Source organism: Vibrio marinisediminis (genome assembly GCF_014050145.1).
Lineage (GTDB): Bacteria > Pseudomonadota > Gammaproteobacteria > Enterobacterales > Vibrionaceae > Vibrio > Vibrio marinisediminis.
The window spans coordinates 115,343-230,685 of record NZ_JACFYF010000001.1; the positions used below are offsets into that span (position 1 = coordinate 115,343).

The following is a 115,343-nucleotide window of genomic DNA, read 5'->3' on the forward strand; positions in this document are numbered from 1 at the left end:
GATTTTCCAACGCCATTTCGTCCGACTAAGCCAACACGACTCTCTCCCATTGAGCCCGATAGCTGCTGAAACAACTGGTCACCGTTGTCAAATTGATGATTGATATTAGAAAACTGTAAAACTGGCATCATTTGCCTCCTGTAAACAGGGACAACAGCCGCAGCGACACGCAATCTAGTAAGAAAATAGATCGTCACCCATTCTGGTTAACACCATATAAAAACGGTTTTATAGCGATAAGTAACGATATATCGGAAAGTGAGCTACGCCTACTAACCCTGTGAATCCAAAAAATAATATGAAATATGGATGACAGGTTTAGTTCTTCATGTTGGCGTAATCTCTTATAGAAATGATGGTGAAATTCTAACCATTGTAACGTCTGTAAATCAAGCAACTTTGTAATAGGTAATTGTTTCTGCGAGCCATGATTAGAACAAAACACCGCATTGAACCACGGTGTTTTGTTCGTTTGTTTTACTCGGTCTAAATGTTAAGCGATATCGTCACACACTCGGTTTTGTACATTCGGCGGCGCAGGTTCATAGTGACTCAATGTCATATTGAACGTACCTTCACCACCCGTGAGTGAACGAAGCCTTCGCGCATAATCTTGTAGCTCATTAACCGGTGCTTTCGCCTTTAAAATGGTAAAGTTATTCGCCTCAGGCTCTGTACCTTCAATCAAGCCACGGTTACCGGACAAATCACCCGACACATCACCCACACTAGATGTAGGGATATACAATTCCATTTGCACGATAGGCTCCAAAACAATAGGCGCCGCATTGTTGACCGCATCTAAAAATGCCTTTTTACCCGCAATAACAAAGGCGATCTCTTTTGAGTCAACAGAATGATATTTGCCATCATAAACGGTGACTTCCAGATCTTTAATTGGATTACCGGAAATCGCCCCCTCCTCCAGCGCCTGATAAATACCTTTTTCAACCGCAGGAAGTAGCGATGTCGGAATAGAGCCACCCACGACTTTATTAACAAAATGAAACCCTGCTCCACGCTCTAATGGACGAACCTTTAGCTGAACTTCACCAAACTGCCCCGCACCACCACTTTGCTTTTTGTGACGGTATTGCCCTTCCGCCGCTTTCGTTATGGTTTCAAAATATTCCACACTTGGTTGATCGGTATCGACATCTAACTTATAAATATTCGACATTTTTTCTAAGGCAACTTTTAGGTGAAACTCGCCTTGACCGCTAAGGATGGTCTCATTAGTGCGGGTACGATGTTCAATGCGTAACGAAGGATCTTCACTCACAATACGGTTAAGGACATCACCCAGTTTCTGTTCATCACCGCGTTTTTTCGTTTTCAAACTGATCGAGTACATCGAGTTCGGGAAATTGAGTGTTTTTAATTGCACATCATCTTCGGCATGCGAGTCATGTACGATGGAGTCAAACTCTAACTCATCCACTTTCGCCAGAACGCAGAAATCTCCAGCTAATGCCTTATGAATTTCATATCGCTCTTTCCCTTGTAACTGGTATAGGTGCCCTATTTTAAAAGATTTATTACTGCCACCAATATACAACTGGCTACCCGCCGTTATCTCTCCTTGGAAAACACGTAAATACGCCAGCTTGCCCATATAAGGGTCAACACTAACTTTGTAAACATGAGCGACACTATGCTCTAGCGTTTCACAATTTACTTTTACCTTCTGACCATTTTTTTCAAGCAGTGGTGGGTTACCTTCATTTGGCATTGGCATAATTTCGCTGAGGGTTTTCAGCAACAATTCCACCCCTGCCCCTGTTTGTGCCGACACAAAACAAATTGGGATAACATGGTGAGTTCGAAGCGCTTCTTCAAATGGGTCATGAAGCTGCTCAGGCGTGAGCTCTGAACCTTGTTCAAGGTACAACTCCATCAACTCTTCATCGACCTCTATGACCTGATCAATAAGCGTTTCATAAGCTTCACTCACATTAGACACCATTGTCTCTTGTTCAGGTTGAGGATCAAAATAGCAATCAACCACAGATTGTCCATCTGCTGAAGGAAGATTTATTGGTAGGCAGTTATCACCAAAATGGTCAAAAATTTCATCTAAAATTTGTTCCAGCTTATTACCGTGGTTATCCAACTTATTAATGATGATCATTTGGCATTTTTTCTGCTCTTTCGCAAATGCAAATAGTCGGTTGGCTGTTTGATTTATCGGTGTTTGCGGGTCAATAACAAGAGCTGAGGTTTCTACTGCGGGGAATATGCTGAGGGTTCTACCTAACAGTTCACTTTGCCCCGGAGTGTCAATAATATTGAGCCGGTGTTTTTGCCAAGCGAGTGTCACGGGGGTTGCTTCAATGCTACGTTGATATTGTATGGACTGGGCATCAAAGTCGGTGACTGTATCCCCTTTTTCGACGCATCCTAAATGCGTTGTTGCCTCTGAAACAAAAAGCAGTTTTTCGATCAGCGTGGTTTTGCCTGTACCTGTTTGACCAACAAACGCAATGTTGCGAATCTTATTGATAGGCATAGAGCCTCCTTGCGAGATGACGAGAGAAGACAACCTGATTTCAGGCTAAAAAGTGGCTTAAGTGGGCGGGTTTACCGCCTTCTCGTCTTCCATGTCATTTTTCGGATGACTCTATGCATAGGTACCTCAGTCATTGATGATAAGAGGGCTTAACTAGCGTGCCGCATCAACGACAATATTTATGTGACTTATTTCAAGCTGCTTTGATTACATTCTAATCTATTTAACAAAAATCACCTTTAATGGGGTTCAACAAAGTGACAAATCCAACGCAATTTCTCACCACAGAAAAAGCGGTGCGGTATAATTCCGTCTCACTGATGTTGAATTCAACAAAAATTTGTCAAGAAATTAGAATGTAACAAAGTCATTCATTCTGTGTTCAGGTTCACAATTTTATATTGGTAGCTGTTCTAACACACAGTGGAAAACAAAAATGAAAACAAAAATGCTCGTTACGACTCTAATTCTTGCAGCCTCTACTTCTGCATTCGCTCAAGGCTTCCAAGGCACTGAAAACAATGCCTCTGGTTTTAACGGTCCAACCCAAGGTATCACTACCATTCAGCAAGTATTCGACGCTGGAACATTTAGTGATGATATGCCTGTCACTCTAACGGGCAACATCAAGTCATCACTAGGCGGTGAAATGTACATTTTCACCGACAGCACCGGTGAGATTACTATCGAAATCGATAACGACAAATGGATGAACCAATCTGCGACTCCTGAAAACAAGGTACAAATCGTTGGTGAAATTGATAAAGACATTTCAGGCACAAAAATCGACGTAGACGTACTGCGAGTGATGTAATCACTGATTAACCATTGAAAAGAGCCAGTCAATAAACTGGCTCTTTTTGTCATTTTTAGCCCTACCGATTATCCACGAAAGATCCGCATTAATTAGGTGAAACCGTCATAGTGCTACTTCACAACAGACAAATACGCTAAGATGCTCGCCATTATTTTCGCTAGAGCCTTTATTACTCAATGACTACTGCCAAAACGCCAAGCTGCACCTTTACTGAACTTGCCCTAATCCAACCTTTGTTAGCTCGACTAATAGAGCTGGAATATCAACAGCCTACACCGATACAAGCGCAAGTTATTCCAAGTGTGTTAGCAGGACGTGACCTAATTGCAGGTGCTAATACAGGGTCAGGTAAAACGGCTGCTTTTGCGCTGCCAATGTTGCAGACCATTTTTAAGCAACAAACAACCACGCATGCAAAAGACCGCAAAGGTAACTACGTTGCTGGGCTAATTTTAGTACCAACACGTGAACTTGCTAAACAGGTTGCCGATAGCATTAAGTCATACGCCGTACACTTCCATGGCGCGATTAAAACAGTTGCTGTTTTTGGCGGCGTATCAACCAACACACAAAGACTCGCTCTTCGTGGCGGCACCGACATTTTGGTGGCAACCCCTGGTCGATTACTCGATTTGATCTCCAGCAATGCGATAAAACTCGACCGAGTAAAAACGTTAGTGCTGGATGAAGCCGATCGAATGTTAAGCCTTGGCTTTACTGAAGAACTGGCTGAATTGTTAAACCAATTACCTAGACAAAAACAAACACTGTTGTTTTCAGCGACCTTCCCTGAACAAGTACAAGCATTAACTCAAGAGTTACTAAACAACCCTATTGAGATCCAACTTCAAAGTGATGATGCCAGTACTGTCGTACAACGTGTTTTTAACGTCAATAAAGGCGAGAAAACTGCGGTACTAGCCCACTTGATTAAAAAGCACCAATGGCGACAGGCGCTTGTTTTCGTTAATGCTAAAAACAGCTGTGAGCATTTGGCTGATAAGCTCTATAAACGTGGCATCGAAGCTGATGTCTTCCATGGTGACAAAGGGCAAGGCTATCGTACGCGTATTCTTGATGCATTTAAGTCAGGTGAGATTGAAGTGCTTATTGCCACTGATATTGCCGCTCGAGGCTTAGACATTGAAAAGCTACCAGTTGTGATCAACTTTGATTTACCAAGAAGCCCTGCAGACTACATGCATCGTATCGGTCGAAGTGGTCGTGCAGGCGAAATAGGTCTCGCCTTATCATTGATTGATTATGAAGATACTCATCATTTCAGCATTATCGAGAAAAAGAACAAAATTCGTCTAGAGCGTGAGCAAGTTGAAGGGTTCGAAGTTAATGAAGTCATCACTGAAGAGATGTTAGCGGCGAATAAACCACAGGCAAAACCTGAAGGTACCGGCAAGAAAAAGCGTAAGAAGAAAGCACTTAATAACGCCGATATTTGGTTAAGAAACTAGGGGCGCATCCCTAAGCCCCCAAGTGTTTCTTTGGGGATGCCAACATAACGTCGCTGCTTCATAACAAAACTGTGTTATTAACGCTTTGTTGCAAAAAGCTTTGTTATAAAAAGCGACGTTATATAAATATTCAAGCCATTGATTTAATACTGAACGTTAGAGGTAAAGGTAATGAGTGGGACAGTTCGAACAAATATCCAGATAGGTTCAAAAGTAAACATCGTTCTTAAAAAAGATCAACGAAGCGGTAACCTAACCCCGGGGATTGTAAAAGACATTCTAACCAAATCACCGAATCACCCGCACGGGATCAAAGTTCGCTTAGAAAGCGGTGATGTGGGACGTGTAAAAGAGATCAATTAATCACGCCTCTTCTAGCCTAAGACGAGAAACGCTTCATTGCTTCACGATAGCCATTTGGGGTTACTCGTTTATAAGCTTTAAATTGACGATTAAAATTCGCTTGGTTCTCGTACCCTACCTTCTCAAGAATTATACTGACTGGAAGGTCTGTATTGACCAACATATCACAAGCAATATTGAGGCGAATTTTCTTTAAATGCTGGCTAAAACTCTCAGTAAAATGTGTTGAAAACAATCTTCGCACGCTGCTTTCACTAAGAAATAAATGCTTAGCGAGGTGGCTCAAAGATATTTTTTCATTAAAATGCGCCAACAAATACGCTTCTGTTTTTTCAATATTATCTTTAGTCCGACTGTGTTCTTGGCTGGTCGTCTTGACCGTTGAATTGCTCAAACGAACCGTATTATTATCCTCAAGCAATAGATCAAAGATGGTCATCAAAGTCGCGAGCTGCTTTGATGGTGCCATCTCCGATACATCCTCCAATAGATTCACCACTTGCTCAGCCGTCTCTGTTGAGAATTCTAAGCCACGATTTGCATCTTCAAGCAATGCTTTTAATGGTTTGAGTTCTTGGCACTGATTAATTAAAGCATCTATCCACGGCTTCCTAAACCATATGACATATGTTTTATTTGTATCTGAGTCACTGATAGAGTCAGAATAAATTGCGTGAGGTAAGCCCGGTCCCATCAAAATCATGTGATTATGATAGAGCTCGCTATTGTAGTGACCTACAAAATAGTGCCCCGTGCAATTACGATGAATGGCAATTTCATACTCGTTGTGCCGATGCCAACCATAGCTTTTGCATGGTTCGAGTATTATTTTATATCGCCAAGATGCGCCTATTCGCTGAGGCACACGCTCCAACTTCCCCTTCATATTTATCCATAAAGTACTGATTGAGTATTTGCAGCCTACATCAAGAATAAAATATAAGCGAATAGTACTACCATCTAAGCGTATGTAACTCCTGAAAGTTAATACCTGACGCTAGAGTATGACTAACGAATCAACATCAGGACGATACTATGAATCAATTTATGAAAACCCTTCATCAGCTAGTCACCGAAAACCGCAAAATGTGGATTAAAGAAGTCGTTTATGGATATCGTATTTCGAACAAAGATCTATGGAAGTACTACGGCTACCAGTCACCTAATGAGATGAAAAACGATTTAGAGTAAGTCTGACTGATGGAGATATGGGGAGGAGAAAAACCGCCACCTTGAATTAAGATACCCACCGTACTTCGTTGAATATTGAGTTAAATAAAATAGGACACTGCCGCTGGTATGTGTCCTTAAACGACTGATGAAAAACACTCTGGACCGCTCCCCCGCTGCTCGTTCGTCTTTCCCAATCATCTATTGCATAATTTTGTTGCAAATTTATCACTAAACCCAGTGATTCTATTCAATTCTCAACGCGTAGAATCCTATAAACCAGTTTTTTACCCTACAAAAGTGCCATGTAAGCGAAACTTTACTGTGGTTACTAGCTAAAATTAAAGCATTATTTAACAACTTGTTTACACTTACTGTATCTGGTTATACCAAAATTCATCACTAGATTAGGTAATGTAAACAGCAGTATTATGCGGCGCCTCGTGTTTTACCAGAACACAGTTTTGCTAGAGAAGAGAACTAGGCGTGTTGATAGTTAACAAAACAGCAACAACCTAGGTATAACCTTTTGGCTAATGTCGAAGCCTGAGTACCCATACAGGCTTTGGTTACACTCTGAGCAGCTGCAGTCCAAAAGACACGCAGCGTCAAAAGGAGCTTGAGATGAATGTTCAGGCATTACCCATGCATCGGTTTATCGACCATAATGGGACCCTCATCACCCAACTACCCAACTGGGCTGATTTAGAAACCTTGGTCGGGTTTTATCAAGACATGGTCTTAACCCGCACCTACGACAACAAAGCCGTTGCATTGCAACGCACAGGGAAATTAGGCACTTACCCTTCGCACCTTGGATCGGAAGCCACTGGTGTTGCAGTAGGTCGAGCGCTTAAAGCTAACGATGTATTTGTCCCTTACTATCGAGACATGCCCGCGATGTGGTGCCGTGGTATTGGCATGGAGAAAAATCTGCAATATTGGGGAGGTGATGAACGAGGTAGCGATTTCGCCCCTGAAGAGAGTTCAGTTCCCAATCGAGACTTACCTTTCTGCGTTCCTATCGCCACGCAATGCACCCACGCTGTAGGCGTTGCTTCAGCACTAAAAATCCAAGGCAACCACGAAGCGGCTTTAGTTATGTGTGGTGATGGTGCCACCTCCAAAGGAGATTTTCTCGAATCAATCAACTGTGCGGGAGCATGGAACATCCCGTTAGTTTTCGTGGTCAACAATAATCAATGGGCGATTTCCGTCCCGCGCAGTTTGCAATGTGCTGCTGAATTTTTGTCTGAAAAAGCCAAGGGGGCTGGTATTCCCGGCATCACCGTTGATGGTAATGACGTTATTGCCGTCTATGACGCGACCATCACCGCCCTAGAGCGCGCAAGAAAAGGCAAAGGCGCCACGCTCATCGAAGCGGTCAGTTACCGCCTAAGTGACCACACCACAGCCGACGATGCCACCCGCTATCGCAACGAAGATGAAGTACAAACCGCATGGCAATATGAGCCAATTCGTCGTCTCAAAACCTTTTTGATTAATCAAGCAATGTGGAGCGACGATCAAGAACATCAGTGGCAAGAACAGTGCAAAGAACAAGTTGAATTAGCGGTCGAACGCTACCTTAACATGCCCATTCAAGCGCCAGAAACGGGCTTTGACTTCTTATATGAATCACTTCCTCAAGAGCTTCATGCTCAAAGGGATACGCTGATCAATAAAGCAATGCGAATGCAGGGAGGGAAGCATGGCTGAAATCACCCTAGTTGAAGCAGTCAACCTCGCACTGCATTATGAAATGGAACATGATCAGAACGTCGTCCTACTCGGTGAAGACGTCGGCGATAACGGCGGCGTATTCCGTGCAACGGTTGGTCTCAAACAGAAATACGGGCTCAAACGCGTTATCGATACGCCATTGGCGGAAGCGCTAATCGGCGGTGTCGCCGTTGGCATGGCAACACAAGGGCTGCGACCTATTGCCGAGTTCCAATTCCAAGGTTTTGTTTTCCCTGCCATGGAACATTTAATGTGTCATGCAGCAAGAATGCGTAACCGTACGCGAGGACGCCTTACCTGCCCCGCCGTATTCCGAGCCCCATTTGGCGGCGGGATACATGCACCAGAGCATCACTCAGAAAGCATTGAAGCTTTCTTTGCACATACCGCAGGATTCAAAGTGGTGGTGCCATCTTCACCTCAACGTGCTTATGGGTTGCTGCTTGCTGCAATTCGAAGCAACGATCCGGTGATGTTCTTTGAACCGAAACGCATCTACCGCACGGTGAAATCTGAGGTGGTCGATAACGGTGAAGCACTCCCTTTAGACACCTGCTTTACTCTGCGTAAAGGCCGCGATATTACTTTGGTCACATGGGGCGCTTGTGTGGTGGAGTCACTACAAGCAGCACAAACGTTATCAAATCGAGACATTGAAGTTGAGGTCATTGATTTAGCAAGTATCAAACCAATCGATACTGCCACCATTTTCCGTTCTTTAGAAAAAACAGGGCGCCTTCTTGTCGTCCATGAAGCAAGCAAAACCTGCGGCGTTGGTGCGGAGCTTCTGGCTAGAACTGCTGAACACGCGATGTGTTTACTTAAAGCACCACCCAAACGCATCACTGGTATGGATACCATCATGCCTTACTATCGCAACGAAGATTATTACATGATCAAGGAAGAAGACATCGTGCTCGCAGCTCGCGAACTTGTGGAGGGTTGGCAATGAAAACATTTAACTTACCCGATCTCGGCGAGGGTCTCGCTGAGTCTGAAATCATAAAATGGCACATAAATGCAGGTGATTTGGTCAAACTCGATCAAGTGGTCCTCACGGTTGAAACCGCAAAAGCAACCGTCGATGTCCCTGCCCCTTATAGCGGTCGTATTGTCCGTCGCCATGGCGAAGAAGGTGATGTGATCAACATTGGTGCCTTACTACTTGAAATCGACGAATCAGGATCCGAGCACATCGCTTCAGAGCAATCACAAACCGCCGATGCAGCAACCGTGGTTGGCAACGTTTCTCAGCAAGCACACAAGGTGAATGTTGATGACTTCTGGATTGGTGGTGATCATAGCCCGTCAACAGATAACCTGATCACTGCCCTCCCATCGGCTCGTTTACTCGCCAACAAACTCGGTGTCGATCTATCCTCGGTGAAAGGCAGCGGACCCAATGGCTTGGTCGTAGATGCAGACATCTACCAAGAAGCAGGCAAACAACACATTGGTACGGAAGTGCTCAAAGGTGCTCGCCGTACCATGGTGGCAACCATGACGGAATCCCACCAAAATATTGCAGCGGTCACCATTACTGAAGAGGCAACCTTGGATGAGTGGAAATCAGGTGAAGACATTAGTATTCGCCTTGTCCAAGCCATCGTCCACGCTTGTCAGGAAGAACCCGCAATGAATGCATGGTTTGATGCTGAAACAATGACTCGTTGCGTGCACACTACTGTCAACATTGGTATCGCTGTAGACAGCCAGCATGGCTTATATGTACCAGTACTTCGCCATGCCGATGAATTCGAGCCACGAGAAGTACGCCGCTGGTTGGATCAAACGGTAAAAGGGATTCGTGAAAGAAAAATCGGTCGAGAACAATTGCAGCACGCCACCATAACACTCTCTAATTTTGGGGCGATTGCCGGTATCTACGCCACTCCAGTAGTGACACCACCACAAGTGGCGATTGTTGGTGCCGGTAGGATCATCGAGAAAGTGGTCATTCGTGATGGACAAGCGATCGCAGTCAAAGCCTTACCATTGTCGATTACTTTTGATCACCGAGCCTGTACTGGTGGTGAAGCTGCAAGATTTACCAAAGCATTAGCTGAGCACTTAACAAGAGCTACGGTATAAGCTCCTATCCTGCGCTCTATTCAGTGAATTGAATGTAGGGCTTCCAATTGGAGCCCTAATTTTTCCTAAATGGCTATTTTCCAACCAAGCTATAGTTTTTATACAGCAAGTAAGAAATCGTCGCTAAAAAGGGAAGCATAGAGATGGAAAGAGAATGCATGGCGTTTGACGTAGTGATCGTCGGAGCTGGTCCCGCTGGTCTCAGTGCAGCATGTCGCTTGGCACAATTAAACCAGCAACAGCAAGGTGAGCCGCTATCAATCTGTGTGGTAGAAAAAGGCGCTGAAGTGGGGGCGCACATTCTATCAGGCGCTGTATTTGAAACTCGCGCTCTTGATGAGCTCTTTCCTGATTGGCAAAATATGGACGCCCCCCTCTCGGCTTCTGTTCAGCACGATGCGTTGCTCTTTCTTACCAACCAATTCAACCATATTCGTGTACCCGACTTTCTTACCCCAACACCACTGCACAATGGTCCCAACAACTACGTTATCAGCTTGGCAAACTTGTGTCGCTGGTTAGCTCATCAAGCTGAATCACTCGGTGTCGAGATCTACCCTGGTTTTGCTGCGTCAACCATTAACTATGATGCCAATGGAGCGGTGACAGGCATCAACACTTGCGATATGGGAGTCGATAAAGTTGGTAATGCCAAGCCCAATTTTGAAGCGGGCATTGAGCTAAAGGCTAAGTACACCGTTTTCGCTGAAGGCTGCCGCGGGCACTTGGGCAAAGAGTTGATCCAAAAATTTGATTTAGATAATGGCAAACAGCCACAGCACTACGCACTCGGTTTGAAAGAAATATGGCAACTGCCTGACTATGCCAAGGATCAGTGCGGCAGTGTTATCCACTCATTAGGTTGGCCTCTAAGTGAAACAAACTCCACCGGAGGCGGTTTTCTTTACCACATGGAAAACAACCAATTATCAGTTGGGTTGATCGTCGATCTAAATTACAGCAATCCCTATCTCGACCCTTTTGCTGAATTCCAGCGATTTAAACACCACCCTGCCATTAAACAATATTTGCAAGGCGCGCAGTGCATCGCTTATGGAGCAAGGGCTATCGCCAAGGGTGGGCTATCTTCATTACCAAAACAGCAGTTTCCCGGAGGGGTGTTGATTGGCTGTGATGCAGGTACGTTGAATGTTGCCAAGATAAAAGGTAGCCACACTGCAATGAAATCCGGCTTGTTAGCGGCAGAAGCTATTTTCAAAGCGGCGGCTCAATTAAAACCAGAACCTGATTACCAAGACGAATTTGAAAACTCATGGCTTTACAATGAGCTACGCGACACTCGTAATTTTGGCGCAAACATTCATAAATTCGGCAGTTTACTTGGTGGCGCGCTTTGTACGTTTGAACACAACCTATGGCAACCACTGGTTAAGAAGCCGTTACCATGGACAATCACCGATCAATCATTTGATCATCAGCAATTGCAACCCATTCAAGAGTGCCAACCAATAGCCTACCAAAAGCCTGATGGCGTGTTCAGTTTTGACAAACCCTCATCTGTATTTTTATCTGGTACGCAGCACGAAGAGAATCAGCCTTGCCACTTACACCTTGCCTTGCCACATATCCCTATCGACGTGCATTTAGCGAAATTTGATGAACCCAGCCAGCGCTACTGCCCTGCTGGTGTATATGAAATTATCGAGGTGGAGGGGAAAACAAGGTTTCAAATTAACGCGGCTAACTGTGTGCATTGTAAAACCTGCGATATCAAGGACCCATCGCAGAACATCACATGGCAAGCCCCTGAAGGCGGTGGCGGACCAAATTATCAGAATATGTAGTGTAGTCAATTACGCAAGATTTTTAGGCTTCACATTGCTCAAGTAGGGTTCGCTAAGTGATTCTTGCCCCCTTCGGCGTCAGAGCGTTAACTCATTGGCTCTCTGTTTATGTCGATTTGCCAAAGCTAGCTCGATCTCGCCCCTAATCACCTTGCATGACTCTCACCTTCTCTTGTAGAAAGACTGGCTTTTCGTGCCAACAGCGTACTTCGATGAAATTCTCGCTACTGCCAGACGATTGAGTATGGACTGCATAGCCAGCCGCCCTCTATGCATTTCTTTTTTTGGAATATAAAATCAATTAGGCTCACAAATTCCCATTCGAGAGCGCCACAGTGTAAATAAAAATGTCGATAGCAGCGGTGTAGCACTTGGTGATTGAGATAGTTTACCTTATGCAATAAATCCATATTTAGAGCATAAGGATTAACAGACTTCTGTCCAAATGTAACCGATAACCTGTTGTGGCTATCGGTACATGTCTATTTAATAAATATCAGGAATTACCATTGATATATTGCCATGGCAATACCAATACCAATAGCAAAGCAGAGACTGCCAATATAAAAGCAAGCTTTTTCAAACATAACTCCTCCCTTAAACCATCAACACTTTCACAGCCAAACCAATCAACACAACACCAGACAAGCGATCAATTGATACCGCATGTTTGCGCAGTCGTGTCATTGTGCTAGGGCGAGACAAGAAGCAAGCAACCAGTGAGTACCAAAGGGCATCAAGGATGACTGGCACTAGAACAATGATTAGACGTCCCATGAAGTTGTCAGCGTAGCCAACGAACTGACTGAACAACGCTAGAAAGAAGATAATAATCTTAGGGTTAAGCAGAGAAATAAGAAAGCCGTCACGCGCTGACTCAAGCAGTGTTGTATCTTTGCTTGCTGTTATTTTATCTGATAGACCACCTTTAGAACGCAGTGAACACACACCTAGGTAAGCCAAATATGCTGCACCTGAGTATGCTATTAGATTGAAGAATACAGGTGAGTTCTTTAGTGCGAGTGCTAGACCAGCGAGAGAGAGTGCCGCATAGATGCCCACGCCTACTGCATGAGAGCACGCAGTAACAACACCGTGAAGTCTACCACCTGCTAATGTGTTGCGTGATACCATGATAACGGATTGTCCCGGCGTCATTGTACCGAGTAGCGTCACAATGAATAGCGACGCGAATACTGAAAGTGTCATTTGAAACCTTTAACTTATTGATTATACGAATTTTGGATACAACTTGGTCTTTGATGACCTGTTACCAAGGTACATTCAATAGGTTATTATGCGTTGCTGCGTGAGCAACTGAGGTTTTAAAATTTTTCATGTAACAACTTTGCCATGTTGCAAAACTCATAGCAAGGATTGATTGTGGTGACGTTAAGTCTTGCCATTCATCTCATGCTAGCAACGGGAGCTATTCTTATAGCTTGGTGTTTACATAGGTGAATAGCGATGTTCTTAGCGATCTTGAAGTAGCACTGATTAAGGGCATATATGAGCCACCGATTGAGTTTAAGCGCAATACGTTGGCGTATGTTGTCAGCGTCTCGACGGTTTTGTCTCGTCGTGATCTTAAGCGATTTATTCAAGACTTCTTCACCTTTGGCAATGCGTACTGTCAAGCCGTTCACTCTGCTGCTGGTTATGGTCCGGTTGTTCGAATCAAACATATTCCGGCACTTTTCATACGCCGCCGCGAAGACTTGGGTTATACCTATAAACCGAGAATGTACGATGACGATGGACGATTTGATTATTTTGACGACCAGATTTACGACATAGCTCAATGATGATGCCACGCTGTTTCGTCGCCAGTATTACCGCAATGGCTCTCGTGCGGGTTAATTGCTTTACATGAACGACGCCATCATACCACCAGAGAAAAAACGATATTCTCAAAAAGTTGAGTGCTCAAGAAAGGATCACAACCTCAACATAGTAAACAAAATATTCCAAAAACCCGAACTATTGCCATTGATTGATTCACTAGCAGAACTGAATGATTTTGTTGGACTTGAGGCGATTAAAGCCAATTAATATGTCAGCCTGGAGCCGAAATATCAATTATCACCATTACAATAGAAAAATGCTTTAGTTATTTACTCGCTGATACAGCGTATAAATAACCACATCACAAAATAATTTAATCATTTATATTTTTAATATATTTTAGCTTAATAAACACCTACCACCATTTATAAATTATCACACCCATTGGAAATGTAATACAGAGTCCAAAAATTGAGATCGCAAACTTATTGGTGAGCAGGGATATTGACACTCAACAAAAAAAAGTGAATGGAAATAGATGAATTGGATTTATCCCGTGCCACAATGCAAGTTGATGATAATTTAGTCAATAATGAATTCAAGATACATCCATCTTTTTCATGCTCACACAATGCACCTCAAAAAACTCCTTACTTTACAATGACACACAAAAACCTCGTATAAAAATCACCCATAACCACCTGAAAGTTAAAGATAAAGGAAATACGACATGTTTATTTTTCTCGTGTCGATCAATTTTTTTGATTAACAGAATCATTCGTCTCGATCAATCAATTCGATCGATAAAAAAATGATACTTCTTAACAAAAATTTTTGTTCGTAACGATGCTAAATGATCATCGACCAGTATTTAATTATGAGTATAATTCTCAACTCTTAGACCTCACCAATCAAAAAACACAACAAATAACACACACCGTTTTTAAATGGATTTATATATAGATAAGGATATAGATACTGACTAGGATATTAGCAATGGATAAAGCAATAAAAATAGCATTAATGATTTCAATAATTATGCTATCTGAATTACTTGCCATTGAATTAAGTTCAATGAAAAGCAAAAATGAATCAGCTAAAATAATTGACACTATAAATAAAGAAATGAAGTCTATTTTTAATGACGCCTTGATATCGGCTGAAGTATTAAAAGAAATGGTGATACTTTCAGAGGGGCATACAATTTCTTTAGAAGCATTCAACAAACTGAGTCAGACACTGCTGTCTACTTATAGTCATGTGGACTCCCTGCTATTTCTACCAAATGGGATTGTGGCACTAGCCTACCCTTATGATGAGCATAAACTAGCTATTGGGCACAACGTTTTACAAGATCAAAATAGAAGGTTAGGTGCTAACCAGTCAATCACAGGTAGAAATAACACGATTATCGGACCAGTAAAATTAGTTCAGAATGGCAAGCAAGCGTTTATTTTACGTAAAGGAATTCTAAACGAAGATGTCTTCATCGGCTTTTCTTCTTCTGTTATCTATTTAGAGTCCGTTTTAGGCACTCTTGAAAACATACTAAATATCAATAAGGTAAGTAACTACTCGATCATAGGGTATAACCCAGATAACATTAACTATTTCGATAAAGTCATTAGCTCAAAAGGTATAATTGATGACAAAGCACACACCGGCATAATCAACATTTTCAACACAAGCTGGCAAATATCAATATCACCGAGTGACACTAATATACTGTTTCGATTACTCGTTATCTCTGCACTTTCATTGACTTTCTTTCTAGTAATCACACCTATTAAGTACTTTAATAAGTTCCGTCTTTCAGAAAAAGAACGCTGTGACTTACAAAAGGAAGCACATACAGACTTCCTTACAGGACTTCTAAACCGACGTGGACTCGAAAACAGAATTAATGCCTTAGAGACCGAAAATATATCAGGGTCTATCGCAATTTTTGATATCGATTTTTTCAAACATATTAACGATTCTTACGGGCATGAAGTGGGTGATATCATTTTGGTTCAGTTTTCAAAACTATGTGCCGCCAAGATGAATTCTGAATTTACTTTGTCACGAACTGGAGGGGAAGAGTTTATAGTTCTAATGCCTTACCTCAACCAATATCAAGCCAAGCAGTACTGTGAGCAACTTAGAGAAAGCGTAGAAAAAGCTCCATTTTTTGTTCGACATTTAGACATTAATATAACAGTCAGCATAGGAATTGCTTACTTTAGTGGCGCTGACCGAATGACGAGTGCTCTAAGCAATGCTGACGATGCTCTCTACAAAGCCAAAAATACTGGACGAAATAGAGTTTGCTTTAAAAACTAATATGAAAACTATCGATTCAAACTATAAAATACCATTTAAGCATAAGGTTAAATCTCATCTCTATCTCAAGACTCCTTTCCATCGTTCGAACAACTAGATCGTGACGTATAGCGAGGCTTTTTGAATAGTCCTATTCAGAGTAACTTGGCAATTGTGCTTTTATCTACGCTTGCAGTAATTGTAGTTTTTACGCATTCTCCGGTTTTTAGGTTAGCGACATCTTCCGCTAAGACTTCGGTCTCATGTTCGTAGGCATCTGAACTTCGAGAGGTTTTAGCGGTACCAATCATCATTAACAATACACTGCTTAACATTGTTCGCTTGAGCAAACTTGATCACCTTTTTCCCGATGCTTCGATACTCAATTTCAATAATTGGCTTTTGATTAGCTAACTCAACCGCCAGTTCATGCGCTTCGTTCTGTTTTACTTCCAATTTGGCAAAGAATTCATCTTGATGATTTTTTCACGGCAACCTTGTTGGGCAACATGAGCGTGACGATATGCTTAGAATAGTAAAGTTGTGTCTCTCTACTGGGGCAAGATGGAACGAAACTGCGAAGCTGAAGAGCTCTCAATTAACGCCATATAAAGTGACCTTCACTAATACTAAAACCAAGAAGAATCGCTCTGTACCGATTTCTAAAGAGTTGTACGAAGAGATCTATAAACCAACCTCAGGTGAATTGTTTGTGCAGTGCTACACGCCATTCTGCTACATTCTGAAAAACAAACTCGGCATCAATTTACCTTCCGGGCAAGCATCGCATGTGCTTCGCCATACGTTTGCCAGCCACTTCATGATGAATGGCGGTAATATTTTGGTATTACGTGACGTGCTTGGGCATGCTGATATTTCAATGACGATGCGATATGCGCATTTCGCTCCCGATCACTTAGCAGAGACCATTGAAAAGAACCCTCTCGCCTTTCTATAAATGCATATATTCGAATAGACATGCACTTTCCAACATTTGCACAAAATAAAAGTGTCTCAGGTGTAGACACTTTGTAGACACTTTCCAAATTTCAGGCAAAAAAGTATCCACCGGCATAGCCGGTGGTTTTTCATATGCGCCTATAAGGCTTTCTTACCGGCAGCGCCCTAGCAGGCGCATCACGATCTGACATTTGCATATGACGATTACTTGCGGCCCGTAAACGGGCTTCCTGGATATGGGATCGACAATTGCTCTCCCATTTTATCCTGCTCTAACTGGTGCTTTATGTAGTTTTGTATCTTGCTCGTATTCTTACCGACTGTATCTACATAATAACCTCGGCACCAAAACTCCCGATTTCGATATTTAAACTTCAAATCCCCAAATCGCTCATAAAACATCAGGCTACTTTTACCTTTCAAATACCCCATAAAAGCTGAAACGCTCATTTTGGGTGGGATTTCTAAAAGCATGTGGATATGATCTGGGCAGCATTCCGCTTCAAGAATATTCACATTTTTCCATTCACATAGTTTCCTCAATATTTCACCCACCGCTCTTCGTTTTTCTCCGTAGAACACCTGTCTTCTATATTTTGGTGCAAATACTATGTGGTATTTACAGTTCCAGCGTGTGTGCGCTAAGCTCTTTTCGTCCCCCATTGGGACCCCCTTTCAATTTTTGTTTAACCCTTGCAGTTGCCAGACCGCAAGATTGTTTTAACAAATTGAAAGGGGTTTTATAACTGGCTCATAGCTGAAAGCTTTACTGAACCCCCAGCCTAGCTGGGGGTTTTCTCTATACAAAAAAAGAGCCGCCAAAAGCGGCTCTTAATAATTCGTTTTTTACGAGTAATAACTAAATCACTCTTTACCGAACACGTTGTTTTCTTGCTCTTGTACGCGGATGAAAGTTGTACGCTTTGTTAGCTCTTTAAGCTTTGCTGCGCCTACATATGTGCACGTTGAACGTACGCCGCCAAGGATGTCAGAAATCGTTTCGTGAACACTGCCACGGAATGGCAATAGTACGGTTTTTCCTTCAGCTGCGCGGTATTTTGCCACGCCGCCAGAGTGCTTCGCCATCGCTGACTGTGAAGACATGCCGTAGAACTTAAATTTATTCCTACATACTGTTAAAAATCAATAACTCAACCAATCAAAGCCTGTGCATAAACACAGTTAAATTGCATTTTATATCTCATTTAACCGCTGAATTACGCCCTCTGTAGTCATAATGTAGTCACTTTTTCGTCTTTTCTATTTGCATAAATAGTCTAACGTCGCATCATAGATCAACTAACAAACTACTAAATTATAGTGAAATACTCTTTCGATCACTTCCTGACATAAAAATCAAACTATGGGAGAACTCTGTTTGATGTCTAACCTTACAATTATAAAATATTGATCATAAGAACTAACACATGAGTCGCCCAGAACAGAATATCTTGCCTTAATGTTCTTAGTCATTACAATGTTGCAATATTTTTTTTCTTGCGATTTTGATCATGAAGTTTAGAAACGATATACAGATCTTAAGGGGTCTATCAGTTTTCTTTGTTGTTCTTTTCCATTTAGGTTTTGAACAATTACAAAGTGGATTTCTTGGAGTAGATGTCTTTTTTGTTATCAGCGGTTTTTTGATGGCTGTTCTATATGATTATAGGAGTAAGAAATTATTTTTTGAAAGACGTATTAAAAGATTACTACCTCCATACTTTGCTGTAATTCTGGTCACAGTAATTGCTTCATTTATAATTAACACTCCAAATGAAACAAAACAAGTTTCTGAACAATCAATGTTTGGAGCATTTTTTCTTTCTAACCTTGGATTTTGGCTACAAAACTCTTACTTTAGCAAAGCTGAATTTAATCCATTACTGCATCTTTGGTCTTTAGGTGTAGAAATTCAGTTCTATATAATAGTACCTCTACTAGCATGGTTTTTTAGAAAGAGTAAAGCCTTCCTACCTATATTTTTATCATCATCTTTATTCTTATGCATTATAATGGTTTCAATATCGCCTAAGACTGCATTTTTCATGCTCCCATTCCGACTATGGGAATTTCTTATTGGTTTTGGTGTTGCAGCATTCCTTACAAACAACGGTAGTATTAAATACAAACAGAAAGAATACATTGGCGCAATTGGTTTAATTACATTAATAATGATTCCATTTTTTAAAGTTAACGGTCAAGCATTTGGTTTCATTGATGGTCATCCTGGGCTATCTTCTCTTTTCGTTTGCTTTTCAACGGCACTAATTCTTTGCTTTGGTTTGCCGATAAAGCTAGAGAATACAATTATAGGCAAAACGACAATATGGCTAGGGAAATATTCTTATTCCATATATCTAGCTCACTTTCCAATTATTGTAATATATTTATCTAAGCCTTTTGGCGGCACAATCCTCACAAGCAATAGCTATATGGAGTTAATTTCAATAGTTTTATTGATTTTTATTTTTTCTTATTTCTTACATCACTTATTTGAAGCAAGAAAATTTAACCATACAGTAAAACTAATGGCTTTATCATCATTGATAGCATTTATATCGCCCTTACCTCTCAGCTATTTTAAGAACTTAAGCATGTCTGACGATGAAAGTAAGATTTTTGCCGCTTTTAGCGACCGAAGTGAATATAGATGCGGAAAGTTAGTTAGAATTTTAAATCCTAAAGCAATATCTTGTGAATTAACAAATGTTAATGAACCGAAAAAAACAATTATGCTTATAGGCAATAGTCATGCAGACTCCATTAAAACAGCATTCTCTGAAATAGCTCAACATAATGATGTTAGACTGCTATTTTTAATACCTAACAACCCCTTAATGGATAATGGTGGCCTTTCTGCAAACAGAGTATTTAAAGACATTTCATCTAAGAAAGTTGATCACATCGTCATTCATTTTTCTACCGAAGGTTATTCACTGAATAATATTAAAAAACTTATCGGACTATCTAAAAAATCTGATATTTCAGTAACGATTCTTGAGCCAGTGCCTCGCTGGGGTAAGCACATCCCTCAATATATGTATAATAAGCTCAAGGGAAATGGTGGTGATATCAGTAAGACTCGAGAGGAATATTTGAATGACAATCATCGTATTTTTGAGGGTTTAAATAACATTGACTACGGTGATTTTGATAGGGTCTCTGTTACCGATGTGTTTTGTAAAGATGATTGTCAGTTTAGCTCTAAAGATGGCATACCATTCTATTTTGATACTAACCATCTAACTCTAACGGGGAGTCGTGAGTTAAATAATAAAATTCATAATATCGTGGTAAAACATTTGCCATAACTCTTGTCGCTCGTACACGTAAATTGACATGCATTAATAATCAATTCATCAATTCATCAATTAATTCGTCGTACGATCTATTTTTGTCCGAGACTGATAATCGAACAGTATATACATTGAATAACTAACCTTTGCTTGCAATAGAGGAAGGGCGTTTATTTAAACGCCCTTCCTCACCTTTAATAGCTCATACTCATATTGCCCACATCTAAATTCAGATCAGTGCCTTTCTCGCTCTTTGCTTTGTCCACGGTAACTGGCTTATCTGATTTAATGGTCAGCGCGACTTCTGATTTACTATTCATGGTTTGGTTTTTGATCGGCTGATAAGCATTGGGTTGCCCTGATTGCGTTATCGCTTGATAACCTGAATCCACATCAGAATTATAAGACTTGCCACGTCGCTTATACCGTTCATAGCCTTCTGAGCGTGTCTGGCTGTATGTTACTTCAGAAGCTGCATTTTTATTTTGGCGCTGTTTACTCGCCTTGGCTTGCTGCTTGGTTTTATCGCTCTCTTCATCATCACCCCAAATGCTGTTCCAAAACGACTTAACGTTATCCATTATCTTAGTTAAGCCGCCAAAGTGGTCTATCAACAATCCAACGCCAGCAATGATTGCACCGATCGCAATAATGAAAGGACCAAGAGGGTTCGCTAATGCGACAGCGTTAATACCAATCAGAGCCAGTTTAACGCCTAGTAGTGCACCAATCACCATACTCATATTTTCACCCACCCAGAGAACGCCACCGCCCAATGTGCGAAACGCATTAAAGGTACCTTTGACAATATCTCGAAGCTCTGCGATTTTTTCCTCGCGCCAATCCATGCTTTTCATGTTAATGGCGAGCTCTTCCATGATAGAAGACAGCTCACCCATGATAGGTGTTAGAGCACTAATCTTTAGTGAGTTAACTATCGCGCCCAGCTTGCCCATAGAAGCGCTAAAGGCTTGAGCATTTTGAGTCGATTCAGGGTCAACGGCTCCGCCTGTGTCATTGAGTAGCTGCTTGGCTTTTTCAAAACCTTCTGTACCCCCTTTGAGCATTTCGAGGATTTTCTCACTGTCACCACCAAAGAACTCATCAGCCATAAAGTTCTGTTTAGACACATCGGTCTCATTGGCAATTTCTCGCAGTAGTACCTGGTAAGCTTCACTGGCGTCTTTTGCCTTCATCAAATCTTCATAGGCTTTCTGGTTGCCGGTGTCTTTGAAGTAATCATTCATGGCGCCACTTTTGAAGGTTTTCATCTCACCCCAACGCAATGCCATTTCTTTGATTGCTGCGTCCATATCTTCGGCTTCTGCCCCAGCTTGGGTTGCTTGTAAACGCATGGCTTGCAGTTCAGAGACAGGCAATTCAATGTGTTCGGCGGCTCGTCTAAGTTCATCGAGTTCATTGGCAGTATCATTGATGATAACGCCAAAGCCAGCCATTGAACCGAGCACACCTGTTGCCGCTAGTGCGCCATTTTTAGCCCCTTCCATCGTCGGCATTTTTAAGGCTTTGTTTAAACCACGAGGAAGCTTCATTACGGTTTGAAGATGCGCGTATTTTTTGGAAAGGATTTTGATTTCTTTGCCGTGCTTTTTGTAGCTTTGATTTAACTTATCACTCGAGCCGTCAAGGTCATACATTTTGACGCCTGTCTTTTTGAGTTGTTTACCCAGTTTTATCAATCGGTCTTTGCTTTCATCTTGGGCATCATTGAGGGCTAGCAGCTTTTCACGTTGTTTGGTGATTTTCTCAGTGAGTGCCGCACTTGGTTTTTGGGCACTAGCCGCTTTGCTTTCGAGTTCCTCAAGCTTTTCACTCGCGGTCGCTATTGTCAGAGAGTTCTTGTCCATCACCTCTCGCGTTTTACGAAAGGAGTCAATCATACCCAATGCGGCTGATTGGTCTTTTTGCTTCTCTTGAGCTCGCTTTATCGACTTGGCATAGACATTGGTCTCTTCACTCATTTGTTTGAGTGGTGCGGTAGTTTTATCGAGGATCCCCATCACTACCGAAAGGCTCATTTTCATAATGCATCCTTAATTAAAAAAGGAGAGCTAATTGCTCTCCTGTGGACATCGCTCTATAGCCAAATGATGAAAGCGTAGGAGTTCATCAAAGGTCAGCCGATCGATTTCACTTGGTTGCCATCGGAACGCTATGGCTAAATCAGCATAGATTGGCTCTACATGCGGTAGTTCTTCAATTAACGTCCCGTACCCACGAAAAAAGACGCGAGTGTCGTTAATAGCGGCGCCCAGTTTTCAGGGTCTAGGTTGAGCATGTCGCGCTCATCTAATTCTGAGATTCGAGGGATCACGGTTTTGCCCGCATCAAAATCAGCCTGGCAAATGTCATTGAGGTTCACCCCTCGCAAATGACCTGAATGCGGCTTGCTGAGTTCAACTGTTTCGATGGTCACCGTCTCGCCTTTAACTTCTTTTTCGATAGGTACCGCCAATGTGACCACTTTGGTTTGCCCTTTATCTTTAATTGGGTTGGTCATAACCTAACTCCTGCTTCAAATCGTTTAGCTTGGTCTTGCGACCACCTTTGTTTGGGTCTAGCTTCATCACTAGTTCAAACAAATTATGCGCCTGTTCTTTTTCGCCGGCTTCTTCGTACCAATCCCCAACTAAACGGAACATTTTTACTTTCAATGCCGCATTGGTAGCGAGTTCACCAGTGAGCAAGTCTTTGGTCGCATTGATTAAGTACTCGCGTTTAAACTCGGTTTTATTGGTGTAGGCATCATGAGCGTGTTTGAACACGTAACCACAAAACGCTGTTTGCCCGTTCATTTTCCAATTATCTGGCGCTTCTAACCCTGCCCCTATGGCTTGACGAAAAGCATCATGGATATCGTCGAACTTACCTAAGTCCACATGCCAAGTGAAAAACCACCACATCACTTCAAGGTTTCCATAGTTACCCTGGTGCGAATTCAAAAGCCGCTCGACTAATGGGCGGTATTTTTTGATCAGCTCTTCTTTGTAAGGGTCTTTCTCTTTTGAGCCTGCCAACGTTCTCAGGTAAGACAAATCCTGCTTAAGCATGATCTGCGTTTCTTCCCAAGGTTTACCCACTAATTCAGGGCGAGCGTTTTCACTCGCCTCTGATTGTTCAATAACAGGCATGCTTTTTTTGTTGGCTGATTCTTTTGCCGCCGCTTGGCGCTTAAGTAATATCGCTAACATTGAATGCCCTTACTGTGGAATGAGCTCATAGCCATAAAACATCACTTCCAACTGCCCATCTTTGATAGACAGCGAAAGTGGGTCTCCCGTCCAAGCATCCGTAAGCGTGTACACCTTCCCGCTGTTGGTTTCGAGAGTGATGTTTTCATCAGTGAAATTGCGAATAGCGTCTTCATCGGTGCTTTTCGCATGGGCAATGGTGCATTTGATTGATGGCGCTTCGTCATAAGATTCACTGTGACCTAAAACCCCATCATCACCAATCACCGGTTCACGTTTGAGGTTGCCAAAACCAATTTCGGCACCTTCTTTGATAGGTAAGCGACCGAGTGAGCCAGCATTGAGCACCGCACGGCTAGTAATTTTTGTTCCCATGGTTTACTTCCTAAACTGAATTTTACCTGCAACGATGATCAGACCGTTCACGAACTGCGGTGAATCGAGATAATTGATGCGCTGTTTGTTGTTCATATCTAACTCAACAATGAGCGACTTCTTGTAGCCGTCAAAGTCTTGCACGATGCCTTGATATTCAAGCTCTCGATACAAAGCGAGCAGCTCACTTTTGAACATGCTTGGCGTGACGATGACTTGACCTGGTGCAAACTTGGTCCCGTCTTTGGCTACTTTGTGGCGAGCATATTTGCTCAAGATTCGGGAACGTTGCTTTTGACGGAAATACATTGCGGTTGCAGGCGTCATCACATCCAAATAGCTATTGTCTGCAATACCCGAAGCGTTCTCAGTGTAGGCAGTAACAGGGCGCTCAACTTGCACCTCTTTGGTTGCGGTAACCGTGTAGGTACCCATGCCTTCGTGTAGCAATAGGTTACGCTCTGCCCAATCAAATTCACTTTCAGCCGTTGAGTAAACACCGCTTAACTTAAGCGTTTGGAGTGGACGACAAGGGTCATTCGCCAGTGACGGCGCAATCTGACCAACCCACGCGCCAATCGCTTCTGCATCGGTTAAGGGGTCGTTAGCTGAATTGCCTAGGCTATCAATCGACATAAAGCTGATTAATGGACAATTACTCTTTGTACCGAACGTGACTAGCTCTGCATGCGTTCCCTTTTTAGGGAGATAGGCAATGCCTGGTATTTGATTGAGCGCGTCATAACGCTTTTCTAAAAACTCACCAAGATCACGAATCGTCGTGTCATCGTTTAGTGAGCACATAATGTGATGATATTGCATATCCCCTAGTGCCGCCAATGCTGACATGGTATCCGCACTTTCAACGCTCACAGCGTAGATAGGCATGCTTTCATCTTGCTTGCGGAAAAACTTCACCATACTGGCGATATCTGACGAACCAAAAAGCTCCGTTGCAATGGTGTCATCCATACACAACTTAACGGTATTGGCTGCCGTTGCTGCGCCTGCAGCTGCATTACCGATCACAAGACAAAGCTGTTGCTCTTCGGCGCTGTTTGCCAGGCTGTTATCAATTTCAACGTACATGCCCGGAACGCGAGCATTGTTAGGAACTTCTGAGAAGCTGATACTCATTGTTCAGACTCCTTGGTTGAGGTGTTTTTCTTCGCGTCCATGACAGTGACTGATTTGTCTTTCACTCGACGCAGCCAATAGGTGTTTCGTGGTTTTTCTTCGCCAGTTGCCTTAAGTGGCTCTCTGGTTTCAGGATCACGAACTGTTAACCCTTTTTGCGGTTTAAGTTTGAATGTTGCCATTACTCAGAATCCTCTAATGCAAAGTGTTCAGCCGCCATTGCCATCAGCTCTCGCTCTAGCTCTGGTGTCCAACCGATAAAAGTACGCTTGGGCATGGTGTAATTACGCTTGGTTGAGGTACCGCCTCGCCAGCTCCCTGTTTTGCTATCAAAGAAGCCATTCACTTGCGTGGTAAATGACACCTCTGAGCCTTCGTTGTGCTCTTTACCGATTAACCCTGCGACACCGACTAAACCAATTTCAAAATCTTTATCACTGACACGGGTGCGAAGTGACTTTGAGATCCCCAGCAGCATGTTTTTGTTGTTGACGGTATTTCGAGCCACTTTGTTGTGCTGATGTTTGGCGCCGTGCTTACCGCGCACACCACGAGAAACAATCGACATATTGCGCTTTCGGCGTGACTGATAAGGGTTGTTATCAATATCGCGCTGAGAGCGCATTTGCTGACGAAAGAACTGCCTTGCTCTGTTTGCCATTCGACGATTGAGCTCATATTTCTCGGAGGCATCGAGCACCAAACTTTCAACCAGTTGAGTTAATTGTTCTGGGCTACTCAGTTGCATGGCAAGTCATCCGTGTGCCCTACGAAATAAACCAGTTCGTGCAGTTCACCGAGCTCATCGGTGGTGACGGCTAAATCAAAATCACTGATACAGTCATAGCGTGTACCGAGTTGCTTCCAGTTGCCTTGCTCGTTTTGTTCCAATGAATAACTCTCAAGTAAATCGATTTTTATCTTGAGGTCGCATTTACCGTTATCGAGAATTTCAGTCGCAAACGTTGGAGCAGGCAGATTCTTTTCTACTCGTTCGGGATCATGTTTGTTTAGCCAATTCACTAAATGCATAAACAGCACATGAGGCTTCAACGTGGCATTTTGAATAAAGACAATCGCGGTATATTCCAGCTCGAAACCATCAACAAAATCACTTTGCCCACAGAACACCGCGCCATCTTCAGCCCATACATTGAGGCTCTTGGCATCGGTCACGTGCTGTTTGAAAAAATCGGTTAAGTTCTGCAGTGCATCCATCTACACCACCTCAAAGCAGTAGGTTTCTTTACCATTAATCAGCAGGTCCACCGCTTGGCGATACTGCACATCACAATGCTGTTTTTTACCTGTTAACGCTTCTTGTCTGTCTGCCGCCTCTGCCGTGGCGTTGGTACTCAATTGAATGCCGATAAGCGCACTCGCAGTCAGTGAAAACACCGCTTGCTTGTATAGCGTTTCGCCAGACTCTTCATCACCAAACCTTGCTTGTGATAACTCAGTTAAGTGAGCAAATGGCTCTAGGGCAGCCAAAAGCTCTTGGTGAACTTTTATTCTTGATACTTTGGCTTGCTGCAGAATACCTGGCTCTGTTTCATTACTGAGGAAATTAAACAGAGACTGAAACTCTGATATTTTGAGGGCGGGATATTTCACCGTTGCCGCGAGTTCAGATTTAAAGATTTCGTTTTTATCGCCAACAAATTCCATTGCGAGCACCTCAAAGTAGACGAAAGAGAATGCAGGCAGCCAAACGCAAATAACAACCTAAAGCCTGAGCTTTACTGATAATGCGATAGTGCCTGCATTGGGGGGTGTTCAAATGGCGCTATACCCAGGTGCCGTCAATCCAGAGCTTCACGTTCTTGAATTCGATTGCCGCCGCTTTACCGACTTCTTCCAAAACGTAAGCCATGTTCATCGACTCGAAGTTTTCAACTTGGTCTTTCTCATCATTCTTCTTACCAGCAGAACGACGGATTGAACCTTCTTGGATGTAGATGGATAGGTTGTCGTAACTGGTCACCATGATGCCCGTCGATGGGAAGCCTGGGACTTTCACCGCAGGCAAACCGCCGTACGTGCCGATCACTTGTAGCTCTTGGATTTTGCCTTTTTCACTTGGCGTATTGCCGTGCGCTTCATAGAATTTGGCTTTGTCGTAAGCCAGCAAATCTGAGCCGATAATAGCCACAAGATTCGAATCGTTTTCACACGCATCATGCAGCAAGCTTTTGGTGTTAAGAACGGCTAGATCTAGGTTGATAAAGTCACCGCCTTCACCAATGCGAATTTCTCCTGCCGTTTTACCTTGTTTAATCAATCGTGTTGCGTTGTGATCACGCATCGCCTGGAACCAACCTTTATTGACGTCTTCACCGTTTGGATTGGTTTGTGCATTAGTATTCTTGGCGACACTTTCGCCATACCAACCAATGGTGATTTTGTTGGCATCAATCTGCTCACGAGTATGTGAGGCAATGATTTGGTTAAATCGTTTGTCATGCGCCCAAGCATCGAGCTTGGCGTAACGAATAGCCGTGTCGAAGTTGGTCTGCTCACACATATAAGGCATGGCGCCCATGCTTGAATGGTCTTTTGGTGTGCGCTTACCATCGCCTGATGTATCGGTACGGCTGGCGATCATGCCCGTGACACCCAGACCAATGGATTCACCTTTTTGGTTTTGCACCGGAATGATGTTAATTTTCTTCAAGAACCAGTTGCCTTCACGCATCTGACCAATGATTTTCTGAGTGCCATTCGGGGTTACGTTGAACTTTTGCGTCGCATCGGTGACATCATTTTGTTCCGCGACTTTTTTAACGTAAGCACTTAGCTTTACTTCTGTATTTCTATCCATTTTTTATCCAACTGAATTCGTTATTAGTTTGAAATAGGCTTATAGGTACGGCTCTTCTTCGCTGTCTTGCCCTGCTAGCTTTCGCCCACCATCATCAGTGATTTGGCTTAGCGTAGTAGTAAGCTCTGTCATCTTGGAAGAGAGCTCTTCCACTTGCCCCTTCAGCTCGGTGACTTCTTTATTTTCAATCACTTCAGGCTCTTCTTTATCCGGTTCAGCATCAGGCTTAGCCTGTGAAGATAAATGCTCAATCAACTTGCCTAACTGACTGCTTAGCTCTTTATTTTGCTCAGCGTTTTGCTTGAGCAGTTCTTCAGTTTCTTTACTCATTTCGTCTTCTTCCTCTTGTTGCGAGAACTGCTCGGTAGGTGTTTCACCGCTGAGCCAGTTTTTGAATTTTTGGAACAACGAAGCATCATCCTCGCTGTCTTGTTTGGAGAACTGTTCTGATTTGATGGTGAAATTCGACTGCACTTGCACCTTGCCATCATCTTTACTGGAAAGATGAATTTGAGTGGTACCCAATGAGGCTGGTTTATCAGTCAGTGCCAATCCGGTTAGGTAGGCTTTTCCCGTATCTGAAAACTGCTCGATGTATTCACATGAGGTATGCAGTAATTGCCCCTGCTCGACGGCGCGCAATAACATTGAGTTAGGCTTAATCACAGCAAACAATTTGTCTTCTCGCTTTTCAAGCGATGACACTGAGCCAAATTTATAGCTCCAATCGTAGTGCTCTTCATTAATGCGCGCGGTGTACGTTTCTGGGTTATAGCTTTCCGCAATCTCATCAATAATTTTTTGCTCGATAACACGACCATCGACTGTTGTGCCTGCCTGTAAAATACAAATTGGCTGTGATTGAAACATGCCTGAACTCTCCTAAATCCGATGATTCCAATCTAACCAATGCCCTTCTCTTTTTGTATTCATCCTGATTCTAGATATTCGATATAGAAACGGCGCAAGCTGAGTAATCACGGTGTCTGTAGCACTATGCGAACATGGATACGAATATCGCTACCGAGTTAAACCAACCGCTTTACACCTCAGTTCAAACTCAGGCTTTTGGCTTGTATTTGCGCCAATACAAACCTGCCGAGGTTGCGGAAAAAATCGGAGTCGCCACCCGAACGGTTCAACAGTGGATTTCAAAATTTGGCTGGAAAGAAATGCGGGACGATGCGCCCGTAGAACTCATGCTGCGTCAGCGAATTGCTTACCTCACGTGGATTGATTGCAAACATGAAGCGCAACTAAAAGAGCTCGACATTCTGCTCGAACAACAATGGAAACGTGATGAGGCGGACAACAAGCGAAGCCGTGGAAGTGCACACAGTGGTGAGTCGAAACGAGGGAGAAAACCAAACAAAGTTAAGAACGATATTTCGCATATTACTGCCGATGTCTTGGCTTAGTTTCGAGAGAAAACCTTCTTCGATTATCAAAAAGAGATCCATGCGCATAAGTGCAATGACGAGCTAAACGAATTCCGCTTTTACCTTAAATCTCGTCAGATTGGTTTAACTTACTACTTTGCGTTTGAGGCATTTGAAGACGCCATTCTTAATGGTGACAACCAGGTGTTTTTATCCGCCTCTCGTAAGCAGTCGGAAATCTTTAAGAACTACATTCGCCGGTTCGCACTTGAGCTGGGTGATGTAGACCTAAAAGGCAAAGATGAACTTCAGCTATCAAATGGCGCCACGCTTTACTTCCTCTCGACAAACGCTCGCACCTCGCAAGGCTTTAATGGTCATGTGTACTTTGATGAAGTGTTCTGGATACCAAAATTTGCTGAACTGGATGATTACGCGGGTGGTATGTCGATTCAATCGAATTACCGCACGACTTACTTATCCACGCCATCGACGGTAGCGCATGAGGCGTACCCAAAATGGCAAGGTAAGAAAGCGCTTAAGATTGATATCTCTCATGACACGCTGAAGAACGGCTCGCTTGGTGAAGACGGCATCTTTCGCCAAATCATTACCATTGATGATGCAATCGCCAAAGGGGCAACCTTCTTCAATATGGAGAAACTGCGCCGTAAATACCCTGACAAAACGGTATTTAACAACTTGCTTCGTTGTGTCTTCTTGGATGACTCCGCCTCTATCTTTGCACTCAAGGCTTTGCTCGCCTGTAAAGCTGACTCTTCACTTTGGAAAGATGTCGATCACTATAGAGCTCGCCCTGTTGGTGATGCTGAAGTCTTGGTTGGCTATGACCCAAGAGGTGGTGGTCAAGGTGAAGGCTCAGACGATGCAGGTCTTGTTGTCTCCCTAAAACCAAAACGAAAAGGTGGCGTATTCCGCTTCATTGAACGTATTCGCTTGAAGGGTTCAAGCTATGAAGACCAGGCAACAGCCATTAAAGGGATCACTGAAAAATATAACGTGGTCTACATGGCAATGGATGTCAGTGGCGTGGGTTCAGCAGTCGCGGAACTGGTGCGCAAGTTTTACCCCTGTTTGGTTGAACTGGATTACTCACCAGAGATGAAGCGAATGATGGTCTACAAAGCTCGGGAAATCATCAACGATGGTCGCTTGCAGTTTGACGGTGAGTGGGACGATTTAGTCCATTCCTTTTTGATGATACGCCAGCACACCACCAAAGCCAGTAACCAGGTGACGTTTATTTCTAACCGCAGCAAAGTGGGCTCACATGCTGACCTTGCTTGGGCTTCAATGCACGTGATGCGTTGGGAGCCGATTGATATTCATAACGAGAACGATACAACCGTAAAGTTCTTCTAGGAGAAACAAAGTGATAGAGATTGAGTTTTCTAAACCCGTGAGCGTAATGAATAGCGATATTCTCAGCTATCTTGAAGTGGCGCTGATTGATGGCATATATGAACCGCCTATCGCGCTCGATACGTTAGCAAAAGCACTACGAGTTAACCCGATGCATTCAAGCGCGATTGAGTTTAAGCGCAATACGTTGGCGTATGCGGTTAGTGTCACGACGGTTTTGTCTCGTCGTGACCTAAAACGGTTTATTCAAGATTTCCTCACCTTTGGCAACGCATACTTTCAAATCGTACGCTCCGCAGCTGGCTATGGTCCGATCGTTCGAATCAAACATATTCCGGCACTTTTCATGCGCCGCCGTGAAGACTTAGGCTATTCCTACAAACCACGAGCGTACGATGACGATGGAAGGATTGATTATTCCGACGGTCAGATTTTCCACTTGGCGGAATACGACATAGCCCAAGAGATTTACGGGCTGCCGCAACATGTAAGCGGTCTAACCTCTATTTGGCTCAACGATGATGCCACGCTGTTTCGTCGTCAGTATTACCGCAATGGATCTCATGCTGGTTATTTGCTTTACATGAACGAACCCACCATGACCCCAGAGACAGAAGACGATATTCGTAAGAAGCTAAGCGCTCAAGAAGGGATGGCGTTCAAAAACTTGTTTGTGAATGCCAAAGGTAAAGACACCAAAGCACCCGAACTCAAAGCCATTGGGCAAGTAGAAGCCAAAGACTCATTCAAAGATGTGAAGAACCAAACCACTAATGATGTGTTGTCTATTCACCGTGTGCCGCTTGAGTTAATGAGTGTTAAGCGCGAAGGAATCACTACCAGTAATGACCTTAATAAAGTGGACAGAATTTTTCATAAAAACGAACTGCTGCCATTGATTGATTCACTAGCAGAGCTGAATGACTTTGTTGGACTTGAGGTAATTAAAGCCAATGAATATGTGAGTTTATAGCCTGAGGTTTAGGTTGCTTATTACCACACAGGTCCCAGATCACACCTAAGCTATTGATTTTATTTTGAAATAAAAAGGGAGAATCGGCATAGTACATGGACAAGAGACGGCTTTCAGCCATCTAAATAAGTGGGACAGAGATACAATGAACAGTATAGAGTCAGAATTAGAATCTAGATATCGATCACTTCATGAAAAGAATGGCGCTCCAGGTTGGGCGAAGGATATTGAACCAGCGGTGCCATTTGTTGGTAACGAATATGCAAATAAACCGCTTAAATGTTTAGTTTTTGGTAGTGCTGAAAATTTAACTTATCTTTCTGGCGATAAGATTACAGCTAATAATTATATGCGCAATCGGGAAGTATCTAGCGGTAGTGAGTACTTCAAGAAAATTCATATGGCACCAATTAGTAATGGTGCTCTACTAACAGCTTCTCGCTTTATTCTATCAAGCTTAGGTTATGATGAGCAGTTTTCTAATGATCCTAAGGTTTATTTAGAAGAAATTTCAGTTGTGAATTTTGGCAAGTATTCTCTTAGTTCTGATACAAATGTTGACTATGCAGGCACATTAAAATATTTGAAAGATAGCTTTGATCTAGTCAGGCAGGATTTAGATGTATTGAAACCAGACGTAATCATAATACCTAGAAAAATCTATGATTTTAAAAAAGTTAGACAGGACTTTTTTATTGGGAGTAACACCATTGTGGTGCCTATTTATCAAGTGAATAATCGAGTAATTAATTCACATCTCAAAAAAGTTGAACTATCTAAAACAATTGCTCGATTTCCTTTTGTAGATGATTGGGTTAATAAAACCATTCATGGGATGGACCGATATTTGAGCTGGTTAGAACAAGATGTCATGGTGAATGTAACAACCACAAACACGCCCAATAGTGAAACCCAACGCATTGTAACTTCATGTCAGTCATTGACTTAAAAATTTTAGTTACAATGATTTAATTCAGGGGAATAGCGTATTTAGTCCCCTAGAATGCATTAAGATTACAAAGGAAAAAATAACGATGAAAGGTGACTTTGAATTTGTTCTAAGTCTAGCCGAAGGCTTTTTTGAACAAGAAGAAGTGCAAAAGAAATTTAACTTGATTAAGCAGCATGAATTTACTGGATGGGAGATTTGGTTCCAGATCGAATTTGCCAGTTTTTTACAGCAACACGAGGAAGTAAGTGAAACCATTCGTGAGTTTGGGTACTCAATTGACAAACGAATGTCAGGGCATCAAGAACGAATGTACATAGACTTTTTAATCAGGAAAAAACGTAGCTCTCGCAGTAGCTACATTGCTCTTGAATTTAAGCAGAACCAGAGTGCTTCATCATGTGTGAAAGGCATGATGGGTGATATTCAAAAGATTTGGAAGCTTAAACAATCTGAGGATGATTTACGTAGCATGTGGTGTTTAGGGATCTATCCAACAGCAACAGGTAAAAACGTCCCTGAGATTATTTCAAAGCAATCAGAACTTGTAGGCGTCGAGTTACCAGACAATCTCATATCAACTAAAGAGATCCCAAATACCAGTTTTTCATTTACTTTGCTGTAATGAGTTGCAAGCGCATGCTTCTAATAATGATGAACCAGTATTATTTAGAGTAACTTGGCAATTGCGCTTTTATCCATGTTTGCAGTAGTTTGAGTTTTTGCGCATTCTCGGCGCAGGTTTTTAGGTTGGTGACATCTTCCGCTAAGACTTCGGCGTCACGTTCGTAGGGGATTGAACCTTGAGTGGTTTTGGCGGTGTCATCAGGAACGGGGGCGGATTGCTGAAAACCGATTGTTCGATTATGCGCTCGCACTGCGTCGGCTCGGACACGCAACCAGCCATCGTCATTAACAACGCACTGCTTATCACTATTCGCTTGTGCATACTTGATCACCTCTTTTTCAATGGTTCGATATTCAATTTCAATAATGGGCTTTTGATTGGCTAGCTCAACTGCCAACTCATACGCTTCGTTCTGCTTTACTTCCAATTTGGCAAAGAGAGCATCTTGAGACTTTTTCACCGCAATTTTGGTACTCGATACACCGTAGTCATATGAGAAATACGCCACGCTAACCAAAGCAGCCAACAGGGCGATGAGTTTAATTTTGGTAAACATATAGCCCTCGCGTTTTTGGTGAGTCCCAACCATACAAACAGACGTTCTGCTCTATCTCTCGCCTGGTCACAATTCCTTCGCAGTTGCTCTCTTCAATACGGCAATCCTTACCATTCACATACACCCATCTGGGGTACTGGTTACATGCTTGTGTATTGAGTTCTGCATTGAATTGCTTGAGTAAGGTAGAACGCTTGAAATTACCGGCGCCCAAGTTAAAAACGAAACTCACCATCATGTCGTACTCACCTTGATTCGGCTTTTGGGAAATGACGCGATTAACCACACGCTCAGCCTTGGTTACATCTTGAATGAAGTAATCCGCGGCTTGATTAATGGTGATTTGACTACCAGGCTTCACACCTTCGGTATGCCCTAAACCTGCAGTCCATTTATCAGCCGAACACTGATAAGCTTTTAACCGGCAACCTTCCATATCTGCAATATGCGCGAGCCCTTGAGGGCTGGTTTTCAGCTCAGGTTCTTTTTCAAACACCACCGCAAGTACTGTCATGACGGAGCAAACCGCACCGGTGATAATTCTTTGTTTAATACTCATCCGGCTTATCCTCAAAAGCTTCGATTTGAAGGCGGGTTAGTTTGGTTTTAGTCCAGTAGTAGCGAATAGCCATGAGACCGGAAACGGTAGCAACAACAAACGCAACTATCTGCGCGATATCGTTAGCCGAAACGCCTGCCAACATGGCGCTCATAGTTGTGAATAAGCTTGATTTGCCAACGTTCATTACAGTGGTTTTCCTAGTAATTTATCAGTGCCAATGGGCACCATTTTTTAGTTGGTTTCAGTGTATCGCGCGAGATTAACGGCTGATATTTGTGCGAATTCTATTTGATAGATGTAGAAAACCCAGCGTGAAAGCTGGGCTTAGTTGGTGCAGGTTTAGTTTATTGGTGGTGTTGGGAACGGGTTCTTAATTTGAATTTGCTGAACCGCCGCATCAGCCTGAGACTTAAATATTGCCGCTTCTTCGAATTCACCGTTTTCTTTTTTTCGGTAGCTTTCCATATAAAGCGGATCACTTACTTCTCGATATAGATTTCGCCTAGCACCGTCAATTACTAGTAGCTGGTGTTGGTATACATCGTGCTCATTTTGAGCTCGCCAACCAGTGTCATCCTTAATTAATATTTCATTAAATGTACAATCTAATCTTTGCCATTCAGCATTATGACGAACAACATGTTTAAGACCAGATGGACATATGTAAAAAGTCGATATAATGGATGCATTAATCAACTCTTGACCGTTGTATCTTAGATTTTCCACTGGCAATGTCAGTAAATGTGAAGGAACATCAATATCTCCTAAGTCACCCAGAGATATAACTAAATCTTGTTCAATAATAGCTTTCATTTAGACACCTGCTAAGATTGTATATGAAATAGAATTTTCGAGATAAGCCATACCTTGGTTGGTATTCACCCCTCCAATAATTGATATGTATTGATTACTCGTTTCAGTAATTACTGGCGAACCACCTGTTGTTGCATATATATTTGTTTCTGCACCTGAAAATCTAGCCACGATACTTTGCCTATCTTGACTCTTGATAGCCGCAAAAACACGCTGCCAAGCGTCTTTATTATCTTCTGCCCAACCGTTGACCGCTGGATGTACGTATCTAGGTGTCACCGACCAATTTAATGTAATTGGCACATCTATATAGTACTTAGCACCCATGTACGAGCTATTTACGCCATGCAATAAATATTGAGGTGCATTAGTTAAAGTTATTATCATTCCATTTTGAACTATGGCTAATAGTGCATTGCTGTATGTACTATCAAACGATGTGTCTGTTTGAAGTAACTGGTCTGGGTTGTAAGACAAACTTGATAAGTCAAACAGGTTAAAGCCAACACCTAATTCAAACCTCAAATGGTAAGTCTTTTCGGGTTCTGCAACGAACTCGCTAATAGCGCTCGACCACTTATCTAAGTCAACATCAAGCCAACCATAAAAACGAATTTTTTGATTATCTCCGATAGTCAGCTTTGTATCGTTCAAAGCAACGTTTAAGCGATTTTCACTATTCAATACTTCGGGATAAATAGGGATATTCTTTATTTTATTTTCTAGTGGTGACATGTACAGTTCAAATAGTTCTGTCTCCGTTACATACTCCCCATGCTTAAACACCACATCACCGGCTTGACCAGAAATTGCGGCTTTGAGTGTGACAATACCGCCAATGCCTTTGGCTAATGCGATCTTGGGCGTTGGGCATTCAATAACTGCTTGGTTCTGGCTATCGAGCACATCAATTCGATGCAGGTATTCATCAAAATGCGTTTCGATAGGTAGATTCAAGATAAACGTGAGCACGCCATTCTCATCGTAATAGCTGGTTTCTATCGTCGCTGTGTGAAACGAATGCAAAGCATCGCTTGCGGCATCATGGGTTAACGCGCCAATAAGCCGATACTGGGTAACCGTATTTTTCAGCTCACTATTTAAAATCTCTATCCCGTGCGGCGTTGGGATAGCTTGTAATGCACTCATGCAATTTCTCCTATCTCTAATTGCCAGCTAATGGCAGTTGAGCAAATTAGTGGGACGGTGGCGTTGAGCTCAAGAGTTGAACTCAACGTTGGCGCCATGATTAACGCCGTGTTCTGGTGAAACTCGGTGTTGCCATCAAGCGGATAAATCCACGCAAACTCTGTATGTGGCAACCGTTTTTCTTCAAAGACGGCATAAGCCTTGTCGTTGTCGTATGAGAACAAATCCACTTTGATTAGGTTTGGGGCTGTAACGTCGTCATACACTTTGCCGACACTGCCAATTTCATTGAGTAGAGCTTGATAGTCACTGAGCTGCCATCCAAACGACTGCTCACGAAACTCAGTCAGCAATGAAAGCTCAATTTCGTCATGCGTGACTTTAAAGTCTACCGCCATGCCCTTAATGGTATTGGTTAGCTCTGGGTTATCGACTTCTTGCCAATACTCCCCTTTGGGTAGCAGAACCCTTATCGCATCAGCAAAATCACCCTCGCTGTATTCAATGATTAAGTCGGAGGTGTCCACGTGATAGCTCCCAATACATGAATTTGATTTTTGTTGATGATCACTTCTTCAATTGGATGACGAACGATAAAGTTGCTCGTCACGGCTGAGATAGTGAGCACGATTTCAGTTGGCGTAATGGACTCAGGAACGCGAGTATTACTATCGACCTTATGAACTTTACCCATCTTGTTTTTAATCAGTGTGTCTAATGCAATACGCACGTCATCACGGACAGATTGGTCTTCTATGCCTTGAATCTCCACAGCGAACGGGACTTGCTCAGGCAACAAAGCTCGAGGGTGACACCCAGCCAGACGATTGTTTTCAAAGGTTTCTTGAACTAGGTTAATCACTTCATTCGTTAGTGCTGGATTGCTTTGTCGTGACCCAATATAAACTTCAACCATCCCACGTTCCGGTGTGTTATCTAATGTCCAAGCAAAGTCCACATCGGCGTGAGCCGATACTGCCCAGGCGTGGTAGTCTTCTGCCTTGCCGACTAATTCATTCTTTTCAAAAGCGACGATAACGCGAGCTCGCCAATGATCTAATGCTTCAATGTCGGCGCCACCTTCAACACCAAGGCTTCGCACGTTATTTGGATTAATCCCATTTAACCCTTCAGCGAGTTTTAATAGGCTGCCCACTGGCAAATTACTTGAGGTACCAGAAGCAAGCGCCACCACGCCGACCGGAACATTGCTGTATTGTTCTTTGATGGTTTCATACTCATTACCAGCGTTATCAGTGAGTAATCTGCCTTTTGGAATAACGACCACGCCACCCAGCTGTTCAAACTCAACGGGACCCGTTGCAAAGGTTGGCAGCAACCTCGGTGTTTTGTGCCGGTTAGCATGAAGATAAAGCCAAGACTCTGAGCACGTTTCAGGGTGAAGCTCTCGAAACAGCAAATCTTGATATCCATACTGCCCGTAACTCACGCCCGCAATGGCACAAGCAATCGCATCGATTGCAGGGGTGTTTTGACCTGTTTTCGCAATCAAGGTGGATTTCGCGCGATCGATTAACTCTTGTAGGCTGCGTTGCGTGCTCATAGCGGTACCTTAAATTTTTCGCCATCGACCAATGTGATGGTGACCGAACGCCCCATTTGGTTGGGCTTTTCCTCCCACACAGAAACCTCGATGGACTTGGCGTATCCCTTCTTGATTAACCAACTCAATGCTTCTTCGTAAAACCGTTTAGCCAGGCTCAAGGTTTGCTCGGTGAGCTTTTCTCGTTTTAGCGTCCAATCTCGTGAACCAACGATGGATAAGAGATCATTACTCCAAGTGCCGCCACGCTCATTCTTGCTCATGCGTGAACGGTCGTTTTGAGTTGACTCGCCGTGGTTATAAATGCTCTGGAGTACCGCGTGTGTCATGCCGTCTTTTTGGCTAATTGGCGATGTCAAAGCGTTTAACTTAAAGTGTTTCAATTGACTGGCTCCTTCGACAATCCGCAATTACATGGGTGCTTATGAGTTTCAACGACAATGCCGCCGAACTCACCAGAGCCACCCGTTGCTCTTCCTGTGATATCTACATCACCAGTGAACTTCGCTAAAGGCGTATCAAACTCAATTTTGCTAGGTGCCTTGATTTTGATGCCTTCCTCGGTGAAGTGAACGAGATTGCCCTTGTTGTCGAGTATGGCGACTTCACCCGGCTCTAAATCGATTTGATAGCGCTCATCTTCAACGTTGACGGTAAAACCACGCGCCGTCACGCCGCCAAGAAAGAGGTTATAGGTTTTCGCACCAACCAAAGGGCGACTCATAAAGCCGTAGTTATGCACGCGCTTAATTCGATCGTTGGTTCGCCCTGTTGCGGTTTTGATTTGCAGAACGCTCGTTGTTGCACCTGTCACCGTTCCCGTACCAATCACGTTTTTGATTCGAGCCATGAGCCTTTGCAGCATCTCTTTACGCATAGCTTTGCTCCTTAAACGGGCGAAACAACTCAACAGAGGTACTGGCAGAGCTTTCAGATACCGATAGACCTAAAGCTTTAATCACCAGCATTTCATTGAAGCCCTGCTCTTTATCGCTGACTCGAATTACTCGGTTTAATCCATCAATGGCAAGCTCTTGGAATATGTCAGAGATATTGGTTGATACCGTTAAGCTCTCAGCGATAGCAAGATCACGCTCATACTGAGCTCGAGACAAACAAGCCTCGGCACTTTGCAATTGGTCGCAGATGATCACCATCGTTCTGGCTTTGTTAATGCCAGGCATCTTGATAGTTGCGCTGGCATCATCCCAAGCACCTTGCACTTCAATGTGATGAAACTGCTTATTGAACGTGCGGGTGATATCGAGTGATTCAACGTTACTGTCGGTTGATAACCCAATCCCATGCACCGTGGCATGAGCGGTATTTTCGATGGTTAACACGCCGTTTCTCTCAATCAACATAAAGCCTTGCTCTCGGATCACTTGAGCGACGTTTTCAACCGGTGACTCTGCATTGATTTGAAACTCAGGGATGAGCGGCATCGAGCCCACTAGGCTTTTCACGCTCAGCCCAAAGGGTTTGGCTAAAGAACGAAGCAGCTTCTCAACGTTTTGGTCATACAACGCATCCATAGTGATGCGAGAATCAATCATGTTGGCACTTCTTGAACGCCCGGTAATGGTGAGCTCTTTGGCACTGGTTGCCGTGCCGCTATCGACCTGATCAACTTGCCCAGTAAGAATGACTCTTTCATCCAGTCGAAATTCAACGGGCAATGGGCTTTCTATTCTCATCGGTGGAATTTTGCAGCTAAAGGTGTGCGCCAATTGCTCTACCGAGTATTTCAGATCAGCTTGATAGAAAGGATACGGGTTACCGCTAATTAGCATAGTTAGCTTTTGCATTAGGCATCCCTCACGGCAATGTCACCACGCATGAATAAAGGGTGCTGGAGTGTGTTAATCGCTGTCACCACTTTTTCTTTTGTGTACTCATCATGAGCAACGACTAGCGCAGGCTTAAAGCGTGGTGCTTGCAACGTTCGGTGCGGCGTTCTTCCCGCAACCACTTTGTCATGCTGCTTTTGCACATTGCTTTTCAACACGACCAGGGAATCAAATAGCGCCATGCTTTCCATGGTAGAAACACTGGTCACATCATTAATGCGCTCATCAACACCATTCACCAAAGCAGCTAAATCACTTTGGATAATGGCAGGCTGTTTGGTTGTTGTGGTGACATCAAAACGCTCTTCCTTCTCCAGCTCGGTAATATCCTTACTCACTTTCACCGCCGCAGTGACCATTTGAACGTTGTGGTGGTTCGAGGTTGGTTTGTCCTTCACTTGCCCTAACAACAATGTTTGAGCATTACGTGAATTATCGACCGCCTCACTTGCAGAGCTGGGCTCGGATTGAACACCATCAGAAACCGAATCCACGGCGCTGCTGAATAAGTTGGCGAACTCTTCAGGTTGATTACTCAGGCTGCTGACTGCCGAGAACGCTTCATTGATTGCATGGTTGATGCTTTGCAGTGAATCATCAGCCAGGTTGAGTCGGCTAGTGATATCGACCAGCACATTCAATGCCTGGCTAAAGTCGCTTTGAGTTTGATTGATGCTCGCAACGTCCATTGCTTGCACGTCTAGGCTGAATGATTTAGCTGAAAGTTGTTCCACGATACTGGCTTGTTCTTTAGAGCGAACAACAGTGGGCGCCGCAATAGTTGGCGTAACACCGGCACGTAAAAACGTTAGACTTAAAACCACCACGCCGCGCTTGGTGCTAATGCTCTGCGAGAAGGTTTCATAAACGAGTGGTAACTCACCAAGCCATGGGTGCTCAAGCTCTCCTTCTGGTGACTCTTCCAAGTTACTGATACATGCATTGGAATCAGCCAGGGAAGTGGCACCAACAAAGATAACCTCAAGATTTACATTCCTTGCCTTGCTACCCATCACTTTAATGTGCGGCAAATCTGCGTATGGGATTTCACTTACGTGCAGGCGCTTGCCACCATCAATGGCAGTAGAAAGGATATTGAGCTTATGCCCATTCCATCGACCGTGCTCGTATTGTCGTTCCCACATCAGATAAAAATCTCTTCGTGACGGTGAAGAATGGCGTAATTGGCAGGATTAGAAATTTAAGTGGCGGGTATAGGCTCTCGGGCTCGCGTCGGCTCACCCCTCCCTCCGCACCAAAATTCAGCACTACAATTTCGCGCATCCAAAGGTGTATTTAAATTTGGTAGGGATATTTGACCACAGCCCTTATGGGAACTGAATCAAGGGCTGTTTTAGAATAGGGATTTAGAGATCCTTCGAGATCGTTTTTGTGCGTTTTTATTGCAAATCTGATCCCTTAGATTTGTTAATACAACAAATGGCAATCGAAATTGAAATATGCATAATAAAAACAATTGCATATATCTCATGAGGGAATCACGTGACTTTTTCAAAATTTTTAACCAAGACAAGTATGGAGAATTGGAGTTCAGACAACCACAAATTCATAACATTTTGGAACGAAGTACGAGGTAAAGAGGATAAAATAAAAAAGTTGATGGAAGACGAATTCAATAAGCAGGATGTCTTTCGTAAAGCGATTAAAGATTCTCTCGGAACTGAATACTCCGATCAGAAAGCGAACGCTGAATGCTGGGTTCTCATTTTGAAGCAAAAGTATACGATAATGGACGCTTGGTCTTTTATGTTCAACGCCATGATAGCAATATTTGGTATTGCTGTGACCGCATTTACAATCTTATCCATATATTTTGATAAGGACCGACCAATTCTATTGCTAAGTTTTTTTATCATATTTGCTATTTTCCTTTTAGTAGCCAAGTTTGGTGTAGATAAGCGCTCTAGCTGGTACAAACAACTCTCATTTTATTTAGATTCCATCGCAAAGGTTGAAAACTTATAAATTAAGAATAACTAGTATAGAGCTAAAATCTGAGCTCTATACTGATCTTATCTCAGCGTTAAGCATTTCAATCTGAACAATATCGTCCTTGCTTAGTTCCGGCTGCAGTTCTGGACTTGCTTCTTCGCCATTTAGCTCGATAATGCGGTGAACAGGCGTATAGGTTACAAACACAGTTCCACAATTTAGGTTTAAACACTGGCAATAGGCTTCACGTGTTTTTTGGTCATCACTCTTGATGTAGCGATTCAAGATTCGCTTTCGCACTTAGGGCAAGCAATCAAAACTTGATTCTTCTTTCAAACAAAATGCGATGCAAATCTCTTGTTCATAATTTGAGCACGATTTCAATTGACAAGTCATCCCAACTGTATAACTCTCTCACTATACATCCGAGCCGCTAGTTCGGAACACCAATACAAGCCACTTGTTGGCACACTAATACACGCCACTCGCTGGCTCACCAATACACGCCACTCGCTGGCTCATTAACCGCTACCCTTTCTAGGGAATCGAAGTGCCAGTCTTCGACCATTAATCATATTATTTTTCGTACTTGATCTATCCGGTGAGCTTACTGGCTTAAAAGCACACCCAAGAGGATTAGGTATGCATAATCGATACAAAGAATCTGATAACCATCTTGTGGAAGCTGCAAAATATCAAACTGGTAAAGTTTACTTGACATCAGTCTTAGTTACCGATGTAGGTAAGACGCTGAGATTATTAGCTTTTACATTATTAGTACACTCACTTGGAGTAGAAAAATTTTTATCCATTTTTCAACTAATAAGATAAGGAACATCTAACCACACATTGAATCAAACAGCCTTATTTAGTTAATGGATCAAAATGCTCCGCTGCTGTCTGAAAAAAATCCATTTGGCTGAGGTCGCCCTTACACAATTCGGGTTGCAACTCTGGGTTTGGTTTATCGCCGTTTGGTTCAATGATTCGGTGAACAGAGGTATAGGTTACAAACACCGCTCCACAGTTTAGGTTTAAACACTGGCAGTAGGCTTCACGTGTTTCTTTGGTCATCGCTCTTGATGTAGCGATTCGAGATTTGCTTTCGCACTTAGGGCAAGTAATCAACATTCGACTCTTCCTCAAACATAATGTGAGTCCAAGCCCCTAGTGCTGAGGCTAAGACATCTTAAACATTGGACTATCTGTTTCAGCTGCCATCTCAATGATGGACTGAATCGCCTCTACCTTTTCCGCATCCAGTTTTCCCTGGTTATCAGCGATGACTAATCCCATTAGATAAACGCCAACTTGAGCACGGTTCTCACCAGTGGTGTTTAGCGCAATACCTTCAATAATCAGCTCTAGAGCTTGCTGAAAAAGCTGGTTTTTCTCTGCCATATCAATACCCTTACCATGAACAATGAAAATATACTGTATATCCATACAGGTTTCTAGCTCGTATTCTCTTGATATCGATATCTGAGATATCTATCTACAAAGGTGAACTACACCCCTTAATGAACTCTTCCCACTCAGGATTACCCCGGTCTAACTCCATTTCTAAGAAGAATTTATCTACTGTTTTTTGGCTATTGGGTGGAATTCTACAGTTATTGCCACTAGACCAAGGGCGGTCGCTCCCGCTCCCTTTTTGAGCCTCCGACAAGTCGGAGTCTTTTTTGACAAGCTTCCATTCGGTTTCGCGTGTAAACACAATCAAACCTGATCCCTCAAGACCATCAATAGCAGTCACAATTTCACCGTATTTATTCTCACGTTCTTTCTTGAGCAACTTAATCGGGCGCCTAGAAGCTGGTAACCGGTGACCACCCATATAATCCATATAGGCAGAAAAGAAACCGGCATCAGCAGCACGGCGCGCTTTTTCAAATTGGCAATATTCTTGTTCTTCCTGGATGCGTCGAAGTTCGCGCCACACTGTCACGGGTGGCGTTTTCTGAAATTGAAATTGGCGGAAGCAAAACGTGCGTGACCAAGCCGTCACGTTCTTAACAGTCTCTTGCAACTTGGCGCGTTTATTATCTAAATCAGACAAGCCGTCTAACTGATGACCATCGACGTTTTTGGAAATGTACTTAGCAAGGTAAGCAACTGCCCCGCCTTCAGTTTTATCTATAGGCTTAACATCAAAGCGCGCTTTCATTGCTTTGGTTTTTGGTTCGCCATTAGGAAAATACAAATCTGACGTTTCTCTAAATTGATACTTCTGCAACCCAGCAATGAAAGCTTTGACGTGTTCTAAAGGCATGAAGAAAACAGCATGCCAGTGTGGCGTGCCATCTTGATGGGGTTCAACGACTCGCATTCCATAATAAGTTAAAGTTCGGTAGTCAGCCCAGGCTCTAAACAAGCCCCAAGACTTACTCAACCAAGCATGAGCATCACGCGGTGTAGCACCATTAAAATTGCCGTTCTCAACCCAATACTTACCGTGCTGACGCAAACGGTGAAAACGACTTGGTGCTGTCATAGTAATGAAGAGCGCTACGTGGTTATTACTTTCTGCGTATTCTTGGCAACCGGCAATACGAGTCATCAGCTCATGTCGACGATTAGCCGGGTTACTTTGCGATGCATCAATCACTGTTTTTAGATCAAGAACGTCACCATTTTCAGATTCAATCGCCATTAGCTCAATCCATTCGCGCTGCCTATCTTGACGAGTGGTCATCCACTCACATGCAGAAATCGAGGCATAAGGAGAGCTATGCGGTGAAACCATACCTGCAGCACGGCGAGCATTTTCAAACACCGCCACAACGATACGATCAATAGCACGGCGCCAGTAGCTTTCATCCATAAGGCGAACAACCACAGAAAACGCCTGCATGTCGTCCTCAACATAAGTGAACTGAGGTAGCCACAAAGATGCACCTGTGAACTCATTAATAAACCCTAATGATTCAATAGGTGAGAAACCTTTCTCAGCAGCGATACGGACTCTATTTCCGCACCGTCCTGTCATCTCAACAGCTAGCTTAGCTCGCTTCATTTCGTTATCAACTCTCCACCACGCTTCTGGCAGAACCGAGAACGCAGCTGCAGCTGCACTGCTTCTTTTCTCTATAAATTCAATGGCACGTTTAAAGCCATATTTACGCAAACGACTTGCGGCAGCTTTGTCGATATAGTTTCGAATATCGAATGGCAGCTTAAGTTTATTTGCCGTTGTCGAAGCAAACTCAAAAACCTTTTCACGAGGGGTGAGCTTGCCATCATGAACCCACTCACCATCAACAAATGAAAGCTGAGAGGTGTTTTTATGATTTTCGAGATACGCAACAAGCTCCCTGTGAATGTTGCTAGGGAGCCTGTTTAGCGGATTCTTCAAATTAATATAGTGCTGTTTCATTCTGGTTTCGTCTTACTACTCGGTCAGGGAGGCGAAGGGACTTTTCTCTCAGCTTCATTCGCCATCTTCGGTTTCGGCGTTCGCGTTCGGTTTCGTTTTGAACTCGTTTTGATTCAAGCTCTGCCCTCACCTTTTTAATCCAAACCAAACCACGATCTTTGTCTTCTTGAGTTAGCGAGTGATGCCGCATATCGGGGCACGGTAAATGGCAGGGTTCATAACTTATTTGCGTTGTCATACTTGGGCTAACTCCTGCATGTCTATCACTAAGAAACCACCCTTGCCTGCTCCTTCACTCAAAACACCATGGCAAATGTGATTGCAGCTTAATTGGTGGCATGCTTGATCAATGGCTTCGCTCATCGTATCGAAATCACCAATAGCTGTTGTCTCAGGCTCTAACGTTTCTTTGTGGCGCTTCATGGCGCCATCACCAAACAAACGGATTGCTACATATTGCATTCGCTTTTCTCCGCTTCTTTCGTAAAGGTTGAGACCACTTCGCCGGCTTGCTTATGTACATCACGCCACAGACGAATGAGTGAGCTCTGCAAATGCACTTGCCCCGCAATTTGGTTCTCTTGGTATTTGCCAATATTGATGGTGGCAAGGTTCTGAAGATGAAGCGCTTCATCAAGTGTGTTGATTTGAATGCTAACTACGTTTTTCATATTGAATATCCTTTAAGTCAGACCAGGAATAGGTGCGCCGTTGGCGAAGAAGTCAGAGCCCATTTGCATGAGGGGCTGAATACCTGTTGTTCGGCGTTCTAAATCGTTAATGAGCAAAACTAGATTGCCCAAGGCAGATTGAGCCCTTGCTAGGGTTTTTCGTTTTACCGAGCGAGGAAGCCGCTTTGTTGAATGCATGTCTAAGGCGTCTTGAGAAATCTCACCCGACAGAACCGAGTTAAATAGCACTCGCTCTAAGAAGTTTTTGTCTTCTTTAGAATCGGGGATTGGCACGGTCACCACACCAAGATCAGCCATAAGCGTATTCAAGATGGTGAAGTCACCTGACTCTTTGCACAGAAGCGCCAGATCTACTGGGTCTAGCTTGTGCGGCTGCTCAGGGTTGAGTTTGTTTCTCAACATGGTGCCGCTTTTAATCCCAATTCGAGACGCCAACTTTTCCATGTTGTGGTTAAGAGCGAAGTCGCTACAAACAGCGTTGTATTGAACCTGTTTGTGAGTGCGCAATTCGCACATTGAGCCATTTTCTTCCATAGCTAATACTCAAATGCATACAAACGGTACGAAAACGAAACCCCAACCCACGACATTGAGCCACAACGGACAATGCTCTTTAGTTGGAATCAAGGAAGATAAGCACATGACCTATCCCATTCTTTCCATCGTTTCTCGTGTTGCTAGCTCTAGCAAAGCAACCATGTTGATCATCGGTGTTTCTTTTGGTTTTGATTTGCGTTTGATAGGTAAACGACCGTCGGATACCCAGTCGATAATGGTTCGCTTAGGCATACCGGAGAATTGAGAGTATTGGTCGTACGTCATGAAAGGCGTATTTAGGACTACTTGATATGAGAGCATAGTGATATCCTGTTAAGTCATTGATTGTTTAACTTCGGACGTTAGAGTTGCCGCTCATAACATCCGGTCATCATTTGAGTGAAAATATAGACTTCTTATGAGTGAATTACAAGCCCAAATTCCGCCTTTTGATTACATTGGCGGTAAACAAGTGACGGAAAGAATGAAGATCGTCACAAATACGAAAGACTTCAAAGCACTCGGCGACATACTTGGAATCTCAAAAGGAACGATATCTACGTGGCACCAGCGTGGGTTAACTCCTTATGAAGTCGTTATTAGACTTCATTTGAAGACTGGAGCGTCAATTAGGTACTTAGCTCTTGGCGAAGGTGAGCCCTTCCCAGATAAAGAGATCCAAAACGTCAATGAGGGACAGCATAAAGATATTATTGATATCGACTATTTTGAGCTTTCTAACGGCAAACTCGTAGACAATGAAACGCTGGCTTTCGATAAGAGCTATCTAGATAAGGTTGGTGCTTCAAACGTTATCGCAATCGACAATGACCACACGACATACATAGTCGACAAAGACATACATCAAGCAGTAAGTGGCACATACCTAGTTGATATGGATGGTCTACTCTCGCTAAACCAAATCCAACGTTTACCAGGCAAGAAGCTGGCGATCAGTTTTAATGGCTCAACGCTTACAGTCGAAGAAGATGAAGTGAAGGTTGTAGGCAGAGTTGCGTTGGTGATGGAGAAGAAGTAAGTGGATGACACCATAACCCTCGATGGTGCCGGACGTATTGCTCAACTTAAAAGCTTGGCTGCTCCTCTCACAAAATCAGATATATACGAAGCTGTTAATAAGTTTATAGCTCAAAAGCAAAGCGTTAATTCGTATTCCCACTCTACAACCTACGACTTAATCGTCGACGGTAAATCTTACCCACCAAAAGCAATTTTTGGCTTGGCAATAAGTAAGTTACTTGGAGTGACTGTTCGCTCTGAGCATTTCTCTGCCGGCGTTGGCAGCCCATGCTTTGTCACCCTTGAGAGTCTCGGGTTTAAAATTAATCCAAAAATCGAACAAGAATATAAAAGCTCTACCAACAGCGAACCAAAAGCAAAAAATAAATTATGGTCTGAGGAAGAACTATCCGAAGCTGTTGATTGCTACTTGGAGATGTTTAATAAAGACCAAGAAGGTACTAAGTACAAAAAGAGTAGCTACTACAACTACTTAGCCAGTAAATATGACAGAACTCCAAAAGCTTTTGGGCGAAGAATGTCTAACATTACACATATAATGATGTTAATGGATCTACCTACAGTCTCGGGCTTGGCACCGCTTTCAAATGTAGGCAAAACACAAGCGCCAATAATTGAAAGATTAATTGCAGAAAAACTAAATCAGCCATTCATAGACGTAGCTTTAATTGACGCTGAAGCGCAATCCATAATCAATAGCAAATCCACTCCTCCCAAACCAAAGGGTGAAGAGAACCCAAGCCACACAGAAACCACAACGAAAGTATATAAACGTTCAGGCAAAGTGAAAGGCTGGGTAATACGAAGAGCTAATGGATTTTGCGAACTCTGTGGCGATAAAGCACCTTTCAACAAAGACGATGGAACCCCTTTCCTAGAGGTTCATCATCTAATTCGTCTAAAAGATGGTGGTCCTGATACTGTAGAAAACTGCGCAGCGCTTTGCCCAAATTGTCATAGAAAACTTCATTACAGCTCGGAAAAAACGTCGCTCACAGAGTACTTAAGAGATTTTTTCAAATAAATCATTGTAGATGCTATTCTTGTTGCTGATTTACCAAACCAGGTAGTATTTAAGTCAGTAATATAAATGCATGCATATGAACTAAGTAAAATTAACAGCTCCAACTAAATTCATTCAGATAATAATAATTGATCATGACGCCATAGATTCATATTAATAAGATAATTTCCACTTTTGTAACCAGTGACCAAAATCAAAGGAATCTAGATTCAAACTAATTATCGAAACTAATTCTATTATTTTTGCATCAAGATCTTTCATTACACCTGCACTTACGATGACAAAAGCCATTGCCCCCTCTCCACAGTCATCCCTTTTAGCTTGTTCATAATAGAATTCGTACCTTTCAGAAATATACTCATCCAAATATTCACTATGCGACAGTTTACCAAAATGATCAGATGGAAAATTCTTTGCTAATTGAAGCCATACACTTGAATAAAAAGAAATAACATCCTCTGTGCCGCTACGCATATTACTAGTAATTCCACTATCCCACTTTTTTCTCGCTAAAACAAAAACACTAGATTTTCTATCCAGTAAGGTTTTAATCGCATGTGATTGTTTCGGTTCATTCAAACTCTCGACCACTTGTCTATTTTTAACTAATCTAACTGACTTCCATACCGCAACTAGAGAGACTAGCAGCCCTATCAAGACTATAACTGGTTCATATGTCCCTTCAGGATTAAATACCCAGATAATAGCTAAGGCACACCCTGTCACTATTAGAATGATTTCTATGACTTGATATTTACTATTTTTCAAATGCTTGTACCTAACAATAGTAATCCAACACTGTTTTAAACGAAAAAGGCAAGAATTTTGCTATCGTGATAAAGGCACATATCTCAAACCTAAGAACCAAATCATATAGAAGCGCACTCCCTGTGAAATAATTGTTATCATACTTTTCAGACACTTAAGATAATATTATATTCAAAACACAATGCGCATTATGTACAATAGAGACCAGTTGCACAATGGCATTGGGAACAGAGATGAACAAAAATAACGAATACCTAGTTTCGGCGTTAAAAAAACTACACAGTAAGAATGAAGACTTTATCATCTTCGGTCTGACAGGTAGAACAGGAAGTGGCTGTACTAAAGCTGCTGAAGTACTTTCAACTCCTCAAGAAGACGTTAATCATAGCCTATACATTGACAATACACCGGCTAATAATACACAACGAAAAGAGAAAATTATTGCTAAGTATTTTCAACAAAACTGGCAACCATTTTTGCATCTTCGCGTAAGCTCTGTTCTCACTATGATGCTTTTGGATGTTGAAGATACAGCGCTTCTACAAACTTTCCTCAAAAACAACAACCAAACGATCAGAAGTACAGACTCTGACTTTCTAGTCTCAAGTTCAAATGAGCTAAAAACTAAAAAACATACACTTTCAGCAAAACAATTCTACATTGACTACCTAACATCTTTAACAAGCAAGATTAGAACCCAGCTCGAAGAAGCATCCTTCATTAAGCTCTATCAACAGCTAGGCAAAAACGCTCGTAGGTCCGGTTCAGTTATAGAAAGCAACCTTAAAAAAGGAGCTTTCTTCACTATTGCTGAGAAGACAAATAAAATTGTCACTAAACTCAGGAAAGAGAGTGAAACATTAGGTGAAAGTACTTACGTGTGTATTGATGCAATTCGAAATCCATTAGAAGCAAGCTATTTTCAAGAAAGGTATGCATCATTTTATTTGGTCGCCGTATCCTGTGATGAAAACACTAGGAGAGAAAGATTAACGCGAAAAGGATTATCTGCTGAAAGTATCAAAGAAATTGATGACAATGAGTACTCCAGCCTTGATTTTGATGACCAAAAAAGCTTTACAGACCAAGACTTGCAAGGCTGTTTACAACGTGCAGATATCTACGTAAACAGCAGTAAAATTAAAGGAAGTGAAGATACTATTGAGCAACTATCAAACCAACTAATAAAATTTGTCAGCCTTGCACAAAAACCTGGACTAATCACACCATCTCCAGAAGAACGCTGCATGCAAATTGCTTATACCGCAAAACTAAATTCTGGTTGTTTATCACGCCAAGTTGGTGCTGTTGTTACTAAAGATAACTTTTCGATTAAGTCTGTTGGTTGGAATGACACTCCTTATGGTCAAGTACCTTGTAACCTTAGAAGTGTTGAGGATTTAGATGCTGATTTTGACGAGGAAGCCTATAGTCCATTTGAACGTCAAAATATTGAATTTAAAAAGCAAATTAGATCTAAACTGATCGATTTCAAGTTAATCGAGGACAATGGCTATAATCATTCATATTGTTTCAAATCAGAATACAACACCTTGAAAAAAGACAAAAACCAAGTCCACACAAGGTCGCTACACGCAGAAGAAAATGCATTTTTGCAAATATCTAAAGATGGTGGTTCAGGTGTTGAAGGAGGATTTCTTTTTACTACAGCTAGCCCATGTGAACTATGCGCCAAAAAAGCTTATCAACTTGGAATGACAAAAATATTCTACATAGACCCATATCCTGGTATCTCTCAAGAGCATATTTTAACTTCTGGTAGAAAAGAACTACATCCAGAAATGAATTTGTTTAAGGGGGCAATAGGCAGAGCATTCCATAACCTATATACACCAATAACCGCCTACAAAGATGAATTAAGTGCATTGTTAACTAAGTAACACAAACTTTTCATAGCCTGAATTTAACCTCAGGCTATGAAATAAGTTATGCACCAAGAACTCAACAAAAGGACTTCAGGACCAAACGTTATCGGTTGAAGAACTGAAGCGACTACTAAATTCAAATAATTAGCTAGTGCTTGATACGGGTTACTGACGCTTAGAAGTTTCAGTCTAGGTAGACTTTTCTATTTAAGGCACAATGCCTTAGGTGAGGAAGTGGATTATTCACCTTAACAGGTATTATTTTTTACGAGGATATATATGAAGCAGTTGGTCATTTTGTCCATGCTATTGAGTTTTCAATGCTTGGGCGCCGATTTAGTCTACTTAACATGCAACGGTGTAGCTAAGGATACTGAACTAAATGTCGAAATTAAAAAAGTAGAAAACGACTTTCTACTGAATAGAGATGAGAAAACCATTCAGCAAATTATTACAGGGTTATCCGAAGAACAGACAAATAATCTCAGGCAGAGTTACACTGAATCAACCACACAATACGTAACATCTAATGATAGCATCTCGATCAACCGTCGAACTCTGGAATATACAATTAAAGGTATAATGGGGATGCGAATTTACGGTAAGTGTAAGATTGCCAAACCAGTAATTTAATTATTGTAAATATAACTTAGAACTGCTAAGCCTCCCCTAACTTTTATATCTAGAAGCGGCTTTGTTAGTACATAGTTAAATAATCAATTGCTAGATCAGATATAAGTCAATTACACATATTCTTACCTACACTACTTCATGCTCGATTTCCACAATCTTAACTTTTCTAAATGATAGATATTTTGTAAAACCTGTAGAGATAATCACCTTACTGTTAGGTGATATACCAACATGCCCCACGATGATGACATCAGAACCATCCAGTTCCCCAACGTCCCCTAGCTTAAAGTTCCTGATAACTTGTTCTGCTAACTCTGGTGACAAGCTAATACTAGGCTCTTTTCGATAGTCACCATAGTTAAGCCAAAGGACACCTTTCTTATCGATATTAAGGTTGTTGATTGGACCCCAAAAAATGTATTCCTTCCCAATATGCATTTCACTAGCGTTGGCGATTGGCACTAAATAGTCAGCCAAAACCCCATTAATGACGTCTCTACCTCCATCAGCCACGATGTGTATCGTTTGTCCTTTGTCTGCATAATTCGGATTACGACATAAATTCGTTAGTAAGGCTCTTAATGATTTATTGATTGGAAAGCCAGACGAACCACCTATCCCTATATTTCGCTTTTGTGTTAAGCGCGTTGATTCTTCGTCACCATGCTTACCATTGTCTTGAGAGACATAGAGTTGTTTAGTATTAGCTCTATCCAAATCAACCCAGATATCAGAAGATAACTCGCCCTCTTCCGCTTCATCTTCACCTTCTGGCTTGATAAGAACAGTAGAAGCATCACATCCATCTTCATGCCTAGCTCCGAAACAAGCCATCCGGTCGATTTTTGATGTTGAGTATCCTTTTACATACCAAGACTTATGACCGCATACCTTACAATCAATCATACCTCGGTATTTATCTGGATTCGCTTCATACTGCTCAGTAGAGCAATCACTGCCATCTTCTCGATATCTTGAAATAAGCATATGCAACCTCACACAAAAGTATTAGATCAAAATATCAAGTGCTGATGCTGTCAGCTAACGAATTCAACTACCTATGTGAAGCGGATCAACTCCTATTTGTGCGTTTTTTAACATTCAAACATTGTTTCTGATTTCTCACGCGATAAACTGTATTTATATACAGTTAAAAGTAGCTAACTCAATGTCTATCAGAAACTTAAAAGATGGTTCACCCAAACCTTGGGTTTGTGATTGCTACCCAAGTGGGCGAAGTGGAAAACGTATCCGAAAACGCTTTGCGACCAAAGGTGAAGCTGTCGCATTTGAAAAGTTCACCATGAAGGAGTTGGACGAAAAACCATGGTTAGGTGTAAAGAGTGATTACAGACGACTCTCTGATGTTATTGATGTTTGGTATCGGCACTATGGAAGAACGCTAGTAAATGGCGATGTGATCTATCAAAAATTCAAACTGATGGTTGAAGCCATGAACAACCCTATTGCCACTTTGTTTACCGCAAAGATGTATGGCGAGTTCCGTAGCCTTCGAATGGCAGGACAAATTAACTTTGTCGATTACCGCTGGCAGAAAGGTGCGCCAAGCGTATCAACGTTAAATTCTGAACTGGCGAGATTTAAAGCCGTGTTCAGCAAGTTGAAAGAACTGGGTGAATGGGACTTGCCGCATCCACTTGAAGAGTTGAAACCATTTAGAGAAGCTGAACGCGAGATGGCATTCATTCCTAAAGAGAAGCTACCTGAACTTATAGAGCTGGTTGGTCAACACAATCGCAGTGACATGTTGAAGATAGTCAAGATATGCCTTGCAACAGGCGCACGGTGGAACGAAGCGGCGCAGTTACGCGGTAGCCAACTGAGCAAGTATAAAATCACTTATACCAATACCAAGACAAAGAAAAACCGCACTGTCCCTATTTCTAACGCGCTTTATGAAGAGATCTATAAACCTAGCTCTGGAAAGCTGTTTGAAGAGTGCTACACGCCCTTCTGCTACATTCTTAAGAATAAACTAGGATCTACCTTCCTAAAGGACAAGCATCGCATGTGCTTCGCCATACGTTCGCCAGCCACTTCATGATGAATGGCGGTAATATTTTGGTATTGCGTGATGTGCTTGGGCATGCCGATATTTCAATGACGATGCGGTATGCGCATTTCGCTCCCGATCACTTAGCAGAGACCATTGAAAAGAACCCTCTCGCCTTTCTATAAATGCATATATTCGAATAGACATGCACTTTCCAACATTTGCACAAAATAAAAGTGTCTCAGGTGTAGACACTTTGTAGACACTTTCCAAATTTCAGGCAAAAAAAGAGCCGCAAAAAGCGGCTCTCAATTATTCGAATTTTCCGAAACGTTCTAGTTTCACTCTTTACCGTATACGTTGTTTTCTTGCTCTTGTACGCGGATAAATGTCGTGCGCTTCGTTAGCTCTTTAAGCTTTGCTGCGCCTACATATGTACACGTTGAACGTACGCCGCCAAGGATGTCAGAAATCGTTTCGTGAACACTGCCACGGAATGGCAATAGTACGGTTTTTCCTTCAGCTGCACGGTATTTTGCAACACCACCAGAGTGCTTAGCCATTGCTGACTGTGAAGACATGCCGTAGAACTTCATGAATGTCTTGCCGTCTTGTTCAATAAGCTCGCCGCCTGACTCTTCGTGGCCCGCTAACATACCACCAAGCATCACGAAATCAGCACCGCCACCAAATGCTTTAGATACGTCCCCCGCACAAGAACAGCCACCGTCACCAATAATCATACCGCCTAGACCGTGCGCAGCGTCGCCACACTCAATAATGGCAGACAATTGTGGGTAGCCAACACCTGTTTTAACGCGAGTTGTACATACCGAACCAGGACCAATACCCACTTTTACGATGTCGGCGCCCGCTAGAATAAGCTCTTCACACATATCGCCCGTTACTACATTACCCGCTGAGATAACTTTGTCTGGGAATTCAGCACGCACTTTCTCTACGTACTCAACAAGGTGTTCAGAGTAACCGTTAGCGATATCGACACAAATAAAGATAAGCTCATCAGAAAGTGCCATGATGTCTTTGGTCTTCTGGAAGTCGGCTTCCGAAGTACCCGTTGAAACCATCACGTTGTTTAGTTGTGATTTTTCAGCACCTTTCACAAACTCTGCCCAGTCGGCAACTGTGTAGTGTTTGTGTACTGCAGTCATTACACCATGCTCAGCTAGGGCTTTAGCCATCGCAAAGCTTCCCACAGAGTCCATATTCGCGGCAATGACAGGTACGCCAGACCATTGACGACCACTATGCTTGAATGTAAAATCGCGGGTTAAATTTACTTGAGAACGACTTTTTAGTGTTGAACGCTTCGGGCGAAATAGTACATCTTTAAAGCCTAACTTAAGTTCTTGTTCGATACGCATTGTGTAATTCCTTGATTCATATAGCTATGTGTCACAGCAGAGTGCGTTGGTAATTTCGTTTGCAGACGTAATTACTATCTTTCGGACACAAAAAAACCGGAGCGTTTGCAGACGCTCCGGTTTTCAGCATTATAGGTCGTGATTTCTTTCTCGCAAGTCTGATAATTCTAAATTTTTTGTGATACAGTTGGGCTCCCTTGCATATCCAGCAAAATCCATTTTCACTCCAAAACAACAAAATCTTTATCTTTCACCCACTTAACATCAATCTAACGCAAACCTTTGCGCAAATATTTTCGTGCGCATAGCACTACCGATCCAACCAACTCTAAAAACCGTGATCTAAATCACCTCAAATACCCGCACTTACTAACTGTTAACTCACCAAATAATTCAGAAAATTCACGTATTTTTCATCCAAATTCAGATATACTACGCCCAAACCGTACAGCGAACCTTATAATAATTACCTAACTATTCCCCAAAAAGGCTATTAACATGCATCATCACTCCAAGACTATTCTTACTGCCGCAATGGCGCTTTTCTGCACGACTGCCGTTTTCGCTGCTGAACAACATTCATTTTATGGACAAACGGGCGTCTCGACCTTTAGCAAAGACAGTCACTCACAGAGCGGTCTCTATTTTCAAGGTGGTTACAATTACAATTTCACCCCGTTCCTAGCACTCGATCTTCACTACACCCGCGCAAATTCATTTAACTCTAACTTATCGCAAGGGAGCAATGACTTTACGGTAGAAGCGGATGGATTCGGTGCAGGCATAAAACTAGAACACTATATGGGGCGAGTTAACTTCCTAGCTAAAACTGGAATCAGTGCCTTACAGATCACCCAAGAGTCTTGGAACCAAAGTACACTTCGATTTGAGAAAACCAAAAATAGCGAGACAAGCCCATACGTCGAAGTCGGTGTTGGTATGATGTCTCCATGGACTAAAAACCTTAACATTAGCCTAAATTATAACTACCAACTTGCTGGTGATACTTGGGATATTTCAACATTTTCTGTTAATGGCAATTACTACTTTTAATCACGCAAAATAACAGATTGATTGACGCTCAAAGTAGCGTTCAATCCGTTAAGTATGGTGAATAACATGGCGAATACTGTTCACCACATCTGAAGCGCAAAGACCAATGAGCCCATACGTTGCAACATTATAATCGGCAGCGCAGCTATGAAGCATGACACCTTTTCTTGCCGCCATCTCCAATGAGCGACCTTGCGCTAACAAAGAAACAATAACGCCTGTTAATGCATCTCCCATCCCTCCCGTCGCCATTCCTGCATTGCCAGCACTACAAACATACGTGCCATGCTCACTGCAAACTAACGTACCAGCGCCTTTTAATACCACCACACCGCCATAGCACTGTTGAAGCTTCACCACTGAGCGATACCGATTTTGTTCGATCTCAGTAACCGTACAATCCAGTAGCTTTGCTGCTTCCCCTGGGTGTGGTGTGATAATACGTTGATCATCATAATTGGGCTGAATGGCTAAGAAATGCAGTGCATCCGCATCAAGTACTTTTGGTAAAGTCGTACTCGAGAAAAAATCAAAAAGCTGTTTCGAATGAGACTCTCTACCGAGACCAGGTCCAAGAGCAAAAGCGTCACACCATGCCAGTCTTTGTTGGCAATTGTCTTCACTCCAATGAGAAAACATCACTTCAGGCGTGGCAACTAACCCAGCAATCATATTCTTCTCTTGTGTTAAACAAGCGGTTAAACCAGCACCTGATTTAAGACAAGCATGAGCAGCAATAAGTACCGCGCCACCTAACCCGTAATCACCACCAACCAACAATGCCTTACCTTGCGACCCTTTGTGCGCGCATGGGCTACGCTGCCTTAACGCCTGAATAAGGTGTGCTGAGTCCCACCAAACTTTCGTGTTTTGTATCCGCTCAAAATGTTGATGTACCGCTAAGCCTGAAAAGTGTAAATCGCCAACAAATGCTCTCGCCTGCCCTGTCACTAACCCCTGCTTGATACCAATAAATGTCATGGTGTGGGCAGCTTGAATACAGCAACCCAACACACTTCCTGTATCACTGCATAAGCCAGAAGGGAGATCCACAGACACAGTGGCAACATGAGCATCGTTGACTTTTTCGATCACGATTCTCATTTCATCTCTGACCGTGCCACTCAAACCGGTCCCTAGCAACGCGTCGACCACTACATCATAATGTCCAATTTGTTCTAGCTTGACCGGTTTAACCTGACCACCAGCCAACACAAAATCGTGATAGGCTCGCTTTGCATCATCAGTTAATTTATCAGGCGAGACAAGCGCCCAAAGCGTAACATTAATACCGGACTGAATAGCCCGTTGCCCGACGATATAACCATCGCCGCCATTGTTCCCACCACCACACAGTATCAACAGTGTTATCTCACGACCATATTGGTCAATAACAAGATTGAACACCGCCTCACCTGCCGACTGCATCAACGAGTACATTTCAAAACCCGCTAATTTTGCGGCATCCACTTCCCCCTTTTTCACTTGCTGCGCGCGAAATAACGGTTGAGGGTGCGATACAAAAGGGGCAATGTGCGACATCATATCTCCTTGCTCTTCGCTGATGACGAATATTAAGACCATACTAAAAAGGCTAGCTTATAATAAGCTAGCCTTCATTAATGCGCTTCAAGGTTAGAAATACTATTTACCTTGCGAAGCCAATGCTTCCGCTGTCGCATCTTGAATGGACAAAAATAACGAGCGGATCTCTCCGGTAGGCGTACGCATTGGATTCAAAGTAATGTGTTGATACATGAAATCTGCCTGCTGAGTCACAGGGCGCACATTACGGCACTTAAACAAGTACGGTCTTTGTTGCCATGTAATGAAACTACGACAACCTAAGTCATAAACTGGCTTAGTTTTTAGTTTAAACCAATCTGGTGGAATTTCTGGGAACAACTCAAACAGCGACTTACCAATCGCATCATGTGCTTGGATACCACTATGGTGCGTCATAAACCCGTTCCATACTTGAACATTATGATCGCGATCGAGTACCACTAGCCCTAGGTCGACGTTCTGTACCATGTCGACCATCCAATGGAATTGCTCAAATTCTGCCGGCAAATTTAGCATTAAGCATCCTCCATTAAGTACGACAATTTGTTGTCCAACAGCGGTAATGACTCATCAACAAACATAAACAGTAAATCACAACGAATCGACGTACCGTCGATTTTATAGCTCACTTCAAAAGTCATGGTCTTTTTAAATGTTCCACCAGTTGAGTTGATCACCGAATCAATCGAGATATGTTGACCCAGTAATACTGGAGAGCTTTGGAAGAAGCGAACTTCAACTTGTTGCCCTAACCCTTGCAAAAAAGAGCCAACTAAAATATTGGACACATCCATCAACAGTTCAAGCTCTTCTAACTCTTCACTGTCAGCAGGAATTTTCATCAACTTCTTCAAGTCAGAAACACTGGAGTCGCTCAGCAAGACCAGGGCTTCCCCTGCAATGCCTTCGCCACTAAAACCCTGACAAACACCTGAAACCTGATCGTTATTAGAGAGATCACGCAGTGCCATGTGTAACTCACTAACTTCAAAAATATTGACGTTAGGCAGAGGTAGATGAACAAACACATCGAAATGACGCGCCAACGCATCAGCGGCACGACCAATCGAAACGTTCGCCACTTCCATATAAATATCACGGCGACGCAGTGCTGGGGAAAGAACAGGTGTAGCAGGGACGTAAGCTGCTCTGTTTCGCTCTGCTGGTAATACCAATTCAGATAGAACTTGCTTAAGTGCCTGTTGGTCAATGGGCTTCTGCAGGAACGCTTTCGCGCCAAGCGCCATCACTCGTTCTTTAGCCTTAGGCTGAATATCACCAGAAACGACAACAACGTTCACATCAATGTTGCGTTTTTTAATTTCTTCCAATGTGCCAAAACCATCCAGCTCAGGCATGGTTAGGTCAAGGAACATTATTTTGAATGACTGTTTTTCAAGTTGTTCCAAGGCATCTAACCCGTGAACAGCAAAAGTAATCTCTGCGTTGAGCGTTGCAGGTAAAGAGCGTGCCATCTGCTTGCGCGCTAGCGCAGAATCATCACAGATTAAGACGGGAAAGGACATCGTAGTACCCACTGCTATTGGTTTAATTTTTAGCAAATTGTAACAGATAGTTATCGTGCCAGATACGGCTGAAGCGAGCAAAACAGCTGCGTTTTTAGATTTTTTATTCGTCGTCGTCGGCTATTGAAAACAAACTTGCGTTTAGTTTTACTGCGTACTGAAATACAAAAAAGCCAGCATGAAGATGCTGGCTTTACAACTCAATTAAAGGACAACTAGTTGGCCATTTTTATCAATGATTTGCCAATCAACCACTCTAGTTTTACATCGCTATCATGTCCAAATTTAGCTTCAACCGCTTTGTATAAACGCTCAATACCATTAGCTGCAAATTCATGTGCATTTTCAGAAGTAACGATGTGATGAAATAGCAAACGTAAGATAGCCAAAAACTCACTATTATCCAGAGCTTTAATCCAGCTGTCCGCAAACTCATTCAAACTCGCATCAAATTCAAGGTGCTCAACAAACATCTTGAAAATTCGCCCATCTAAAGCTGCGGTAAAATCTGTTTTCTTCGGAAAGTGGTGGCTGATCCCTGTGCGAGAGACGCCTGTTTGTTGGCTAAGGGTTGTGTAAGACATCTTGTCATAACCAAGACGCAGAAGTTGATCAACAACGGCATCCATGATTTTTTGTATCGTGATTTCGGTATCTTCTTTACTACGCTTTGGCATGTTTTCGCTCTTCTGTTTGTAAATCTATGGGACTCAACGTGAGTCTTAAAATAAGGGCTTTGTAACAATGTTTAATTTTTAAAGTGTCATCACTAGAAAGTGCAACTGCTGATTATTTAGTCAATATGTTTTTTAGTGCGCTCTTTCCACCCTCACTCTAACTCAATGAAGGGGCTCAGTTTTCTTACCATTGCCTTAATTTCAACAGCAAGGACAACTGAAGATGCTTATTATTTCCAACTAAATAAATGCGTCATGGATAATGTTACAAAATTAGAACACTTACAACTAAACGCACAGCGTCCTGACAGCAATCTAACATTTTAATTTTAATCTATATGACCGAAATCACACAAGGTTTGTTAAATTTAACACAAATATGCAATAACTTTTCTACACAACCGATTGCACCACTTTGCGGTTTATTTTATTGCCCTTTCATTTCTATGGATAATCCTCAAATATACCTATAAAATGCCTACAATTATTTGAAGAGGATATGGCTATGAGTATCGAACCAGAAGCTCAAGTATGCGAAGCATGTGGCTGCGCCGGTGAAATGGGATTCATCATCAAAGAAGGTGATGATGTTGCTGAAGTAACTATTTTTGCTCCTAGCAAAGCGCTTATCGAAGCTGAACTGGCTAAGTATGTCGACCTTGCAAAACAAGTCTGCGCTGGCGTTGAATTTGAAACGACTGAACTGACTGACGAAACAACTGAACTAACGGCACGCTTCAAATTTGAAGTGAGTGCAGAGAAGCTTATTTTCGAATTGAAAACTCGCTCTCTATCTCGCTAAGTTCTCAAGCGGGCACTCGCCCGCTTTTCTTGCTTCAATAGTTGACCAAACTAATCTGCTTGTGAATACTGGCTCAAAGCCCACTTCCTATACGTAACTTATGCTTCGATGCCTGTGCTCCCTGATCTTATTGTTTTCTGCAGCCGCTTCCGGTCAAGCTTTAGATAGTTACCGTATACTCAATCATCTCGACAATTACGGTAATCTTGATTTACGACAAAAACCCTATACCGAATTACCTTCAGGTGTCGTTATCAAGGGCAACCTCAATATCGCCAAAACTCAAATCAAAAGCCTGCCTAGTGGTACCACGATCGAAGGCAGTTTAAATGCAGCTAATAGTGCGCTGTCAAAAATCGGCAAAGGCACCACGATTCGAGGCTATGCCAATTTTCTTGGTTCAAAAATCAAACGTTGGCCAAATGGTATTAAAGTGGGTGGCTTTCTCAATTTCACCGACACCCCATTAGAGAAATTGCCAAATCGTATGCGGGTTAATGGCGACCTGAGTGTCATACGTACGCCTTTAACTGAACTCCCTGAAGGTATAGTGATCAAAGGTGACCTTTACCTTGGTGGCTCTAAAATTGTGCAATTTCCGAACACAATGACAGTAGAAGGTAATATATTCCTCGGTGGTAACCGAATCTCTAAGTGGCCAGAAAACCTTACCCTTGGTGGTGCTGTCGCCCCTTAATCTAAGTCTATTAGATGGCAAAAGGGCAGCTCATGGCTGCCCTTCTTTATATCGCTGCAAAACTGTCACAGCGCTATTTATTCGCGGTTCTTTACTGGGTTTGCATAGCTATCAATCAAAAATTGATGCGCCCCTTCAGGTAACTGAGCAAGCTTCTCTTTTAGCGAGGATTTCACTTCCTCTCCAACATTGGTATCACCTGCGGCAAGCTGATTAATTGGGAACAATTTGTAGTTTAGATGAATTTGGCGATCAATCTCTGCAGCCAATGCATCCGGCGTTTCAAACATGCCATCAATCACGTCACCAAACGCAACATGGACTTGTCCTTTGTCGCCCACAATACCTTGAATGATACTTTCAATATCTTCAAATTCGCCTTTCTCGTAATGACCGTTTACTAATTTTTCATAAAGCTCACGCGCTTTCGCTACATCACAAGGGTCGTTCTCATAAGAGATAGAGACTGGCACTATTTTTAATGACTGAATGTAAGTTGGAAAGTCGATCTTTTGTCTGCGACCTTCTACATGAAACATTTTTAAGATCGCTGGCTCAGTAAAGTCATTGCCATCTTTCGCACGACCTTCTCTTTGAGCGATCCAAATGGAATTGCCAGTCTCTAAAGAGTGCTTAATGTAAGAGGAGAGTGTGCCTAGTGCTTTCATCATTTCACGCGGAGCTTTCGCAGAACGTTTAACAATAAAGCTCTTATTCAAACGCATCAATTCAGTCGTACACGGCTTCTTTAGTAGGTTGTCACCAATCGCAATGCGAACGGTTTTATGACCATTTTGATGCAGACCATAATTGACTAATGCTGGATCCATCGCGATATCACGGTGATTTGAGACAAACAGGTAGGCTGTTTGCTTATCAAGATTATCCAAACCACTGTAAGTCACACCATTAGTAGTGGTCGCTAAGGTGTTATGTAAATACTTCTTCACCTCAAGCTGTATCGACTCCGTAGTGGAAAGCTTTGACCATTTAGATTTAAGGTATACCTTAACCAACGGCGTCATTATTGCTTTAAACCAAGGCGCATGATTAGAGAATCGATGCTGTAAAATAGCAGCAATGAATTCATCATCTTGAATCAAGCGAGCAATTGCCGCTGGAATCTCATCATCATTGTAAGGGCGTATATCAATATAAGGATCAGTATTTATAGTCATTTTAATTTATATCAGAGACAAATCGCGGTCATTCTACGCATAGAATCGATTCTTGACAGCTAAGATGCGCACATAATCAGTAAGGTCAGACCAGAACATCAACCGGAATACCACTGTCAGGCTATCTCAATATGGCTTTTTTCCATAAGACACGCTACTCTTAGCGCCCCATAAAAACCGAGTTTTTCCATGCACTACTCTATCTCCCATCAGACCACAGAATTTGGCTTTCTATCAATCACTCCACGTAAAAAGTTGCTGAAGCATCTCTTATTGAGTGTAAAAGAAGGTTTGGCTCTGGTGAGGCTTGGCAAACATGAGTATGCGGTTGAAGCCGGACAAGTGGTATGGCTCCCCTTTGATTGCCTAACATCTATTAGCTACTTACCGCAAACCCAAGTATCAGTGGTTGAAGTCTCATGCCGAGTACAACAATCCATGCCAAAACAAGCGGGTTTTATCGAGCTCAATGAGTTAGCGACGGCGGTACTTAATCGTTTGGCGACCATGGAGCAAGGTCACCAGCTAAGACAAGACCTTTATCGTGTCCTACTGAGCGAATTGACGGGGTTAAAACCAACCTTACAGCAATCTTCGCTAAGCCAGCAGATTTCTATGTGGTCACCAGAACAAGCCAGCACGCTTGCAAGTGAGCTTCAATTAGCACTAAAAGTAAGGGAAGCGCGCAGAAGAATCCTCTCAGGAATAAAAGAGCATGACGTTATCGAGAGTTTGTTTGCTGGCAGCCAAGCCGCGTACACCGTTACTCTCGAAACCATCTGCGGGAAAAGCCGTTTCTAATAACGGTTGTTGCCAATAACAGTTGTTACCAATAACCAGGGCGTAACTCTATTTCTTAGAGCCACGACCATCGCTTGTCTCCTTCCGATTTAAATCCTTTTGCATAGCGATCACTCTATCGCTATGCTTCTTGCAAGTTAATTAAAAAAAGTCTCTCATGAATACACAAACACCTTATCCAATTGGCACTGCGGGTCAAAAATGGAACGACAATGATCGCCAAGCATGGCGTGAGTCTACGCAAGTAAAACGTCTCTACAGTGAAGAAGTGCTACCAAAAATTGAGGCGCTAAAAGCTCGCTTTAATGTTGAACAGTATGGCGCTCTTTCCTACGATGAAAGTCGTTTCCCTCTATTCTGCATTAAGAGCAACAGCTGGAATGACAATAAACCCACTGTTTTGATCTCCGGTGGTGTTCATGGTTACGAAACCAGTGGTGTGCAAGGCGCTATATTATTTGCAGACCAACACCTTGACGCTTACTCTGAGCACTTCAACATCGTTATTGCACCGTGTGTTAGCCCTTGGGGTTATGAAACCATCAACCGTTGGAACCCACTCGCTATCGATCCGAACCGCTCATTCTATGCCAACAGCCCTGCTGAAGAATCTGCAGCACTGCAAACATTAGTCGCGACTTTGGGTGATGTATTGGTCCATTTTGATCTGCACGAAACCACAGACACTGATGAAACGGAGTTTCGTCCAGCACTTGCTGCTCGTGATGGTATTGACTATGAAGAAGACATCATTCCAGATGGTTTTTACACCGTTGGTGACACTGAAAACCCGCAAGCAGAATTCCAAACAGCTGTGATCAACTCAGTCGCGAAAGTGACTCATATTGCGCCAGCAGACGATAAAGGCGAGATCATTGGTTCAGAAGTCGTACAAGAAGGCGTTATTTTGTACCCAATGAAACAACTTGGTCTTTGCGGCAGCGTCACTAGCTGCTTGTTCCACACAACGACTGAAGTTTACCCAGATAGCCCTAAAGTCACGGATGAAGAGTGTAACCAAGCACAAGTTGCAGCAATTATCGGTGGTCTTGAGTATGTGTTGAGTCACCATCAATAACCGCTAAGCCGTCTTAGCACGTCAGCGAAATACACCATACTTCGGGGGTTGCTCGGAGTATGGTCATCCACTTTTACATGGCATCACCACGCATAAGCATTGCATCCTCCATGCTTTTCGAGTGTTCCAAATCACCTCTTTCATGATTTATCAGTCATTCATTTCTACGCTTTATAACGCAACCAGCCATTATTTAAATGACAAATAATGACGCAAGTCAATTCAAGGTAGAACTACCCCTTAGTTAGCATAGATTTCACTTATTTCGCCAGATAACATGATGAATCAAAGTGAAAGACAACAGTAATGAGGAACCTATCATGGCATCGATTCAAGAGTTTATGACTCAGCACCATAAGACATGTGACGATCTTCTGGTGGAAGCAGAAGCAGTATTAGCCAATAAAGACTGGGGCACCTTTGCTGAGCGCTGGGCTCAGTTTGAAAAAGAAACATTGCACCATTTTGACCTTGAGGAGCAAATCCTATTTCCGGCTTTTGAGCAACAAACGGGTATGACAGCCGGTCCAACGATGGTGATGCGACAAGAACACGCACAAATTAAATCCATGTTCGAGCAAATGGCATCAGCTATTGAGCAGCAGGACATTGAACGTGCTATGGGCAACAGTGAAAGTATTATGATCTTCATTCAGCAGCACAATATGAAAGAAGAGCAAATTCTCTACCCAATGACCGATAATCATCTAAGTAATAGCGCAGAGATTGTGAAACAAATGAGCTCTCAATAAGCTCTCGATATCAGCTGATACCATACAATGAGGACCGAATGGATTTAAACCAAATAACACAACTAGATGTGAGTGAACTTGAGCCACCACAACCAATGCACGAGATCACTGCCGCTTTGCAGCAATTGACTCATGGTGAAGTGTTAGCTGTGAAACACAGGCGCAAACCCATTCCTCTATTTGAAATGATCGCAGGACGCTTTGAATACCTATGTGAGGAGATCACACCATCACACTTCCAGCTCTATTTCTGGCACATTGACGATTGCAAAGCCAAGGCGTTGGCAAAGCAACTAAACCATGAGAATAGCCAGCAATGAGAATGGCAGGTCTAAACTTCGAAGCGATTCCGCCTCTTTCTTCCCCTATTCGCTTTTACCTTACCGCCACGGCTTTTGCATTATTGGCCGCCATCATGATAGCGCTCCATGGCGAAACACTCTGGCTCAGTCGCTGGATGCCTGCCACGCTTGCCATCACTCACTTGATTGCTCTCGGCGTAATGGCGATGATCATGATCGGGTCATTGTTTCAGGTCATGCCCGTATTATGTGGTGCCGCCATTCCAATCAAGGGCTGGTCATTGCACCTGTTTCACGCGACTTTAACAGCCGGTGTTTTGTCATTAGCTGCCGCCTTTCTTGGCTGGTTGAGCTTTCTAATTCCGTTTGTTTTGTTAGGTCTGAGCCTTGGCTACTTCAGCCTGACATTAGCTTGGTTATTGCTAACGCAAGCAAAGGGGGAGCAAACTCGGATACCGATTCTATTGGCCATATTCGCGCTCTCAGTTTTAGTATTACTCGGGCTCATTTTACTCAGTGGGTATTTATGGGGCTATATGCCGACCGCAGGCAAAGTTCTGACCAATCTACATGCTGGTATTGGGAGCTTTGGTTGGATCATGTTGTTGATCATGGCGGTGAGTTTTCAAGTTATTCCAATGTTTCATGTAACTCCCCCTTACAGCCCAACATGGCGATATGCACTGATTACTTTACTGCTCACAGGGTTGATTCTCGCTAGCATGCAATTGCTCCACTTTGCTGCTGCTTGGCAATTAGCATGGGGGTGGTTGCTCTCTATTGGTGCCACTCTCCTGTATTGCGCAGTCACGTTAGAACGTTTAACAAAGCGTAAGCGTAAACTACCCGATGTCGTGATTAATTACTGGCAGTTTGGTTTAATGAATTTGATACTAACCTGCTTGCTCTCGGTTTGGTTAATCGTGCCATTTACCAAACCCGATTGGGCGCTATTGTGGCAAACCAAACTTGAAGTATTACTGGGTTTCCTATTTGGCTTTGGTTTTGTCTTAGCCATTATTCAGGGCATGTTACTTAAAATTGTCCCCTTCCTTATTTCGTTGCACTTGCAACGCCTGATGATGCAAAACCCAATGGCGATGATCCCTTTGCCAGATCACTATCAATTGATCAGCCGTGTCCGAATGAAACGGCAGTATTTCTCCTACCTCGCGTTACTTACCGCGCTTTGGCTCGCTTTTCTCTTGCCAGCGACAACCCCTTTGATGGCGGTGGTATTTGCCATTAACTGGCTCATTATTGCCTATAACATTTTTGGCGCACTCACACTCTATCGCGAGTACAGAGACAAGCTAGTAAACGCACCTAAGCTGTCACTATAACAGTGCACCTATTCAGTGCTGGTTGTCTTTGAACTAGTACTAATCCCATCTTGGTTTATCAAAGATAGCGATGGAGACGGTGTTTTTGCCAAATAAAAAAGCCCGCGGATACGGGCTTTTTACAATTCGTAGTTTGTACTTAGCGTTGCTTAGCAGATTTGACCGGCGCCAATCGCTACGTCTTGTTTGTTATCAATGGTTGCTTGCGCGACTAAACGTAAGCCTTCAACAATCACATCTAACGACATCGTTGCTTGGTTACCCGTTGTATCTTGCGCTGGCAATAGTGGAATATGCACAAACCCATGCCCAATGTTCTTACCAGATAGATAGTGCTGAACACCGTAGAACAAGTGGTTACATACAAAAGTACCCGCCGTATTCGAAACTTGGCAAGGAATGCCTTGCTCTTGTAGCGTACGCGTGATGGCTTTGATTGGTAGCGTTGTAAAATACGCATCAGGTCCATCGACCACCACTGGCTCATCAATTGGCTGATTGCCGCCATTATCAGCAATACGGAAATCATCAACGTTAATTGCCACACGCTCAGGTGTAATACCCGCACGGCCACCTGCTTGACCAACGGTAATAACAAAATCAGGCTGGTGAGTTTCAATCGCCGCTATCACAGTATCGACTGATTCATAGCGAGTTACCGGAACTTCACAAACAACGATCTCGCCACCCTCAAGTTTTGCCTCGCCCAGTTGCTTTACTGCTTCCAGCGCTGGGTTAACTGACGCGCCGCCAAAAGGTTCAAAACCTGTAATTAGTATTTTTTTCATCATTATTCTCAAAAGGCAAAGCTATACATTAGAAAGATATTGAATGTCAGGATCAACAAACCCGGTACCACTTGCATCATAATAACGTGGTGTTTGTTTTTCAGCTCCAGCAATGCCGCAGGCACAACATTGAAGTTAGCCGCCATCGGTGTCATCAACGTACCGCAATACCCTGACAACATGCCTAATACGCCGATAATGGCTGCGTTACCGCTATGATCTAAGATCAATAGAGGAATACCAATACCTGTGGTGATCACCGCAAACGCCGCAAACGCGTTACCCATAACGATAGTGAACAACGTCATCCCCACGCAATACGCGATCACCTTCACCAACAGCATGTTTTCTGGGATCATCAATTTCACGATCGAAGCAACCGTATCACCCACGCCTGCCTGATTGAACAAATAGCCCAATGCCGCGAGAAACTGAGACAAAATGGCAGCCCAACCGATTGAGTCAATCAAACGGCGCCCTTCATTCAAGCTGTGCATTGGCTGGCTTTTGGTAATCACCAACGCCACTATAATGGCCGCAATGGAACTGATTCCCAGACCAACCAAAGCGCCAAGTGGGGTTAATTGGCTAATAAGCACCGTACCCGCTGGCACAACAATCGCTGGAACAAACAGTTTATTCTTCAGCACAGACGCACTTTGCTTACGCTCCACATCAGAAGTGGTGCCGTAGTTGCCGATGCCCATAAAGCCACCAGCAGCCAACGCCGTTAACATTAACACCATCACACCAGTTACCCAATGAGGCATCATGGCACCAAAAATAAACGTCAGACCATAGATAAGCCAGAATAGACCACTACCTACTCGCTTAGGGTTGTTGTTATCTAGAAAACTTTGTAAAGAAAATGCCAACAGCAATAGACCGGTGGCTTGGTAAACATACTCAAGCATCGCTTAGCCCTCCTCTGTTGGTTGTGGTGTTTGAAGCGCTGAAGTCTCTTTCTCTAAACGCGCACTGATGTACTTGGTGTAAATGCCAAACACAACAAAAGAAACCACGGCGGTTGGTAATGCCCAAAGCGCCATCGTTTCTAACTTCACGTCCAACTGGTTATCACCCATTACGCCTTTAATCAGCAACAAACCGCCTGTACCAATGAACAGCAATTGGCTAAAGAAGTTACCGAAGTTCTCACTCGCCGCTGATAACGCTCGAATTGTTTGACGTTTTTCATCAGCTAAGTTTGGCGATGCCTTCTCTGCCGCCGCTTCAGACATTGGCGCAATCAAAGGGCGGATCATAGATGGGTGACCACCAATATTTAGCCCCATGCCATTAGTGATTTTTCGTAATAGCAGATAGGTCATCAAGATTTTGGCGACCGATGCCTTTTTCATTGAGCCAATCAGGTCTTCAGCGCGTTGACGCAAACCGTAACGCTCCAAAATACCAATCATTGGTAGCACCAAAATAAACAAAGACATGTAGCGGTTCTGAGTAAAAGATTGACCAAGAGCGGATAAAATATCCATCACCGCAATATCAGCGACTAAACCTGTCGCCACGCCCGCAATTAAAATCACCAATAGCGTATTTTGCTTTAGAGCCAACCCTACTGTGATTATCACAATGCCAATTAATGGCCATAAATCGATCATAGGTTTTCCCTAAACTTCCCGTAATAATTATTTTCAATCAACACCTTAAAAATAAACTGTTGATGCTCTGAGTATACGGAACAAAAAACACGTGCTTCAATCGGGATTTTTTGTGATATCCAACAAATTAATTTGGCTAAATTTGAGTAGTGGTCGGAGCTTTTTCGCAGCAAAACGTGATAAGCAATCGTTACACATTGACCTTTTTTATTCATCTTATTGGGGTGGCTAACGTCGCTTTTAGCGTCCAAGCCAGCTTCACCAGCCTGAAACATCATCACTTTGCCTGCGGCGAATTTAAAGGCTTACCTATAAAAACAGGGAATATGCTACAGTTCGAGACCGCGGCTTTATCTGCGCTGACTCTTCTTTTAATAAAGGTACAAAATCATGTCATTTTCTTCTCTCTCGCTTAGTGCTGATCTCATCAAAGCACTACCGAATGACATACGCACTCCAACAGAGATTCAATCACTGGCGATCCCAGAACTTTTAGCAAAACAGGACGTTTTAGCGCAGGCAAATACGGGAAGTGGTAAAACCTTGGCTTACGGCTTACCGATGCTGCAGCAAATCCTCAGCTCCAATGAACTTCAGCAAGGTTTGGTTCTTGTACCAACACGTGAGCTGGCTATCCAAGTCAGCAATGCGCTTGAGCAGTTAGGCGCCTCTTTGGGCGTGCATACGCTTTGCTTATGCGGGGGGATCGACAAAACAATCCAACAACAAGCCCTCACGCACCAACCTCGTATTCTGGTTGCCACCACCGGGCGCTTACTTGACCTCATCAATGATGGCTCACTCGACCTAAATACGATCTCTCTACTGATTTTAGATGAAGCAGATCGATTGTTAGACATGGGCTTTTGGCAGGATGTACAAAGTATTGCGGGGAAAACAGCCGAAGGTCGCCAAACTGCGATGTTCTCAGCGACTTTTTCCGATGAGCTGAAACAGAAAAGTCAGCTTTTAATGGCAGCCCCTAAGCGACTTGCGGTTCACCAAGAAAACAGCACTAATCAAGATGTAGCAGAAACCCTCTATTTAGTGAATAAAGGCAGTAAAACCAAAGCATTGATTCACCTTATTGAACAAAATAAGTGGCAACAGGTATTGGTTTTCATTGGTGCCAAAGACAATGCAGATAACCTAACTAAAAAAATCAATAAAGCGGGTATCACGTCAGCTTCACTGCATGGCAATAAATCCCAAGCAGAGCGCGAAGCAGCACTAGAGCAATTCAAAAAAGGCGACACTCAGGTATTGATTGCTACCGACCTTTTAGCTCGAGGCATTCACATTGAACAATTGCCTATCGTGATTAACTTTGAATTACCTTCTCACTCAGAAGTTTATGTACACCGCGTTGGACGCACCGCCAGAGCAGGCAATCAAGGTATGGCCATTTCTCTGGTCTGCCATGGTGAAACAGACAACCTCAACGCGATTCGCACACTGACTCAAAGAGCGCTGCCACTCAAAGCACTCGACGGTTTTCCTGTGACAGACCAACCTTCGACGGGAGAAAGCAAACGCGCGCCTCGCGATAAAAAAGCCAACCGCCGAACCAATAATAAAAAGAGCATCAAACAGTTCCAAGGCAAAGCAAGTAAGCCAGTCTCACGCTCTAAATAAGATAGCCAATACGAAAAGAGCCGATATCAATCGGCTCTTGGGTAGAACATTGGTTAGCTAGGGTGGCTATTTTTCAATTCTCATCACCGCATCTAAGTGTTCACGCATACACTGCTCTGCTCGATTCGGATCTTTATCTTGAATCGCATCAAAGATCATCACATGCTCACGATAGTTTTGCTTATGATAAGGCGTATAATCCGTTGGATTACGCGTCAGTATCAGCCAAGAAATCAATGTTTCATACAGCGACGAAACCATCGGATTTTTGATCACATCGATAATGCAGCGATGGAAAGCAATATCAGAGCTGACAAATGCGTCGTAATCATCGCAATGTGATTTGTTTTGCTCCAAGACTACACGCAGTTTTTCCAAATCAGCATCAGTACGCACTAATGCTGCTTCTCTTACAATCGCAATCTCAAATAGCTGTCTCAAGTGCTCAAACTGATGCTTTTCATCTTTCTGAGATAATAAGCCAATCGCCAAGCCAGAGACGTTATTCATCAACGTTTCAGTACAAGGTTTCGTTACTCGCGTTTTCTCACCACTTTTGATTTCCACCAACCCTTTTTGAGAAAGCTTCATCAAAGCTTCTCGCACCGAAGGTCGACCTACGTCAAATGCAGCCATCAGTTCACGTTCAGAAGGTAAAGTGTCTCCTTCCTTCAACGTATTATTTATAATCAGCTTTTCCAACTCTTCAGCAACGCTATCGGATAGCTTAGTTTTTTTCATTGGCTTCAATGGAAAGGCAGTTAACCCCATCAGAGTTTCCTCTATATCAATGTATTCTATCGCGCGGGTACAGATGTGCCCAATTGAACCACGACATTCAAATATCAACCAGTTTTATATAACTAATTTTTGTCTAAGCCTTAAATTCAGGCAATAGTTCGTTCCGTATTTTCAATTTATGCTCAATATCGCGCATTGGTATTGTGGCAAAAGGGAATCTCATTGTGGATGAGATGCCTGACCAGCCCCCAAGCGCCGCCATAAATTTATCAACGGCGGCATTACAATATCCTTGTTCGGTAATATAGGGCGCGATTTCCTGTGCCATAAACTGTTGAATTCGGTTCTCGAGTTCCAAAGCTCTTGGGTTTAAAGCCAAGCAATCTTGAGTCCAAGTTTGTGTCGCCATTGGGTTCAAACAACACACATTTGAGTACGCGCCTTTTGCGCCTTTATACGCATCTGTCGCCAAAAAGTGCCCCGCAACAAAAATTGAAGCTCTTGAGGCTAAACCACTCGCCTCCAACTCTGGCGTAATACGCGGCAATTTGAACCCAACTAAATTGGGCACTGCATCGTACAGCCCTACCAACTCATCAGCCGTTAGATTTACTTTTGCATGCGGCGGATTATATAACACGATATCGATGCCGCTTGCGGCTTGCTCGACTTTCTCTAGAAAAACTTTTGCTACATCAAACGAGCATGGGAACCAATCTGGCAAAATCACTTGAATTGCCGTTGGAGACAAGCTTGCAGCAAACTTCACTCGCTCAATTGCCGCTTGCGGATGACAATGACTCGCGCCGATTTGGAACGGCATATCCGCTTGGTGGCATTTTTCAGCTAACAGCTCGCTAATCTGCTCAAATTCCACTTCAGATTGTGTATAAAACTCACCAGCGGTTCCATTGGAATAAATGCCATCGACACCCGCTTCAATATAGTAATCAATCTGTTCAGCAAGCTGACCAAAGTTAATCTTTTCATCGTCGATTGGCAGTAATAACGTCGCCCAGTTTCCTGAAATCATAATATTGATGCTCTTATCTTAATCACTACTTTGTCCACAGTATCAGCATGGCAGGCGTGCTTAACCATCGGTCGATGCCACTCTCTAGGCATAAACACACAATATTGCTGGCGCTCGAGAGTCACAAACTGCTCGTTCACTACTTCCGCCTGCAACTCGCAATCATTTTCAAACGGCTGTCGCTGCATAAATGATTCAGACTCTGGCTGGATGCCAAAACCGATGGTTTCATACCCTGACAAGGTAAGATGAATATCAATATATTCTTTATGCAGTTCTAGCATTGAATCTTCAATCGCCCGCGCACTACCACGAATTCGATTTACAAAAACATCATCCCCTTTGATCTGATTGATACCATCAGGCATTGAGTTAAGATCTTCCGCAATGACTTGGCGAATTATCTCTCCAAATATTTTGTCTTCAGACAAACGATCTAATGTTGCAATTATCATTTTACTCAGCAGTGATTACGCGCTGCTGCCTACTGCAAATTAAAGAAAATAGTTAGGTAGAAACATAACCATCTGCGGGAACAATATGATCATTGCTAACACGGCAATAAGTGGCACTAGGAATATTAAAACTGAACGTGCTAACACTTCATATGGGATCTTACCGACCTTTGCGACTACGAATAGCGAGACTCCCATGGGCGGCGTTAATATCCCAAGCATCATGTTCATCACCACCACGATACCGAAATGCACAGGGTCAATACCAAGTTGCACGGTAATTGGCAGTAAGATTGGGATCAAAATTAATAGCAGAGCTAAGGTTTCAATAAACGCACCTAAAATGAAGAGCATTATTGATACCAGCACTAAGAATATTAAAGGTGAATCCGTGACTTGCAAAAACAACTCTGCTGCTTTTAGCGGAATGTCTTCTTTGACGATGACATAGCCAAACAGACCCACACCGCCAATCAAAAACCCAATTACCGCTGAGGTATTCACCGATTCATGTACCACTTCCAGAAAACGTGCAACGGTCAACTCGCGGTAGACAACAAAACCTAAAAACATCGCATAAAGTGAAGCAACAACCGCCGCTTCTGTCGGTGTAACAATTCCTGAAAAAATACCACCAATAATCAGTACTGGTGTTAACAAAGCGAGCGACGCGTCTTTGAAGGAATAACAGATCGTTTTGAACGACGCGCGTGGGTAAACTGGGTAGCCTTTCTTCTTCGCGATGAAGTACACCATCACCATCAAAGATGCGGCACACAATAGTGCAGGAACAACGCCGGCGAGAAACAAAGCGCCAATTGAAGCCCCCGACATAACACCATAGATAACGATGGGAATACTAGGTGGCATCAATGGGCCAATCACACTCGATGCTGCGGTAATTGCACCCGCAAAGCCATCATCGTAACCTTCGTCACGCATCGCTTTTATTTCTAGCTGCCCCAATCCGCCCGCATCTGCGTGAGCAGAGCCAGACATACCAGAAAACAGCAAACTTGCTAGAACGTTAACGTGACCAAGAGACCCCGTTAAATGCCCGGTTAAGTCACGAGCGAATTTGAACATTTTGTCCGTGATGCCCGCAGAGTTCATCAACAGACCACTAAAAATGAAGAAGGGTACCGCAAGCAACGGAAATGAGTTCAACCCGGCAATTATTTTCTGCGAAGCGAGCGCAATGCCTCCATTCATAAGCAGGTAAATGATTGAAACAACATAGAGCGTAAACGCAACTGGCATTCCCACTGCTAACAGTGCACCCCAGCCGCCAAAAATACCAAACATAGCGATTACCTTTATTTACATAGATGGGAAGTAACGGTGGCATTGCCACTTTGTGGCTGAATCAGCTTAGATATCGAAATCGCGGCATTTAATGATGATTTAATGAAAGCCAAGATAAAACCAAGCGGTACGGCGCCATATAGCGCTGACATTTGTACATCCATCGTAATGGAACCTAAACGGTCCATCCTTTCTGCAAAAATATAACCATGATGAACAATGATCAGTGAAACAACGGCAAATAACCCATGGATCAACACATCAAGAATCAAGCCTGATTTATTCCCTAGTCGGTTAGGTACAATATCAACTGCAATATGGTCACGACGTGAGATAGCTTCGCTTGCACCGACAAACACAATGTAGATGTAGAGCCAGCGCGAGAGTTCTTCCGTCCAAGGAATAGCAAAACTGAAAAAGTATCGGCTCATGATCTGGATCGTTATTACCGACAACATCAGTAAAAATAGGAAAATAGAAAGGTATTTTTCGACCAATTCCATTTTAGTAATTATCTTATACATAGTTGGATCCTATTCAGTAGCGGGGCACAATACCCCGCTACAAGCACAGTTACTTCGCGTCAATCAGAGTTTGGGTAAATCCTTCACCATACTGTTTATCGAGTGCCGCATAGTAAGGTTTCATTGCTGCGCGGAATGGTTCTAAATCAGGGTATGTCACTGTTACTCCCGCTTGTTTGAACAGCTCAAGATGCTTTTCAGTGTTTTCATTGATTCGACGTTCCGCTTCTTGTCCACCCACTTTCAACGCTTTGATTAACCATTGCTGCTCTTGCTCTGAAAGATCGTTCCAGCGCTCAGAGTTGATCGAAAGCGTTTGGTCTTGAACCACATGGTTAGTCATCGCTAAGTACTTTTGTACTTCATAGAACTTCATTGCTTCGATAGAAGGGATAGGGTTTTCTTGGCCATCCACCGCGTTAGTTTGTAGCGCTAGGTATACTTCCGCATAAGCAATTGGAGAAGGGATAGCACTGGTTGCCTTAGCGTAATCAATCAATGCTTTCGCATTTGGTGTACGCAGTTTGAGACCTTTCATGTCTTCAATTGAGTTGATGGCACGGTTTGACGTAGTTTGACGAACACCAAAATACCAGCTGTCGATCGGTTTGATTTGGAAGTTATCTTCTAGCTCTGCACGAACCTTCTTACCCCACTCACTCGATTGAATCTTTTTCAGGTGGTCAAAATCTTTAACAATATAAGCCGTCTCTAGCGCACCAAGCTCAGGTACATATTGAGCGTAACCACCAAATACCTGCATAGAAAGGTCAAGTTCACCAAGCGAAACTTGCTCTAGCATTTCATGCACACTACCAAGCTGTCCGCCTTCGTACAGACGCATCGTTAACTCACCACCAGAGAGCTTTTCTAGCTCTTGCGAAGCTTTCACCATGCCATGGTAAATTGGGCTGTTGTAGGCTTCATTAAAGCCCGCTTTCAACTCCGTTTTTGCATATACATTAGCTGCCAATAAAGCAGAAGCGATAACAGTGATTTTTAGGGTTGTTTTCATCGTCATTTTCTAATTATCCTTTTTAGAATTGGATCGTATTGTTAAGCGATTGATTACTTAACAAACGCTTGATTTGACTTATATAAATGTCAATTTTCTTATAGTTTTCATCCATCGACCCACCACCAGTGTGCTGAGTTAGGTGAACATTGGTTAGCTGCCATAAATTTGAATCTGGCAGCAAAGGTTCTTGAGTTGTCACATCCAAACAGGCGTTAAAACTTAAGTCTTCAACGGCTTTGACATAAAGCGCCGCTTCGTCGACAACCTGCCCTCTACCGACATTTAAAAACGTCGCTGCGGGACGCATTGCCGAAAAGAGTGCGGAATCAAAAATACGCAGCGTTTCGGTATTTGCTGGAATGGTGGAAATAATAATGTCGCTTTCAGATACGTTTTCTAGCAAAAGGGCTTTGCCACCTTGTCGCATTTCTTTTTGATCAAACTTAGAAATATGGCACCCAAAAGGGGTTAGCAGTTGCTCTATTTGGCGACCAATATTGCCGTACCCTACAAGCAGAACTTTTGCGTCTGATACAAGGCGTTTTTTAGGTCTCAGCTCATCTTTAACCCATAACGATTGCTGTTGAGCCAGCTTTAACGCGGGGAGTTGTCGATAAATGGAAAGAAGATTGGCAACCACCTCTTCTGCAACGGCAACAGAAAAAAAATCATTCAGGTTATGAACCGTAATTTTGCTATCAGTCGCCCAGCAGTAGCCATTAAAATTGTCGGTGCCCACAGAGTCGAGCAAAATGGTTTTCAAATGCTCCATCTGTCCAATCCAATCGGTATCGAAATTTCCTATCGCTAATTCAACATCCTTACATTGCTCCAACTCGCTACTGCCGTTGTTAAAGATAAATTCAAGCGACTCATCAGCATGAGTGACAAAGTAACTCTTCTCTTGTTCACTAAGGACAGGGTGTACATATACTCTCATCGCAAATCCTCTTGCCAATTCAGATGGCTTTTTTCTAAAGCGCTCACCCCATCAGGCAACGGGAAGCAATGGTATATGCCTTCTGGTTTGTAGCCATATGTCTTCTCAACCTCTTCACTCAACTCAATGCCAATACCAGGTAAATCAGGCAAGCTCAGGTTTCCATCTTCAATCAAGCTATCAAAATCAAACAACGCGTTACGTAGCTCGAAATTCGGCATTGGGTATTCAATAAGATCACAGTTGGCGGAAAATGCGGCGATATAATTCGCCATCATGGCAACCGCCCCACCCCATGAGTGCACCACAGCATTCACGCCCGCACCTTGTGCATAGCGACAAACCTCAATGGTACTTTCTATGCCGCCAATGACTGAGGCATCTGGCTGAACGATGTTGTAGTAACGGCGATCAATTCGTTCAAACAACTCTTCTTTGGTGGTTACAATCTCACCACCAGCCACACAAACATCTTGCAGTTCTGAAAGCTGTGGTAATAGCGGAAGCTTGTCTAAACCTAGGCACTCTTCAACAAATACCAATGATTCCCCAGTACGCTGCTTTACATGCTGACAAAACGCCAATACTTGCTCTGGTGTTTGTCCGTTTACGGCTAAATTTTGCGTCATATCAACAGCGACTCTAATGCCATATTGCTTCGCGGCATTAATCGTCCACACGGTTTTATCCACTTGATTGTGTCTGGCACGAATTTTAATGGTTTTGATACCACGTTCAGCGAGTTGCTGAAGCTCTTGCAACATATATTGGGGATGCAAAGAATCGCCCCCCGAGCCATACATGGCGATTGAATCTACCTTTGTTCCACCAAATAGCTCGATAGCAGGAACGCCTTGGCATTTGGCATAGGCGTCAACTAATGCGATCTCGATAGCGGAAATCACATGTTGCGCGGCGCCTTGTAATGACCAGTACGCCGTCATGTTTTTTGCTTTGGTTATAATCGATTGGTAACCGGAAGAAACATCCTCGCCAACAATTGCTGGTGCAATAAGATCGGTAATGGCACAAAAGACCTCAGGTGCAAATACCCCTAAATACCCTTCACCTATTCCTTTCAAGCCGTTGCTCAAAGTGATCTCAACCATTGAACAACAGCGCAACCCTAGAGGAAGATGCAATTGGTTTTCAGCACACCCTTCAAAGCCATACTGACCAGTTAAAATAATCGGGCGAATGTTCTTCACATAAATCATTCAATCATTCCCTTCATCAAAGGTAAGAACGCTGCGCCAAGTACACCACTTGAGTCACCATGCATCGCTTTCACAACCGGAGTTGAGACTTTTTTACTGAAGGTATAGTGGCTGAGTTTCTGTTGCACTAAGGGGTAGATAGCGTCTTGATTGGAAACGCCGCCACCTAAGACAATGACTTCTGGGTCAATGATATTAACGATGTTACCCAGGATTCTTGCCAAACAGTCACAGTAATATTCCACATGCTTAATTGCCTGTTCATCCCCCTCGCTATACGCGGCAAATATCTGTTTTGCAGTACGTGGCGAGTGTTTCAAAGCCCAAGTTCGTTCAAAGCCTGTACCGGAGACAAACGATTCATTGCAGTTCATTGAGCCGCAATAGCAAAGCTCCTGTGGTCCATCAATTTCAGGCGCATAATGGGGTAATGGGTTGTGACCTATCTCTCCGCCTAAGCCATGCTCACCATCGACGATGTTGCCATTGATAACCACACCACCGCCACAGCCCGTACCAAGGATGACTGCAAGACAAGAACCTTTCGCTTCCCGCGCCGCGCCTGATTCAAACTCAGATATTGCTAAGCAATTCGCATCATTGGTGAGCGCGATCGGAATAGAATAGCTTGAACGCAAGTCTCCCAAAAAATCTTGCCCGTTGAGATACAGAATATTTGCGCCTTGCATTTTGCCTGTCGCTCGTTCAATTGAGCCACAACAGCCAATCCCTATGGATTGAATTGTTTCCTTTTGCAATAGGGTATTGATCACCTGCTTAATCGCAGCGAGAAACGCCGCATAGTTAGTCTTTGGCGTATCGACACGTAAGCGGTGCACAACTTGGGAATCATGAGGGGATACGATCACCCCCTCCACTTTGGTCCCACCGATATCAAGACCAATTAGCATAAGCCAGCCTCAACCAATTGTGCGAGTTTGGCTTGGTTTTCTCGACTAACTTGATTAATAGGTCGACGGCAGCTATCTGAGCTTAAAATACCTTTCAATTTAAGGACATGTTTTAGACCTGGGATAACACCTGCGCTAACCAAGGTATCAATCACTTGATTGGCTTCTCGTTGCAGAGCAGTTGCTTTAACCACATCACCCGCTTCTATCGCTGTACTGATCGCTAATATACGCTCAGCTTGAATGTTGTATGTTGAACCAATGCCACCTTTCGCCCCAGCAACCAAACCTGAAGCCAAAATCTCATCAAACCCGTTGAATACGGTTTTATCTGGATTGCCGCGAGTCAGTTGCTCCATTTGATACAAGTCGGCAGAGGTTTGCTTTAACGCGACTACACCGTCAAGGTTCAGTAGCTCGCTGATTTGGTCTCGGTTTAAGCTCATGCCCGAAAATGCAGGAAAGTTATAAACAATCATCGGCTTACCTGCCGCTTGCACAATATCGGAATAATGCTTTTTCAATTGTTCAAAACCGACCGGATAATAAAACGGTGTCACCGCCGAGATAGCATCATAAGGAAGATTGCCAGCAGCTTTAGCTAAGGTTTCACTCTTCTTGGTTGAGATGTCACCAACATGCGCAATTAACGTCATGTTTGAACTGGTAGTCACTTCCGCAGTGGCTTTTAGTAATTCAATTCTTTCCTCGGTACTGCATAAGAATGCTTCGGCCGTTGAGCCACCTACATACAGACCTTTAAGACCAGAATCGCAGTTAAACTGCACCAATTTTTGCAAGTCTTCGTAATTGATACTCTCATCTTGGTTAAATGGAGTAAGTGTCGCAGCATAAAAACCAGAGAAATCCATTGATGTGTCCTAATTGTTCATTTTTAACTCCACTCACTATACCTGTTATACCAGTATAGTGTTAGACAGCGATCACATTTAGCGATCAATAAACAATCAATGCGTTTGTTTTTTGATCGCAGTTGCAATTGTTCAATGACCTTTCGCGATTTGATGAGCATGATTAAGGCGGTAATTATTACGGGAAACCCCCAATAATAAATATAAAATACAGTCACTTAGATGATAGTCATTCTCTGAAAAATCTAATCATGCCGTATTGGGTTTAGCCAGTTAAACCAAGTGGCTCAGCATAAACGGTTGAGGGAAGTTTTTTGTTTTGCATAGCAACAAATCAAGTAGCCAGCAGATACACTGGCTCTTGCTGTTTATTTGCGGGTGGTATGTCTTGTAAGGATGAGTATAAATATCGGGAGTAGAGATTGGCTTAATAGAGCAAATCTTCGGCTACAACGTATTGGTTTCTACCTTGCTCTTTCGCCTTATACAAACATTTATCAGCCAGAGAAAACGCTGTTGAATCCTTGTTTAGTTGATCAAGATTACAAGGACCACTGGCACCGATAGACACAGTAACAGCCAAGCTCTGTTGGGAGAGGTTGAGTGGTGAACGATTGATTGCACTCACTAGTGATTGGGAGTACATTCTGAAATCTGGGCGGTCTTTGACAAGCAGTAAAAACTCTTCGCCTCCCCAGCGAATGAACAGTTCATCGGATTCAATTTGCGCTTTCAACTTTAGCGCAACATCCGCTAAAACTTCATCCCCCACTTCGTGTCCATAGCTATCGTTAATACGTTTAAACCAGTCAATATCCACCATCACCAAGCGGTACTGTTGCTCTTTATCAAGCACTTCTGGCTTACGTAACTCTCGGTAGTAAAGCCTTCTGTTTCCACCGCCAGTGAGCGGATCAAGGTAAGACAAATCATGTAAGCGTCTGTTCTGTCGTCTATCTATCACCGAGCGTGATACAAACCAAAGCGTTACAATAAATACTACAGCCAGCCACAAAGTCAGAATTTTAAACCGATCACCGGTGAGTTGCCCTTCGAGATCTTTTAATTGATTTTGGACACCGAGCAAGTCACGCTCTTTTGCAATGGATCTCACTTCAAATGCCGTCTCTAACGCATGGAACTCATTGATGATCTGCTTTCTCTCTTCACCGTGGTACTTTTTATAGACAGTTAACGCTTGCTTATATTCACCACTCGCTTCGAAAATCTCAGCCAATAACAGGTTGCTTCGGATTAACCATCGATGGTGTGAAATCTGTTTGAATACGCCAATGCTCTCCGATAATACCTTGACCGCATCATTCTCTTTACCTTGGTCAAATAGAGCAAGGGAGCGCAAATACAAACATATACCCATTTGTTTAGGGTATTGACCAATGTCGCTATCACCAAGGCATTGCAATGCCGACTGTTCAGCGTCAACTGCATTACCCGCCAGTAAATCGACTCGTCCTTTGGCTTTGAACGAAACAATATGCAAATACCGAGATGTATCATCGTTAATGTACTCCATCGCTTTTTCATAATATTCCGTCGCCTTATCAACGTTATTTAATTCGATGTGAACATAGGATAGGTTGAAGTAGATGACAGTGAGTCGATTCTCCATAAGCTGACCGGGAGTGCGGTAGAACTGCTCTGCTTTCAATAGATACTCGGTCGCTCTATCCCATTGCTCTAAGTGCACAAACAACAAGCCTAGATTATTGTTGAATCGACCATTGTATTCATTGTTCGGGTACTTACTGCCCAGCTCTAAACCTTTACTGAAATAGAGCTGCGACTGTTTCAGCTGATTCAAAGCATTGTGGAGAATACCAGCCGTGTTGTACGCCTCCAGCAATATAAAGCCCGCTTGATCTTTCTCTGCCAGCGCGATGGCTTTTTTGATGTTCACAAGACCTTCATGATAAGCATCTTGTCTCAAAGCCTTGAAGGCACGCTCGGTATAAAGCTTTGACTCTAACCAAGTGATTTGTTGTTGCGTTGCTAACTCGAACAAGGCGTGATCATATTGAGCGACACTTTCCCACTGCTCGTGACTTTTCGCGACGTTTCGTTGGATCCATAGCTGATAAATTAATTCAATCAATTCAGGTTTGCGTGCTAACGCTTTACTCCAGTCATCTAAAACTTGCTGCGCTTGTTGTGGCTTTGAATTCGATAAATTTAGAATAGAAATGAGGGGATGTTTTTCATCAATCGCGAGAATTTGCTTTTCAGGGCTAGGGATAGAAATCAATGCCACATTTGAGTCAACATGGCTATTTTTAAGCAAAAACGCGTCTATCGTTACCACGATAAGCATAGAGAGGAGCACGATCAGTAAACTAAATGTGGTTTTCTTTAGCATCTGGTAGACACGACCTTACCGTTAATATCCAATTCGATTCGATTGTATCTCATTATAGTCTTTGTAATAAAGCTGAAACATACGACTAATTTAGCAAATAAAAAAAAGCCATTTCCCCCATTAATATCTCATTACATTAACTTTATTTAATTGATGCTACTTTCTAAATTTGCTCACTCAATTGATAGCGAGTTTGAACTGTTCTGAGTTATGCACAAAGTCAGTAACTTAATGCTTAAAGGATAGCCCCGCTAAAGACAAAAAAATGCCGCTCACTTTCGTGAACGGCATTTAATTAGTTGCTTATTTTATTGGTCTAGCTAATCGCCAAATTAAGCGATGAACTGAGCTAGGATAATTACTACACCACAAAGAGTTGCTGCACCCATTGCGATTGGACCACCTTTAACACGGTAGAAGTGAGCTTCTTTGTGTACTTTACGAGAAGCGATAGTCATAAGCACTGGTAGGAAGATAGCAATTACAACTAGAGCGATTGCTGCGTAACCTAGAGCCATGATGAAGCCTTGTGGGTAGAACAAAGCAAACGCTAGTGGTGGTAAGAAAGTAATTAGTGCTACAGAGATACGGTTGCCTTTTAGCTTGTCTTTCGTTGTATCACGTAGGTAGTCAAATAGACCTAGGGAAACACCCAGGAAAGACGTCACTAGTGCCAAGTCAGCAAACAGACCGATCATCACTGCAATGTTTGAGCTGCCTAGAGTTTCACCTAGAACACCAATCATCGCACCTAGTTCACCGTTCTCCATTAGTACGCTTTGCTCAACCACACCAAGAGTACATGCTAGCCAGAAGATGTAAACCACTAGAGGGATACAAGAACCGATAAGCATTGCTGTACGTAGGCTCTTAGTCTCACCCTCGAAGTAAGTAACGATCGAAGGAATCGAACCGTGGAAACCAAACGAGGTAAAGATTACAGGAAGCGCTGCGAAGAATAGACCCCAACCTTCTGGAGAAGCAGCTAGCAACGTGCCTGAAATATTAGGGCTCAAGAAAACAAGTACCGCTGCCATTGCTAACATCATAGCGCCGAACAAAACACGGTTTACTTTATCAACTACCGCTGTACCAGCTGCTACAAGCGCCGCTACGATAGTAACGAAGATTAGTGAGCTCATCCATGCAGGAATCTGAATACCAGTTAGCTGGTCTAGACGAGTTGCCATGTTGCTACCGCCACCTGCAACGTATGCTGCACATAGTGCATACAAAAGCATGAACGTAGCGATTGTTGCGGCAATTTTACCTGGATTACCTAAAAATTTAGAAGAAAGTGTGTGTAGGGTTGCCGAACTATCAGCATGTTGGTGAACTTCTAGCATCAACATTGACGTATAAGTCATCAAAGCCCAGAAACCAAAAAGTAGTAACAATGACACGCCAAAACCTAATCCAGCTGACATCAGCGGGATAGAAAGCATACCAGCACCAATTGATGTACCAGCGATGATCAAACCGCCGCCAATCACCTTGGAGGTGCTATTCGTTGATGTTGTTGTAGTTATTTCCATATGTTGCCTTTTTATTATTAACAGTAGGTACTGGCATCTATTAAATAGCGCATTATTCAATTAGGAAAGAGTTAATCGAATAAAGATAATTGACTTCCTTGTATATAAAAAACAACAGAATAAATGCATAAAAGTGAGAGATCAATTCTCTTTTATTTATAAAAATAAGAGGTAAATGACTAGCAATGAATGATGAAATTTGCATCAAAGATGATAAGTGGGACGCTGCAAACACTTTTTAGATATGAAACGAGTATCTGTAAGTTGTACATTATTTTTTACAGTCAGTGTTTATAGCCCTTTTACAATTCAATTCGCTTAAAAATAGAACATTAGCCGTTTATTTTATTTACCAAAATATTAATAAACACTCGATATAACTTAAAAACTATTCACATTTATTTTACCACCACTATCACTATATAAGTAATACGATTCGTTGAGTTGAATTTAAATTTTCTCTGTTTTTGGGTTTAAAACGATAATTACTCATCAAACTGGTTAATTTATAAAATTCAGATCATCAAATTGCTTTTTTGATTGGAAAATAAAAAAGTCACCTAAATAAATGCACCATCGAAAAGAATTAAACAACTAAACCTACGTCACAGAAGTTTACACCTCGTTCATCTAAGCAAATCACTGTGCATTCAATGCGGGGCTAGCCAAGGTGCAAAAAATCATTACAATACGCCGGTTTTGTTATGACGGTGTACATCCATTGAAACTCAGTAAACGACTCAAACACATTGAACAACTTGTCGGCTCAGGTTATGACCATATCTGGGATTGTTGCTGTGACCACGGTTTTCTGGGAATGGCTTTACTTAAAAAACAAGCCGCCGCTGATGTTCACTTTATCGATATAGTTCCAACCCTGATGCAAGAAGTAGAAAGCAAACTACAGAGCTACTGCCATCAATCTGCATCAAATTGGCATGTACACTGTATGGATGTCACTAAGCTTCCCTTAGACCAATTTAAAGGTAAGCACTTAGTCATAATTGCTGGAGTTGGCGGCGACTTGATCACCCAGTTTATTGAAAGCTTGAATCAACAATACGCTTGTCTAGACATCGATTTCCTCTTATGCCCTGTTCACCACCAGTTTAAGCTGCGCTATGCGCTTAACCAGCTTAACTTTGGCTTGATGGATGAACGACTTATAAAAGAGAACCAACGCTTTTATGAAATCATCTATGCCTCTTCCCCCTCAAAGAAAAGAGAGAATGTCGTCAGTTTAGTTGGCAATAAAATTTGGCAGGCAAAAACACAAGCGCAGTTATTGATCAACAATGAATACTTACAGCAAACGCTAAATCATTACACTCGCATACAGCAGGGTCGAAAAAGAGACGTGCAGACAATCATTGATTCATATCAATCCATTGTACTGTGAGGGTCATACATAAGGCGGAGGGGCATATATAACTGCCCCTAACCTGTCTATCGATTCCAGACACATGGTCTAGTGGAAGACCTTAAGGGACTGTGGCAAATTACATTTGCTTACTGCTTGGGTTGGTGACCTGTCTTCTTGGCAAACATTTGCATCGCCTCGGCAAACGTTGTTACCTCACCTTTAGCTTGAACCTGTATTACCTTATACCCCATACTTTCCAACGCTTGGCGTTCTGCCAAAACAGCTTTGTCACCTTGCTGGCTACCTTGGGCAGGCTGATGAATGTAACACCCTTCTAGTTGACCATCTTCGACCAGTTGGTGGTGTTTCAGTGCATTGATATCAAAATTCATAGTAAGTCTTTTATTTAAAAATGGGGCGTTTCTGTGGCAGATTACATATTTTTAAGTGGCTTTACCACGCTATCTAAACCTTCGATCTTTAGCGCTAAACAAAGCTGAAGTAATTGCCCTAGCTCACCCTCTGGAAAACCTTTCTTTTCGAACCACAGTAGATACTCATCAGGTAAATCAATAAGTACACGCCCTGCATATTTACCAAATGGCATCTGCATGCGAGCTAGCTTCAATAGGTTTTGCTTATCTAACATTACATAGGATCACATCGAACGATTAATAGTTAGAGAATAACATTGTTCTTCATCGACTCTAAAGCCCTATTATAAGACAAGGGCAGAGCTCGGCGACCGGGCACTTGCCACCACCGCATAGTAAACGACCAAGGATCACGTTAGCCCAGTCCTTTTTCCTTCAAACGGTTATGGCTGCTGCCAACCAGTCAAAGTGATGTTCAAGCGCTCAATCCAATAATCTATGGCATCTTTTGCATCATCTATTGAGTCAATCATGGTTGATAGATCTTTATTCCCCGCCTGACGATCAATTGCCGCAAACAATGGTTGCCCTGTTACAGCATCACTCACAAGCAACTCTATGCTCGCGCTACCCACGTTAGTGTGCTCTCCCGTCGTAACCTTAGAAATGGTTGAAATAGCTAATCCAACTGGCAGAACACTGCTGGTAACCGCAAGTACAGGGTTGGGGGTTTCAATATTGCTCAATGCAATACTCAAGCGCAGTGTTTTATCGGTTGGCTGATCGACTATGGCTTTGTAGGGAGAAATTGTCTGTTTCATTCGATCCATCGTATAGTGCGTCAGTTGCTCGATCTCCTGCTCACTAATACTGCTTGCATCTGCCACCACAAACACTTGGTCGATAACAACAGAATCATACTTTGACAACTTAGCCTTTAATCTCTGTGGATCTCTAAGCCCAATCTTGGCCCAGACAAGATCAACTCCTCCGTCTGGACCCTGAGTAAAATCGCTGTAAGACGTAAATTTTGTCGCTTTGGGGATGCTTCCAGAAGTGCAGCCAAATAGAACGCTCATGGTGCTCACTAACATTAAGGCTTTAATGCTCTTCATTCTCTGTATTCCTCATTCTTTAACTATATTCCTTAATCACATTAGAGAATGATATACCGTATAAAAGAGCAGGTCATTGCTTTGACCAAAAATATCGCCGAACTTATCAGTTTTAAGATCAGTGAGTCACTCGATGAAGGTACTCCACCACTACCTGATTGCCATCAATATAAGCGCGCTTGATCTCACCATCTACGGTCATACGGCTCTCCAGGTAGACCTCTTTCACCTCAGGTATAGAGCGAAGCGAAGGAATAACACGATTTGACTCTAAATTAAGCAAGTGACAAAAGCGAGATACAAAAGGCATAGAGAGCGGGCGTTCACCACGTAAAATACTTGAGAACTCAAGCTGACTGATTCCCAATTTTTTGGCAAATTCCATTTGTGTTAGACGCATCTTTGATTTTTGTGACATCCAAACTTGATATAACGCTTCACTGTCTTTAGCGGTAAATTCCATAAATGAGTTCCTGTTTCTACACTGCGCAGTTAAAAATAACTGTTATAAATATTTGTCGCGCATTGTGTCGAAAAAGCGCCAGGTATTGTCAGTGTATGGTAAAGCCACGTTAAGATTTACGGTAAAAAACATCAAGACGTGCCACAACACCTGTTATCGATGAAATAAGATGTATATTTTAGGTGAGAAAGCAAACAGGCGAGCATAAATGCTCGCCTGTTATAGTTTCATATTAAAGTGATAATTATAGCCAACTCGCAATCAACATTTTGAACCAATCTAAGATTCGCTTAAATATCCCACCTTCTTCTGCTGATTCCAGCGCCGTTAATTCTGACTTGGCGACCGGATCGCCCGCAACGGTATAGATAACTTCACCGATCACTTGCCCCGCTTTGATCGGAGCAACTAGATCGCCATCATATACCAGTTCAGCTTCCACTTTATCGACATCCGATTTAGGCAAGGTAATGTAAATATCTGCTGGTGTTCCAACTTTCAAGCTGTCAGATTGCCCCATCCACAGACGCGGCTCACTCAACGCTTTACCTTGTTCGCTTGCGCGGACCGTGTCAAAAAATCGAAATCCATAGCTAAGTAACTGCTTACTTTCCGATTCACGGCTTTTGGTACTGTTTGAGCCCATTACCACCGAAATCAAACGCATTTCACCACTGGTGGCTGATGTCGCTAAACTGTAACCCGCGCCACTGGTATAACCCGTCTTCATCCCATCAACGTTTAAGCTTCTGTCTCTTAGCAGACCATTTCGGTTGTATTGAGTAATACCGTTATAGGCAAACGATGTTTCACTATAGAGAGGGTAGATTGTGGGCAGATCACGAATAATCGCCTGGCTTAATACGGCGATATCATAGGGCGTAGAAAATAGACCGTCGCTGTCTAACCCATGAGGGTTGGTATATGCTGTATTGTTGAGCCCCAAGCGCTTTGCCCAGTTATTCATTAAACCAACAAAAGCCCCTTCGCTTCCGGCAACATGCTCAGCAATAGCAACACTCGCATCATTACCAGATTGAACAACCAAACCACGATACAAATCCATTAATGAGACTGATGTACCCACCTCTATAAACATCTTAGAGGAGTCGGGAAAATTCTTAGCCCAAGCATTTTGGCTAATGGTCACTTGGTCATCGAGAGCGATATTGCCCGCATTAACCTCTTGTCCTGCGACATAAGCGGTCATTAACTTGGTTAAGCTTGCTGGGTTCAACGGTTGATGCGCGTTTTTCTCTACCAATATTTGCCCAGTATTGTAATCCATTAGTATGTAACCTTTGGCGCCAATAATGGGAGGATCCGGTGTAATAGAGGGTGCAGAAAAAACAGCTGCAGAGCTGAAGGCACTTACTAACAAAGCCGATTGTATAAGACGTTTCGTTTCCATGACACTCTACCAATTAAAAGATTCAACTCAGTATATTGAAAGCGTAGGCGCTTTCAGCCGCTCTGTTACGCTTAGTTACTGTTACTCAAGAATTGAAGCAAAGAATTGTGAGCTAGAATATGCAACAGTGCTCGCTGCATAAAAAAGCCAGCATAAATGCTGGCTCTTAGGGGAAATATTTAAGCGGCTTGAGGGGTTTTCGTTATGGAATCTCGATAAGTAAACCACAAGTAAGTGACTACCAACGAAGAATACAAATAAGAAAGCGCAAACACCAAAGGTGATGTAATTAATTCAGCCGAGATGCCGAATGCTACGCCAGCGACAGTGATGACCAATTTAGACAGCAATCCGCAAATGAGCAAGATTAGCGCTAATTGAGGGTAGCGTGTCGTTCTAAATGCAAACCAATAACAACTTGCCACCGCAAGTGATGCTACGGCAAGCCCCAACATAAATGAATGGAGGTGATCAGCTGAAGCGGCTCCGCCAGCAGAGAGTGATGCCATTAAAATCAGAACTAGTTTCATAATTGCAGCCTTTAAAAGTAACTAAAAAAGCATCCTTTCATTTTTGAAAACTCATTTTGCGGCTATTTTCTCACCAAATCCGCAAATTTCAAGCACTAAATACTCACTCTTTTTGGCTATTTTTTACCCATCAAATACAGAAACATTTTATTAACAATAAAACTTTACTTACCCCTTATTATTCTGCAACTTACGTTATTAGAATCATAAAAAAGGATTATTCATTAACAACTTGTTATCATTATTTCAATTCAAAATTTGTTCAAAAATGTGACGATTAACAAGCGCTATCGTCAAGAGAAGGAAAAATGAAGCTTTGCTAATTTTGACTATATACTCTAAATCGAGTCCATTAGCGCTCTTTGCACTGCTCAAAATGAGTGGCTAACCTTCCACCTCTAGTGCACAAAATGTAATGTTCACATTGACGCAAATGGATGAAATCATCACCACTCTAAATATTTGCATACCCACAACTCATAGCAATATTAATTACAAATGAATTAGAACCGCTCTATATAAATTAATTTTCAACAATCAAACCAAACTCAATAAATGAATGTTATATGCATCACACTTTCTTTTAATTTTTGTCATGCAGTTCTCATTCCAATAAACAGTAATTTGAGTAATCAGTAAGTGAGTATCTATTAAAATACGGTAAAATTTACTCGAGTCGATATTTAGTTCAAATTATCAATTTATTTTCACTTGAATTTTATTGACTTAGATTGGTTAAACCTTAGACTGGTGTTAGCTAGAAAACGGTTCTTGTCTAGAACGCCGTTTCGTTGGAATTGACATGTTTCTATCGTGACGTCGTGCGCAATAGCAATCTCCTTTTCCACGCTATCCGTGCCGCTTAGGCGTAACAGAGAAATTCATAGGAAAGACAGATGTCAGATACAGTGACTGGTACAGTAAAATGGTTCAACGAAACTAAAGGCTTTGGTTTCATTAAGCAAGAAAACGGCCCTGACGTATTCGCACACTTTAGTGCAATTACAGGCGACGGTTTCCGCACTCTAGCTGAAGGCCAAGCAGTTGAATTCACAATTACTCAAGGTCAAAAAGGTCCACAAGCTGAGAACATCAAAGTTCTTTAATTTGTCGACAAAATCGATTTTAATAGCCAGCTAATTTAGCTGGCTATTTTCATTTCTGGTGACTCATAAATATGGCACTCAAACCAACAATATATAAATTCCGCATTGCGCTTTCTGATACCAATCGTGATTACTACGATTCACTTACTTGCACAATTGCTCTCCACCCTTCAGAAACAGTGTCTCGAATGATGGCTCGCGTGATGGCATTTTGTCTAAACGCTTCTCCAGAGTTGGTTTTTACTAAAGGTCTATCGACCATAGAAGAACCGGATCTTTGGCTAAAAGCATTAGACGGTACGCTAGAGCAGTGGATTGAAGTCGGCGAGCCAGCGGTGGATCGAGTAAAGAAAGCGACACGTCTAGCAAAAGAAGTCCACATCTATGCCTTTAACAGCAAATCTGATGTGTGGTGGAACCAATCCAAAAGTAAGTTGGCAGCTCTTAACGCATCAATCCATCGCTTTAACGATACTGAAATTGACGCTTTGGCACAGAGTGTCCAACGAGGAATGGAATTGTCAGTAATGATTACTGGTAATAGCCTATTCGTTGACAGTAGCGATAGTTCGCATGAAATCACATGGGAAACACTACAAAGCCATGATTGATTTAAAGCAAGCCATTTGTGACATCAAAGCAGACCAGCTTAATTGCGTTCACTTTGAGTCATTACAATGGCAGCAGTTTTATCAAGGGAACAATGGCTTATTCGAAAAGGTTCAACATGCAAAACCCACTAGGGCTGCTTCTCAGCACTTGTTGGGGTTACTGACAAAAGCGCATATTGAATCGTTAAGCCAAATCGAAGCTCATCGAAGCTCTGTCGCTGCAATGAACCAAGCCTTTGAGCAGCAGTTAGGAAAGGAGCATGCCGCTAACTTTCATTACCAAGATGGCGAGCAACTCGTTTTGGTGACTCACCTGTGGCTCTATCTGCAAGGCTATTTAAACATGGATTTTAGCCTCGCCAATGATCATGCGGAGCAAACCGCAGCCACCTTAGTGAGCCTCAAAGGAGGCGATACTCAAGTGATAAGAACTGACTTCATGGCCAGCTTTTATCAAGGCAAAAACGTCACCCAACAGGCATCAGAAACTCATGGTTTTATCCATTGGTTGAAAAATCTCTTTCGGTAAAATAAAAATAGCGCCTATTATTATGGCGCTATTTTTTTAGTTCAGACTGTCCCTAGTCAGCGAAACCACTAGTGCGTAAATACAATGGCATCAGAGACTTCTCGTTCGCTAGCATCAGACGAAGACCCCGTTCTTTTTCCATCAACGACCATCATTGATGAACCACCACCATCGAGGTTGATAGCACTCTTAGTCCCTAGAGATTTCATCATCACCGCCATATCCGTAATGCTTGCACCTTCTGTTACTGTCGGAGCTCGACCATACACAACAGCGGCATACAATACATTTTCAGCTGTTACACCCAAAGCAGTTCTTGGGTGACGACGTAATACCCAACCATTATAGAATCCTTCACGGTTTTCCATCGCGCCGCTCACGCCTAGACCATCATCATCTTGTGAACCGGCATGATTACCTGTTGAAGGGTAAGGATTAAAACCTTGGGTATTACGAGACGCTTTATCAATTTCAAAGTTGGTGACTAAACTCGGTCCCGCATTGAGCATTGAGAGCCCTTTGGTCAGTGCCACCTCTTTACCATCGACTAATACCTTGCTTTCAATTGTGACCGTATCACCAAGCTTAACACTTAGCGTTGCCTCACCACTGAGCTGAATATACTGATGTTCAGAAGTAATCTGGCTGCCTCTGCTAGGGTTAATCGCCACGACTTTACCCGCCGCGTCTAGGATAATTTCACTGCCTTCTCCTTTTGGAGTTTGGCTACCATAGGCACTGTTATAAACAATGATTTCACTGTCATCGGTACAAACAAAGTCATGAATGGCTTCTGTCGAAGGCGTATCACCAAAGCCACCGCAGTTTAAAATAATGCCCGGTTTACGGTTTAAGCCATCAATGCGAAGCTCTTGATTATTATGAGAGAGTAGAACTTGAGTTTCTACCGACGCACCAATCATCACTTTCGAATGATTGCCCGAATTATCAATAATTAAAACCGGTCGTTGATTAGCCGCCTCACGAAGTAACTCTCCATCTTGTACATAAAGACCCGCTGGCGCACCTAAATCCCCGACTTTATCGCTAAATGCAAAAAAACCACCATTCACTGCCGCTAACGCATTGTTTCTCTTCGCCATACTTGACACAGTTTCTGCAGTGGTGATCTTGTCATTAGCCAAAATGCTTTCAACCTTGCCTTGATACTGGTTTAAATCGATGCGCAGTAAGCTGATATCAAAAGGACCACGGGTTGGGTATCCATCTTGAGCTGAAAAACGGGTTGAAAAACTTAAATCACTTTGCTTGAGTTGCGTTGCAAAATCGCCAGCTTGCTCTGCACTAGAAAACCCTCGAATTCGTACAATTTCCCCTAACGGCCGGCCATTTGGCGCAGGCTCTGGCGCGACTTCTACCGTGTGTTGGATATCAAGTTTCTTTAACGTAGCAACGTATTGAGCAACTGTTTTTTCATTCAGCACGCCGCTAGAAAGCAAGTAGGTTTCATTATGCGATTCACCACGCACGACTTGATAAAAATCAACCCCTTCGGCTAATTTCTGATGCTCTACTGATTGTGTTAAAGCACTATCACCAACCCCTAAATCCGGAATATCCCATTGGGAAGCATGAGCCAAAAACGGCAAGCTAGAAATTAGCATCGCAAGCAAAGTTTTATTCATCACGTTTATCTCTTTTTATTTTACGTTTCAAATTAAGTGTATAAGCGAGCTATATTTACGTCCGAGATAAAACTCACACTCTTCTAGCCTGTCATTTTGGAATTGTGATATTCGATCAGAATAAAAAATAATGTATAACGATTCGTTGTATCAGCAACAGCGGTGACAAATTTGTAGACAAATAAAAACTGCCATTAAGACAGTTTTTATTTATTAGGGAAGAATTGCTTTATCGCTATAAATGGTTACAGATAAGCATGTGGTCCAAAAACTTCATAGTGAATGCTCTCTCTTGAAACATTCATTGCATCAAGCTGTCTGACTACCGATTCCATAAAAGCAACGGGACCACATAGGTAGAACTCACCGTCTACTATTGGTAAATCAACAATCTTGCCGAGATCCATCATTCCATGCTGATCCCGATACCATGTTTGATGTTGCCAATTGTTTAACTCAATTAACTTCTTGGTTTCATCTGCGAATGTATGCTCAGATTTAGACTCGCAAGCATAGAAATAACTGACATTGGCTTTATGAGTGTTTGCCAAAGTGTGCGCCATCGCTTGAATCGGTGTCGCCCCTACGCCAGCGGCAATAAGCACAACAGGCTTATCGGTTTCTTGATAGTAGAAATCCCCAGCAGGTGGGTAAACCATCAAGGAGTCACCCACTTTTAGTTCATTATGCAAAAAATGGGAAACCACGCCTTGGTAGTTCCCCTCATGACTTTGTTCACCCTCACGCTTAACCGAAATTCGATAGCTTGCGCCATTGGGCGCTTGGGAAAGTGAGTATTGGCGAATTTCTACATGCTCACTATTGGTTGGTTTAACTTCAATGCCTAAATACTGACCCGGCTTAAAACCAGCGATCGCCCTACCATCTGCTGGTTTAAGCTCAAAACTGGTTACAAAATCAGACTCAACTGTCTTGTTATCAATCGTGAATTCACGTGCACCGCGCCAGCCACCATCTAAGCTTGCATTGAGTTGATATAACGCGTCTTCACGGTCAATAAACACTTGTGCTAAAAATAAGTAAGCGGCTGTCCACGCTTGCTCTACCTCAGGCGTAAAAGTGTCTGGTGCGAGTTCACGTAGTGTTTCGATTAAATGATGCCCTACAATTTGATAGTGCTCTGCCTGAATATTAAAACTCGTATGTTTATGAGCAATACGTTCTACCGCTTGTGTCAATGCTGACAAGTTTTCAATGTTTTTCGCGTAAGCCGCGATGGCTTCAAATAGTGCAACACTCTGGCGCCCTGTTTGTTGATGCGTCATATTAAAAATGTCTTTCAACTCAGGATTGTGGTTAAACATTCTTTGATAGAAATGCTGGGTCAACGCAGGTCCTGCGTTTTCCAACAAAGGGATGGTACTTTTAACAACTGTGATATGTTTTTCGTTGAGCATGAGAATTTTTCTCCTAATTATTATATTGGCTCTATAAGATTTGAGCCGGAACAGATACAGCACGATTAATGCCAACTCAACATCCCTTGTGCTTACTATCGATGAGCAAAGAAAAAGACTGAATTCATGTCAAAATGACACCTTTATTTCAAGTCAAAATGACTCTAGAATGACGGTAAAACCCATCTTAGGTTCACTGATGCAAGATATTTCAATTTCGACCTTACTGGATATGACGGCAGGATTAGCCAGTGGTCACAACGATCAAGATCGTTTCAACAAGCTGCTTGATGCTATCCGTAAAGCCGTTCAGTGTGATTGCGTCGCCTTACTTGGCTTGCAAGGCGACACCTTACTCCCGCTCGCAGTTCAAGGTGTCACACGAGATACCCTAGGTCGGCGTTTCAAAGTCAGCGATCACCCTCGCTTTGAGAAAATTAGTCAGGCAAAAAGCGTTGTTCGCTTTGATGCCGATAGCTCACTGCCCGACCCATTCGATGGATTATTACTTGATTACGATGGTGAATTACCTATGCATGCTTGTATGGGGTTACCTCTCATATACGCAGACCAATTGCTTGGCATTCTTACCTTTGATAGTTTGACGCCCAACATCTTTGATTCCATTCCAGAACGCAGCTTAGAGGCTCTTTCAGCCATTGTCGCCTCACACCTTAAGGTGGCGTTAACCGTTTCACAACTTGAGCAACAAGCCAAACAGACTCTGCAAAAACTTGAAGAACTAAATCAAGAAGTGTGGGAGCGTGATGGCGGTGACATTATCGGTAACAGTGCGGCCATGCAGCATTTAAAAGCGGATATTTCAGTGGTTGCCCCTTCCGACTTCACCATTTTGATCCATGGCGAAACCGGTGTGGGCAAAGAACTGGTCGCACGCAGCTTGCATCATCAATCTCATCGAAGTAGCCAGCCCTTAATCTATGTAAACTGCGCCGCTATTGCGGAATCGCTGATTGAGAGTGAACTCTTTGGTCATGTTAAAGGCGCCTTTACTGGTGCAGACAAATCCCGCCTTGGCAAATTTGCCCTTGCCGATGGGGGCACGCTGTTTCTAGATGAAATTGGCGAGTTAAGCCTAACCGCACAAAGCAAACTATTACGCGCGCTGCAGAACAACGAAATACAACCCGTTGGGCAAGATAACGTGCAAAGCATTGATGTGCGCGTACTCGCTGCCACTAACCGTGATTTACTCAAAGAAGTAGAGCAAGGGCGATTCCGACCTGATTTATACCATCGCTTAAGTGTGTACCCTCTTACCGTGCCTCCGCTTCGCGAGCGTGAAGAAGATGCGATTTTACTGGCGGGTTACTTCCTTGAACAAGCGAGAAAGAAACTTGGTATCGTGCAGTTAAAATTTGCCAAAGACGCATTAATCCAGCTTCCTCGCTATGATTGGCCGGGCAACGTACGCGAGCTAGAACACGTCATCAACCGTGCTGCATTAAAAGCTCGCGCTCGCGGAGCTATGAATCGAACTATCTCTGTCAATTCTATCGACTTGGCAATTGATGCCAGCCCCCAAAATGCCAGTTCAGTTGCCTCGACGCGTACAGTTAAGCAAACGTCGATTGAAGTTAAGGATTTGCGTAAAGCCACAGACGAATATCAAACCGCCCTGATTATTCAAGCCTTGCAGCAAGCCAATTTTAACTGGGCTAGCGCGGCGAGGCAGCTAAACATTGACCGAGCCAATTTAGTTCGCTTAGCCAAGCGATTGGGTATTCAAGTGACTAAACAGCATAATATTAATTACTAATTATGTTTATGTGATGTGTCCAGGTTGTTATAATGCATACGTTTTTTATTACAAATGAATAGGAATGTCATGAAAGTCATACGTTGGATCCTTGGTCGCATTATTCTGTTATTGGACTTTGTATTCTCGCCGAGAGGGGTAAAACGCACGGCGGAAGATCAACACGTTGTCGATCAACAGTCAGCTCAATTAGCCTTGTATCAGTTCGATGCTTGTCCATTTTGCGTAAAAGTAAGACGTTCAATGAAACGTCAATCAATCAAAGTCGAACTGAAAGATGCAAAAAACAACCCTCAACACAGAGCAGAGCTAGAATCTGGTGGCGGTAGAGTTAAGGTGCCGTGCCTACGTATCGAGAAAGAAGATGGCGTTGAATGGATGTATGAATCTTCTGATATCGTCGCTTATTTAGAAAAAGAATTTGCCTAAACACCCTCATACCAACTATCTTAAAATCATATAGATAGCTGTTATATGCGCCCCCCAACTTGGTTATCTTGTGTACTTGTTGGGGGAGTTTTCAAGCGCAATCAGCCGTGCCATCCTCAACGCACAATACGCCGCTATCACCGTTTTTCATTATGGCGGATATTGAAATAGGAGCGTGATTTTATGGATAAATTCACTGTTATTCCCTTTGAACCAAATCGAATAAAAGCCATCGTCTTTGATCTTGATAATACCTTAGTCAGTTCCGATATGAATTTCTTCTGGTTACGAGATGAACTTGGCTGTCCAGATGGCATTGATTTGCTCACATTCACTGATGAAATTGCCTGCCCCAATCAACGTGCTGATGCAACGAAAAAGATCCTTGATCATGAAATGGAAGACGCGAGAAGCTCCCACCCTATGCCTGGATGCTCATCCATTTTGCAATATATCGAACAACAAGCGATGCATACCGCGATTATCACCCGCAACTGTTTTGAGGCAGCATCCACCAAAGTAAAACACAACAATCTTAATATTCATCGCATTATCAGCCGTGAGCACTTTGCACCAAAGCCCTCACCCGATGCGTTGAATTCATTGGCTGATGAGTGGCAGTTGTACCCAAACGAGCTGCTTTATGTCGGTGACTATCTGTATGATTTGCAATCCGCCATTAACGCGAACATGCCTTCATGTTTGGTCAATCATGGCATTGAAAAACCGTTTGAACATCAAGCGTCAGTGGTTGTTCCACATTTAAATGATCTAACGCGGTTGCTTACCCGCCACAATAAGAGTAACAATAAATAACAAATTCAATAATATGGTAGGAAACCGACGATGCCTAAAAACAAAGTGCTGGTATTGTATGCTCACCCCTCTCAGCATCGCTCCGAAGTAAACCAGTCGCTCTTTCACGCTGCCGAAAATATTGAAGGGGTCACCACCGTTGACCTGTACTACGAATACCCAAGCTATAACATCAACATCGACCGAGAACAAAAACGTTTAGTGGATCATGATGTGATCATTTTCCAGTTCCCCCTTTACTGGTACTCCACGCCAGCCATGCTCAAAGAGTGGCAAGACCTAGTACTAGAATACGGCTTTGCTTATGGTAGCCAAGGCATCGCACTAAAAGGTAAACGCTTCATGTGCGCCCTTTCTGCCGGAGGAAGAGCCGACGCTTACCAAACCAAAGGCTACAATCACTTTACTATTCGTGAGCTTCTCTACCCGATTGAACAGATGGCAGCGCTGACAGGCATGCTGTACATGGCACCGCTGGCGCTCTTTGGTGCCCGAACGGCAAAAGAGGAAGGGCGAGTTGCTCAACATACGAAACAATGGCAAAAGCTACTAACGGCTTTGGTTAACGACCAGTTCGATTATAAGCGAGCTTATGAAGTGGAAAAGATTAACCCATACCTCAATCAACTGATCCTAGGAGAGAAGGAATGACTGGTTACTTTCTGCAAGCTTTTATCTATCTCGTCGCTGCTGTTATTGCTGTTCCCATAGCAAAACGCTTGGGTTTAGGGTCTGTGCTAGGCTACCTAATTGCAGGCGTTGTCATTGGTCCAATCATTGGTTTGGTTGGCGAAGAAACGACAACCATCCAGCATTTTGCTGAGTTTGGCGTGGTTATGATGCTGTTCTTGGTCGGGCTGGAGCTTGAACCCAAAATGCTGTGGAACATGCGTAATCGCCTACTCGGATTAGGTGGATTACAAGTGGGCGGTACAACAGCTGCTGTCATGGGCATCGCCATGCTGTTAAATCAACCGTGGACGATTGCTCTCGCCATTGGCTTGATTTTCGCGCTCTCTTCCACCGCGATCGTGTTGCAAACATTCAATGAAAAAGGGCTAACCCGTACTGACGGGGGACAAAATGCCTTCTCTGTCTTGCTGTTCCAAGATATTGCCGTCATCCCGATGTTAGCTTTTATTCCCTTGCTCGCACTACCAGAGTTGGTTGAAAAAGCACAAGCTACAGCATCGGCGGCAGCCGAGCATCACGAAGAGCTCAGTCTTGTCGCTGGTTTACCCGGTTGGGGTTACGCCATTGTGATCGTCATTTCAATTATCGGTTTAGTCGTTGGTGGGCACTATCTAAGCCGCCCGCTTTTTCGCTTTGTAGCAAGCTCTGGTTTACGAGAGATATTCACCGCAACCGCACTCATGTTAGTGGTCGGGATTGCTGCATTGATGAGCTTAGTCGGATTATCACCCGCATTAGGTACCTTCCTCGCCGGTGTGGTACTTGCAAACAGTGAGTTCCGCCATGAGCTTGAGTCTAATATCGACCCGTTTAAAGGCTTATTGCTCGGTTTGTTCTTTATCACCGTTGGCGCAGGTATCAACTTCGGTATTCTGTTTGACGATTTCTTCCTTATCATCGGCTTAACCTTAGGTGTGATGCTATTAAAAGCCCTCATACTCTATGTTTTAGCTTTCTGCTTTAGAATTCGTAAAAGTAACCGTTGGTTATTCACTTTAAGCTTGGCGCAAGCGGGTGAGTTCGGTTTTGTACTATTGAGCTTTACCACTCAAAATCATGTAATCCCACTCGATATCGCACAGACATTATCCTTGGTGGTTGCGCTGTCAATGTTCTTAACCCCTGGTCTGTTTATTCTTTTCGACAAAGTCATCTTGCCGCGCTATGAGCAAGCCTCTAACCAAGGTGAAGCAGACGAGATCGATGAAAAAGGCACCGTGATCATTGCCGGTATAGGACGTTTTGGGCAAATCATTAACCGTCTACTGGTCGCAAATGGCATCAAAACCGTGGTGCTTGATCATCAAGCTGCGCAGATAGACATGGTTAGGCAAATCAACACAAAAGCTTACTTTGGTGATGCCACCCGCTCTGACTTACTCCATACTGCCGGTATTGAAGAGGCGGCCATGGTCGTAGTTGCGATTGATAACCGTGATGCCTCACTGGAGCTTGTTAAATACATCAAACATACCTACCCAAATGTGAAGGTGTTAGTACGCGCATTTGACCGCGGCGACAGCTACCTATTACGCCAAGCTGGCGCTGATGTTATCGAGCTTGAGACTTATCATTCCGCACTCGAGTTAGGTGCCATAGCACTAAAAGAGCTAGGGCAACACCCATTCCACGTCGAGCAGCAAAAAGCCAGTTATAAACGCGTAGAGAATAAGAAGTCTGATATGCTTTACCAAGCTTGGCTTGACGACTCATCCGGTGAACGTTTTGACAATAACTATCGCCAACTCTTTATTCATCTAGAAGAGCAAATTAAGTTAGCACTGGTGACTGATAGAGCGGATAAACACAACAATGATGAACGTGGCTGGACACCGCCACCAAAAGGCTATGCAGAAGACTTTAAAGATAATCTTTAAACTGTTTTAACCGCTCATCTCTCGATTTACGCGGACAATCGCGTAAACTGATCACTACTACCAATATTAAGCCGAGGTTTTCCTCGGCTGATTTATGATTACAGCGCGTAAATACCTATGACAACAGCCCAACAAACATCCCTACCACGCCAGCTATTTAACATGACATGGCCCATGTTGTTTGGTGTGCTTTCGCTAATGAGTTTTCAATTGGTCGATAGTGCTTTTATCGGTCAACTCGGGATCTTACCACTAGCAGCGCAAGGCTTTACGCTACCAATCCAAATGATCATCATTGGTATTCAAGTCGGCTTAGGTATCGCGACCACCGCCGTCATCGCAAAAGCGATTGGCGCAAATCAAACTCGTTACGCTCAACAACTTGGCGGATTAGTGGTTGCGATGGGCTCTGTGGGTGTTGCGTTATTTTGCCTATTTTTGTACTTGATCCGTGAGCCTATCCTTTTGCTACTCAGCGCACCTGACAGTGTCTTTGTGATCATTGACAGTTATTGGGTGTATTGGTTGGTTAGCTCTTGGACGGGCGCACTATTGTACTTTTTCTACAGTGTATGTCGCGCCAATGGCAACACCATGTTGCCCGGTACCATGATGATGGTCACCAGTTTGCTCAACCTTGCACTCGACCCTCTGTTTATCTTTACCTTTAATTTGGGCATCAATGGCGCAGCCCTTGCGACAATCGTTGCGTTTGGCATTGGTATCTTAGTTGTAGCCCCGAGAGTAACCGCTAAGCAGTGGATCTGTTTTGACTGGCATGATCTTGATGTGGCGAAGAGCCTCAAATCGATTGGCAACATCATGGGACCAGCGATGATAAGCCAACTGCTGCCTCCGCTCTCCTCGATGTTGGCGACAAAATTGCTGGCTGGTTATGGTACGGCAGCGGTTGCGGCATGGGCTCTGGGCTCTCGCTATGAATTTTTCGCGATCGTCTCTGTATTAGCGCTAACCATGTCGATGCCTCCAATGGTCGGCAGACTCCTAGGCGCACAAAAGCTTGATGAGATCCGCCAATTGGTGGTGATTGCATGTAAGTACATACTGACATCACAGCTCATTATCGCGCTGATCACTTGGCTGAGCAGCGGTTTTTTGGCTCAACTGATGACCAGTGAAACCCAGGTAGAACAAATCTTAAATTGGCACCTGATGATTGTGCCATTTAGCTTAGGCTCTTTAGGCATCTGCATGTTAATGGTGTCGATAAATAATGCGCTCGGCAAGTCCTACACAGCACTAACCATCTCAGCGTTACGCTTGTTTGCTTTCTTCTTACCTTGTCTATGGGTCGGTTCAACGATTGGGGGAATTGAAGGCATCTTTTGGGGAGCCTTGCTGGGCAATATTGCTGCGGGTATCTGCGCTTGGTTCATGTACCAGAATGCCATCAATCAGCTAGCGCTACGTGTTGAAGTAAAATAAGTTGCATCATTTTTAACCAAACGTTAACCTAACCTTTCATCAATACGGAATTCAAATCATGCATTCAATGTTTACTTACCTTTGGCTCCTTCTGCTTAATACCTGTAGCCGGTAGGTAAACCTATGCCTGGCTACGAGTGTGTAGCCAGTTTGCATTAACTCGTAGCCCTGATTTAACCAAAAGGAACGAGTTAATGAATCAAACCCAGCAAACCTTGCCCACTTCACGCTTCTCATCCCCACATCAATTGGGGCTGCTGTATGCCTTCATCGGTTGTTTGCTGTTCTCTCTTAAACCTATTCTCGTTAAACTCGCTTACCAAGCAGGAGGCGACGCTACTTCAATTATGGCACTGCGAGCATTAAGCTCACTGCCCCTTTACTTGTTCACTTTAGTATATCTTTGCCGTAAATCAGCAACTCGCAGCAAAATACGACAGTTTGGCTTACCTGCCGCCGGAATTGGTATCATGGGGTATTACCTAGCGAGCTTTCTCGACATTTCAGCATTGGCATTTATTTCAGCGCAACTAGAACGGTTACTGATCTTCCTATTTCCTTCGTTTGTTGTGTTGATCAGTTGGGTGATACATAAGCAACCGCCAAGTAAAATAGTGCTTATCGCTACCGCCATTGGCTATGCGGGTACGGCGCTTATTTTGGCTCACGATTTTCAAACGCTTGGTCGCTCTGTCACTTTTGGGGCGGCACTCGCGGTAGCTTCTGCCTTTGTGTTTGCCATTTACTTAGTCGCAAGCAAACCGTTAATTGGCCAGTTAGGGAGCTCTCTATTCACCAGTATCGGAATGGGCAGTGCGGGTAGTGCCATTTTGGTCCACCTCTATTTTAGTGGTGCGCAAATGCAGAACTGGTCTAGCGAGCTGATCACCATCGGTGTGGCTCTTGGCATTATCTGCACCGTTTTACCCTCATATTTTGTTGCTGCTGCCATGGCAAGACTTTCACCAACACAACTGAGCTTAACTAACAATATTGGTCCTGCCATTACCGCGCTATTTGCCGTACTAATACTAGGGGAATTATTCACTGTCTGGCACGCTATCGGTATGATTTTAGTTATATTTTCGGTTGTCCTAATAAATCGTTCAAAAAACTAAGGTAACCGGAGCAATTAAGTCGTATGATCGGCCAACCTCTTTTTAAAATCAGTTTTTATGAGCAATAATCATCACCCAATCCAAGGCGCAAGCTGGATGCTAACCGCTGGCTTGTCATTTGCTATTGTGAATAGTTTGGCGCAAGTCGCCAGTATTCACTTTGGTTTGTCTTCGACTACCGTTGCACTGGTTCAATATGCCATCGCTCTCGTGGTTATTTTGCCTTATCTAAAAACGCTCGGTATTCGCCATTCACTTAGAACCAATAAGCTGGGTTGGCATATTTTCCGCGTTTTCTTGTCTGTCATCGGTATTCAGCTCTGGCTATGGGCGCTCGCTTATCCTGTGCCTATTTGGCAAGGTATCGCACTGCTGATGACATCGCCACTTTTCGCCACCATAGGTTCTGGTCTGTTTCTAAAAGAAAAAGTGGGGGTGGCTCGTTGGGTGGCGACTTTAGCAGGCTTTATTGGCGCCATGATTATATTGGAGCCATGGGCTGATGGTTTTAGCTGGGCGACGCTACTTCCTGTTGGTGCGGCATTTTTCTGGGCATGCTATTCACTCATGGTGAAGAAGCTTTCTTCTGATGACTCACCATCAACCATGGTGGTTTACTTGCTGGTATTGATCACCCCATTCAATATTTTGCTGGCTCTTCCAGAGTGGCAAATGCCGCAAGGCGTGACAGTTTGGTTGGTTCTCATCGCAGCAGGCGCGGCAACAGCACTGGCACAATGGGCGATTGTGAAAGCTTATTCCATTGCAGATGCGTCATTTGTACAACCTTTTGACCACGCAAAATTACCACTTAACGTACTTGCAGGTTGGCTAGTATTTGGCTGGGTTCCACCCGGTCGCTTATGGCTTGGTGCGGCCATTATTATTGCCTCTGTTGCCTTTATCACTAAGTGGGAATCGCGAAAGACACGGGTCAAAAATAGCTAAGTTATCGATTCTTTTGAAAGAAAACCTAAGTAATCACGTTCTACTTAAATAGCTTCATATTGGGGATTGCCCTATAGTCATTAACTATGCATCCATACTAAATGACATTAGTAAAATCCCATCGAAGAACAAGACTAGATACCAGTTTGGCTTGGCGAGTAATTCTAAAAACAATACGCCCAGCCACCTTTGCTTTAGGGAGAGAACCATGACGCAACCGATCAAAATTACACTTTATCGCTGGGCTGGCAGTTGGGGACCATTTAAGGTCAACATCCCATGTGGAGAGTGCACGCTAACGAAAGATATTTTGCAAGATACCTTTGATAACGAATTGGCAGGGATCCCGATTGAGTTAGAGGTTAAAGATTGGTTGTCGCATTGGTGGGAGCCATTGAAGTTAGGCTCTTGGCATGCTCCTATTTTGGTTGTCGAAGGTAAAGTGATCAGCCAAGGTGAGGCATTGAATCGCGGAGTGTTGATTCAGTCTGTTATTCAGCAATGGACAACGCGTGATACTTTAAAAGGTAATATTGTATATGGCAAAGCGACCTGCCCATACTGTGTAAAAGCGAAAAAAATGCTTGATGACGCGGGGGTTGAATACCAATACCACGATGTCGTCAAAGACAGTGCTGCACTATACCGAATGATTCCTGAAGTAAAAGCTATCATCGGTATGAAAACACCCGTCACTGTGCCACAAATATGGTTAGATGGGCATTACATCGGTGGCGCCGACAACTTAGAAGCGTGGATTGAAAAAAAGGGGCTAAGTAAAGTGCCCGACAATGTTCTACACCTTGAAGCTAACCAAGGCTAAACCTGCGCAAACAATAAAGCCCCAGTAAATTACTGGGGCTTTGTCAATTTAGTGATGCGTCATCACGACAATACATTAGCTACGCTTTGGCTGCTGGTAAGTCTTGCCTGCTGCTTGGTAAGTCTCTTTACGCTTAACTTCAAACATTGCATCAAAGAACCACGCAACAAAACGAATGGCTTCGTCACCTTCATTCATCACATGCTCTACAAATTCTTGCTCTTCACCCTGCTCATCTGCTTGCAGTGTCACGTGGTAAATGCGCTGTTCACCCTCAACTTCTGCAATAGCAAATTGACCGACTAAAGACTCTGCTGCATCAGCTACTTCTTGGTCTTCGCTTGCTTTCAAAATAGCTAAAGCTTGTGGCAAACCTTCTTGCTGGCATGCTTCTTTAACCAGCGCTTCAAATTCATTGTATTCCATATTATCACCTAGAGGGCGTTGAACATTCTAATGGCGGGCATTGTATACCGAAGCCAACGGTTTTGCGACGTTAAGCTCGCTGTTCTATATAGCGCTCAGTTCGCGTGGAAAAGAACACCAATGCCATAATAAAGGCGATACTAACAGGTAGATAGAAACACCAACTTGACCCGTTGCAATAATCAGCATCGCTAGTAGTAAGGGTCTCTTATTAAAAGATTTTTTGCTTGCTTTTCATCTATCCGAGTTTAAATTGGACTCTCAGACATGATAATACGTTCAAATGGAAACTAATTAGTTCTTATTAAGAATCAATAAGGGAAACAAAATGGATTGGTTGCAAAGTGTAAAAAGCTACGTTCTCGTCGTCGATGAAGGCAGTTTTAATGGCGCAGCACGACGAATGAACACCACCAGTTCTGCCATCAGTAAGCGTATTCATTGGCTAGAAGAGCGTATCGGCGTTCAACTACTCAAACGAACCACTCGATCAGTAACTCAAACCGAAGCTGGTGCGTTGTTTTATCAACGGGCCAAAGTGCAGCTTGATGATTGGCAGTCCATTGTTGATGAAACCCGTTCCGTCGACCAATCTCCAGCGGGGTTATTAAAGATTGGAGCAACGCTTGCTGTCGGTTCAAAGTTCCTTGTCCAATATCTCGACGATTTTTTAACCCTCTACCCTGATATTAGAATCCAGTTAACCACAACCACTCCGGGTCAACTACCCGCACTGAGCCTAGACTTGTTTATCAGCCGAGAAATAGAGCAGCTCAATTCATTGAGTTTTAAAGCAACTCGACTGTTTGAACACAAAGCGGGGTTTTATGCCTCTCCTCGATATTTAGAGAAATATGGCGAACCTACATCCGTTTCGGACCTCAGCAAACACAATATGTTGAACTGGGGCGAAAGCCCGCAAAGAGAAGTTAAGCTTTCTAAGGGACAACGCGTTTTGTTATCAGGCAATTTTGCCACTACCAACCCAGAAGCCCTGTTTTATGCCGCCAAAGCGGGAATGGGAATGTTGTTGACCAATGATGTGATGATTAAAGAAGAGCTGAAAATCGGCACTTTGAAGCGAGTACTGCCAGACATCAGTGCCGATGAAGCTACAGTATACGCCTATCACCCTAAACTTGATTTTCAAAACACCCGTACACAGCTATTTTTGGACTATCTCAAAGCAAAATTAGGATAAAAATTAGACATAGTTTGAAAAAATATGCCACCTGTACCATATTTAGTAACAAAGCATTACATACCTAAGTGACAGAGATCACTTCAGTAAGGAGATGTCAGGTGGCCGAAAACAAAATTTTTCCTCTCTCGATAGACATCGACACGATTAATCGTATCGTGTCACTTGATGGTCATGAAATGTTGCATCAAGTCGCATTACTGCTGCATAACACTTTCAACACTCAATGCACCTGCATTGTTGAGATTGATAAACTCAATTTTTTTGCCCAAACACTTTCTTATGCCTGCGACAAGGAAATTCAAACACCCTTTTGCTATTCCTTAAGTGACACCCCTTGTCATGAGGTAAGCAAATCAAACCAACTGTTTTGTCTCTACAGTGAAAACGTTGCTCAAACATTTCCACAAGACAGTTTTTTAGTCGAAAATGGCATTGAAGCCTATTTGGGTGTACCACTTAGAAGTCAAGGAGGCGACAATCTCGGCATCTTACTCTCGACTTTCACCTCTCCCATTAGCCAGATGGATGAAGAACAACGCAGCGCGCTCATTTACTACCATACTCTGTTCGCTAACATCGTCGTTCATGGGTTACGAGTTAAATGGCTTTCAGCACGCTCGGATAGCTTAGTGAATCAACTGAGTTACGAGGTCACTCATGATGCTTTAACCGGGTTACTCAATCGCAGCCATCTTGCAAAGATGCTTGAGCGCTATTCTGAGAACCCAAACACCCCTCTCACGTTAGTGTATATCGATATTGATAACTTCAAATCAATCAACAACCTTTATGGTAATTACATCGGTGACCAAGTGATAAAGTTTGTCGCTCTGGCAATAGAAGACCACTTACCAGAGCAAAACCATGCATTTCGAATTTCTGGTGATGAATATGCGTTTATCACCTTCTCCGGTGACCCATTTACCATTTGCCAAAACATCATTGCTAAATTGCACCAAGGGTATCGAGATTCTTCCCACAACATTAAGATCAGCGCCAGCATTGGGCTTGCGTGTAAATCAGACCGAAACCTGTCGGCTGACCAACTCATGCTTAACACCTCGCTCGCATTAAAAGATTGTAAGCATTCACGCAACAATCAAATTCAAGCTTACGATACTCACCTTAGTGCACAGTACTACCGTAAAACGATGGTCATTGACGCATTGAGAAACGAGCTAGATAGCTCAAACCAACAACAAAGTGAGATCTATGTAGTTCTGCAACCTATCGTTTCTATAGGAAATAACACATGGGATTATTTTGAAACACTCGCTCGTTGGAACAGTAAAACCCTTGGAGCGGTGTCTCCCATGGAGTTTATTGAAGCCGCTGAGCAATCAGGTTTGATTGTGGAATTAGGCGAACGAATTGTTAAACTGGCATGCAAAGCAAAACAAGAGCTAGAGTCAGGCTTAGGCTATAAAATACAACTAAGTTTGAACTGTTCGGCTCATGAACTCGCAGACTCAGCGCGCTACATGCGCCATCTCAACACCACCATTAAACAGCATGGATTCAGCCCCAGTGAATTCACCATTGAACTCACTGAAACGGTACTACTCTCTCATACCAATGAAGTTCGCTACATATTAGACAAACTGCGTGAGCAAGGGTTTACCATCGCGTTGGATGACTTTGGTACTGGATACTCAAGCTTAAACTACATTCATAGCTACCCAATAGATACGATCAAAATAGACGCAACTTTTGTACGAAACATATTGTTCAATGAAACCGCTGAGCATGTGGTCAACTTGGTTATCCAGTTAGCAAAACAGCTGAAAGTAAATTTGATCGCAGAAGGGGTGGAAAACGAAAATGAGCTCAATAAGTTGAGAAAAATGGGCTGTACACAAATTCAAGGTTACTATTTTGCCCGTCCTGAGAAACCAGAAGCACTGATTGCACATTGTATTGAATCACAAAACAGTGTCGCTATTAAAACTGAGTAACGAAAATGATGAGGGCCGTTAAAACGGCACCTCCACTTGCATCATTAAGTTATCTTGTTTTTCATCGTGCCATAAATAATCAAACCGGAGCCTAGGCTCCCCTGCTTTTTTCTCTCCAATACCAAGGCTAAACTGTAAACCATGATCCATCAGCCAATCTTGAGTTGATAGATCTTCTTGGTCTTCATCGCTTTTATTTGGATCCCACACTCCGATTCCAAAGTAGCTACTTGAATAATGTTGGCTCAAAAAAGGATTAGACTCTGTTTTTAATACCCAGTCCGACCAATAATCTGAGTAGTCTCGTGTGGCGGGTTTCGTTAGCGCATCATAATTTAATGCGCCAGTCGCCGAATTTTCGATAGCGCGCTTGTCTGGCTCGCACTCACGAAATTGCAAATACGTTTCAGGGATCGCCACGGTGTTATCAATCCCATAATAGTTTTTTTCGCAAGCATTGGCAGTTGCCGAAAGCAGACCAAAAACAAGCACAAAGCTCATCTTCGTCACATTTACCTCAATCATAACCATGAGCTCAAACGCTCAATTCTTATTATTAGAAACAGCAGCATAGCTGATGACTCTGTTTGCATATTGCAGTGTAGTTAGTAGTAATGATTTTCCGTCAAAATCGTGCAAACTTTTGCGGTAGTTAAGTGTTCTATTGACTGTTTTTTATCCAGCGCAGTTCGAATATCTGTACTTCGCACCGCTACCTTCTCAGGACATGCCATCACAGTCCAACGCTTGGCGATATCTTTTGCTCTATAGAACTTAGAAAAATTGAACAAGTTGTCCGGTCCCATTACAAACGTTAACTGCGCTTGTGGAATTTCCTCTTGTAACGCACAAAGCACCGCATAGGTGGTGACAGGTTGTTGAGTCACACTAAAAAGTTGCTCTTCAATGGTTGAACGAGCGACATTCTTTAACGCCATGTCCTCGATAAAGGCATCGATCAATTCGACTCTTAGCGAGTAATCAAGCATCTCTTTACCCCAAGCGTGAGCAATACTTGGCACAAGCAACACACGATCAAAGTGCCCCAATGACTCGATCACACTTCGATGACCTAAGCTCGGCGGGTTAAAAGCACTTCCAAATACGGCTATCTTTGTCATTTTTTGCCCTTGTACGGTACGAAAGCCGCGATCTCGGTTTTCTATTCAGTGGTTTTCGGTATGATACTAAGCATAGGTAAGTAACCTCAAGAACTGAGCATGCTTAACGCAAAAATTTCTATAACAATGCAGCAGGAAGAAAACTAATGGAACAGTTGATTCGCGACGAAATGCGCGTTCTACCATCGATTGACCCTCATTTTGAAATCACTCGCCGTGTTGATTTCATCAAACGAAAATTAACAGACTCTGGCTGTAAAACTCTGGTACTTGGTATCAGCGGTGGGGTGGATTCAACCACGTGTGGTCGCTTGGCTCAAATTGCGATTGACCAGTTAAACGAAGTCAGTGGTAGTGGTTACCAATTTATCGCGGTTCGCTTACCTTACGGCGAACAGAAAGATGAAGACGAAGCACAACTCGCCATACAATTCATCCAGCCAAGTCACTCTGTATCCGTCAACATCAAAGCTGGCGTTGACGGTTTACACACCGCTTCTCATATCGCATTAGCAGATACTGGTCTGTTACCTCAAGACAAAGCTAAGGTTGATTTTGTAAAAGGCAATGTGAAAGCTCGTGCCCGTATGATCGCTCAATACGAAATTGCAGGCTACGTTGGCGGGTTAGTTTTAGGAACTGACCACTCGGCAGAAAACATCACTGGTTTCTACACCAAGTTTGGTGACGGCGCATGCGACATGGCTCCGCTATTCGGTCTTAATAAACGCCAAGTTCGTGAAGTAGCAGCAGCGCTTGGCGCACCAACCTCACTCGTGCAAAAAGTACCAACCGCCGATCTAGAAGAGCTCGCACCACAAAAAGCCGATGAAGACGCACTCAATCTTACTTACGAACAAATTGATGACTTCTTAGAAGGCAAACCAGTATCAGCGGAAGTATCTGAGCGTTTAGTGAGAATCTATAAAATGACACAGCACAAGCGCCAACCAATACCAACAATTTACGACTGATCATCAAGTAAGAGAAATGTAACTCTCTCTTATTTATTGGCGTATTTTAATGACTGGGCGGAATTCATTTCTGCCCTTTCAATATTACTAAATAAGCGAACTAGGATGAGGAAGTACCTAATATCCTTATTCCAAAACAACCTCTATTGACCTAACTGTCACTCTCTCCAACTGAGAGAACCCGTGATTAGGAAACCCGCTCCAACCTGTAGTTCACAGAGTTGTTTTTATGTCTATTATTCCAAATATAAATTGGAGACATGCAAGCACAATCATTACAGATAACATGTAGCTCACTGTACCTAGGATCCCAAGAACTGTCCTTCATCTCGACCGACAAATGATGGCTCCCACAAAACGGACACTGTTCTAACTTCATAAAAAACCTCAGACTAAAAATACAAATCTGCTGAAAAAAAATTGAGTAATGCTGACAACACATTCGGCTTTAATATCGCCCCACCCAACAGCAATGAATTAAATATCGAATACCTTAATAGCATTGAATTAGTAATAAGTACTTGTGGCAGTGTCGTCCCTAGAACGTGATGTCTTCGATATCGATCACTCTTAAGTTGTACCGTTCTGTCAGCGTTTTCCATTTGTGCTGTATTGCTACTTTTCACACTATCAACATGCAACGCCACGACTGGCGCTATAAACTCATAACCGAGTTTGGGAACTGTCTTAATAAATAGCGGCTCTCGCCTAGAGTCATTCATTGCCTTGCGTAAAGTCGAAACAGATTGAGTAAGGCTCGAATCATCCACAAAAATATCGCGGTCATTCCAAAGGACTGAAATGAGCTCCTTGCGCGAAACCGTTCGATTACTGTTTTCGAGCAAGTGTAAAAGTAGACGACTCTCATTGGAGCCCAGTGTCACCACTTCACTTTGTCCACTGTCATCTATTAGCAAGTCGGCTTTAGGTGAAAATATTAGTTTTCCACCGATCTTATATTTTCTGTCCATCTCGAATTGTCCTTCACACATACCTCATTATCATCTAATGAGTATCGCCTTCCCTACCCATACTGATTTTGTGCATTCCCTGCAAACTCAATAGCAAAGTGATTCACCTAAGTTTTGTGACCCACCTAAGCTTTGTTATTGACTCAAAACACTTGTTACCGTTGTACTACCAGTAGCACCTCACCAAATCGAACCTCATTCGAATGACATTCGAGTGCTATTCGAATTCTATTCACTTCTCATTGTATGTCAATGAAATGAAAGTCACTCGCAGAAAATTAAAAACGGAAAATTGAAAGATTATTCATTTAAAACAATAAGATAAACCACAAAGATGCTGTACTTAATTTATTGTTTTGACTATTTGGAAAAATTAGTAACAAAGTACTGATAAAAATTGACTCCGAAATGCTGATTAACTAGCATAAGCGGCAACAAATATGTAGAGACAGTGTATGCCCGCCCCAAAGTACCCCTTCGCAGAAGAAGAGCAATTGATACTCAATGCCACAGCAAAGAGCATTCTTGAAACATCATTGATTGATTTCAAGATGTCCTCTATTGCAAAAAATGCAGGTATCTCTATGGGGTCAGTATACAAACACATTCAATCAAAAGAAGACGTTTTGGTTGCACTGGCCGTTCAAATAACGCAACAATCTTTTGACGTCATCACTAATGTGCTTGCGCTCCCTTACCCTCTATCTTCAAAAATCGTGGCATTGAACTTGGTATCTCATGAATCAATGTATATTTACCCTTTTGGCTATCAACTATTTACCATGCTAAATTCGCTGAATCTGCTCAATAAAGCTTCGCAAGCATGGATAGATAAACTCGCCAAGGTTTCCACACAAATCCACGACGGCTTTGAGCAAGGTCTTTTGCATGCGATAGAGCAAGGCGAACTCGCGTGTGAGGAGGGGTACAGAGACGCTCTCATTGAAGAGTTTATGCTTACTCACTGGACACTCAACGTAGGCTTTCCCCTCATCGCTGGTCATTCATGTAATCCCAATATGGAAAAAGAAGCGTGTAATTGGGGTCAATCTATTTCACTTGAGCATCCATTTATTCGAGCAACGCTAAGGGTGACGAACAGTTATCCATGGTCAAACCCAGCATCACTACATGACTTGAATGAGATTGAGAAAATTCTACTGTCACGTGGGCTTCGCTAACACGAAATAGCAAAAAGGGAGCCTATTGGCTCCCTTCCTGTTTATATGCTTAGGTTTAACGCTTAAACGCGCTCTTCTAAACCAATATTATTATTCGCCCAGAGCAAAGCTTGTAAGCGGTTTTTGGCATTAATTTTTTTGAAGATATTATGCAAATGCGTTTTCACCGTGTTTTCACTAACAAACAGCTCATCGGCTATTTGTAGATTTGATGCACCGTGACCGAGTAAGCGCATGATCTCTTTTTCACGCTTAGTTAAATTCGCATAAGCTTGAGATGTCGTAACGGTGTTAGCACAACGAAAATGCTCAATATAATCTTGAGCCACTTTTCGAGACAGCCACATTTCATCTTGCATGATTTTTTTCATGCCTTTCAACAATAAGCCAATCTCATCGTCGACATAAAACACACCAACTAAATTGCGCCACTTAAATAACTGTGAAGAAACCACCTCCTTTGGGCAGTTTATGACAATTTCTTTAGCGCTCATGTTTGAGGCAAGACGAACCTGGTTATAAAGTTCAAAATTAGTATCATCAAAATAGTTGTAATCAATTAGCACATAATCACCCAGAATCGCCTCTTCACCATCAACGACTCTAGAAAGATCCTCTAGGGATGCCAAATGAACATCCAACTCAATACCTTTTTCTAACGAGTCCTTAAACAGCCGAGACTGCATACTAACGTCCGATAGTAAGGTAATTTTATAATTATGGTCAGAGGTCATATTCATTTCTCCAGCTTGACGTGTGTGCTAAATTTAAAACTATCGTTTAGTTTGAAATAGTCAACATTGCTCAGATCACGTTTCCTTTGAAATTCATCTATAATCTTTTAGTTTCATCAAGTTAGAGTGAATTTCTTAAATTTAAGAACACAGTCGATTACTATTCTATCAATAAGAAATCCTTCATAAGATCCCTCAAACATGTCGCTTTATAAACAAAAAGTCTTACTTTTGAGCTGGCTGTTTCAAACATGAACGCCTAGGAAAAAACCAAAAAACAAAACGTGAGATTAGTGAGGAAAGAATGAAAAAACACTTGTGCAATCGAGTAACACAAACAATAAAAAACCCTTAGCGTGGCTGAATATTTCAGGCATTGCCAAGGGTTGAATAACTAGCCTATTCGGCTCTATCGAACGCGACTAATGTCGCTAAAAAATATTAATTAACCACGATAATAGCGTTGCGGAACGAATGGCATCTTCTCTACCGTCATTGCAAGCTTTTTACCACGCACTTCAGCGAACACTGATGTGCCTACGGCTGAGAACTCAGTGGCGATGTAACCCATCGATACTGGTTTACCCGCATTTGGACCAGCCGTACCACTGGTGACAACGCCTATTTTGTTGCCATCAGCATCAAATAACTCTGCGCCTTCACGAACAGGCGCCTTCGTTTCACCGACTAAACCAATACGCTTACGGGCAACATCCTTCGTCTCAATTTGACCAAGAATAATATCCGCACCAGGGAAGCCCCCTTCACGTTCGCCACCAGCGCGGCGTACTTTTTGAATGCCCCATAGCAGACTCGCCTCCACGGGTGTGGTGGTTTCATCAAGATCATGACCATATAAACACAAGCCACACTCTAATCGCAGCGAGTCACGAGCACCTAGCCCAATCCACTCAACTTCTGCTTCATCAATTAGACGCTGTGCTAGTTCCGCCGCATGAGTATTTGGCACCGAAATTTCATAACCATCTTCACCGGTGTAACCGCTACGAGAAATAATGCATTCAACACCAAGCAAATCAAACTTGCCAACATCCATGAAGACCATGTCAGCCACTTGTGGTTGAAAACGGGCGAGAACGTCCACCGCCTTCGGTCCTTGCAGTGCCAATAAAGCGCGATCATCAATGATTTGTAACTCGAGATCTTGCGGAAGGTGTGCTTGTAAGTGCGCAATATCTTGATTTTTGCAGGCCGCATTCACGACAACAAAAAGGTGATCACCTAGATTGGCGACCATCAAGTCATCCATGATCCCACCTTGTGGATTAGTAAAGAAAGCGTAGCGCTGATTACCACTTGGCAAATCGACAATATCAACAGGAACCAAGGTCTCCAAAAACTGAGCCGCACCTTCGCCGATTAAACGCAGTTGTCCCATATGAGACACATCAAACAAACCCGCTTGCTCACGTGTATGTAAATGTTCTTTCTTTACGCCCAATTTGTATTGCACCGGCATATCATAGCCAGCAAAAGGCACCATTTTTGCGCCAGCTTCAATGTGTAAGGCATGCAGTGGTGTGATCTGTAGCGCTTCGTTCATGTGATGTCTCCAAATATCCGTTTTGTGTTCTGCCAAAGAAAACATGTTTCCGATAATAAACACGATAGCGTAAATTTTGCACGGTTAAAGTTTTTGCAGGCGCTATTTTTGTGACATTTAACATTTTTGGAACATCAGTATTACTGAACGGAAGGGAGCAAGAGCGATGAGGTTTCATCGCGGTTCGTGCCCAACTTATCAAGCTAAACGGTAGTTTTCCAATACGAAACAAACCTACTATTTAGCCGTCACCCATAGAATCAATGCATCTTCTTCACTGACTGAAGTGAGCATGTGTCCCATATTGGCATCGTAATAAACGCTGTCACCTTCATTCATTTCTACTGGCTCATAAAATTCAGAATAAAAGGTTACCGCACCAGATAAAATCAGCAAAAACTCTTCGCCGTCATGCCTAACCCAATCACTATACTCATCAAAACTGCGCGCTCTGACTCGGCTCTTAAATGGCATCATTTTTTTGTTCAGCATTTGTGTTGCCAGCAATTCATGCTCATAGGTTTGCGTTGGGTGTGGCTTTCCTTGCCCTGCAAGAGTCATGTCTCTTCGCCCTGTTGCTACCTTTTTCTTTGGTGGTTCAAAGAGTTGAGGCATATCTATTTGCAAGCCATTCGCCAGTTTCTGCATTGCTTGAAAGGTAGGTGATATCTGTTCGTTTTCAATTTTACTCAGTGTTGAACGAGCAAGCCCTGTGCGCTGACTGGCCTCTTCAAGAGTAATACCTAACCGACCACGAATATCTTTAATACGCTCGCCTAATTTCAGCGGTGCGATAGATTGATCTTGGCTCTCTCTTGCCAAAGTCAAAGATGGGTATTCATCATAAATATCTTCTGACATGCATCCCCCATGCGTAGGAACTTCCTGTATGACGTTCAATTGTGCAACAACACCCAGTAATAAAAAAGGATAAAAGTTCACCAATACGTGTTGCCGTTAACAAAAATTGAAACTATGTTTCCTATAGGAAATTTTTGGTTGA

Annotated in this window: 120 protein-coding genes and 4 pseudogenes (1 of these 124 cut by a window edge); 48 read left to right on the forward strand and 76 right to left on the reverse strand. The window is 43.0% G+C overall.

What is annotated here, in order from left to right; genetic code table 11:
- Both H2O73_RS00540 and fusA read right to left on the reverse strand, forming a co-directional pair.
- Nucleotides 1-128, reverse strand: partial view of an ABC-F family ATP-binding cassette domain-containing protein gene (locus H2O73_RS00540; protein ID WP_182106878.1) — the start only. 1,450 nt of this gene lie to the left of the window's left edge; 128 of the gene's 1,578 nt are visible here — the first part of the coding sequence; its start codon is at nt 126-128; the stop codon falls past the left edge of the window.
- Between the two features lie 365 nt (nt 129-493).
- The gene (fusA, locus tag H2O73_RS00545; protein ID WP_182105482.1) at nt 494-2,509 is read right to left on the reverse strand and encodes an elongation factor G; all 2,016 of its coding nucleotides are present in this window, start codon (nt 2,507-2,509) and stop codon (nt 494-496) included.
- 436 nt (nt 2,510-2,945) lie between these two features.
- On the opposite strand from fusA, the gene H2O73_RS00550 reads away from it, so the two are divergent.
- From H2O73_RS00550 to H2O73_RS00560, 3 genes are all read left to right on the forward strand, one after another.
- Nucleotides 2,946-3,323: a NirD/YgiW/YdeI family stress tolerance protein gene (locus tag H2O73_RS00550; RefSeq protein ID WP_182105484.1), complete on the forward strand. Its 378-nt coding sequence runs from the start codon at nt 2,946-2,948 to the stop codon at nt 3,321-3,323.
- 179 nt (nt 3,324-3,502) lie between these two features.
- On the forward strand, nt 3,503-4,795 hold the full coding sequence (locus H2O73_RS00555; protein WP_182105486.1) for a DEAD/DEAH box helicase: 1,293 nt from the start codon (nt 3,503-3,505) through the stop codon (nt 4,793-4,795).
- A 171-nt stretch (nt 4,796-4,966) separates the two neighbouring features.
- Nucleotides 4,967-5,158 carry a YwbE family protein gene (locus H2O73_RS00560; protein ID WP_182105488.1) on the forward strand — a complete coding sequence of 64 codons (192 nt, stop codon included), beginning with the start codon at nt 4,967-4,969 and terminating at the stop codon, nt 5,156-5,158.
- 16 nt (nt 5,159-5,174) lie between these two features.
- Here the strand turns inward: H2O73_RS00560 and H2O73_RS00565 are convergent, their stop codons facing one another.
- Nucleotides 5,175-6,044: an AraC family transcriptional regulator gene (locus tag H2O73_RS00565; RefSeq protein ID WP_182105490.1), complete on the reverse strand. Its 870-nt coding sequence runs from the start codon at nt 6,042-6,044 to the stop codon at nt 5,175-5,177.
- 149 nt (nt 6,045-6,193) lie between these two features.
- Between H2O73_RS00565 and H2O73_RS00570 the strand changes: the two genes are divergently transcribed.
- The 5 genes from H2O73_RS00570 to H2O73_RS00590 all read left to right on the forward strand — a co-directional run bounded on the left by H2O73_RS00570 (nt 6,194) and on the right by H2O73_RS00590 (nt 11,967).
- Nucleotides 6,194-6,349: a hypothetical protein gene (locus H2O73_RS00570; protein WP_182106969.1), complete on the forward strand. Its 156-nt coding sequence runs from the start codon at nt 6,194-6,196 to the stop codon at nt 6,347-6,349.
- Between the two features lie 603 nt (nt 6,350-6,952).
- Nucleotides 6,953-8,047: a pyruvate dehydrogenase (acetyl-transferring) E1 component subunit alpha gene (gene pdhA / locus H2O73_RS00575; RefSeq protein WP_182105492.1), complete on the forward strand. Its 1,095-nt coding sequence runs from the start codon at nt 6,953-6,955 to the stop codon at nt 8,045-8,047.
- Nucleotides 8,040-9,023 carry an alpha-ketoacid dehydrogenase subunit beta gene (locus H2O73_RS00580; RefSeq protein ID WP_182105494.1) on the forward strand — a complete coding sequence of 328 codons (984 nt, stop codon included), beginning with the start codon at nt 8,040-8,042 and terminating at the stop codon, nt 9,021-9,023. The genes pdhA and H2O73_RS00580 overlap by 8 nt, the downstream gene beginning before the upstream one ends.
- Entirely contained in the window at nt 9,020-10,162 is a 1,143-nt protein-coding gene (locus H2O73_RS00585) for a dihydrolipoamide acetyltransferase family protein (RefSeq protein ID WP_182105496.1), read from the forward strand. The genes H2O73_RS00580 and H2O73_RS00585 overlap by 4 nt, the downstream gene beginning before the upstream one ends.
- A 143-nt stretch (nt 10,163-10,305) precedes the next feature.
- A complete protein-coding gene (locus tag H2O73_RS00590) occupies nt 10,306-11,967 on the forward strand; it encodes an electron transfer flavoprotein-ubiquinone oxidoreductase (protein ID WP_182105498.1) in 1,662 nt (553 codons plus the stop codon).
- Between the two features lie 597 nt (nt 11,968-12,564).
- Here H2O73_RS00590 and H2O73_RS00595 read toward each other — a convergent pair.
- A complete protein-coding gene (locus H2O73_RS00595) occupies nt 12,565-13,176 on the reverse strand; it encodes a LysE family translocator (protein ID WP_182105500.1) in 612 nt (203 codons plus the stop codon).
- Nucleotides 13,177-13,424: 248 nt separating this feature from the next.
- Between H2O73_RS00595 and H2O73_RS23410 the strand changes: the two genes are divergently transcribed.
- Together H2O73_RS23410 and H2O73_RS00605 are read left to right on the forward strand one after the other, a co-directional pair.
- On the forward strand, nt 13,425-13,772 hold the full coding sequence (locus H2O73_RS23410) for a hypothetical protein (protein ID WP_438696030.1): 348 nt from the start codon (nt 13,425-13,427) through the stop codon (nt 13,770-13,772).
- A gap of 976 nt (nt 13,773-14,748) precedes the next feature.
- A complete protein-coding gene (locus H2O73_RS00605; protein WP_182105502.1) occupies nt 14,749-16,074 on the forward strand; it encodes a sensor domain-containing diguanylate cyclase in 1,326 nt (441 codons plus the stop codon).
- A gap of 273 nt (nt 16,075-16,347) precedes the next feature.
- Here H2O73_RS00605 and H2O73_RS00610 read toward each other — a convergent pair whose 3' ends face one another.
- A complete protein-coding gene (locus H2O73_RS00610; protein WP_182105504.1) occupies nt 16,348-16,509 on the reverse strand; it encodes a hypothetical protein in 162 nt (53 codons plus the stop codon).
- Nucleotides 16,510-16,549: 40 nt separating this feature from the next.
- On the opposite strand from H2O73_RS00610, the pseudogene H2O73_RS00615 reads away from it, so the two are divergent.
- Nucleotides 16,550-17,011 (forward strand): annotated as a pseudogene (locus tag H2O73_RS00615) (tyrosine-type recombinase/integrase); the annotation flags it as partial.
- Between the two features lie 206 nt (nt 17,012-17,217).
- On the opposite strand, the gene tnpA reads toward H2O73_RS00615, so the two are convergent.
- A complete protein-coding gene (gene tnpA, locus H2O73_RS00620) occupies nt 17,218-17,676 on the reverse strand; it encodes an IS200/IS605 family transposase (RefSeq protein WP_182105507.1) in 459 nt (152 codons plus the stop codon).
- Nucleotides 17,677-17,877: 201 nt separating this feature from the next.
- Nucleotides 17,878-18,129: pseudogene (locus H2O73_RS00625) on the reverse strand (IMP dehydrogenase); the annotation flags it as partial.
- Nucleotides 18,130-18,524: 395 nt separating this feature from the next.
- Here H2O73_RS00625 and H2O73_RS00630 point away from each other — a divergent pair.
- Nucleotides 18,525-20,324: an acyltransferase family protein gene (locus H2O73_RS00630; RefSeq protein ID WP_182105509.1), complete on the forward strand. Its 1,800-nt coding sequence runs from the start codon at nt 18,525-18,527 to the stop codon at nt 20,322-20,324.
- A 179-nt stretch (nt 20,325-20,503) separates the two neighbouring features.
- On the opposite strand, the gene H2O73_RS00635 is transcribed toward H2O73_RS00630, so the two are convergent.
- The 12 genes from H2O73_RS00635 to H2O73_RS00690 all read right to left on the reverse strand — a co-directional run bounded on the left by H2O73_RS00635 (nt 20,504) and on the right by H2O73_RS00690 (nt 28,724).
- Nucleotides 20,504-22,354 (reverse strand): phage tail tape measure protein, encoded by a 1,851-nt coding sequence (locus H2O73_RS00635; RefSeq protein WP_182105511.1) that lies wholly within the window; start codon nt 22,352-22,354, stop codon nt 20,504-20,506.
- Nucleotides 22,355-22,381: 27 nt separating this feature from the next.
- On the reverse strand, nt 22,382-22,585 hold the full coding sequence (locus H2O73_RS21835) for a GpE family phage tail protein (protein WP_220457454.1): 204 nt from the start codon (nt 22,583-22,585) through the stop codon (nt 22,382-22,384).
- Nucleotides 22,531-22,830 (reverse strand): phage tail assembly protein, encoded by a 300-nt coding sequence (locus H2O73_RS00645; protein WP_182105513.1) that lies wholly within the window; start codon nt 22,828-22,830, stop codon nt 22,531-22,533. The genes H2O73_RS21835 and H2O73_RS00645 overlap by 55 nt, the downstream gene beginning before the upstream one ends.
- Complete coding sequence (gene gpM / locus H2O73_RS00650; protein ID WP_182105515.1) at nt 22,814-23,521, reverse strand: phage terminase small subunit; 708 nt, start codon at nt 23,519-23,521, stop codon at nt 22,814-22,816. Before gpM ends, H2O73_RS00645 begins: the two co-directional genes overlap by 17 nt.
- A 9-nt stretch (nt 23,522-23,530) precedes the next feature.
- Nucleotides 23,531-23,896, reverse strand: a complete 366-nt coding sequence (locus H2O73_RS00655; RefSeq protein WP_182105517.1) for a phage tail tube protein — start codon at nt 23,894-23,896, stop codon at nt 23,531-23,533.
- A gap of 3 nt (nt 23,897-23,899) precedes the next feature.
- Nucleotides 23,900-25,033 (reverse strand): phage tail sheath subtilisin-like domain-containing protein, encoded by a 1,134-nt coding sequence (locus H2O73_RS00660; protein WP_182105519.1) that lies wholly within the window; start codon nt 25,031-25,033, stop codon nt 23,900-23,902.
- Nucleotides 25,030-25,215 carry a DUF2635 domain-containing protein gene (locus tag H2O73_RS00665; RefSeq protein WP_182105521.1) on the reverse strand — a complete coding sequence of 62 codons (186 nt, stop codon included), beginning with the start codon at nt 25,213-25,215 and terminating at the stop codon, nt 25,030-25,032. The genes H2O73_RS00660 and H2O73_RS00665 overlap by 4 nt, the downstream gene beginning before the upstream one ends.
- Nucleotides 25,215-25,781 carry a phage virion morphogenesis family protein gene (locus tag H2O73_RS00670; protein WP_182105523.1) on the reverse strand — a complete coding sequence of 189 codons (567 nt, stop codon included), beginning with the start codon at nt 25,779-25,781 and terminating at the stop codon, nt 25,215-25,217. Before H2O73_RS00670 ends, H2O73_RS00665 begins: the two co-directional genes overlap by 1 nt.
- Entirely contained in the window at nt 25,772-26,251 is a 480-nt protein-coding gene (locus H2O73_RS00675; protein ID WP_182105525.1) for a phage tail protein, read from the reverse strand. Before H2O73_RS00675 ends, H2O73_RS00670 begins: the two co-directional genes overlap by 10 nt.
- A complete protein-coding gene (locus H2O73_RS00680; RefSeq protein ID WP_182105527.1) occupies nt 26,252-26,701 on the reverse strand; it encodes a head completion/stabilization protein in 450 nt (149 codons plus the stop codon). It lies immediately after the preceding gene.
- A 118-nt stretch (nt 26,702-26,819) separates the two neighbouring features.
- On the reverse strand, nt 26,820-27,854 hold the full coding sequence (locus H2O73_RS00685) for a phage major capsid protein, P2 family (RefSeq protein WP_182105529.1): 1,035 nt from the start codon (nt 27,852-27,854) through the stop codon (nt 26,820-26,822).
- A 39-nt stretch (nt 27,855-27,893) separates the two neighbouring features.
- Nucleotides 27,894-28,724 carry a GPO family capsid scaffolding protein gene (locus H2O73_RS00690; RefSeq protein WP_182105531.1) on the reverse strand — a complete coding sequence of 277 codons (831 nt, stop codon included), beginning with the start codon at nt 28,722-28,724 and terminating at the stop codon, nt 27,894-27,896.
- A 134-nt stretch (nt 28,725-28,858) separates the two neighbouring features.
- Between H2O73_RS00690 and H2O73_RS00695 the strand changes: the two are divergent.
- The 4 genes and pseudogenes from H2O73_RS00695 to H2O73_RS00710 all read left to right on the forward strand — a co-directional run bounded on the left by H2O73_RS00695 (nt 28,859) and on the right by H2O73_RS00710 (nt 33,163).
- A pseudogene (locus H2O73_RS00695) lies at nt 28,859-30,616 on the forward strand (terminase large subunit domain-containing protein).
- A gap of 10 nt (nt 30,617-30,626) precedes the next feature.
- Nucleotides 30,627-31,589 (forward strand): phage portal protein, encoded by a 963-nt coding sequence (locus H2O73_RS00700; RefSeq protein WP_182105533.1) that lies wholly within the window; start codon nt 30,627-30,629, stop codon nt 31,587-31,589.
- A 145-nt stretch (nt 31,590-31,734) separates the two neighbouring features.
- Complete coding sequence (locus H2O73_RS00705) at nt 31,735-32,538, forward strand: hypothetical protein (RefSeq protein ID WP_182105535.1); 804 nt, start codon at nt 31,735-31,737, stop codon at nt 32,536-32,538.
- Between the two features lie 85 nt (nt 32,539-32,623).
- Complete coding sequence (locus H2O73_RS00710; RefSeq protein ID WP_182105537.1) at nt 32,624-33,163, forward strand: hypothetical protein; 540 nt, start codon at nt 32,624-32,626, stop codon at nt 33,161-33,163.
- A gap of 40 nt (nt 33,164-33,203) precedes the next feature.
- Here H2O73_RS00710 and H2O73_RS00715 read toward each other — a convergent pair whose 3' ends face one another.
- The 11 genes from H2O73_RS00715 to H2O73_RS00765 all read right to left on the reverse strand — a co-directional run bounded on the left by H2O73_RS00715 (nt 33,204) and on the right by H2O73_RS00765 (nt 40,805).
- Nucleotides 33,204-33,722 carry a hypothetical protein gene (locus H2O73_RS00715; protein ID WP_182105539.1) on the reverse strand — a complete coding sequence of 173 codons (519 nt, stop codon included), beginning with the start codon at nt 33,720-33,722 and terminating at the stop codon, nt 33,204-33,206.
- Complete coding sequence (locus H2O73_RS00720; RefSeq protein WP_182105541.1) at nt 33,706-34,281, reverse strand: lysozyme; 576 nt, start codon at nt 34,279-34,281, stop codon at nt 33,706-33,708. The genes H2O73_RS00715 and H2O73_RS00720 overlap by 17 nt, the downstream gene beginning before the upstream one ends.
- The gene (locus H2O73_RS00725; RefSeq protein ID WP_182105543.1) at nt 34,271-34,468 is read right to left on the reverse strand and encodes a hypothetical protein; all 198 of its coding nucleotides are present in this window, start codon (nt 34,466-34,468) and stop codon (nt 34,271-34,273) included. Before H2O73_RS00725 ends, H2O73_RS00720 begins: the two co-directional genes overlap by 11 nt.
- Nucleotides 34,469-34,623: 155 nt before the next feature.
- Entirely contained in the window at nt 34,624-35,097 is a 474-nt protein-coding gene (locus tag H2O73_RS00730) for a hypothetical protein (RefSeq protein WP_182105545.1), read from the reverse strand.
- Nucleotides 35,098-36,246 (reverse strand): hypothetical protein, encoded by a 1,149-nt coding sequence (locus tag H2O73_RS00735; RefSeq protein ID WP_182105547.1) that lies wholly within the window; start codon nt 36,244-36,246, stop codon nt 35,098-35,100.
- Nucleotides 36,243-36,773, reverse strand: a complete 531-nt coding sequence (locus H2O73_RS00740) for a hypothetical protein (protein WP_182105549.1) — start codon at nt 36,771-36,773, stop codon at nt 36,243-36,245. Before H2O73_RS00740 ends, H2O73_RS00735 begins: the two co-directional genes overlap by 4 nt.
- Nucleotides 36,755-37,810, reverse strand: coding sequence for a baseplate J/gp47 family protein (locus tag H2O73_RS00745; protein WP_182105551.1), 1,056 nt, complete (start codon nt 37,808-37,810; stop codon nt 36,755-36,757). The genes H2O73_RS00740 and H2O73_RS00745 overlap by 19 nt, the downstream gene beginning before the upstream one ends.
- Complete coding sequence (locus H2O73_RS00750; RefSeq protein ID WP_182105553.1) at nt 37,807-38,193, reverse strand: phage GP46 family protein; 387 nt, start codon at nt 38,191-38,193, stop codon at nt 37,807-37,809. The genes H2O73_RS00745 and H2O73_RS00750 overlap by 4 nt, the downstream gene beginning before the upstream one ends.
- Nucleotides 38,190-38,687, reverse strand: coding sequence for a phage baseplate assembly protein domain-containing protein (locus H2O73_RS00755; RefSeq protein ID WP_182105555.1), 498 nt, complete (start codon nt 38,685-38,687; stop codon nt 38,190-38,192). The genes H2O73_RS00750 and H2O73_RS00755 overlap by 4 nt, the downstream gene beginning before the upstream one ends.
- Nucleotides 38,680-39,618 (reverse strand): phage tail protein, encoded by a 939-nt coding sequence (locus tag H2O73_RS00760; protein ID WP_182105557.1) that lies wholly within the window; start codon nt 39,616-39,618, stop codon nt 38,680-38,682. The genes H2O73_RS00755 and H2O73_RS00760 overlap by 8 nt, the downstream gene beginning before the upstream one ends.
- Nucleotides 39,618-40,805, reverse strand: a complete 1,188-nt coding sequence (locus H2O73_RS00765) for a DNA circularization N-terminal domain-containing protein (protein WP_182105559.1) — start codon at nt 40,803-40,805, stop codon at nt 39,618-39,620. The genes H2O73_RS00760 and H2O73_RS00765 overlap by 1 nt, the downstream gene beginning before the upstream one ends.
- A gap of 358 nt (nt 40,806-41,163) precedes the next feature.
- On the opposite strand from H2O73_RS00765, the gene H2O73_RS00770 reads away from it, so the two are divergent.
- Nucleotides 41,164-41,646: a hypothetical protein gene (locus tag H2O73_RS00770; RefSeq protein ID WP_182105561.1), complete on the forward strand. Its 483-nt coding sequence runs from the start codon at nt 41,164-41,166 to the stop codon at nt 41,644-41,646.
- Between the two features lie 36 nt (nt 41,647-41,682).
- On the opposite strand, the gene H2O73_RS22245 is transcribed toward H2O73_RS00770, so the two are convergent.
- The 8 genes from H2O73_RS22245 to H2O73_RS00810 form a co-directional block, all read right to left on the reverse strand.
- Nucleotides 41,683-41,913: an ogr/Delta-like zinc finger family protein gene (locus H2O73_RS22245; RefSeq protein WP_368737139.1), complete on the reverse strand. Its 231-nt coding sequence runs from the start codon at nt 41,911-41,913 to the stop codon at nt 41,683-41,685.
- A 564-nt stretch (nt 41,914-42,477) separates the two neighbouring features.
- Complete coding sequence (locus H2O73_RS00780; protein ID WP_182105563.1) at nt 42,478-42,744, reverse strand: Ogr/Delta-like zinc finger protein; 267 nt, start codon at nt 42,742-42,744, stop codon at nt 42,478-42,480.
- 48 nt (nt 42,745-42,792) lie between these two features.
- Complete coding sequence (locus H2O73_RS00785) at nt 42,793-43,059, reverse strand: hypothetical protein (protein WP_182105565.1); 267 nt, start codon at nt 43,057-43,059, stop codon at nt 42,793-42,795.
- Nucleotides 43,060-43,108: 49 nt separating this feature from the next.
- Nucleotides 43,109-44,989 (reverse strand): replication endonuclease, encoded by a 1,881-nt coding sequence (locus H2O73_RS00790; protein ID WP_182105567.1) that lies wholly within the window; start codon nt 44,987-44,989, stop codon nt 43,109-43,111.
- 234 nt (nt 44,990-45,223) lie between these two features.
- The gene (locus tag H2O73_RS00795) at nt 45,224-45,451 is read right to left on the reverse strand and encodes a hypothetical protein (RefSeq protein WP_182105569.1); all 228 of its coding nucleotides are present in this window, start codon (nt 45,449-45,451) and stop codon (nt 45,224-45,226) included.
- The gene (locus H2O73_RS00800) at nt 45,439-45,660 is read right to left on the reverse strand and encodes a hypothetical protein (protein WP_182105571.1); all 222 of its coding nucleotides are present in this window, start codon (nt 45,658-45,660) and stop codon (nt 45,439-45,441) included. Before H2O73_RS00800 ends, H2O73_RS00795 begins: the two co-directional genes overlap by 13 nt.
- Nucleotides 45,661-45,672: 12 nt before the next feature.
- The gene (locus H2O73_RS00805) at nt 45,673-46,215 is read right to left on the reverse strand and encodes a phage regulatory CII family protein (RefSeq protein WP_182105573.1); all 543 of its coding nucleotides are present in this window, start codon (nt 46,213-46,215) and stop codon (nt 45,673-45,675) included.
- Nucleotides 46,216-46,326: 111 nt separating this feature from the next.
- Complete coding sequence (locus H2O73_RS00810; protein ID WP_005595400.1) at nt 46,327-46,539, reverse strand: hypothetical protein; 213 nt, start codon at nt 46,537-46,539, stop codon at nt 46,327-46,329.
- A 97-nt stretch (nt 46,540-46,636) separates the two neighbouring features.
- On the opposite strand from H2O73_RS00810, the gene H2O73_RS00815 reads away from it, so the two are divergent.
- Together H2O73_RS00815 and H2O73_RS21840 are read left to right on the forward strand one after the other, a co-directional pair.
- A complete protein-coding gene (locus H2O73_RS00815) occupies nt 46,637-47,257 on the forward strand; it encodes a phage repressor protein CI (protein ID WP_182105575.1) in 621 nt (206 codons plus the stop codon).
- Nucleotides 47,258-48,283, forward strand: a complete 1,026-nt coding sequence (locus tag H2O73_RS21840) for an HNH endonuclease (RefSeq protein ID WP_182105577.1) — start codon at nt 47,258-47,260, stop codon at nt 48,281-48,283.
- 153 nt (nt 48,284-48,436) lie between these two features.
- On the opposite strand, the gene H2O73_RS00825 is transcribed toward H2O73_RS21840, so the two are convergent.
- Nucleotides 48,437-49,051, reverse strand: a complete 615-nt coding sequence (locus H2O73_RS00825) for a hypothetical protein (protein WP_182105579.1) — start codon at nt 49,049-49,051, stop codon at nt 48,437-48,439.
- A 233-nt stretch (nt 49,052-49,284) separates the two neighbouring features.
- Between H2O73_RS00825 and H2O73_RS00830 the strand changes: the two genes are divergently transcribed.
- Nucleotides 49,285-50,952: an anti-phage dCTP deaminase gene (locus H2O73_RS00830; protein ID WP_182105581.1), complete on the forward strand. Its 1,668-nt coding sequence runs from the start codon at nt 49,285-49,287 to the stop codon at nt 50,950-50,952.
- Nucleotides 50,953-51,216: 264 nt separating this feature from the next.
- Nucleotides 51,217-51,570 (forward strand): hypothetical protein, encoded by a 354-nt coding sequence (locus H2O73_RS00835; protein WP_182105583.1) that lies wholly within the window; start codon nt 51,217-51,219, stop codon nt 51,568-51,570.
- Nucleotides 51,571-51,696: 126 nt separating this feature from the next.
- On the opposite strand, the gene H2O73_RS00840 is transcribed toward H2O73_RS00835, so the two are convergent.
- A complete protein-coding gene (locus H2O73_RS00840) occupies nt 51,697-52,557 on the reverse strand; it encodes a hypothetical protein (protein ID WP_182105585.1) in 861 nt (286 codons plus the stop codon).
- A 181-nt stretch (nt 52,558-52,738) separates the two neighbouring features.
- On the opposite strand from H2O73_RS00840, the pseudogene H2O73_RS00845 reads away from it, so the two are divergent.
- Nucleotides 52,739-53,769: pseudogene (locus tag H2O73_RS00845) on the forward strand (phage integrase).
- A 156-nt stretch (nt 53,770-53,925) separates the two neighbouring features.
- Here H2O73_RS00845 and H2O73_RS00850 read toward each other — a convergent pair.
- Nucleotides 53,926-54,969: a GMP reductase gene (locus H2O73_RS00850; RefSeq protein WP_182105587.1), complete on the reverse strand. Its 1,044-nt coding sequence runs from the start codon at nt 54,967-54,969 to the stop codon at nt 53,926-53,928.
- Nucleotides 54,970-55,467: 498 nt separating this feature from the next.
- Between H2O73_RS00850 and H2O73_RS00855 the strand changes: the two genes are divergently transcribed.
- Nucleotides 55,468-56,022, forward strand: a complete 555-nt coding sequence (locus tag H2O73_RS00855) for an outer membrane beta-barrel protein (RefSeq protein WP_182105589.1) — start codon at nt 55,468-55,470, stop codon at nt 56,020-56,022.
- A 48-nt stretch (nt 56,023-56,070) separates the two neighbouring features.
- On the opposite strand, the gene H2O73_RS00860 is transcribed toward H2O73_RS00855, so the two are convergent.
- The 4 genes from H2O73_RS00860 to H2O73_RS00875 form a co-directional block, all read right to left on the reverse strand.
- A complete protein-coding gene (locus tag H2O73_RS00860) occupies nt 56,071-57,564 on the reverse strand; it encodes an NAD(P)H-hydrate dehydratase (protein ID WP_182105591.1) in 1,494 nt (497 codons plus the stop codon).
- 102 nt (nt 57,565-57,666) lie between these two features.
- Nucleotides 57,667-58,104, reverse strand: coding sequence for a PAS domain-containing protein (locus tag H2O73_RS00865; protein ID WP_182105593.1), 438 nt, complete (start codon nt 58,102-58,104; stop codon nt 57,667-57,669).
- Complete coding sequence (locus H2O73_RS00870; protein ID WP_182105595.1) at nt 58,104-59,114, reverse strand: response regulator; 1,011 nt, start codon at nt 59,112-59,114, stop codon at nt 58,104-58,106. The genes H2O73_RS00865 and H2O73_RS00870 overlap by 1 nt, the downstream gene beginning before the upstream one ends.
- 215 nt (nt 59,115-59,329) lie before the next feature.
- Complete coding sequence (locus H2O73_RS00875) at nt 59,330-59,791, reverse strand: TetR/AcrR family transcriptional regulator (RefSeq protein WP_182105597.1); 462 nt, start codon at nt 59,789-59,791, stop codon at nt 59,330-59,332.
- A 505-nt stretch (nt 59,792-60,296) separates the two neighbouring features.
- Between H2O73_RS00875 and H2O73_RS00880 the strand changes: the two genes are divergently transcribed.
- Both H2O73_RS00880 and H2O73_RS00885 read left to right on the forward strand, forming a co-directional pair.
- Nucleotides 60,297-60,593, forward strand: a complete 297-nt coding sequence (locus H2O73_RS00880) for a DUF406 family protein (RefSeq protein ID WP_182105599.1) — start codon at nt 60,297-60,299, stop codon at nt 60,591-60,593.
- A gap of 100 nt (nt 60,594-60,693) precedes the next feature.
- Nucleotides 60,694-61,290 carry a hypothetical protein gene (locus H2O73_RS00885; RefSeq protein WP_182105601.1) on the forward strand — a complete coding sequence of 199 codons (597 nt, stop codon included), beginning with the start codon at nt 60,694-60,696 and terminating at the stop codon, nt 61,288-61,290.
- A gap of 77 nt (nt 61,291-61,367) precedes the next feature.
- Here H2O73_RS00885 and H2O73_RS00890 read toward each other — a convergent pair whose 3' ends face one another.
- Complete coding sequence (locus H2O73_RS00890) at nt 61,368-62,468, reverse strand: 1-acyl-sn-glycerol-3-phosphate acyltransferase (protein WP_182105603.1); 1,101 nt, start codon at nt 62,466-62,468, stop codon at nt 61,368-61,370.
- Between the two features lie 189 nt (nt 62,469-62,657).
- Here H2O73_RS00890 and H2O73_RS00895 point away from each other — a divergent pair, with 189 nt between their 5' ends.
- The 5 genes from H2O73_RS00895 (at nt 62,658) to H2O73_RS00915 (ending at nt 66,744) form a co-directional block, all read left to right on the forward strand.
- Nucleotides 62,658-63,269, forward strand: coding sequence for an AraC family transcriptional regulator (locus H2O73_RS00895; RefSeq protein WP_182105605.1), 612 nt, complete (start codon nt 62,658-62,660; stop codon nt 63,267-63,269).
- 157 nt (nt 63,270-63,426) lie between these two features.
- Nucleotides 63,427-64,347, forward strand: coding sequence for a M14 family metallopeptidase (locus tag H2O73_RS00900; protein ID WP_182105607.1), 921 nt, complete (start codon nt 63,427-63,429; stop codon nt 64,345-64,347).
- A gap of 320 nt (nt 64,348-64,667) precedes the next feature.
- Entirely contained in the window at nt 64,668-65,099 is a 432-nt protein-coding gene (locus H2O73_RS00905) for a hemerythrin domain-containing protein (RefSeq protein WP_182105609.1), read from the forward strand.
- Nucleotides 65,100-65,137: 38 nt separating this feature from the next.
- Nucleotides 65,138-65,419: a DUF2249 domain-containing protein gene (locus H2O73_RS00910; protein WP_182105611.1), complete on the forward strand. Its 282-nt coding sequence runs from the start codon at nt 65,138-65,140 to the stop codon at nt 65,417-65,419.
- A 2-nt stretch (nt 65,420-65,421) separates the two neighbouring features.
- A complete protein-coding gene (locus tag H2O73_RS00915) occupies nt 65,422-66,744 on the forward strand; it encodes a hypothetical protein (protein WP_182105613.1) in 1,323 nt (440 codons plus the stop codon).
- A gap of 149 nt (nt 66,745-66,893) precedes the next feature.
- Here the strand turns inward: H2O73_RS00915 and pcp are convergent, their stop codons facing one another.
- The 3 genes from pcp to H2O73_RS00930 are packed head-to-tail and all read right to left on the reverse strand — an operon-like array spanning nt 66,894 to nt 69,154.
- A complete protein-coding gene (gene pcp / locus H2O73_RS00920; protein ID WP_182105615.1) occupies nt 66,894-67,532 on the reverse strand; it encodes a pyroglutamyl-peptidase I in 639 nt (212 codons plus the stop codon).
- An 8-nt stretch (nt 67,533-67,540) separates the two neighbouring features.
- Nucleotides 67,541-68,446, reverse strand: coding sequence for a DUF979 domain-containing protein (locus H2O73_RS00925; protein ID WP_182105617.1), 906 nt, complete (start codon nt 68,444-68,446; stop codon nt 67,541-67,543).
- Between the two features lie 3 nt (nt 68,447-68,449).
- Nucleotides 68,450-69,154: a DUF969 domain-containing protein gene (locus tag H2O73_RS00930; RefSeq protein WP_182105619.1), complete on the reverse strand. Its 705-nt coding sequence runs from the start codon at nt 69,152-69,154 to the stop codon at nt 68,450-68,452.
- Nucleotides 69,155-69,544: 390 nt separating this feature from the next.
- On the opposite strand from H2O73_RS00930, the gene H2O73_RS00935 reads away from it, so the two are divergent.
- Nucleotides 69,545-70,789, forward strand: a complete 1,245-nt coding sequence (locus H2O73_RS00935) for a DEAD/DEAH box helicase (protein ID WP_182105621.1) — start codon at nt 69,545-69,547, stop codon at nt 70,787-70,789.
- A 66-nt stretch (nt 70,790-70,855) separates the two neighbouring features.
- Here H2O73_RS00935 and H2O73_RS00940 read toward each other — a convergent pair whose 3' ends face one another.
- The 12 genes from H2O73_RS00940 to H2O73_RS00995 all read right to left on the reverse strand — a co-directional run bounded on the left by H2O73_RS00940 (nt 70,856) and on the right by H2O73_RS00995 (nt 83,714).
- Complete coding sequence (locus H2O73_RS00940) at nt 70,856-71,560, reverse strand: FCD domain-containing protein (protein ID WP_182105623.1); 705 nt, start codon at nt 71,558-71,560, stop codon at nt 70,856-70,858.
- Between the two features lie 103 nt (nt 71,561-71,663).
- Nucleotides 71,664-72,563 carry a dihydrodipicolinate synthase family protein gene (locus H2O73_RS00945; protein WP_182105625.1) on the reverse strand — a complete coding sequence of 300 codons (900 nt, stop codon included), beginning with the start codon at nt 72,561-72,563 and terminating at the stop codon, nt 71,664-71,666.
- Nucleotides 72,560-73,018: a NanQ anomerase/TabA/YiaL family protein gene (locus H2O73_RS00950; protein WP_182105627.1), complete on the reverse strand. Its 459-nt coding sequence runs from the start codon at nt 73,016-73,018 to the stop codon at nt 72,560-72,562. The genes H2O73_RS00945 and H2O73_RS00950 overlap by 4 nt, the downstream gene beginning before the upstream one ends.
- Nucleotides 73,019-73,057: 39 nt before the next feature.
- Complete coding sequence (locus tag H2O73_RS00955) at nt 73,058-74,323, reverse strand: TRAP transporter large permease (protein WP_182105629.1); 1,266 nt, start codon at nt 74,321-74,323, stop codon at nt 73,058-73,060.
- A gap of 11 nt (nt 74,324-74,334) precedes the next feature.
- Nucleotides 74,335-74,847 (reverse strand): TRAP transporter small permease, encoded by a 513-nt coding sequence (locus tag H2O73_RS00960; RefSeq protein WP_182105631.1) that lies wholly within the window; start codon nt 74,845-74,847, stop codon nt 74,335-74,337.
- Between the two features lie 49 nt (nt 74,848-74,896).
- The gene (locus tag H2O73_RS00965; RefSeq protein ID WP_182105633.1) at nt 74,897-75,868 is read right to left on the reverse strand and encodes a sialic acid TRAP transporter substrate-binding protein SiaP; all 972 of its coding nucleotides are present in this window, start codon (nt 75,866-75,868) and stop codon (nt 74,897-74,899) included.
- A 16-nt stretch (nt 75,869-75,884) separates the two neighbouring features.
- Nucleotides 75,885-76,805 (reverse strand): NAD(P)-dependent oxidoreductase, encoded by a 921-nt coding sequence (locus tag H2O73_RS00970; protein ID WP_182105635.1) that lies wholly within the window; start codon nt 76,803-76,805, stop codon nt 75,885-75,887.
- Nucleotides 76,802-78,022: an enolase C-terminal domain-like protein gene (locus H2O73_RS00975; RefSeq protein WP_182105637.1), complete on the reverse strand. Its 1,221-nt coding sequence runs from the start codon at nt 78,020-78,022 to the stop codon at nt 76,802-76,804. Before H2O73_RS00975 ends, H2O73_RS00970 begins: the two co-directional genes overlap by 4 nt.
- Complete coding sequence (locus H2O73_RS00980) at nt 78,019-78,933, reverse strand: ROK family protein (protein ID WP_182105639.1); 915 nt, start codon at nt 78,931-78,933, stop codon at nt 78,019-78,021. Before H2O73_RS00980 ends, H2O73_RS00975 begins: the two co-directional genes overlap by 4 nt.
- Nucleotides 78,927-79,805 carry an N-acetylneuraminate lyase gene (locus tag H2O73_RS00985; RefSeq protein ID WP_182105641.1) on the reverse strand — a complete coding sequence of 293 codons (879 nt, stop codon included), beginning with the start codon at nt 79,803-79,805 and terminating at the stop codon, nt 78,927-78,929. Before H2O73_RS00985 ends, H2O73_RS00980 begins: the two co-directional genes overlap by 7 nt.
- Before the next feature lie 427 nt (nt 79,806-80,232).
- Nucleotides 80,233-82,179, reverse strand: a complete 1,947-nt coding sequence (locus H2O73_RS00990; protein WP_182105643.1) for a tetratricopeptide repeat-containing diguanylate cyclase — start codon at nt 82,177-82,179, stop codon at nt 80,233-80,235.
- Between the two features lie 332 nt (nt 82,180-82,511).
- Nucleotides 82,512-83,714 carry an aromatic amino acid transport family protein gene (locus tag H2O73_RS00995; protein ID WP_182105645.1) on the reverse strand — a complete coding sequence of 401 codons (1,203 nt, stop codon included), beginning with the start codon at nt 83,712-83,714 and terminating at the stop codon, nt 82,512-82,514.
- Nucleotides 83,715-84,435: 721 nt separating this feature from the next.
- Here H2O73_RS00995 and H2O73_RS01000 point away from each other — a divergent pair.
- A complete protein-coding gene (locus tag H2O73_RS01000) occupies nt 84,436-85,113 on the forward strand; it encodes a tRNA (adenine(22)-N(1))-methyltransferase (RefSeq protein WP_182105646.1) in 678 nt (225 codons plus the stop codon).
- Between the two features lie 110 nt (nt 85,114-85,223).
- Here H2O73_RS01000 and H2O73_RS01005 read toward each other — a convergent pair whose 3' ends face one another.
- From H2O73_RS01005 to H2O73_RS01030, 6 genes are all read right to left on the reverse strand, one after another.
- Nucleotides 85,224-85,469 (reverse strand): hypothetical protein, encoded by a 246-nt coding sequence (locus H2O73_RS01005; RefSeq protein WP_182105649.1) that lies wholly within the window; start codon nt 85,467-85,469, stop codon nt 85,224-85,226.
- Nucleotides 85,470-85,510: 41 nt separating this feature from the next.
- Nucleotides 85,511-85,726, reverse strand: coding sequence for a DUF3820 family protein (locus H2O73_RS01010; protein WP_182105651.1), 216 nt, complete (start codon nt 85,724-85,726; stop codon nt 85,511-85,513).
- A 168-nt stretch (nt 85,727-85,894) separates the two neighbouring features.
- On the reverse strand, nt 85,895-86,566 hold the full coding sequence (locus H2O73_RS01015; protein ID WP_182105653.1) for a DUF3313 domain-containing protein: 672 nt from the start codon (nt 86,564-86,566) through the stop codon (nt 85,895-85,897).
- Between the two features lie 118 nt (nt 86,567-86,684).
- On the reverse strand, nt 86,685-87,029 hold the full coding sequence (locus H2O73_RS01020; RefSeq protein WP_182105655.1) for a helix-turn-helix domain-containing protein: 345 nt from the start codon (nt 87,027-87,029) through the stop codon (nt 86,685-86,687).
- Between the two features lie 244 nt (nt 87,030-87,273).
- Entirely contained in the window at nt 87,274-88,440 is a 1,167-nt protein-coding gene (locus H2O73_RS01025) for a D-alanyl-D-alanine carboxypeptidase family protein (RefSeq protein WP_182105657.1), read from the reverse strand.
- 179 nt (nt 88,441-88,619) lie between these two features.
- A complete protein-coding gene (locus H2O73_RS01030; RefSeq protein WP_182105659.1) occupies nt 88,620-88,970 on the reverse strand; it encodes an NADH:ubiquinone oxidoreductase in 351 nt (116 codons plus the stop codon).
- Between the two features lie 896 nt (nt 88,971-89,866).
- Here H2O73_RS01030 and H2O73_RS01035 point away from each other — a divergent pair.
- The 3 genes from H2O73_RS01035 to H2O73_RS01045 all read left to right on the forward strand — a co-directional run bounded on the left by H2O73_RS01035 (nt 89,867) and on the right by H2O73_RS01045 (nt 91,216).
- Entirely contained in the window at nt 89,867-90,076 is a 210-nt protein-coding gene (locus tag H2O73_RS01035) for a cold-shock protein (RefSeq protein WP_182105661.1), read from the forward strand.
- 71 nt (nt 90,077-90,147) lie between these two features.
- On the forward strand, nt 90,148-90,687 hold the full coding sequence (locus tag H2O73_RS01040) for a YaeQ family protein (RefSeq protein ID WP_182105663.1): 540 nt from the start codon (nt 90,148-90,150) through the stop codon (nt 90,685-90,687).
- Complete coding sequence (locus tag H2O73_RS01045; RefSeq protein WP_246335801.1) at nt 90,650-91,216, forward strand: hypothetical protein; 567 nt, start codon at nt 90,650-90,652, stop codon at nt 91,214-91,216. The genes H2O73_RS01040 and H2O73_RS01045 overlap by 38 nt, the downstream gene beginning before the upstream one ends.
- A 68-nt stretch (nt 91,217-91,284) precedes the next feature.
- Here the strand turns inward: H2O73_RS01045 and H2O73_RS01050 are convergent, their stop codons facing one another.
- Nucleotides 91,285-92,862: a phosphodiester glycosidase family protein gene (locus H2O73_RS01050; protein ID WP_182106884.1), complete on the reverse strand. Its 1,578-nt coding sequence runs from the start codon at nt 92,860-92,862 to the stop codon at nt 91,285-91,287.
- 245 nt (nt 92,863-93,107) lie between these two features.
- Complete coding sequence (gene hmpA, locus H2O73_RS01055; protein ID WP_368737145.1) at nt 93,108-94,286, reverse strand: NO-inducible flavohemoprotein; 1,179 nt, start codon at nt 94,284-94,286, stop codon at nt 93,108-93,110.
- 193 nt (nt 94,287-94,479) lie between these two features.
- Here hmpA and norR point away from each other — a divergent pair, with 193 nt between their 5' ends.
- The 9 genes from norR (at nt 94,480) to H2O73_RS01100 (ending at nt 104,210) form a co-directional block, all read left to right on the forward strand.
- Entirely contained in the window at nt 94,480-96,060 is a 1,581-nt protein-coding gene (norR, locus tag H2O73_RS01060) for a nitric oxide reductase transcriptional regulator NorR (RefSeq protein ID WP_182106886.1), read from the forward strand.
- A 69-nt stretch (nt 96,061-96,129) separates the two neighbouring features.
- The gene (locus H2O73_RS01065) at nt 96,130-96,489 is read left to right on the forward strand and encodes a glutaredoxin family protein (protein ID WP_182105667.1); all 360 of its coding nucleotides are present in this window, start codon (nt 96,130-96,132) and stop codon (nt 96,487-96,489) included.
- Nucleotides 96,490-96,672: 183 nt separating this feature from the next.
- Nucleotides 96,673-97,305, forward strand: coding sequence for an HAD family hydrolase (locus H2O73_RS01070; protein WP_182105669.1), 633 nt, complete (start codon nt 96,673-96,675; stop codon nt 97,303-97,305).
- A gap of 30 nt (nt 97,306-97,335) precedes the next feature.
- Nucleotides 97,336-97,956 (forward strand): NAD(P)H-dependent oxidoreductase, encoded by a 621-nt coding sequence (locus tag H2O73_RS01075; protein ID WP_182105671.1) that lies wholly within the window; start codon nt 97,336-97,338, stop codon nt 97,954-97,956.
- Nucleotides 97,953-99,875: a monovalent cation:proton antiporter-2 (CPA2) family protein gene (locus H2O73_RS01080; RefSeq protein ID WP_182105673.1), complete on the forward strand. Its 1,923-nt coding sequence runs from the start codon at nt 97,953-97,955 to the stop codon at nt 99,873-99,875. The genes H2O73_RS01075 and H2O73_RS01080 overlap by 4 nt, the downstream gene beginning before the upstream one ends.
- A gap of 117 nt (nt 99,876-99,992) precedes the next feature.
- Nucleotides 99,993-101,321 carry an MATE family efflux transporter gene (locus H2O73_RS01085; RefSeq protein WP_246335803.1) on the forward strand — a complete coding sequence of 443 codons (1,329 nt, stop codon included), beginning with the start codon at nt 99,993-99,995 and terminating at the stop codon, nt 101,319-101,321.
- Between the two features lie 194 nt (nt 101,322-101,515).
- A complete protein-coding gene (locus H2O73_RS01090) occupies nt 101,516-102,439 on the forward strand; it encodes a DMT family transporter (protein ID WP_182105675.1) in 924 nt (307 codons plus the stop codon).
- A 57-nt stretch (nt 102,440-102,496) separates the two neighbouring features.
- On the forward strand, nt 102,497-103,387 hold the full coding sequence (locus H2O73_RS01095) for a DMT family transporter (protein ID WP_182105678.1): 891 nt from the start codon (nt 102,497-102,499) through the stop codon (nt 103,385-103,387).
- Between the two features lie 208 nt (nt 103,388-103,595).
- The gene (locus H2O73_RS01100) at nt 103,596-104,210 is read left to right on the forward strand and encodes a glutaredoxin domain-containing protein (protein ID WP_182105680.1); all 615 of its coding nucleotides are present in this window, start codon (nt 103,596-103,598) and stop codon (nt 104,208-104,210) included.
- Nucleotides 104,211-104,285: 75 nt separating this feature from the next.
- Here H2O73_RS01100 and H2O73_RS01105 read toward each other — a convergent pair whose 3' ends face one another.
- A complete protein-coding gene (locus H2O73_RS01105; protein ID WP_182105682.1) occupies nt 104,286-104,636 on the reverse strand; it encodes a hypothetical protein in 351 nt (116 codons plus the stop codon).
- A gap of 328 nt (nt 104,637-104,964) precedes the next feature.
- On the opposite strand from H2O73_RS01105, the gene H2O73_RS01110 reads away from it, so the two are divergent.
- Both H2O73_RS01110 and H2O73_RS01115 read left to right on the forward strand, forming a co-directional pair.
- Complete coding sequence (locus H2O73_RS01110; RefSeq protein ID WP_182105684.1) at nt 104,965-105,837, forward strand: LysR family transcriptional regulator; 873 nt, start codon at nt 104,965-104,967, stop codon at nt 105,835-105,837.
- A gap of 101 nt (nt 105,838-105,938) precedes the next feature.
- Nucleotides 105,939-107,795, forward strand: a complete 1,857-nt coding sequence (locus H2O73_RS01115; protein WP_368737140.1) for a putative bifunctional diguanylate cyclase/phosphodiesterase — start codon at nt 105,939-105,941, stop codon at nt 107,793-107,795.
- Nucleotides 107,796-107,813: 18 nt separating this feature from the next.
- On the opposite strand, the gene H2O73_RS01120 is transcribed toward H2O73_RS01115, so the two are convergent.
- On the reverse strand, nt 107,814-108,296 hold the full coding sequence (locus tag H2O73_RS01120) for a hypothetical protein (protein ID WP_246335804.1): 483 nt from the start codon (nt 108,294-108,296) through the stop codon (nt 107,814-107,816).
- 104 nt (nt 108,297-108,400) lie between these two features.
- Nucleotides 108,401-108,916 carry a nicotinate-nicotinamide nucleotide adenylyltransferase gene (locus tag H2O73_RS01125; protein ID WP_182105686.1) on the reverse strand — a complete coding sequence of 172 codons (516 nt, stop codon included), beginning with the start codon at nt 108,914-108,916 and terminating at the stop codon, nt 108,401-108,403.
- Nucleotides 108,917-109,062: 146 nt separating this feature from the next.
- Between H2O73_RS01125 and nadE the strand changes: the two genes are divergently transcribed.
- Nucleotides 109,063-109,890 carry an NAD(+) synthase gene (gene nadE, locus H2O73_RS01130; protein ID WP_182105688.1) on the forward strand — a complete coding sequence of 276 codons (828 nt, stop codon included), beginning with the start codon at nt 109,063-109,065 and terminating at the stop codon, nt 109,888-109,890.
- Nucleotides 109,891-110,282: 392 nt separating this feature from the next.
- On the opposite strand, the gene H2O73_RS01135 is transcribed toward nadE, so the two are convergent.
- On the reverse strand, nt 110,283-110,861 hold the full coding sequence (locus tag H2O73_RS01135; protein WP_182105690.1) for a winged helix-turn-helix domain-containing protein: 579 nt from the start codon (nt 110,859-110,861) through the stop codon (nt 110,283-110,285).
- Between the two features lie 455 nt (nt 110,862-111,316).
- On the opposite strand from H2O73_RS01135, the gene H2O73_RS01140 reads away from it, so the two are divergent.
- Nucleotides 111,317-112,042, forward strand: coding sequence for a TetR/AcrR family transcriptional regulator (locus H2O73_RS01140; protein ID WP_182105692.1), 726 nt, complete (start codon nt 111,317-111,319; stop codon nt 112,040-112,042).
- Nucleotides 112,043-112,104: 62 nt separating this feature from the next.
- On the opposite strand, the gene H2O73_RS01145 is transcribed toward H2O73_RS01140, so the two are convergent.
- The 3 genes from H2O73_RS01145 to H2O73_RS01155 all read right to left on the reverse strand — a co-directional run bounded on the left by H2O73_RS01145 (nt 112,105) and on the right by H2O73_RS01155 (nt 115,201).
- Entirely contained in the window at nt 112,105-112,776 is a 672-nt protein-coding gene (locus H2O73_RS01145; RefSeq protein ID WP_182106894.1) for a LuxR C-terminal-related transcriptional regulator, read from the reverse strand.
- Between the two features lie 445 nt (nt 112,777-113,221).
- The gene (gene gcvT, locus H2O73_RS01150) at nt 113,222-114,340 is read right to left on the reverse strand and encodes a glycine cleavage system aminomethyltransferase GcvT (protein ID WP_182105694.1); all 1,119 of its coding nucleotides are present in this window, start codon (nt 114,338-114,340) and stop codon (nt 113,222-113,224) included.
- A 237-nt stretch (nt 114,341-114,577) separates the two neighbouring features.
- Nucleotides 114,578-115,201 carry a helix-turn-helix domain-containing protein gene (locus H2O73_RS01155; RefSeq protein WP_182105696.1) on the reverse strand — a complete coding sequence of 208 codons (624 nt, stop codon included), beginning with the start codon at nt 115,199-115,201 and terminating at the stop codon, nt 114,578-114,580.
- Nucleotides 115,202-115,343: the final 142 nt, after the last annotated feature.

Bases quoted from the DNA above. Each gene is read 5' to 3' on its own strand.
- H2O73_RS00670 (WP_182105523.1), bottom strand. From the start codon at position 25,781: ATGCAACTGAGTAGCCCAGAACAATTAACTCAACTGGTTGAAAGTTTG.
- H2O73_RS00785 (WP_182105565.1), bottom strand. From the start codon at position 43,059: ATGGATATACAGTATATTTTCATTGTTCATGGTAAGGGTATTGATATG.
- H2O73_RS00960 (WP_182105631.1), bottom strand. From the start codon at position 74,847: ATGTATAAGATAATTACTAAAATGGAATTGGTCGAAAAATACCTTTCT.
- H2O73_RS00705 (WP_182105535.1), top strand. From the start codon at position 31,735: ATGAACAGTATAGAGTCAGAATTAGAATCTAGATATCGATCACTTCAT.
- H2O73_RS00910 (WP_182105611.1), top strand. From the start codon at position 65,138: ATGGATTTAAACCAAATAACACAACTAGATGTGAGTGAACTTGAGCCA.
- H2O73_RS00940 (WP_182105623.1), bottom strand. From the start codon at position 71,560: ATGGGGTTAACTGCCTTTCCATTGAAGCCAATGAAAAAAACTAAGCTA.
- H2O73_RS00725 (WP_182105543.1), bottom strand. From the start codon at position 34,468: ATGAACGTTGGCAAATCAAGCTTATTCACAACTATGAGCGCCATGTTG.
- H2O73_RS00860 (WP_182105591.1), bottom strand. From the start codon at position 57,564: ATGTCGCACATTGCCCCTTTTGTATCGCACCCTCAACCGTTATTTCGC.
- H2O73_RS00915 (WP_182105613.1), top strand. From the start codon at position 65,422: ATGGCAGGTCTAAACTTCGAAGCGATTCCGCCTCTTTCTTCCCCTATT.
- H2O73_RS00985 (WP_182105641.1), bottom strand. From the start codon at position 79,805: ATGGATTTCTCTGGTTTTTATGCTGCGACACTTACTCCATTTAACCAA.
- H2O73_RS00900 (WP_182105607.1), top strand. From the start codon at position 63,427: ATGAATACACAAACACCTTATCCAATTGGCACTGCGGGTCAAAAATGG.
- H2O73_RS01025 (WP_182105657.1), bottom strand. From the start codon at position 88,440: ATGGAAACGAAACGTCTTATACAATCGGCTTTGTTAGTAAGTGCCTTC.
- H2O73_RS00865 (WP_182105593.1), bottom strand. From the start codon at position 58,104: ATGCTAAATTTGCCGGCAGAATTTGAGCAATTCCATTGGATGGTCGAC.
- H2O73_RS00660 (WP_182105519.1), bottom strand. From the start codon at position 25,033: ATGAGTATCAGCTTCTCAGAAGTTCCTAACAATGCTCGCGTTCCGGGC.
- H2O73_RS00710 (WP_182105537.1), top strand. From the start codon at position 32,624: ATGAAAGGTGACTTTGAATTTGTTCTAAGTCTAGCCGAAGGCTTTTTT.
- H2O73_RS00935 (WP_182105621.1), top strand. From the start codon at position 69,545: ATGTCATTTTCTTCTCTCTCGCTTAGTGCTGATCTCATCAAAGCACTA.
- H2O73_RS00890 (WP_182105603.1), bottom strand. From the start codon at position 62,468: ATGACTATAAATACTGATCCTTATATTGATATACGCCCTTACAATGAT.
- H2O73_RS01100 (WP_182105680.1), top strand. From the start codon at position 103,596: ATGACGCAACCGATCAAAATTACACTTTATCGCTGGGCTGGCAGTTGG.
- H2O73_RS00980 (WP_182105639.1), bottom strand. From the start codon at position 78,933: ATGCTAATTGGTCTTGATATCGGTGGGACCAAAGTGGAGGGGGTGATC.
- H2O73_RS00870 (WP_182105595.1), bottom strand. From the start codon at position 59,114: ATGTCCTTTCCCGTCTTAATCTGTGATGATTCTGCGCTAGCGCGCAAG.
- H2O73_RS00970 (WP_182105635.1), bottom strand. From the start codon at position 76,805: ATGAGAGTATATGTACACCCTGTCCTTAGTGAACAAGAGAAGAGTTAC.
- H2O73_RS00780 (WP_182105563.1), bottom strand. From the start codon at position 42,744: ATGTTGATTACTTGCCCTAAGTGCGAAAGCAAATCTCGAATCGCTACA.
- H2O73_RS00765 (WP_182105559.1), bottom strand. From the start codon at position 40,805: ATGTGGGAACGACAATACGAGCACGGTCGATGGAATGGGCATAAGCTC.
- H2O73_RS00760 (WP_182105557.1), bottom strand. From the start codon at position 39,618: ATGCAAAAGCTAACTATGCTAATTAGCGGTAACCCGTATCCTTTCTAT.
- H2O73_RS00755 (WP_182105555.1), bottom strand. From the start codon at position 38,687: ATGCGTAAAGAGATGCTGCAAAGGCTCATGGCTCGAATCAAAAACGTG.
- H2O73_RS00955 (WP_182105629.1), bottom strand. From the start codon at position 74,323: ATGTTTGGTATTTTTGGCGGCTGGGGTGCACTGTTAGCAGTGGGAATG.
- H2O73_RS01040 (WP_182105663.1), top strand. From the start codon at position 90,148: ATGGCACTCAAACCAACAATATATAAATTCCGCATTGCGCTTTCTGAT.
- H2O73_RS01120 (WP_246335804.1), bottom strand. From the start codon at position 108,296: ATGAGCTTTGTGCTTGTTTTTGGTCTGCTTTCGGCAACTGCCAATGCT.
- H2O73_RS00850 (WP_182105587.1), bottom strand. From the start codon at position 54,969: ATGCGTATCGAACAAGAACTTAAGTTAGGCTTTAAAGATGTACTATTT.
- H2O73_RS01110 (WP_182105684.1), top strand. From the start codon at position 104,965: ATGGATTGGTTGCAAAGTGTAAAAAGCTACGTTCTCGTCGTCGATGAA.
- H2O73_RS01015 (WP_182105653.1), bottom strand. From the start codon at position 86,566: ATGAAGAGCATTAAAGCCTTAATGTTAGTGAGCACCATGAGCGTTCTA.
- H2O73_RS00635 (WP_182105511.1), bottom strand. From the start codon at position 22,354: ATGAAAATGAGCCTTTCGGTAGTGATGGGGATCCTCGATAAAACTACC.
- H2O73_RS00630 (WP_182105509.1), top strand. From the start codon at position 18,525: ATGAAGTTTAGAAACGATATACAGATCTTAAGGGGTCTATCAGTTTTC.
- H2O73_RS00975 (WP_182105637.1), bottom strand. From the start codon at position 78,022: ATGATTTATGTGAAGAACATTCGCCCGATTATTTTAACTGGTCAGTAT.
- H2O73_RS01045 (WP_246335801.1), top strand. From the start codon at position 90,650: ATGAAATCACATGGGAAACACTACAAAGCCATGATTGATTTAAAGCAA.
- H2O73_RS01140 (WP_182105692.1), top strand. From the start codon at position 111,317: ATGCCCGCCCCAAAGTACCCCTTCGCAGAAGAAGAGCAATTGATACTC.
- gcvT (WP_182105694.1), bottom strand. From the start codon at position 114,340: ATGAACGAAGCGCTACAGATCACACCACTGCATGCCTTACACATTGAA.
- H2O73_RS00930 (WP_182105619.1), bottom strand. From the start codon at position 69,154: ATGATCGATTTATGGCCATTAATTGGCATTGTGATAATCACAGTAGGG.
- H2O73_RS00840 (WP_182105585.1), bottom strand. From the start codon at position 52,557: ATGCTTATTTCAAGATATCGAGAAGATGGCAGTGATTGCTCTACTGAG.
- H2O73_RS00595 (WP_182105500.1), bottom strand. From the start codon at position 13,176: ATGACACTTTCAGTATTCGCGTCGCTATTCATTGTGACGCTACTCGGT.
- H2O73_RS00675 (WP_182105525.1), bottom strand. From the start codon at position 26,251: ATGGATGCACTGCAGAACTTAACCGATTTTTTCAAACAGCACGTGACC.
- H2O73_RS01035 (WP_182105661.1), top strand. From the start codon at position 89,867: ATGTCAGATACAGTGACTGGTACAGTAAAATGGTTCAACGAAACTAAA.
- norR (WP_182106886.1), top strand. From the start codon at position 94,480: ATGCAAGATATTTCAATTTCGACCTTACTGGATATGACGGCAGGATTA.
- H2O73_RS01095 (WP_182105678.1), top strand. From the start codon at position 102,497: ATGAGCAATAATCATCACCCAATCCAAGGCGCAAGCTGGATGCTAACC.
- H2O73_RS00585 (WP_182105496.1), top strand. From the start codon at position 9,020: ATGAAAACATTTAACTTACCCGATCTCGGCGAGGGTCTCGCTGAGTCT.
- fusA (WP_182105482.1), bottom strand. From the start codon at position 2,509: ATGCCTATCAATAAGATTCGCAACATTGCGTTTGTTGGTCAAACAGGT.
- H2O73_RS00720 (WP_182105541.1), bottom strand. From the start codon at position 34,281: ATGAGTATTAAACAAAGAATTATCACCGGTGCGGTTTGCTCCGTCATG.
- H2O73_RS00830 (WP_182105581.1), top strand. From the start codon at position 49,285: ATGAACAAAAATAACGAATACCTAGTTTCGGCGTTAAAAAAACTACAC.
- H2O73_RS00715 (WP_182105539.1), bottom strand. From the start codon at position 33,722: ATGTTTACCAAAATTAAACTCATCGCCCTGTTGGCTGCTTTGGTTAGC.
- H2O73_RS00680 (WP_182105527.1), bottom strand. From the start codon at position 26,701: ATGGAATTTGTTGGCGATAAAAACGAAATCTTTAAATCTGAACTCGCG.
- H2O73_RS01070 (WP_182105669.1), top strand. From the start codon at position 96,673: ATGGATAAATTCACTGTTATTCCCTTTGAACCAAATCGAATAAAAGCC.
- H2O73_RS00950 (WP_182105627.1), bottom strand. From the start codon at position 73,018: ATGATAATTGCAACATTAGATCGTTTGTCTGAAGACAAAATATTTGGA.
- H2O73_RS00800 (WP_182105571.1), bottom strand. From the start codon at position 45,660: ATGAAAAACGTAGTTAGCATTCAAATCAACACACTTGATGAAGCGCTT.
- H2O73_RS00885 (WP_182105601.1), top strand. From the start codon at position 60,694: ATGCTTCGATGCCTGTGCTCCCTGATCTTATTGTTTTCTGCAGCCGCT.
- H2O73_RS00590 (WP_182105498.1), top strand. From the start codon at position 10,306: ATGGAAAGAGAATGCATGGCGTTTGACGTAGTGATCGTCGGAGCTGGT.
- H2O73_RS01145 (WP_182106894.1), bottom strand. From the start codon at position 112,776: ATGACCTCTGACCATAATTATAAAATTACCTTACTATCGGACGTTAGT.
- H2O73_RS01085 (WP_246335803.1), top strand. From the start codon at position 99,993: ATGACAACAGCCCAACAAACATCCCTACCACGCCAGCTATTTAACATG.
- H2O73_RS00605 (WP_182105502.1), top strand. From the start codon at position 14,749: ATGGATAAAGCAATAAAAATAGCATTAATGATTTCAATAATTATGCTA.
- H2O73_RS00895 (WP_182105605.1), top strand. From the start codon at position 62,658: ATGCACTACTCTATCTCCCATCAGACCACAGAATTTGGCTTTCTATCA.
- H2O73_RS00810 (WP_005595400.1), bottom strand. From the start codon at position 46,539: ATGCTCTCATATCAAGTAGTCCTAAATACGCCTTTCATGACGTACGAC.
- H2O73_RS00655 (WP_182105517.1), bottom strand. From the start codon at position 23,896: ATGGGAACAAAAATTACTAGCCGTGCGGTGCTCAATGCTGGCTCACTC.
- H2O73_RS00745 (WP_182105551.1), bottom strand. From the start codon at position 37,810: ATGAGCACGCAACGCAGCCTACAAGAGTTAATCGATCGCGCGAAATCC.
- H2O73_RS00645 (WP_182105513.1), bottom strand. From the start codon at position 22,830: ATGACCAACCCAATTAAAGATAAAGGGCAAACCAAAGTGGTCACATTG.
- H2O73_RS00815 (WP_182105575.1), top strand. From the start codon at position 46,637: ATGAGTGAATTACAAGCCCAAATTCCGCCTTTTGATTACATTGGCGGT.
- H2O73_RS00560 (WP_182105488.1), top strand. From the start codon at position 4,967: ATGAGTGGGACAGTTCGAACAAATATCCAGATAGGTTCAAAAGTAAAC.
- H2O73_RS00735 (WP_182105547.1), bottom strand. From the start codon at position 36,246: ATGAGTGCATTACAAGCTATCCCAACGCCGCACGGGATAGAGATTTTA.
- H2O73_RS00690 (WP_182105531.1), bottom strand. From the start codon at position 28,724: ATGTTTCAATCACAGCCAATTTGTATTTTACAGGCAGGCACAACAGTC.
- H2O73_RS00945 (WP_182105625.1), bottom strand. From the start codon at position 72,563: ATGATTTCAGGAAACTGGGCGACGTTATTACTGCCAATCGACGATGAA.
- H2O73_RS01010 (WP_182105651.1), bottom strand. From the start codon at position 85,726: ATGTTAGATAAGCAAAACCTATTGAAGCTAGCTCGCATGCAGATGCCA.
- H2O73_RS00665 (WP_182105521.1), bottom strand. From the start codon at position 25,215: ATGGCAACATTCAAACTTAAACCGCAAAAAGGGTTAACAGTTCGTGAT.
- H2O73_RS00685 (WP_182105529.1), bottom strand. From the start codon at position 27,854: ATGGATAGAAATACAGAAGTAAAGCTAAGTGCTTACGTTAAAAAAGTC.
- H2O73_RS00790 (WP_182105567.1), bottom strand. From the start codon at position 44,989: ATGAAACAGCACTATATTAATTTGAAGAATCCGCTAAACAGGCTCCCT.
- H2O73_RS01155 (WP_182105696.1), bottom strand. From the start codon at position 115,201: ATGTCAGAAGATATTTATGATGAATACCCATCTTTGACTTTGGCAAGA.
- H2O73_RS00995 (WP_182105645.1), bottom strand. From the start codon at position 83,714: ATGGAAATAACTACAACAACATCAACGAATAGCACCTCCAAGGTGATT.
- H2O73_RS01005 (WP_182105649.1), bottom strand. From the start codon at position 85,469: ATGAATTTTGATATCAATGCACTGAAACACCACCAACTGGTCGAAGAT.
- nadE (WP_182105688.1), top strand. From the start codon at position 109,063: ATGGAACAGTTGATTCGCGACGAAATGCGCGTTCTACCATCGATTGAC.
- pcp (WP_182105615.1), bottom strand. From the start codon at position 67,532: ATGAAAAAAATACTAATTACAGGTTTTGAACCTTTTGGCGGCGCGTCA.
- H2O73_RS00905 (WP_182105609.1), top strand. From the start codon at position 64,668: ATGGCATCGATTCAAGAGTTTATGACTCAGCACCATAAGACATGTGAC.
- H2O73_RS00835 (WP_182105583.1), top strand. From the start codon at position 51,217: ATGAAGCAGTTGGTCATTTTGTCCATGCTATTGAGTTTTCAATGCTTG.
- H2O73_RS00555 (WP_182105486.1), top strand. From the start codon at position 3,503: ATGACTACTGCCAAAACGCCAAGCTGCACCTTTACTGAACTTGCCCTA.
- gpM (WP_182105515.1), bottom strand. From the start codon at position 23,521: ATGTTAGCGATATTACTTAAGCGCCAAGCGGCGGCAAAAGAATCAGCC.
- H2O73_RS01080 (WP_182105673.1), top strand. From the start codon at position 97,953: ATGACTGGTTACTTTCTGCAAGCTTTTATCTATCTCGTCGCTGCTGTT.
- pdhA (WP_182105492.1), top strand. From the start codon at position 6,953: ATGAATGTTCAGGCATTACCCATGCATCGGTTTATCGACCATAATGGG.
- H2O73_RS00565 (WP_182105490.1), bottom strand. From the start codon at position 6,044: ATGAAGGGGAAGTTGGAGCGTGTGCCTCAGCGAATAGGCGCATCTTGG.
- H2O73_RS01125 (WP_182105686.1), bottom strand. From the start codon at position 108,916: ATGACAAAGATAGCCGTATTTGGAAGTGCTTTTAACCCGCCGAGCTTA.
- H2O73_RS00795 (WP_182105569.1), bottom strand. From the start codon at position 45,451: ATGCAATATGTAGCAATCCGTTTGTTTGGTGATGGCGCCATGAAGCGC.
- H2O73_RS00965 (WP_182105633.1), bottom strand. From the start codon at position 75,868: ATGACGATGAAAACAACCCTAAAAATCACTGTTATCGCTTCTGCTTTA.
- H2O73_RS01020 (WP_182105655.1), bottom strand. From the start codon at position 87,029: ATGGAATTTACCGCTAAAGACAGTGAAGCGTTATATCAAGTTTGGATG.
- H2O73_RS00570 (WP_182106969.1), top strand. From the start codon at position 6,194: ATGAATCAATTTATGAAAACCCTTCATCAGCTAGTCACCGAAAACCGC.
- H2O73_RS00990 (WP_182105643.1), bottom strand. From the start codon at position 82,179: ATGCTAAAGAAAACCACATTTAGTTTACTGATCGTGCTCCTCTCTATG.
- H2O73_RS01050 (WP_182106884.1), bottom strand. From the start codon at position 92,862: ATGAATAAAACTTTGCTTGCGATGCTAATTTCTAGCTTGCCGTTTTTG.
- H2O73_RS00880 (WP_182105599.1), top strand. From the start codon at position 60,297: ATGAGTATCGAACCAGAAGCTCAAGTATGCGAAGCATGTGGCTGCGCC.
- H2O73_RS01135 (WP_182105690.1), bottom strand. From the start codon at position 110,861: ATGGACAGAAAATATAAGATCGGTGGAAAACTAATATTTTCACCTAAA.
- H2O73_RS00925 (WP_182105617.1), bottom strand. From the start codon at position 68,446: ATGCTTGAGTATGTTTACCAAGCCACCGGTCTATTGCTGTTGGCATTT.
- H2O73_RS00875 (WP_182105597.1), bottom strand. From the start codon at position 59,791: ATGCCAAAGCGTAGTAAAGAAGATACCGAAATCACGATACAAAAAATC.
- H2O73_RS00730 (WP_182105545.1), bottom strand. From the start codon at position 35,097: ATGAAAGCTATTATTGAACAAGATTTAGTTATATCTCTGGGTGACTTA.
- tnpA (WP_182105507.1), bottom strand. From the start codon at position 17,676: ATGGGGGACGAAAAGAGCTTAGCGCACACACGCTGGAACTGTAAATAC.
- H2O73_RS01105 (WP_182105682.1), bottom strand. From the start codon at position 104,636: ATGGAATACAATGAATTTGAAGCGCTGGTTAAAGAAGCATGCCAGCAA.
- H2O73_RS01065 (WP_182105667.1), top strand. From the start codon at position 96,130: ATGAAAGTCATACGTTGGATCCTTGGTCGCATTATTCTGTTATTGGAC.
- H2O73_RS01030 (WP_182105659.1), bottom strand. From the start codon at position 88,970: ATGAAACTAGTTCTGATTTTAATGGCATCACTCTCTGCTGGCGGAGCC.
- H2O73_RS00855 (WP_182105589.1), top strand. From the start codon at position 55,468: ATGCATCATCACTCCAAGACTATTCTTACTGCCGCAATGGCGCTTTTC.
- H2O73_RS00580 (WP_182105494.1), top strand. From the start codon at position 8,040: ATGGCTGAAATCACCCTAGTTGAAGCAGTCAACCTCGCACTGCATTAT.
- H2O73_RS01075 (WP_182105671.1), top strand. From the start codon at position 97,336: ATGCCTAAAAACAAAGTGCTGGTATTGTATGCTCACCCCTCTCAGCAT.
- H2O73_RS00550 (WP_182105484.1), top strand. From the start codon at position 2,946: ATGAAAACAAAAATGCTCGTTACGACTCTAATTCTTGCAGCCTCTACT.
- H2O73_RS00805 (WP_182105573.1), bottom strand. From the start codon at position 46,215: ATGGAAGAAAATGGCTCAATGTGCGAATTGCGCACTCACAAACAGGTT.
- H2O73_RS01090 (WP_182105675.1), top strand. From the start codon at position 101,516: ATGAATCAAACCCAGCAAACCTTGCCCACTTCACGCTTCTCATCCCCA.